The sequence below is a fragment of the Streptomyces sp. NPDC012835 genome (assembly GCF_042900885.1).
In the GTDB taxonomy this organism is placed as follows: domain Bacteria; phylum Actinomycetota; class Actinomycetes; order Streptomycetales; family Streptomycetaceae; genus Streptomyces.
Genome location: NZ_JBIBBW010000007.1, coordinates 140682 through 254117, shown reverse-complemented (window position 1 = coordinate 254117; position 113436 = coordinate 140682). Strand labels below are relative to the sequence as shown.

109 protein-coding genes, 2 tRNA genes and 5 pseudogenes (1 of these 116 cut by a window edge) are annotated in these 113436 nt (G+C 69.6%); 44 read left to right on the top strand and 72 right to left on the bottom strand.

Translation table 11 applies throughout. From position 1 onward, the window contains the following. On the top strand, positions 1–1111 hold the 3' portion of the coding sequence (locus ACFY6S_RS26820) for a PQQ-binding-like beta-propeller repeat protein (RefSeq protein ID WP_388827118.1). The gene continues 548 nt to the left of window position 1, outside the view; the window shows 1111 of its 1659 coding nt (coding positions 549–1659); its start codon lies beyond the left edge, outside the window; its stop codon occupies positions 1109–1111. Between the two features lie 638 nt (positions 1112–1749). On the opposite strand, the gene ACFY6S_RS26815 is transcribed toward ACFY6S_RS26820, so the two are convergent. The 6 genes from ACFY6S_RS26815 to ACFY6S_RS26790 all read right to left on the bottom strand — a co-directional run bounded on the left by ACFY6S_RS26815 (position 1750) and on the right by ACFY6S_RS26790 (position 5887). After that, complete coding sequence (locus ACFY6S_RS26815; protein ID WP_388827121.1) at positions 1750–2610, bottom strand: abortive infection family protein; 861 nt, start codon at positions 2608–2610, stop codon at positions 1750–1752. Between the two features lie 97 nt (positions 2611–2707). Next, positions 2708–3511 carry an aminoglycoside phosphotransferase gene (locus ACFY6S_RS26810; protein WP_388827735.1) on the bottom strand — a complete coding sequence of 268 codons (804 nt, stop codon included), beginning with the start codon at positions 3509–3511 and terminating at the stop codon, positions 2708–2710. A 120-nt stretch (positions 3512–3631) separates the two neighbouring features. Further along, positions 3632–3844: a hypothetical protein gene (locus ACFY6S_RS26805; RefSeq protein WP_356826222.1), complete on the bottom strand. Its 213-nt coding sequence runs from the start codon at positions 3842–3844 to the stop codon at positions 3632–3634. Further along, a complete protein-coding gene (locus ACFY6S_RS26800) occupies positions 3841–4944 on the bottom strand; it encodes a radical SAM protein (protein WP_388827124.1) in 1104 nt (367 codons plus the stop codon). Before ACFY6S_RS26800 ends, ACFY6S_RS26805 begins: the two co-directional genes overlap by 4 nt. Positions 4945–4997: 53 nt before the next feature. Beyond that, on the bottom strand, positions 4998–5450 hold the full coding sequence (locus ACFY6S_RS26795) for an ATP-binding protein (RefSeq protein ID WP_356826218.1): 453 nt from the start codon (positions 5448–5450) through the stop codon (positions 4998–5000). An 8-nt stretch (positions 5451–5458) separates the two neighbouring features. Then, entirely contained in the window at positions 5459–5887 is a 429-nt protein-coding gene (locus ACFY6S_RS26790; protein WP_356826216.1) for a hypothetical protein, read from the bottom strand. Positions 5888–6043: 156 nt separating this feature from the next. Here ACFY6S_RS26790 and ACFY6S_RS26785 point away from each other — a divergent pair. The 3 genes and pseudogenes from ACFY6S_RS26785 to ACFY6S_RS26775 all read left to right on the top strand — a co-directional run bounded on the left by ACFY6S_RS26785 (position 6044) and on the right by ACFY6S_RS26775 (position 8569). Beyond that, positions 6044–7168 (top strand): annotated as a pseudogene (locus tag ACFY6S_RS26785) (hypothetical protein). Continuing rightward, complete coding sequence (locus ACFY6S_RS26780; RefSeq protein ID WP_356826212.1) at positions 7165–7833, top strand: YdcF family protein; 669 nt, start codon at positions 7165–7167, stop codon at positions 7831–7833. Before ACFY6S_RS26785 ends, ACFY6S_RS26780 begins: the two are co-directional and overlap by 4 nt. A 46-nt stretch (positions 7834–7879) precedes the next feature. After that, complete coding sequence (locus tag ACFY6S_RS26775) at positions 7880–8569, top strand: WbqC family protein (RefSeq protein ID WP_356826891.1); 690 nt, start codon at positions 7880–7882, stop codon at positions 8567–8569. 50 nt (positions 8570–8619) lie between these two features. Here the strand turns inward: ACFY6S_RS26775 and ACFY6S_RS26770 are convergent, their stop codons facing one another. Together ACFY6S_RS26770 and mobC are read right to left on the bottom strand one after the other, a co-directional pair. Next, the gene (locus ACFY6S_RS26770) at positions 8620–10296 is read right to left on the bottom strand and encodes a relaxase/mobilization nuclease domain-containing protein (protein ID WP_388827129.1); all 1677 of its coding nucleotides are present in this window, start codon (positions 10294–10296) and stop codon (positions 8620–8622) included. Continuing rightward, a complete protein-coding gene (gene mobC, locus ACFY6S_RS26765) occupies positions 10296–10949 on the bottom strand; it encodes a plasmid mobilization relaxosome protein MobC (RefSeq protein ID WP_388827739.1) in 654 nt (217 codons plus the stop codon). Before mobC ends, ACFY6S_RS26770 begins: the two co-directional genes overlap by 1 nt. 164 nt (positions 10950–11113) lie before the next feature. Between mobC and ACFY6S_RS26760 the strand changes: the two genes are divergently transcribed. Next, positions 11114–11260 carry a hypothetical protein gene (locus tag ACFY6S_RS26760; RefSeq protein ID WP_388827132.1) on the top strand — a complete coding sequence of 49 codons (147 nt, stop codon included), beginning with the start codon at positions 11114–11116 and terminating at the stop codon, positions 11258–11260. Here ACFY6S_RS26760 and ACFY6S_RS26755 read toward each other — a convergent pair. Continuing rightward, positions 11257–12123, bottom strand: coding sequence for a DUF2637 domain-containing protein (locus ACFY6S_RS26755; RefSeq protein WP_388827135.1), 867 nt, complete (start codon positions 12121–12123; stop codon positions 11257–11259). The two genes, ACFY6S_RS26760 and ACFY6S_RS26755, sit on opposite strands and share 4 nt — an antisense overlap. A gap of 212 nt (positions 12124–12335) precedes the next feature. Beyond that, positions 12336–13614, bottom strand: a pseudogene (locus tag ACFY6S_RS26750) (DUF3631 domain-containing protein). A gap of 294 nt (positions 13615–13908) precedes the next feature. On the opposite strand from ACFY6S_RS26750, the gene ACFY6S_RS26745 reads away from it, so the two are divergent. The 4 genes from ACFY6S_RS26745 (at position 13909) to ACFY6S_RS26730 (ending at position 17716) form a co-directional block, all read left to right on the top strand. Then, entirely contained in the window at positions 13909–14421 is a 513-nt protein-coding gene (locus ACFY6S_RS26745; RefSeq protein ID WP_388827742.1) for a helix-turn-helix transcriptional regulator, read from the top strand. 126 nt (positions 14422–14547) lie between these two features. Further along, positions 14548–14925: a DNA-binding protein gene (locus ACFY6S_RS26740; RefSeq protein ID WP_356826202.1), complete on the top strand. Its 378-nt coding sequence runs from the start codon at positions 14548–14550 to the stop codon at positions 14923–14925. 32 nt (positions 14926–14957) lie between these two features. Beyond that, positions 14958–16460, top strand: coding sequence for a LacI family DNA-binding transcriptional regulator (locus tag ACFY6S_RS26735; RefSeq protein ID WP_388827139.1), 1503 nt, complete (start codon positions 14958–14960; stop codon positions 16458–16460). Between the two features lie 98 nt (positions 16461–16558). Continuing rightward, entirely contained in the window at positions 16559–17716 is a 1158-nt protein-coding gene (locus tag ACFY6S_RS26730; protein ID WP_388827142.1) for a hypothetical protein, read from the top strand. A 33-nt stretch (positions 17717–17749) separates the two neighbouring features. Here ACFY6S_RS26730 and ACFY6S_RS26725 read toward each other — a convergent pair whose 3' ends face one another. From ACFY6S_RS26725 to ACFY6S_RS26715, 3 genes are all read right to left on the bottom strand, one after another. Next, positions 17750–18232 (bottom strand): hypothetical protein, encoded by a 483-nt coding sequence (locus tag ACFY6S_RS26725; protein ID WP_356826196.1) that lies wholly within the window; start codon positions 18230–18232, stop codon positions 17750–17752. 254 nt (positions 18233–18486) lie between these two features. Beyond that, positions 18487–18560 (bottom strand) — tRNA-Pro (locus ACFY6S_RS26720). A 108-nt stretch (positions 18561–18668) separates the two neighbouring features. After that, positions 18669–19607, bottom strand: coding sequence for a metallophosphoesterase (locus ACFY6S_RS26715; RefSeq protein ID WP_388827145.1), 939 nt, complete (start codon positions 19605–19607; stop codon positions 18669–18671). A gap of 76 nt (positions 19608–19683) precedes the next feature. Here ACFY6S_RS26715 and ACFY6S_RS26710 point away from each other — a divergent pair, with 76 nt between their 5' ends. Beyond that, a complete protein-coding gene (locus ACFY6S_RS26710) occupies positions 19684–20148 on the top strand; it encodes a GatB/YqeY domain-containing protein (protein ID WP_388827148.1) in 465 nt (154 codons plus the stop codon). Positions 20149–20517: 369 nt separating this feature from the next. Here ACFY6S_RS26710 and ACFY6S_RS26705 read toward each other — a convergent pair whose 3' ends face one another. Next, positions 20518–22779, bottom strand: coding sequence for a transglycosylase domain-containing protein (locus tag ACFY6S_RS26705; protein ID WP_388827151.1), 2262 nt, complete (start codon positions 22777–22779; stop codon positions 20518–20520). A 408-nt stretch (positions 22780–23187) separates the two neighbouring features. Here ACFY6S_RS26705 and ACFY6S_RS26700 point away from each other — a divergent pair, with 408 nt between their 5' ends. Next, on the top strand, positions 23188–23532 hold the full coding sequence (locus tag ACFY6S_RS26700; protein ID WP_388827745.1) for a WhiB family transcriptional regulator: 345 nt from the start codon (positions 23188–23190) through the stop codon (positions 23530–23532). Between the two features lie 475 nt (positions 23533–24007). Here the strand turns inward: ACFY6S_RS26700 and ACFY6S_RS26695 are convergent, their stop codons facing one another. Next, the gene (locus ACFY6S_RS26695) at positions 24008–25519 is read right to left on the bottom strand and encodes an ArsA family ATPase (RefSeq protein WP_388827154.1); all 1512 of its coding nucleotides are present in this window, start codon (positions 25517–25519) and stop codon (positions 24008–24010) included. Between the two features lie 40 nt (positions 25520–25559). After that, positions 25560–26525, bottom strand: a complete 966-nt coding sequence (locus ACFY6S_RS26690) for an ArsA family ATPase (protein WP_388827157.1) — start codon at positions 26523–26525, stop codon at positions 25560–25562. A 72-nt stretch (positions 26526–26597) separates the two neighbouring features. On the opposite strand from ACFY6S_RS26690, the gene ACFY6S_RS26685 reads away from it, so the two are divergent. The 4 genes and pseudogenes from ACFY6S_RS26685 to ACFY6S_RS26670 all read left to right on the top strand — a co-directional run bounded on the left by ACFY6S_RS26685 (position 26598) and on the right by ACFY6S_RS26670 (position 29657). Further along, a complete protein-coding gene (locus ACFY6S_RS26685; RefSeq protein WP_014178397.1) occupies positions 26598–26759 on the top strand; it encodes a DUF4177 domain-containing protein in 162 nt (53 codons plus the stop codon). Then, positions 26756–27226, top strand: a complete 471-nt coding sequence (locus ACFY6S_RS26680; RefSeq protein WP_388827161.1) for a RidA family protein — start codon at positions 26756–26758, stop codon at positions 27224–27226. The genes ACFY6S_RS26685 and ACFY6S_RS26680 overlap by 4 nt, the downstream gene beginning before the upstream one ends. A 485-nt stretch (positions 27227–27711) precedes the next feature. Next, positions 27712–28584 (top strand): annotated as a pseudogene (locus ACFY6S_RS26675) (NUDIX hydrolase); the annotation flags it as partial. A 242-nt stretch (positions 28585–28826) separates the two neighbouring features. Continuing rightward, positions 28827–29657 (top strand): MBL fold metallo-hydrolase, encoded by an 831-nt coding sequence (locus tag ACFY6S_RS26670; protein ID WP_388827165.1) that lies wholly within the window; start codon positions 28827–28829, stop codon positions 29655–29657. A 395-nt stretch (positions 29658–30052) separates the two neighbouring features. On the opposite strand, the gene ACFY6S_RS26665 is transcribed toward ACFY6S_RS26670, so the two are convergent. Then, a complete protein-coding gene (locus ACFY6S_RS26665) occupies positions 30053–30727 on the bottom strand; it encodes a Crp/Fnr family transcriptional regulator (RefSeq protein ID WP_030353254.1) in 675 nt (224 codons plus the stop codon). A 270-nt stretch (positions 30728–30997) separates the two neighbouring features. Here ACFY6S_RS26665 and nth point away from each other — a divergent pair. From nth to ACFY6S_RS26650, 3 genes and pseudogenes are all read left to right on the top strand, one after another. Then, positions 30998–31886, top strand: a pseudogene (gene nth, locus ACFY6S_RS26660) (endonuclease III). Positions 31887–32042: 156 nt separating this feature from the next. Further along, positions 32043–32747, top strand: coding sequence for an NUDIX hydrolase (locus ACFY6S_RS26655; RefSeq protein WP_388827168.1), 705 nt, complete (start codon positions 32043–32045; stop codon positions 32745–32747). 102 nt (positions 32748–32849) lie between these two features. After that, positions 32850–34049, top strand: a complete 1200-nt coding sequence (locus ACFY6S_RS26650) for a MarP family serine protease (protein WP_388827171.1) — start codon at positions 32850–32852, stop codon at positions 34047–34049. A 130-nt stretch (positions 34050–34179) separates the two neighbouring features. On the opposite strand, the gene ACFY6S_RS26645 is transcribed toward ACFY6S_RS26650, so the two are convergent. The 6 genes from ACFY6S_RS26645 to ACFY6S_RS26620 all read right to left on the bottom strand — a co-directional run bounded on the left by ACFY6S_RS26645 (position 34180) and on the right by ACFY6S_RS26620 (position 42594). Beyond that, positions 34180–34359, bottom strand: coding sequence for a hypothetical protein (locus ACFY6S_RS26645; RefSeq protein ID WP_114624971.1), 180 nt, complete (start codon positions 34357–34359; stop codon positions 34180–34182). A gap of 250 nt (positions 34360–34609) precedes the next feature. Next, the gene (locus tag ACFY6S_RS26640; RefSeq protein ID WP_388827174.1) at positions 34610–35608 is read right to left on the bottom strand and encodes an alpha/beta fold hydrolase; all 999 of its coding nucleotides are present in this window, start codon (positions 35606–35608) and stop codon (positions 34610–34612) included. Next, a complete protein-coding gene (locus tag ACFY6S_RS26635) occupies positions 35605–36099 on the bottom strand; it encodes a phage holin family protein (protein WP_388827177.1) in 495 nt (164 codons plus the stop codon). The genes ACFY6S_RS26640 and ACFY6S_RS26635 overlap by 4 nt, the downstream gene beginning before the upstream one ends. A 187-nt stretch (positions 36100–36286) precedes the next feature. Continuing rightward, a complete protein-coding gene (nhaA, locus tag ACFY6S_RS26630; RefSeq protein WP_388827180.1) occupies positions 36287–37684 on the bottom strand; it encodes a Na+/H+ antiporter NhaA in 1398 nt (465 codons plus the stop codon). 206 nt (positions 37685–37890) lie between these two features. Next, entirely contained in the window at positions 37891–39849 is a 1959-nt protein-coding gene (gene acs, locus ACFY6S_RS26625; RefSeq protein ID WP_388827183.1) for an acetate--CoA ligase, read from the bottom strand. A gap of 228 nt (positions 39850–40077) precedes the next feature. Beyond that, on the bottom strand, positions 40078–42594 hold the full coding sequence (locus ACFY6S_RS26620) for a bifunctional SulP family inorganic anion transporter/carbonic anhydrase (protein ID WP_388827187.1): 2517 nt from the start codon (positions 42592–42594) through the stop codon (positions 40078–40080). A 305-nt stretch (positions 42595–42899) separates the two neighbouring features. Between ACFY6S_RS26620 and ACFY6S_RS26615 the strand changes: the two genes are divergently transcribed. Beyond that, positions 42900–44177, top strand: coding sequence for a hypothetical protein (locus tag ACFY6S_RS26615; RefSeq protein WP_388827190.1), 1278 nt, complete (start codon positions 42900–42902; stop codon positions 44175–44177). 27 nt (positions 44178–44204) lie between these two features. Here the strand turns inward: ACFY6S_RS26615 and ACFY6S_RS26610 are convergent, their stop codons facing one another. Next, complete coding sequence (locus ACFY6S_RS26610) at positions 44205–45191, bottom strand: ATP-binding protein (RefSeq protein WP_388827193.1); 987 nt, start codon at positions 45189–45191, stop codon at positions 44205–44207. A gap of 102 nt (positions 45192–45293) precedes the next feature. On the opposite strand from ACFY6S_RS26610, the gene ACFY6S_RS26605 reads away from it, so the two are divergent. Beyond that, positions 45294–46172 (top strand): oxidoreductase, encoded by an 879-nt coding sequence (locus ACFY6S_RS26605; protein ID WP_388827196.1) that lies wholly within the window; start codon positions 45294–45296, stop codon positions 46170–46172. A 402-nt stretch (positions 46173–46574) separates the two neighbouring features. Here ACFY6S_RS26605 and ACFY6S_RS26600 read toward each other — a convergent pair whose 3' ends face one another. Then, positions 46575–47411 (bottom strand): HAD family hydrolase, encoded by an 837-nt coding sequence (locus ACFY6S_RS26600; RefSeq protein WP_388827199.1) that lies wholly within the window; start codon positions 47409–47411, stop codon positions 46575–46577. A gap of 514 nt (positions 47412–47925) precedes the next feature. Between ACFY6S_RS26600 and ssd the strand changes: the two genes are divergently transcribed. The 7 genes and pseudogenes from ssd to ACFY6S_RS26565 form a co-directional block, all read left to right on the top strand. Then, positions 47926–49023 carry a septum site-determining protein Ssd gene (ssd, locus tag ACFY6S_RS26595; protein WP_388827202.1) on the top strand — a complete coding sequence of 366 codons (1098 nt, stop codon included), beginning with the start codon at positions 47926–47928 and terminating at the stop codon, positions 49021–49023. Continuing rightward, positions 49020–50183, top strand: coding sequence for a TadA family conjugal transfer-associated ATPase (locus ACFY6S_RS26590; protein ID WP_388827205.1), 1164 nt, complete (start codon positions 49020–49022; stop codon positions 50181–50183). The genes ssd and ACFY6S_RS26590 overlap by 4 nt, the downstream gene beginning before the upstream one ends. Positions 50184–50191: 8 nt before the next feature. Next, positions 50192–51058 (top strand): type II secretion system F family protein, encoded by an 867-nt coding sequence (locus ACFY6S_RS26585; protein WP_388827750.1) that lies wholly within the window; start codon positions 50192–50194, stop codon positions 51056–51058. After that, a complete protein-coding gene (locus ACFY6S_RS26580) occupies positions 51055–51849 on the top strand; it encodes a type II secretion system F family protein (RefSeq protein ID WP_388827208.1) in 795 nt (264 codons plus the stop codon). The genes ACFY6S_RS26585 and ACFY6S_RS26580 overlap by 4 nt, the downstream gene beginning before the upstream one ends. Positions 51850–51927: 78 nt before the next feature. Further along, complete coding sequence (locus ACFY6S_RS26575; protein ID WP_388827753.1) at positions 51928–52122, top strand: DUF4244 domain-containing protein; 195 nt, start codon at positions 51928–51930, stop codon at positions 52120–52122. Between the two features lie 127 nt (positions 52123–52249). Continuing rightward, a complete protein-coding gene (locus ACFY6S_RS26570) occupies positions 52250–52630 on the top strand; it encodes a TadE family type IV pilus minor pilin (RefSeq protein WP_388827213.1) in 381 nt (126 codons plus the stop codon). Next, positions 52627–52929 (top strand): annotated as a pseudogene (locus tag ACFY6S_RS26565) (Rv3654c family TadE-like protein); the annotation flags it as partial. The gene ACFY6S_RS26570 and the pseudogene ACFY6S_RS26565, both read left to right, overlap by 4 nt. A gap of 40 nt (positions 52930–52969) precedes the next feature. Here the strand turns inward: ACFY6S_RS26565 and ACFY6S_RS26560 are convergent. Then, positions 52970–55537: a DEAD/DEAH box helicase gene (locus tag ACFY6S_RS26560; protein ID WP_388827216.1), complete on the bottom strand. Its 2568-nt coding sequence runs from the start codon at positions 55535–55537 to the stop codon at positions 52970–52972. A 79-nt stretch (positions 55538–55616) separates the two neighbouring features. On the opposite strand from ACFY6S_RS26560, the gene ACFY6S_RS26555 reads away from it, so the two are divergent. From ACFY6S_RS26555 to ACFY6S_RS26505, 11 genes are all read left to right on the top strand, one after another. Beyond that, positions 55617–55970, top strand: a complete 354-nt coding sequence (locus tag ACFY6S_RS26555; protein ID WP_003967428.1) for an STAS domain-containing protein — start codon at positions 55617–55619, stop codon at positions 55968–55970. A gap of 98 nt (positions 55971–56068) precedes the next feature. Next, positions 56069–56512 (top strand): ATP-binding protein, encoded by a 444-nt coding sequence (locus tag ACFY6S_RS26550; protein WP_388827219.1) that lies wholly within the window; start codon positions 56069–56071, stop codon positions 56510–56512. 380 nt (positions 56513–56892) lie between these two features. Then, positions 56893–59250, top strand: coding sequence for a sodium-translocating pyrophosphatase (locus ACFY6S_RS26545; RefSeq protein WP_388827222.1), 2358 nt, complete (start codon positions 56893–56895; stop codon positions 59248–59250). A 296-nt stretch (positions 59251–59546) separates the two neighbouring features. Then, positions 59547–60146: a small secreted protein gene (locus tag ACFY6S_RS26540; RefSeq protein WP_388827225.1), complete on the top strand. Its 600-nt coding sequence runs from the start codon at positions 59547–59549 to the stop codon at positions 60144–60146. Positions 60147–60406: 260 nt separating this feature from the next. Continuing rightward, positions 60407–61918: a methyltransferase gene (locus ACFY6S_RS26535; protein ID WP_388827228.1), complete on the top strand. Its 1512-nt coding sequence runs from the start codon at positions 60407–60409 to the stop codon at positions 61916–61918. Positions 61919–62126: 208 nt separating this feature from the next. Further along, positions 62127–62324, top strand: a complete 198-nt coding sequence (locus ACFY6S_RS26530) for a hypothetical protein (protein ID WP_388827232.1) — start codon at positions 62127–62129, stop codon at positions 62322–62324. A gap of 400 nt (positions 62325–62724) precedes the next feature. Next, entirely contained in the window at positions 62725–65601 is a 2877-nt protein-coding gene (topA, locus tag ACFY6S_RS26525; protein WP_388827235.1) for a type I DNA topoisomerase, read from the top strand. A gap of 278 nt (positions 65602–65879) precedes the next feature. Further along, positions 65880–69398, top strand: a complete 3519-nt coding sequence (tmk, locus tag ACFY6S_RS26520; protein WP_388827238.1) for a dTMP kinase — start codon at positions 65880–65882, stop codon at positions 69396–69398. A gap of 283 nt (positions 69399–69681) precedes the next feature. Next, on the top strand, positions 69682–70887 hold the full coding sequence (locus ACFY6S_RS26515) for a DNA polymerase III subunit delta' (protein WP_388827241.1): 1206 nt from the start codon (positions 69682–69684) through the stop codon (positions 70885–70887). A gap of 241 nt (positions 70888–71128) precedes the next feature. Further along, a complete protein-coding gene (locus tag ACFY6S_RS26510; protein ID WP_388827244.1) occupies positions 71129–72685 on the top strand; it encodes an alpha/beta hydrolase in 1557 nt (518 codons plus the stop codon). Between the two features lie 98 nt (positions 72686–72783). Then, positions 72784–72857, top strand: a tRNA-Thr gene (locus tag ACFY6S_RS26505). 44 nt (positions 72858–72901) lie between these two features. Here the strand turns inward: ACFY6S_RS26505 and ACFY6S_RS26500 are convergent. After that, positions 72902–74551, bottom strand: coding sequence for a tyrosine-type recombinase/integrase (locus ACFY6S_RS26500; protein WP_388827247.1), 1650 nt, complete (start codon positions 74549–74551; stop codon positions 72902–72904). Beyond that, positions 74552–75271, bottom strand: coding sequence for a hypothetical protein (locus ACFY6S_RS26495; RefSeq protein ID WP_388827250.1), 720 nt, complete (start codon positions 75269–75271; stop codon positions 74552–74554). 117 nt (positions 75272–75388) lie between these two features. On the opposite strand from ACFY6S_RS26495, the gene ACFY6S_RS26490 reads away from it, so the two are divergent. Then, positions 75389–75622 carry an integrase gene (locus ACFY6S_RS26490; protein ID WP_388827253.1) on the top strand — a complete coding sequence of 78 codons (234 nt, stop codon included), beginning with the start codon at positions 75389–75391 and terminating at the stop codon, positions 75620–75622. A gap of 68 nt (positions 75623–75690) precedes the next feature. Here ACFY6S_RS26490 and ACFY6S_RS26485 read toward each other — a convergent pair whose 3' ends face one another. From ACFY6S_RS26485 to ACFY6S_RS26380, 22 genes are all read right to left on the bottom strand, one after another. Further along, positions 75691–76131, bottom strand: coding sequence for a hypothetical protein (locus tag ACFY6S_RS26485; RefSeq protein WP_388827256.1), 441 nt, complete (start codon positions 76129–76131; stop codon positions 75691–75693). A 12-nt stretch (positions 76132–76143) separates the two neighbouring features. Then, positions 76144–76944: an aminoglycoside phosphotransferase gene (locus ACFY6S_RS26480; protein WP_388827756.1), complete on the bottom strand. Its 801-nt coding sequence runs from the start codon at positions 76942–76944 to the stop codon at positions 76144–76146. A gap of 89 nt (positions 76945–77033) precedes the next feature. Continuing rightward, on the bottom strand, positions 77034–77201 hold the full coding sequence (locus ACFY6S_RS26475) for a hypothetical protein (protein ID WP_311609783.1): 168 nt from the start codon (positions 77199–77201) through the stop codon (positions 77034–77036). Positions 77202–77214: 13 nt separating this feature from the next. Further along, positions 77215–78318, bottom strand: coding sequence for a radical SAM protein (locus ACFY6S_RS26470; protein ID WP_388827260.1), 1104 nt, complete (start codon positions 78316–78318; stop codon positions 77215–77217). A 29-nt stretch (positions 78319–78347) separates the two neighbouring features. After that, complete coding sequence (locus tag ACFY6S_RS26465; RefSeq protein WP_388827263.1) at positions 78348–78557, bottom strand: hypothetical protein; 210 nt, start codon at positions 78555–78557, stop codon at positions 78348–78350. Positions 78558–78904: 347 nt separating this feature from the next. Then, on the bottom strand, positions 78905–79384 hold the full coding sequence (locus tag ACFY6S_RS26460) for a hypothetical protein (RefSeq protein WP_388827266.1): 480 nt from the start codon (positions 79382–79384) through the stop codon (positions 78905–78907). After that, positions 79378–79776, bottom strand: coding sequence for an ATP-binding protein (locus tag ACFY6S_RS26455; protein WP_385030085.1), 399 nt, complete (start codon positions 79774–79776; stop codon positions 79378–79380). Before ACFY6S_RS26455 ends, ACFY6S_RS26460 begins: the two co-directional genes overlap by 7 nt. An 8-nt stretch (positions 79777–79784) precedes the next feature. Further along, a complete protein-coding gene (locus ACFY6S_RS26450; protein ID WP_385030088.1) occupies positions 79785–80102 on the bottom strand; it encodes a hypothetical protein in 318 nt (105 codons plus the stop codon). Beyond that, the gene (locus tag ACFY6S_RS26445; protein ID WP_385030092.1) at positions 80099–80341 is read right to left on the bottom strand and encodes a hypothetical protein; all 243 of its coding nucleotides are present in this window, start codon (positions 80339–80341) and stop codon (positions 80099–80101) included. Before ACFY6S_RS26445 ends, ACFY6S_RS26450 begins: the two co-directional genes overlap by 4 nt. Positions 80342–80457: 116 nt before the next feature. Further along, the gene (locus ACFY6S_RS26440; RefSeq protein WP_388827271.1) at positions 80458–81690 is read right to left on the bottom strand and encodes a multiprotein-bridging factor 1 family protein; all 1233 of its coding nucleotides are present in this window, start codon (positions 81688–81690) and stop codon (positions 80458–80460) included. 145 nt (positions 81691–81835) lie between these two features. Beyond that, positions 81836–82171: a hypothetical protein gene (locus ACFY6S_RS26435; protein WP_388827274.1), complete on the bottom strand. Its 336-nt coding sequence runs from the start codon at positions 82169–82171 to the stop codon at positions 81836–81838. Continuing rightward, a complete protein-coding gene (locus tag ACFY6S_RS26430) occupies positions 82168–82431 on the bottom strand; it encodes a hypothetical protein (protein ID WP_388827277.1) in 264 nt (87 codons plus the stop codon). The genes ACFY6S_RS26435 and ACFY6S_RS26430 overlap by 4 nt, the downstream gene beginning before the upstream one ends. A 74-nt stretch (positions 82432–82505) precedes the next feature. Next, positions 82506–83372 carry a peptidoglycan-binding protein gene (locus tag ACFY6S_RS26425; RefSeq protein ID WP_388827280.1) on the bottom strand — a complete coding sequence of 289 codons (867 nt, stop codon included), beginning with the start codon at positions 83370–83372 and terminating at the stop codon, positions 82506–82508. Between the two features lie 69 nt (positions 83373–83441). Continuing rightward, on the bottom strand, positions 83442–84917 hold the full coding sequence (locus ACFY6S_RS26420) for a hypothetical protein (RefSeq protein WP_388827283.1): 1476 nt from the start codon (positions 84915–84917) through the stop codon (positions 83442–83444). A 12-nt stretch (positions 84918–84929) separates the two neighbouring features. Next, positions 84930–85658, bottom strand: a complete 729-nt coding sequence (locus ACFY6S_RS26415) for a hypothetical protein (protein ID WP_388827286.1) — start codon at positions 85656–85658, stop codon at positions 84930–84932. Beyond that, entirely contained in the window at positions 85658–86689 is a 1032-nt protein-coding gene (locus ACFY6S_RS26410) for a hypothetical protein (RefSeq protein ID WP_388827289.1), read from the bottom strand. Before ACFY6S_RS26410 ends, ACFY6S_RS26415 begins: the two co-directional genes overlap by 1 nt. A 647-nt stretch (positions 86690–87336) precedes the next feature. Beyond that, positions 87337–88353 carry a hypothetical protein gene (locus ACFY6S_RS26405; RefSeq protein WP_388827292.1) on the bottom strand — a complete coding sequence of 339 codons (1017 nt, stop codon included), beginning with the start codon at positions 88351–88353 and terminating at the stop codon, positions 87337–87339. A 14-nt stretch (positions 88354–88367) separates the two neighbouring features. After that, the gene (locus ACFY6S_RS26400) at positions 88368–89681 is read right to left on the bottom strand and encodes a phage distal tail protein (RefSeq protein ID WP_388827759.1); all 1314 of its coding nucleotides are present in this window, start codon (positions 89679–89681) and stop codon (positions 88368–88370) included. A 10-nt stretch (positions 89682–89691) separates the two neighbouring features. Further along, positions 89692–92112 carry a phage tail tape measure protein gene (locus ACFY6S_RS26395; protein ID WP_388827295.1) on the bottom strand — a complete coding sequence of 807 codons (2421 nt, stop codon included), beginning with the start codon at positions 92110–92112 and terminating at the stop codon, positions 89692–89694. 160 nt (positions 92113–92272) lie between these two features. Then, positions 92273–92734, bottom strand: coding sequence for a hypothetical protein (locus tag ACFY6S_RS26390; RefSeq protein WP_311609814.1), 462 nt, complete (start codon positions 92732–92734; stop codon positions 92273–92275). After that, on the bottom strand, positions 92731–93252 hold the full coding sequence (locus ACFY6S_RS26385; RefSeq protein WP_388827299.1) for a phage tail tube protein: 522 nt from the start codon (positions 93250–93252) through the stop codon (positions 92731–92733). Before ACFY6S_RS26385 ends, ACFY6S_RS26390 begins: the two co-directional genes overlap by 4 nt. An 11-nt stretch (positions 93253–93263) precedes the next feature. Further along, complete coding sequence (locus ACFY6S_RS26380; protein WP_385030118.1) at positions 93264–93689, bottom strand: minor capsid protein; 426 nt, start codon at positions 93687–93689, stop codon at positions 93264–93266. Positions 93690–93724: 35 nt separating this feature from the next. On the opposite strand from ACFY6S_RS26380, the gene ACFY6S_RS26375 reads away from it, so the two are divergent. Next, positions 93725–94288, top strand: coding sequence for an HNH endonuclease (locus ACFY6S_RS26375; RefSeq protein ID WP_388827304.1), 564 nt, complete (start codon positions 93725–93727; stop codon positions 94286–94288). Here ACFY6S_RS26375 and ACFY6S_RS26370 read toward each other — a convergent pair. From ACFY6S_RS26370 to ACFY6S_RS26340, 7 genes are all read right to left on the bottom strand, one after another. Next, entirely contained in the window at positions 94285–94641 is a 357-nt protein-coding gene (locus tag ACFY6S_RS26370; RefSeq protein ID WP_388827307.1) for a hypothetical protein, read from the bottom strand. The two genes, ACFY6S_RS26375 and ACFY6S_RS26370, sit on opposite strands and share 4 nt — an antisense overlap. Next, entirely contained in the window at positions 94638–94961 is a 324-nt protein-coding gene (locus ACFY6S_RS26365; RefSeq protein ID WP_388827310.1) for a hypothetical protein, read from the bottom strand. The genes ACFY6S_RS26370 and ACFY6S_RS26365 overlap by 4 nt, the downstream gene beginning before the upstream one ends. Continuing rightward, a complete protein-coding gene (locus ACFY6S_RS26360; protein WP_388827313.1) occupies positions 94955–95353 on the bottom strand; it encodes a hypothetical protein in 399 nt (132 codons plus the stop codon). Before ACFY6S_RS26360 ends, ACFY6S_RS26365 begins: the two co-directional genes overlap by 7 nt. Positions 95354–95498: 145 nt before the next feature. Beyond that, complete coding sequence (locus ACFY6S_RS26355) at positions 95499–96359, bottom strand: N4-gp56 family major capsid protein (protein WP_388827316.1); 861 nt, start codon at positions 96357–96359, stop codon at positions 95499–95501. A gap of 12 nt (positions 96360–96371) precedes the next feature. Beyond that, positions 96372–97040, bottom strand: a complete 669-nt coding sequence (locus tag ACFY6S_RS26350; RefSeq protein ID WP_388827319.1) for a hypothetical protein — start codon at positions 97038–97040, stop codon at positions 96372–96374. A gap of 44 nt (positions 97041–97084) precedes the next feature. Continuing rightward, positions 97085–97234 carry an Rmf/CrpP fold protein gene (locus ACFY6S_RS26345; protein ID WP_389462599.1) on the bottom strand — a complete coding sequence of 50 codons (150 nt, stop codon included), beginning with the start codon at positions 97232–97234 and terminating at the stop codon, positions 97085–97087. Between the two features lie 30 nt (positions 97235–97264). Continuing rightward, positions 97265–99490, bottom strand: a complete 2226-nt coding sequence (locus tag ACFY6S_RS26340; protein ID WP_388827325.1) for a phage minor capsid protein — start codon at positions 99488–99490, stop codon at positions 97265–97267. Between the two features lie 81 nt (positions 99491–99571). Between ACFY6S_RS26340 and ACFY6S_RS26335 the strand changes: the two genes are divergently transcribed. Then, positions 99572–100585 (top strand): hypothetical protein, encoded by a 1014-nt coding sequence (locus ACFY6S_RS26335; protein WP_388827328.1) that lies wholly within the window; start codon positions 99572–99574, stop codon positions 100583–100585. Between the two features lie 74 nt (positions 100586–100659). Here ACFY6S_RS26335 and ACFY6S_RS26330 read toward each other — a convergent pair whose 3' ends face one another. The 5 genes from ACFY6S_RS26330 to ACFY6S_RS26310 form a co-directional block, all read right to left on the bottom strand. Then, positions 100660–100830: a hypothetical protein gene (locus ACFY6S_RS26330; RefSeq protein WP_388827331.1), complete on the bottom strand. Its 171-nt coding sequence runs from the start codon at positions 100828–100830 to the stop codon at positions 100660–100662. Positions 100831–101120: 290 nt separating this feature from the next. After that, a complete protein-coding gene (locus ACFY6S_RS26325) occupies positions 101121–102533 on the bottom strand; it encodes a phage portal protein (RefSeq protein ID WP_388827334.1) in 1413 nt (470 codons plus the stop codon). A 49-nt stretch (positions 102534–102582) separates the two neighbouring features. Continuing rightward, entirely contained in the window at positions 102583–103023 is a 441-nt protein-coding gene (locus ACFY6S_RS26320; protein WP_388827337.1) for an HNH endonuclease signature motif containing protein, read from the bottom strand. A 67-nt stretch (positions 103024–103090) separates the two neighbouring features. Further along, a complete protein-coding gene (locus tag ACFY6S_RS26315; protein WP_388827340.1) occupies positions 103091–104323 on the bottom strand; it encodes a PBSX family phage terminase large subunit in 1233 nt (410 codons plus the stop codon). Next, entirely contained in the window at positions 104323–104769 is a 447-nt protein-coding gene (locus ACFY6S_RS26310) for a hypothetical protein (RefSeq protein ID WP_388827343.1), read from the bottom strand. Before ACFY6S_RS26310 ends, ACFY6S_RS26315 begins: the two co-directional genes overlap by 1 nt. A 66-nt stretch (positions 104770–104835) precedes the next feature. Here ACFY6S_RS26310 and ACFY6S_RS26305 point away from each other — a divergent pair, with 66 nt between their 5' ends. Continuing rightward, entirely contained in the window at positions 104836–105420 is a 585-nt protein-coding gene (locus ACFY6S_RS26305) for a hypothetical protein (RefSeq protein WP_388827346.1), read from the top strand. Between the two features lie 134 nt (positions 105421–105554). On the opposite strand, the gene ACFY6S_RS26300 is transcribed toward ACFY6S_RS26305, so the two are convergent. From ACFY6S_RS26300 to ACFY6S_RS26255, 10 genes are all read right to left on the bottom strand, one after another. After that, on the bottom strand, positions 105555–106172 hold the full coding sequence (locus ACFY6S_RS26300) for a DUF5710 domain-containing protein (protein WP_388827349.1): 618 nt from the start codon (positions 106170–106172) through the stop codon (positions 105555–105557). Between the two features lie 435 nt (positions 106173–106607). Next, positions 106608–107393 carry a hypothetical protein gene (locus tag ACFY6S_RS26295; protein WP_388827352.1) on the bottom strand — a complete coding sequence of 262 codons (786 nt, stop codon included), beginning with the start codon at positions 107391–107393 and terminating at the stop codon, positions 106608–106610. 130 nt (positions 107394–107523) lie between these two features. Beyond that, a complete protein-coding gene (locus tag ACFY6S_RS26290; RefSeq protein ID WP_388827355.1) occupies positions 107524–107868 on the bottom strand; it encodes a hypothetical protein in 345 nt (114 codons plus the stop codon). Further along, complete coding sequence (locus ACFY6S_RS26285; protein WP_388827358.1) at positions 107865–108035, bottom strand: hypothetical protein; 171 nt, start codon at positions 108033–108035, stop codon at positions 107865–107867. Before ACFY6S_RS26285 ends, ACFY6S_RS26290 begins: the two co-directional genes overlap by 4 nt. After that, the gene (locus tag ACFY6S_RS26280; protein WP_388827361.1) at positions 108032–108301 is read right to left on the bottom strand and encodes a hypothetical protein; all 270 of its coding nucleotides are present in this window, start codon (positions 108299–108301) and stop codon (positions 108032–108034) included. The genes ACFY6S_RS26285 and ACFY6S_RS26280 overlap by 4 nt, the downstream gene beginning before the upstream one ends. Next, the gene (locus ACFY6S_RS26275; protein WP_388827364.1) at positions 108298–109119 is read right to left on the bottom strand and encodes a hypothetical protein; all 822 of its coding nucleotides are present in this window, start codon (positions 109117–109119) and stop codon (positions 108298–108300) included. Before ACFY6S_RS26275 ends, ACFY6S_RS26280 begins: the two co-directional genes overlap by 4 nt. Then, positions 109116–109928: a hypothetical protein gene (locus ACFY6S_RS26270; protein ID WP_388827367.1), complete on the bottom strand. Its 813-nt coding sequence runs from the start codon at positions 109926–109928 to the stop codon at positions 109116–109118. The genes ACFY6S_RS26275 and ACFY6S_RS26270 overlap by 4 nt, the downstream gene beginning before the upstream one ends. Positions 109929–110111: 183 nt before the next feature. Further along, on the bottom strand, positions 110112–111023 hold the full coding sequence (locus ACFY6S_RS26265) for a recombinase RecT (protein WP_388827370.1): 912 nt from the start codon (positions 111021–111023) through the stop codon (positions 110112–110114). Further along, complete coding sequence (locus tag ACFY6S_RS26260; RefSeq protein WP_388827373.1) at positions 111020–112069, bottom strand: YqaJ viral recombinase family protein; 1050 nt, start codon at positions 112067–112069, stop codon at positions 111020–111022. The genes ACFY6S_RS26265 and ACFY6S_RS26260 overlap by 4 nt, the downstream gene beginning before the upstream one ends. Next, positions 112066–112338, bottom strand: a complete 273-nt coding sequence (locus tag ACFY6S_RS26255; protein WP_388827376.1) for a hypothetical protein — start codon at positions 112336–112338, stop codon at positions 112066–112068. Before ACFY6S_RS26255 ends, ACFY6S_RS26260 begins: the two co-directional genes overlap by 4 nt. 166 nt (positions 112339–112504) lie before the next feature. Between ACFY6S_RS26255 and ACFY6S_RS26250 the strand changes: the two genes are divergently transcribed. Both ACFY6S_RS26250 and ACFY6S_RS26245 read left to right on the top strand, forming a co-directional pair. Beyond that, positions 112505–112993 (top strand): hypothetical protein, encoded by a 489-nt coding sequence (locus ACFY6S_RS26250; RefSeq protein ID WP_388827379.1) that lies wholly within the window; start codon positions 112505–112507, stop codon positions 112991–112993. Positions 112994–113091: 98 nt separating this feature from the next. Further along, positions 113092–113313 (top strand): hypothetical protein, encoded by a 222-nt coding sequence (locus tag ACFY6S_RS26245; protein ID WP_388827381.1) that lies wholly within the window; start codon positions 113092–113094, stop codon positions 113311–113313. Positions 113314–113436 lie beyond the last annotated feature (123 nt).

The window sequence follows — 113436 nt, the reverse complement described above, 5'->3', positions numbered from 1 at the left end:
CTGGACTCAGGGGTCATTCATCATTTGGGACCACTACCGGCTGACGCTGATCGACGGTCGGACGGGCAAGAGGCAGATGGGCGGGATCAGGACTCTCTTGCCGCATGTGCCCACAGCTGGAGACCAGGCTCTCTTCCTCCCTGCCGTACCTGATCGCTTGAAGGCGCTGAACCTGCCGACTCTCAGACTTCGCTGGGAAGTCCGGCTGCGTGTCGACCCGGCGACGATGGCCTTCGTTGAGGGTGTGCTGTATGCGCCTGGTCAAGATGGGGGGCTCTTTGCCCTCGACCCCCGGAGCGGGGCCCAGCGCGGGCCGACCCTTCTCCCGGGGCAGCCGATTCTCACCCAAGCACGCATTGCAGCGTGCAGCCTGATCGTCCTTGCAGGGCCTCCCGCTGGTCAAGGCAGCGGTACTCAGCAATCGAAGGGCTGTGCCCTGGCCCTGGACCCGAGCGACGGAGAGCAGCGCTGGGTCTACGAACCGCGGGGCTTGCTTTTGCCGCACTGGGCGGCTTCAGACCAGATGCTCTACCTCTTGGAGGAGGTCGAATCGGTCCAGTACTTGGTGGCCGTCCATCCCACAAGTGGCGAAGAGTCCAGACGATGGAAACTGGCCCACGGCGCAGCCTTTCCGCCTGTCGCATCGAGTTCAGCGGGTCACGTGCTGGATCGTTCTGGCATTCTTCAGACGTACGGTTCCTTACCTCGTCGGCGCCATTGGAGCTATAGAACCAGGCAACGCACGCCCCTCGCTCCGGTTGTCGCAAGGGACCTTGTGCTCGTGGTAAGCGCGCCGCACGTGCTCACGGCCCTTGACGCAGCAACTGGTACCGAACGGTGGTGCTTCGAGGAACGCGGAGATTTCACGACGGCCCCCATCGTGGTTGAGGACATCGTGTACGTGGCCCACCGTGGTGGGCGACTTATTGCGCTCGATTTGGGCACGGGCGTTAGGCTCGGTTCGACCCCATGCCACCTGTGGGAAGAGGGGGAACGGGGACAGCCTACGGTCGTGCAGGGCAAGTTGGTTTTTTCCGGTCGCTACGGCGGAGTGCACTCTGTCGATTTGGGACTGAGTGACGACGGGAAGATTCATAGGGATCATGTGTGACTTGTGCAGAGGCAGCATTGCGAGGGCGTCGCCGTCTACCAGTGGCGGCTTTCGCGCGCTGTCACGCGTGGAGGAATTGTTCGTTCCACCGCAGGCTGATCGGCAGCCGCGTCGACGCATACTAAATGGCCGCCCGGGACCGCTCCGGCCCTATTGGGAGTCGCCCCACTGCGGGGTGAGCCATTGCAAGACCGCCGTGCAACGTGCGCGATTCCTAGTGACTTGCAGGGGGGGTATCCGAGGTCGGACATATTGGCGACTCCGTGATCTCCCTTGGCCTAGCAGTAGCGCCATGCACTGGGAAGATCGGACTTCGAGATAATGACGGCGTAGGTGAGGGAGTCTGCCCAGGTGGCGACTGCGACGGAGTATCCGCGAGGATCAGCGAGAAGTACTCCGAACGCGACGGCCCTTCCCCTAGTCCCAGAGCCGGGACAGATCGTAAAGGTCCGGGGATCCACTTGGGCCGTGTCCGACATCCAGCACCAGGGCCTTCTCCGCAGCCCCGCCGACGAGGGTGTGCCCGGCCTGCAGGCTTCCTGTCCACGGAGGGCATCGGCACCTCGCCTGCAAGTTGCATTGCGGAAGCAAGTTCGCAGGGTCCGGCAAGCGAGGCGGCACCTATAAGGGCGAGGCGGCTAGGCCCTGGCCTTGCGCCACGGCGCGGTGGGGTCCGACAGGGTGTCGAGGATCAGCTCGCACCAGGTGACGGCAGCGTTGACCGTGAGTCGGGCGTGGCGCACTCCAAGCCCGGACGGTGCGCTCGCCTGGCCGTGACCGCTGCCGAAACCCTGGTTGCGTAGTTCGGCGACTCCGACGGCGATGTTCACCGAGCCCGAAAGGATCTTCTTCACGGCCTTGCTGCCGTCTGGTCCGTCAGGCGCCGAGCCGGCATCAAGCCTCAGCGCCTTCTGGACAGTGCTGATCAGAGCGGGAAGTGCGGCGTTCTTGTCGACCTTGACGCCGAGTTCGTTGAGAGCCGTCTTCGCGGTTGCCTCGATGAGCTGCTTGGCTGCGCCAATGGCACCGTGGGGATCTGTGGTTTGGTCTCTGCGGATACGCTCCAGCTCGATCGTGATGCCTGAGGCGTCGCTCAGGCCGCTCAGATCACGGACCAGCACCGGCGGGTTGGACCAAGAGATCCTGCCTTCCTGATCGAGAGCGAAGCCGTCCCGTTCCAGGCGCACCCTGATGTCGTCCAACCACTTTGGTGTGCCCTGATCGCCCGGGTCGCGGTACGCGCGAATGAAGTCCTCGAAGACCAGGAGCGCACGCCGCACCTGGTTCGAGTCTGACCAGTCGACACCTTCCGCGTAGAGCATGAACTCGGTTCGACGCTGGCCCGAGTCCTGATACTTCAGCTCGTCTGGGGGGATGGGAGCGAACCCGTGGTCCTCCCACAGCTCGGCCACGATGCGGATGGTCAGGTCCGTGGCCAGAGAACGAAAGGCGTTGCGGGTCGCGGGGCTCACCAGATCCCGCCGTGCGGTGACGGTCATAGTCTGAAGATAGAAGCAGGCGCCGGCGCCCGTCTCGGTCTTTTCGCAGTGGGACGTCTATCGCTGACGAACGTCGACCCCTCTACTGTTGCTGGGCCTATGCCTCTCTGAGGAGTACGAGCCTGAACGCAGCGGCCCGCTTGGCCATCCCCTGCTTCCAGGGCGTTGGGTCCTCCTCGGCGATCTCCCGCCACAGCGCCGCAGATGCGGAACCGAATGCCGTCAGCACCTCCGGATCGGTGTTCCGCCACGACGGGAAGCGGCCTGCGAACACGATCGCGTCCTCCGCCGGGTGGCCGGCGTCCATCAGCCTCAGCGACAAGGCGCCTGGATCGATCCACGCCGCACCGCGCGTTGGCCACGCCCAGTCGATGAGGCGGGCACGCCCGTCGGCGATCAGGACGTTGTGCGGTGCGAAGTCGGTGTGCAGCAGGGTGTTGCCGCTGAAGTGCTGGAGCGTTCCGGGCGGAGCGTAGTCCGCCCAGCGGTCCACCGCGTCCTTGATCTCGATGTCGGCCGGAGCAGTGAGCCGTTGCAGTTCGGTGAGCGCGGCTTCTACGAGCACCAAGTCAGCTGAGCCGGGCCTGTAGTCGGCGTGGCGACCGCTCAGGACCTCGTATCCGAGAAGGCTCCATCCACCGACTTCCAGGTGCCAGTACAGGCGGGGACAGGACGTGGGCAGATGGGGGGCGATCTCCGCCTCGCGGCGCTGTGCTGCGACCTGCGGATGATCACTCGCGATGCCCTTCACGAAAACGCTGCCGCTCTCAGTCTCCAGGACGGAGGCGACAGCGGAGTTCATGCCGCCGGTCATGGTCACCGCCTGATGCACGGCGCCGGTCTTGTCGGTGACAGCTTGGCGGACGTCGGCAGGAAGCTGATCGAAGGGAATGCGAGACATGGACACGCGCGGTTCCTCATGGGGCTCGGAGACAAGGGAGTGCCGCCCCAGCCAGGGTATGACCGGGGCGGCACTCAGAGGGTGCGTACGCGAGCGGTGCGGCGCCCGCCTGCGGTGTATCTAGTACGGCTGGTCGTCTCCGGCCGAGCAGCTGCACTCGGCGCCTTCGGCGGCCTCGTCCAGGTCGGCGATGATCTGGACCTCGTCGTCGCGGATGGCTGCGGCCGGCAGTGGCACGGGCAGGGCGCCGGTTGCACCATCGGTGGGGCGCCGTCCGATGGTGAGCAGCACCGGTTCGCGCGGCGGGGTGAGGGTTGTGGTGGGTGGAGTCATGATCCGTAGCCTCCGTGTTGGCAGTAGAGCTCTCGTCGGTCCCCCGCCTCCTGGTAGAGCTTGGCCAGCGGCCGGCAGGTACGGCAGGTGCCGACCTTCGTGCAGCCGGAGCATCCACCGATGCGGAGCTGTAGGGATTCGGCGATGGCGCCGAGCCGGGTGAGGGCGGCGACGCCCTCGGTCACGAGGTTCACGCTCGGGTCGCGGCCGACCTTGCAGACGGACGCGATGCCGTGCGGGTTGACGTGGAAGAACGTCCGGCCGGCATTGCAGCCGGTGAAGACGCTCCGGGCCTTGATGTGGCCCTCGGCCTGCGTCGCCAGCGGGTTCGCCTCGCCGTCGATCGTCGGCGACATGTTCGTGAAGACCTGGTGCGGGAAGCCGTAGCGCTCACACAGAGCCACCATCGCGTCGACCTCATGGGCGTTGTCGTCCGACACGATCACGTTCAGCCGGACCGGCAGCCGGTCCTGGTGGGCGGCGTCCAGACCCTGGATGAACCGGCCGAACGCGCCGCGGTTGCGAGTGACCTTGTCGTACGTGTCCGCGGTCGCGCCGTAGACGCTGAGCGTGAGCCGGTAGGGGCGATGGCGTGCGAACAGCCCGCGGATCGGCGGCTTGCGCAGGGACGAGCCGTTCGAGGAGACCTGCACCATCATCCCGAGCTGGTGGGCGTACTCGTATGCCGCGCCGAACTCGCGGTCGATCAGTGCCTCACCGCCCGTGATCTGCAGCCAGAGCACGCCCGCGTCGCGCATCGTCCGCAGGAGCTGCTGCTTGCCCGCCCAGTCCAGGCCCTCGAAACGCTTCTCGCCGAGGTAGCAGAACTCGCAGTCGTAGTCACAGCCGAGGTTGATCTCCCAGGATGCCTTCGCGTACCCGTACGGCGAACGCTCGCGAACAAGGACGAAATCGCCGACCCGCCCGTCAGGCAGCTCGATGCCCCGCGCCTGCCGCGCGGCATCAACAAGCCAGGCCGGCAGAGGGTCTCCGACGTGACTCGCGGCGCGCAGCTCCTCGTAGCGGATCCCAGGAATGTGCACACCGACCGCTCGGCCTGGCTGAAGAAGGAGGTGCTGGGCGAGGAATGGGCTGGCCACGAGACGCGTGCTTGACGCGGCAGACGCCGCCCGATCCGGTGTGCCGGTTATGGTCATCGGACCTCCAGAGGGCGGTCGTCGCGATTTGGGACGGGAGGGCCGATCGACTGTGCGGCGTCGCCTGCGGTCTTGAAGCAGGACCAGATGACCTTCCCGAGCGGCGTACGGTCTCTCACTCCCCACTCGTCCGACAGCGCGGCCACCAACGTCAGGCCCCTCCCGGAGATGTCTGTGGCGGCCGGCTCGCGTACGACGGGCTGCTGGCGACGGCTGTCGTGCACTTCCAGGCGTACGCAGTTGTCGTCGATGTCGAGCCGGACGAGGAAGCCGTGCCCGCGGGCGGTGCCGTGGAGGACGGCGTTCGTGGCGAGTTCGGAGACGCACAGGCGGATGTCCTCGGTGCGGCTCGTCAGGCCCCAGCCGTCCAGCGCTCTGGTGGCGAACTCCCGTGCTTTGCGTACGGACTGGTGTCGGGCCTCGAAGAACTGCTGAAGCGACTCGGGCATGGAGTGCCTCATGACTCCGTGCTCAGGAGGAGAAGTGGTGCGGGGAAGCGGCGGTGGGCGGTCTGGTGACGAGACACGTGGACGTGCCCGATGCGGGGACGGCGGGCCAGCAGCAGGCGGGCGCCGGTGGCCTCGATACGGCGCGTGCGGTCGGCGGCGAGGTGCTTCCGACCCAGGTGGGACAAGGCGGGGGCGATGACGCCGTAGACGTCGGGAAGGGCCAGCGCGTCCAGCAGACCGGTGAAGGCGGTGGAAGTCGGGCCGGTCGTCGCGCACCTGTCCTTGAAAACGCCGGAGAGCTGCAGTTCATGGATCCGGCAGTACTCCGTCAGTGACGCCCGTAATGCCGTTTGACGAGCTACGGAGACCCCGACCAGGCGCAGGAAGCCGTAGACGACGGGCCCGTTGACCGGGCGGTGCTCGGTAAGGAGTTCCATGTTGGTGACCGTCCAAAGGGACTCGACGAAAGAGTGACCTCTTCAGCGTCGTCGTGTCCGAACGTGCAGGGAATCAGCGGCTGTCCTACTTGCGTTCCACTTCCGCCCCACCACCTGGACGCTTCTGCTTCCATGGCTGCTGGAAGGGAGCGACGCGTGGCGACCGTGCACCACTGGACCGGCCTGGAGGCCAGAGCGTTGCGGCTCGCCCTCCGCCTGAGCGTGCGGGCTTTCGCCGAGCGCCTTGGTCTCGCCGTCGCGACCATCTCCAAGTGGGAAGAGCTCCGGTCCGCGACCGAGCCCCGCCCCGACACCCAGGCCATTCTCGACACCGCGCTCGGCCTGGCCGATGCCTCCGTGCACCTGCGCTTCGAAACGCTCCTGTCGGAAATGGCCGGCCCCGGGCAGTTGGCAGCCGGGCGCCGGGTGACGGCTGCCGGGCCCAGAGCCTGGGAGTACGAGTCGTGGACCGACGACCTGGACCGTGCCGTCGTCGCCTTGTCCCGGCAGAACTTCACCTTCGCCGACAGCCTGCTGGGCCGATGGCTCAACCGTTTCACGGCCGCCGAACTCGACGACAAGGGCCTGTACCTCTACGCCCGCTCCACCGCGTTACTCGGAGACCTCAAGCGCGATCAGGGCGCCGTGCTCGGACCACTGTCCGCCCGCCACTCCTACGCGGGCGCGCGCTCGATCTTCACCCAGCTCGACATCCCCCGCCGCGTCGCCCAGCTCGATCTGTCCCTCGCGGTCGTCGCGGAGATGTCCAGTGACCTGGAGGCGTCGGCCCGTACGTACGAGACGCTCGCCGTCGACGACCGGCTCTCTCGCCGTGACCGGGCCAGAGCCCGCCTGTGGGTGGGCACCGCACTCAGCAAGGACGGCAACCACGACTAGGCAACCCGCGTAATGCAGGCCGCGACCCGTGAATTCGAAGACCTCACCGAACCCGACGACTGGTCGGTGGCCCATCAGAAGCTCGCACTGGCCCGCCGGGGCGTCGGCGACCTCACCCAGGCCCTGCACTTCATCGACATCGCCCGAAGCAGCGGGAGCACCGACTCACCGATGCAACGCGTACGACTGGACACCGCTCACGGCCACATCCTGCTCTCCGACGCGGCGACCCGCGATGATGGGCTACGCGTTCTCGGTCAGGCCGCTCGGACGGCCGCGCAGTACGGCCTCGTGCACCAAATGCGCAGTATCGAGAGCGTCAAGGCCAGCAGTGAGGGGCCGCCCGGGGCCTCGCCGACGGTGATCAGGGAGACGAACGCGTGAGTGACAACCAGCAGGCCATCACCGAAGACCAGTGGCACCAGGCCAAGGCGATCTGGGACTACCACCAGATGCACCACCAGGCCCACCCCGTGGACGTGGCGATCGGCCTGGGCAGCCACGACCTGGGAGTGGCCACGCGCGCCGCCGAGCTGTACCACGCGGGTCTCTTCCCCACGCTGGTCTTCACCGGCGGCAACAGCCCGACCACCGCCAAGGTCTTCCCACGCGGCGAAGCGGTCCACTTCCGCGAGCACGCCATCGATCTTGACGTCCCCGCCTCCGCGATTCTGCTGGAGCCCCACGCCGCGAACACCGGGCAGAACATCACCCTCGCCCGCGAGGTCCTGGCCGACGCCGGCATTACCCCGGAGAAGGTGCTGCTGGTCTCCAAGCCCTACATGGAACGGCGGTCGTACGCCACCGCCCGCAAGCTGTGGCCCGAGGCCGAGATGGTGTGCGCCTCGGAAACCCTGGAGTTCGACGACTACCTCAAGTCCATCGGCGACGAGAAGCTCGTGGTGGACATGCTCGTCGGCGATCTCCAGCGGGTGATCGAGTATCCGAAGCTCGGGTTCGCCATCGAGCAGGAGGTCCCGGAGGACGTGCATGCTGCGTACGAATCCCTCATCCACGCTGGCTTCACCAGCCGCCTCATCGCTTCCTGAACTCTCCTCCCCGGGCAGCCTGTGCGCCATCCACCAGCCCAACTTCATGCCCCGGCTGACCACGCTGGCCAAGCTGTTCGCGGCGGACCACTGGATCGTCCTGGACGACGTGCAGTTAGCCCGCCGCGACTACCAGCATCGCGCCCGCATCGCCACACTCGACGGCCTTGGCCCGAACCGGTGGCTGACCATCCCCACTCACCGCCCCTCCGGGCGCGCCACCCTCATCAGAGACACCCTGATCGCCGACCCTGCCGCGGCCCGACGCAGAGCCTCATCGATCCTGCGCCAGCAGTACGGGACCAGTCCTCACTGGCCCGCACTTGACCGTGCCCTTCAGCCGGTCTGGAATGCGTTCGACACAGGAAGGGTCGCGCCGGTCGCCACGGCCTCGACTCGCGTCCTGCTCGAACTGCTCGGCTGGCGGGGACAGATCTTCACCAGCAGCGCCCTGCCCGCACGCACGGGTCGGTCCGAGCGGCTGGCCGACCTGGCCGACGCCACCGGCGCACGCGCGTACCTGTGCGGCACCGGCGGCATGACCTACCTGGACCACGCCCCCTTCACCGAGCTGGGCGTAGCCGTCGTCCCGTTTCTCTCCCCGGCCACTGGCCTGTGGGCCTCGGGGCGACAGGTCAGTGCTCTGCGGGCGCTGGCCTTCCGCGGCCCCGACGCTGTGGGAGCTCGGTTCCGGGCTCTCGCGTTCGCCCACGATGCGCTGGGGTGCGCGGCCTGACACCCGCTTCGGGTACGGAAGCGGGTGTGACCAACACGAAGCGGGTGGGATCAACGTCGACGTGCCTGTGGAGACTGCGGCTGGGAGGCCGGCGCAACCGTTGTCGGTCGGACCGGCGCGACCGGCCACCGTGCCGCACTCCGCATCCGTGCCACATGTGCACGCTCACTCGGAACCGGCCTGGCGCTGAGTCGCTCGACGCGCCAGGTCAGCACCCGTGCGGGGCTTCGGACGTCGTCGAGGGCCTGCTGGAGCAGTTGCTTCGGATCGTGTCCCGCCTTCTCGGCGGTCGCGAGCACGGCTGTGAGTGCGTCGAAGGATGGGTCTTTGACCACCTGCTTGGCACGGTCCGGCATGGTCTGGTGGATGAGGAGGATGTGGCGCTGCACCACTTGCTGGGGTGGCCGGCGCTGGGCGAGTGCGGTCAGCGGTGCTACGGCTGTGTGCTCGTAGGCGGCTTGCAGGTGGATGAGGGTCTGGTGGGCTGCCGCCACCTGCTGGTCGTGGTGGCGGAGCTGGTGCCAGCGGGCGGCAGCGATGACGGCGAGGATCGCGGCGTCGAGGAACATCGCCAACAGGGCGCCGTCCTTGGGGGCGGGTTCGCGGATCATGGCGCGCACGGCGCCGCGTAGGGCGCGGGCGTGCTGGTGCTCGGCTTGGACGTGGGAGCGGGTGGCGCGTTCGAATGCCTCGGCTGCCTGCCTCAGCTGGGGGCGAATGGTCTGGGGTGCGCGGAGGGGCAAGGCGTCGAGGGCTTCGCCGAAGGCGGCCAGGTGGGCCTGGGCTGCTGCGTCCTCAGCGTGTTCGAGGCGGTGGGGGATGCGTTCCGCGGCGGCAGTGGCCTGGTGCCACGGGTTGGTTGTGCGGGTGCTCTTCTGTGGTTCGGTGGCGTCGAGGCGCTTTCGGATCTTGGGGAGGGACAGGTCCGGGGCGAGTTGGGATCCGGAGTACCAGATCGGTTCCTGCCGGGCGTTGGTGTCGCCTTCGAGGGCAACGGTGTAGCCGCGTACGTCGCCGGACGGGAACTGCTTGACGTCGACCAGGATGTGGTCGGTGTGCTGGAGCAGGCTGATGAACTCCTCTGTGCTGGTTGCGGCGGCCATGACGGTGCGGACCGTGGTGCGCAACCGCTCCCGGACGGTGCGGGTCTGGCCGGCGCGCTTGGCCTTCTCCTGCTCGGCGCGGGTGGGCCGTTTGGCTGCGGTGCGGTCGCCGCGCACGACCTGGAAGAGGTCGTATTCCGTCGCGATGGTGGCGAGTTCGCGGTCGGCGGTGAGGTAGTCGTTCCAGTGGCGTGCGGTGCGCAGGTCGGCCCGTACCTTGGTGGCCGCGATGTGGATATGGTCCGGAGCGTGGCGGACGGCGACCCAGCGGCAGCCGTCCGAATCACCGTCGGGGGCGATGCCGGTGGCGGCGACCACACGGCGCGCGATGTCGGCCCACTCCTCGTCGCTGAGGATGCGGTCGGTCTCGGCGGCGCGGACCGAGCAGTGCCACACGTGCCTCTCGGGGGCGCGGCCGAGCCTGTCGGCCTGTTTGACGTGCAGGTCGAGGTCCGCGACCAGGCGCCGCCTCGTGGCGTTCGCGTCGGTGGCGCGGCCGGGGTCGGGGGCGAAGCTCTCCCAGGCGGCGACCAGGCGCGGGTCGGTGTGGCCCTTCTTGCGGGTGTCGAAGAGGTAGTGGAGGAGGCCGGCCGTACTCTGGCCGTTCTTGATCTTCGCGATCATCAGGCTGCCTTGTGGCGGACTGCCTGGTTGGCAGCCTGCGCGATCTGCTCGACGGCAGTGCCGATGGCGGCCCAGGTCTGTGCGGCCTGGGTGAGCAAGGCGGTGTCCACAGGTTGTGGGTGGCCGCCGCCGTTGAGCTTCTTGGCGATCTGATTGATGTTGTTGCCGGCCTGGCCTGCCTCGCGGCGCAGGGCGTTGATCTCGTCTATGTAGTCGTCGAGTTGGGTGCGCTGGCCTGGCACGGTGAGGTCTCCGTGGACGTGGGCGAGGGTGACGACGGCGACGTAGTGGGCGCCGCTGATGTTCAGCGACCTGGCCTTGGCGAGGATGGCGACCTTCTCATCAGCGCTGTAGCGGGCATCGACCCGCTTCTTGCGCTGGCCGTTCGGGTCGGGCTTGCGACGGCGGGCGACGCGCCGCAGGGCGGCTTCTTCGGCTGCACGCGGCAGCGGCACAGCAGCGACGGTCGCGACGTCGGCGGGCTGTTCCTCTTCGGGCACCCCCTGGTGTCCGCCTCCCTCCGCCACCCTCGGGGCGGAGGCTTCCCCGTAGGACCGGCCCTTGGACGGTCCAACGGGATACCTTGCTCCGCTGTTCAGGTGGGTGGTCATCTCCTGCTGGGGGGTGGTGAGTTCGTGTTGCGGGTCGTGCATCGGCTGGTTCTCCGTCGGGTCCTTGGGCGAGTGTTCGCTGTGTGCGGACACGGTGCCCCCTCGTGCTGGTCGGCACGGAGGGGGCGACCGGTGCGAGTGCTGGGTCAGGCGGTGCTGGAGGGGACTGCGGCGGGTTCCCTCTGCTGCTGGATGGTGGCGTCGTCGTGGATGTCGAGAGGCTCGCCCTCGAAGCCGTCGTCCGCGCCGGCTCCGGCCGACTGACGCGCTCGGCCCGCAGTTGGTCGCGCACGGTGCGGGCGCGCGTCTGGGCGATCCGCAGCTCGCTGCGCAGGCGCTTGGCGGTCAACTAGTCGTCGCTCCAGTCGGCGGTCAGGCGGCGGCCTTCAGCGAGCACTTCGGCGTCGGTGCGGTGGCGGTCGGTGGTCGACTCGGTGTTGGTGAGACGCGGACCGGTCGTCTCGTGCGGGGCGGCTTCGGTCGACTTCGCCATGGTGGTCGACCGGGGCGGTCGGGCAGTGAGGGCCGACTCGTCGGCTCCGGTCGATCCCGTCATGTGTGCCTCGTCGACCTTCACGGAGGTCGACTCGGACGGCCCCTCGGGAACCGGTTCGGCTCGGTCGGCCACCGACGGTGTGGCCTGCTCACTTGCGCGCTGGCCAGCGGATTCCTCTCGTTGCCGACTGACCGACTGGGCCGAGTCGGCCGACTCGTGCTTGTGGTGCAGCACCTTTGCCACGAGGTCCGAGCCGAAGTAGATCGACCCGACTGGGAGTGACGTAGCCAGCAGTACGAGGGCCCAGTTCGCAGGCTCCCAGCTGGTGAGTCGACCCAGCCGGGTCGACTCGGTGTGCAGGGTCGGTATGAGCCCGTGGACGTAGTTCAGCAGGAGGCTGGCGATCGTGTAGGTCGCCAGTACCCGTAGCGCGAACTCCCGGTCGGGGCCGGTCAGCACAAGCGTGGCGATGAGCGCGAGGGCCATGAGCCCGTCGACCACGATCGGGTAGAGCAGGGCGGCGGTGGGATCGGCGCCGATGGCGCAAGCCACCTCTGACAGCGCGTTCCACGAGACCCGGAAGGCCATGAGGACGACGGCAATCAGGCCGAGGACGAGGGTGGCGCGTGCGCTCGCCCGGCGGCCATTGCCAGGATCGGCAGCGGGGCGATGCTGATGCGAATCAGTTCGGCTGAGCAGGGCGGTGATGCGTGCAAGCAAGCGGGGGTGCTCCAGGTGGGCTTGGGGTGGCGGTCTCGGCGCAGAGGTGAGGAGGTCGTGGCCGCCGTGAGGTGCGGGGACTCGTACCACTCGTCGCGTGCCTGGTCAGCACAGGTACGAGTGGCGTGGCGATGTCGAGACGACTCGTTGCGGGCACTTCACTCGTCCCCGCGCTGACCTGCGCGGGGACGAGTGATGCGAGTGGAGTCGAGTCAGGCTGCGGTGCCCGGCTGCGGACCGTCGGCTGAAGAGGCGGGCGCGTCTGCAGCCTTCGGCTCAGGGCAGTAGCGCGCCCAGGTGTCGAGGAATTGGTTGCGCGCGAAGCCCTTGGCCTGAGTGCCGTCGGGAAAGCGGCGGTTGGCCGAGCCGATGCCGTACGGCTTGAGCAGCAGTTGCAGGCCGCGCGGGGTCAGGCCGTTTGCACCGTACTCCGCCCACGGTGCTTCCCTGTCTGCGTTCAGGGATTCCAGCAGGTGCTTCGTGCTCAGCACGGCAGGGTCGCCGACGGCGGCGAAGGCGCGGCGGATGCCGGTCAGGAGGCGGGTGCGCAGGCTGCCCTCCTCGTCCTGGCCGGCCTCGTAGTCGGTCATGGTGCGGCAGGCGGTACGAGCGAGCCCGGGCCAGTCGCCACCGGCGAGATCGGCGACGATGATCAGCGGCTCCCAGGTGTCCGCCGCGCGGTCCTCGACCGGCATCGGTGGCTCCATCTCCATGGCCAGTTCATAGAGCGGCTGGAGCCAGGCGCGGAGGCGATCGCGGATCGCGTTCAGGGCGGGAGTGTCCCGGCCAGTGCGGAAGGACGCCACCTTCTCGCCCGCTGCTCGGCGGCGCATTCGGATGACCACCGCACGGTCCATGATCGTGTCCGGCAGGTCGCCGATCCCAGCCAGTGCCGCCATGGCGAAGGTGGGGAACTCCTGCACCTGGTGCTCGGGGCCGGACACTCGCAGTGTCGGCCGGGCCGCGCTGGTGTCCGGCGTTGATGAGACCGCGGACCTCCTCGTTCTTCTCCGCGGCCTTGGTGGTGCTGAACATGGTGTCGGCCTCGTCGACCAGGAGAGTCGGCGGGTCGTCCCCGTCGATCGACCGGAAGATCGCCGCCGCGCTGGCGTTGACCGTGATCAGCCGGTTGTGCACGGTCTCGGTGACCACGTCCAGCAGGCGGGACTTACCGCACCGCTTCTCCGGCGCGACGATCGCCAGGCGCGGCGCGTGTTGCCACGCACGCTGAAGATGCGTCGCCGCGACCCACAAGGCCACCGCCGTGACGGCCTCCTCGCTCGGCATCGCCACGTACCGCTTCAGCTGTGCCCGAAGGTCGTCCAGGATCTGCGCCCCCTGGGACAGCGGCGTAGGCGAGGCCGTGTCGTCGGGGTCCTCTTCTGTTGGAGGCGCAGCAGCGCCGGACGGCTGGCCGGGGACGGCGACTGGGGGCCACGACGTGCCGGAGTCGTCCGGAAGGGATGGCGTATTTGGCTGGGCATCGGTCATACTGGGCATCAGCTCCTCTGCTTGCGAGCCATATGGGACGGCAATCCCGGACTCCGCAGGTTGATCGCTAGGGATGGCGGTTGAGAGGTTTGCGCTTGAGCCCCCGGCATCGCCGGGGGCTTCTTTCATGTGACGTGCGGGCGTACGGACTCCTGAGGTCAGTGGGGTGGGATGCCACCACTATGTCACACGAATTGCAGATCGCAGAAGTGTTTTGCATCTCGCAGTGGCGATGCTACTGTTTAGGCTGTGCTGCAAACCGCAGTGCATCGCTACGAACGGAAGGGGGTGCCGGTGGCGGAGGAAGAACCGCCCGAGGGCGTCCTGCTCAGCGGCGAGGCGAACGTTGCCACTCGCATCAGGGTGGAGCGCGAGGCGCGCGGCTGGAGCACCAACGCCCTGTCGGACCGGCTCAACGAGGCCGGCTTTGAGATGAACCCGTCCGCGGTCTGGCGGATCGAAAACGGCAAGCGCCGCATCAACCTCGACGACGCCATCGGCTTCGCCGAAGTCTTCGGCATCGACCTGCGCAACCTCGTCGGGCCACCGCAGCTGGCCGCCAAGGCCCGCGCCATGGAACTCATCGACGAGGTCGTGGACGCGTTCCGCGCCACCCAGAGAGCCAACATGGCCTTCACCGAGGCGCGCGACGCGCTCGACGCCTACCTGACCGAGCACCCCGATATCCGCGAGGAAGCCGACCTCATGGTCCAGAGCGCCATCGCGGAGGAGGCCAGCAAGACCATGCTGAAGATGCATGGCCCTCCGCCCGGTGGCCGTGACGGTCACTCCACCGGCGAGGCATAGCCTCCGGCACCCCCTCCCGGCCTGGAGCCGCAAACCCCCAGGCCGGGCAGCTCACCCACATCCCTAGCGATCGACCGGCGGGTCGGCGTTGCCGCGCCCCATGCCCGCCAGAAGAGGGCCCACCCCTTGCGCCAACCCGCGATAACCCCTGCCTCCGCGCCGACTTCGCCCGCCGAGGCCGGCCTGCCGCGTCTCTACGTTCCCGAGGAAGTCGCAGCCGTCCTCGGCTGCTCCTCCTGGTGGGTCAAGGACCGTGCCCGCCGCCGGCTCATCCCGTTCACCCGCGTCGGCCGTGCTTACCGCTTCTCGGACGAGCACCTCACGGAGATCATCCGCATGCACGAAGAGCGCCCGGCCGTGAATGCGCAGCGCACCGGCGGCGCTCCTGCGCCGACGCGCAAGCCTCCCGCTCGGCACCGGCCCGATGTGGTTGTACCTACCGTCCGGCTCCAGGCCCGGCCACCGCGCCGGATGACCAAGTCCCAGTACGAAGCAGCTGCTTAACGCACCCCATACGACAGAAGGGAGGGAAATCTGTGGGGTACGCAGAGAAGCGCAGTGGCTACTGGCGTGGCCGTTACAAGATCGAGGATGGCAAGTACGGCACCGTCGCCGATTCCACGGGCGCCGTGGTCAAGTTCGCCACCAAGCGCGAGGCCAAGCAGGCCGCAGACGCCGAAGAGGTGACCGTTCGCCGTGGTCAGTGGCGCGATCCTGGCCTCGGCCAGGAGACCTTCGGCGAGTACGCGAGCCGCTGGTACGCCTCCCAGGACCTGGCCGCCTCGACCATGCAGAACTACAAGCGCCACATCGAGGAGCACCTGCTCCCTGACTTCGAGGACAAGGCGCTCGCCAGCATCCTGCGCACGGACGTCGAGCTGTGGGAGAAGAAGGAGCGCTCGGCCTACGCGGCATCGAGCGTCAAGACCTGGCGCTCCACGCTCCACCTGATCTTCGAGGACGCGATCGACGAGGGCCTGCTCACGTCCAACCCGGCCGCCCGGCGGCGCGGACGAGGCAAGCGCGCCGGCCGCTCTCGCGACCGCGGCCCGGAGAAGGTCGTCACCGACGCGCTCGGCATCCTGCTGACCGCGGAGCGGGCGGCCCTGCTCTCCGGCCGCGACGACGAGTTCGTCGCCACGGTCCTCAAGGGCTACACCGGTAAGCGGTGGGGCGAAATCGTCGGCCTGGAAACGGAGTTCGTCCGAATCGCCGCTTTTCGCGTCGAGTGGCAGCTGTACGAGCTGGACACCGGCGAGCTGGTCCGCTGCCCGCCCAAGGACGACAGTTACCGCGACATCGACTCAACGGACTGGCTGTCGGCCCTGGTCTTCAACCACATCGCCCGTACGAAGCCGACGCCCTGCCCCTGCCACGGCAGGACGTACGTCTTCCGAGGCCAAGGCGCGGCGCGCACAGGAGGCCACCAGGGCGCGAAGCTCGTCGACGTCGCCCGCCGTGCCGAAGTCTCCACGGGCACGGTCTCGAACGTCCTCAACCACCCCGACCGCGTACGCGAAGACACGCGCGTACGCGTCGAACTCGCCATCGCAGAGCTCGGGTTCATACGGGGAGGCGTCACGTCGGAACACGCCGCTCACTGGCGCCGCAATGGTTTCGCGACCTGGCTGTTCACCCCGGCGGCCTCGGGCTGGTACCCGAAGAAGGCTCCGCAGGAGGCCCGCCCAGTGCCGATCCTCGGTGAGCCGTGGCCTGGCGTCCCGGCCAGAGGCCGAGGTGCTGCTGCTCGGGCGGATGCCTGCTGGCTCCCGATCGCCAAGGGCCTCACGCCCCACGGGCTCCGGCATACCCACCGCACGATGATGGAGGACCTCGGCACCGAGAAGGTCCTCATGGACGAACGCATGGGCCACATCGACGGCTCGGTCTCGGCGCGCTACGCCCACGTCACGCCCGGCATGCGCCGGCGCCTCATGGCTGGTCTGACCGAGCGATGGGAGGCGGCGCTCGACGTCCGACGCGCGATGCGTCCCTCGTCCCCCGTGCACGTGCTCAACGACCTCCTGTGCGTACGCTGAGCCACTCAGCAGTGCCCCGCAGCGCTGCTGCGGGGCACTGCTGGCGTTTAAGTGGATTCTTCCTCATCACCCGGCATATTGCTGCCAGGATCAGGGGCGTGACATACGTAGTGACTGTGGACGCCCTCATACCCAAGAACACTCCGGAGATGGACCCACTTCAACGCACTGGCGCGGTGGCCCTCATCGAAGATGGTTTTGCTTCCGTCGAGGCGATTGAGGGGCCCGATGGCATGGAAGTCGATCTTCTCGACACCATTGTGGCCGTCTACCCAGGCGGCGCGCTTCTGAAGGTGTTCGTGGATGCGGCGGCTCTGGAGTTCGCGGAGGAGGCTGTCCGGTCAGTCGTGGGTGAACTGCTGGAAAGATCGGAGCTGTTGGCCGACTGGCAGATCGAGCGATGTGAGGTCGAAGTGCACCCGGAGCTCGCCCAGGAGAGTCTCGCCGCTGCCGAAGGTCCCGATGCCCCGCCCGATGATCTGGCAGACCGTAAGGCGCGGCATACCGAGAGCCCCACGGCCGAGGACGACAGTGAGGGCTACGACGCCGAGGCGAAAGCTGAAGCGGTACGCGGTCAGATGCTGGCGCTGGCAGATGAGCTGCGCTCCTTCCCGCCCGTGATGTTCGGAGTCCTGGACGACGAAGGCGACGAGGAGGAAGAAGACGCTATCGAGTTCGCCGTCTCGCCGGAGGACGCCAAACTTGCTGCTGGTGCCTTGGTGTACGCGACGGACATCTTGGTGGACGAGCTGTTCCAAGACGTGCAGACCCTGACGCATGAGGACACCACCGCTGCTGAATGCGACGGTCCCCTGTGGCACTTCGAGGACCTTCCCGAGCGATACGCCCTCCAGTACGACGCCCGTTTCGCTCGCCGCTTCCTGGTAACGGTCATCGCCATGACCACCCGGTTCACAGACGGCAGCTTCCAGCAGCTCAGCTGTGTTGCTGAGGAACTCGCGCTGAAGCTATTGCTGACTGAGACCAACGTGACACTGGAAACTTTCGGGCTGCTCGACGACGGCGTCTCGGCCGCGCTCGACTCGTTCGCTGACAACGTTTACGAGGACATGGATCACGAGTGGCTCTACGACGACTCCATGGACGGCATCGACGAGAGCGCCGTTGGAGAGGCCCTCGGCGTGGCACCGATGGCGTTCAAGGCGTGGTTCACCCCGTTTAACGAGGGCAGGTACGTCCACCCGTCCGCGGCGGACGAACCCGAGGGGGCAGCGCACACTGGAGACCACGCATAAGTACGCCGCGCCCCCTGCCCTTGCTGCAGGCGCTCAGATGCCGAGACTCTTCCGTCGCACCCGCAGGGAGTAGGACGTACCTTCGGGGCCACTGCTGCTGCCCCACCCAACACTGGTCGCGATGGCCCATCCCCGCTGCTCCTGCATCTGGCTCGCGAAGGTGCCCAAGTCACGGATCTCGCATCCGCATGTCAGCGTGAGCCGGATGCTGATGTACGGACTCCGGGGATTGGGGTTGCGGCCCGTCGCCTCGGTCCACTCCACGTCGTGGACGTGTTCCTCCAGCCCGGTCCGGTTCTGGTCATGCTTGATCCCCTGAGCTTTGGCGTACTCGTCGAGGTCGTCGATCATGAACAGGTGGCTCGACCACTCGCCGGGCCAGACGGCGAACAGCCGCGACTTTCCGGCGACGGCGCGCTCGTAGGCGGCCCGATCGTCGCCATGAGTGACTCTGCCGTCATCATGAACCTCGATGTAGCAGGTGGTACGCGCGGTGTACGGAAAGTCGATTCCCACTGCTGCTGCACTTCTCGGCTCCACTTGCCCCCCTGGTTGGCTCGGTTCCAACCGCGCCGGTCTTGGGGTCGCCGATTCACGAACGCGCATACGGCGACCCCTGCTATGCACCTCACCGTAGGGGAGGAGAGTAGGTGCCCGCTGGGAGACTATGACCAAGATCTTCTCCCAGATTTCTCCCAAACGATCACCAGAGATGCAGGAAGGGCCTGACCCGCTATGCGGATCAGGCCCTTGACCTGGTGTTTCAGCTGTCGGGGTGGCGGGATTTGAACCCACGACCTCTTCGTCCCGAACGAAGCGCGCTGCCAAGCTGCGCTACACCCCGATGCCGCCCGTGTCGCGGCGACATCGATTACTTTAGCCCACCGCTGGCCGGAGACGAAATCCGGTTTCGGGGGCCGTGGCCGGGGCCAGGGGCGGAGCGCGGGCCGGGTCAGTCCCGGGCTGTCAGGGTCAGCAGCGTGACCTCGGGCGGGCAGGCGAAGCGGACCGGGGTGTAGCGGTTGGTGCCGCAGCCCGCCGATACGTGGAGGTAGGAGGTGTGGCCGCCGGAGTGGTGGGTGGACAGGCCCTTCACGCGGTCCGTGTCGAGGTCACAGTTGGTGATCAGCGCTCCGTAGAACGGAATGCACAGCTGGCCGCCATGGGTGTGGCCCGCGAGGATCAGGGGGTAGCCGTCGGCGGTGAAGGCGTCCAGAGAGCGCAGGTAGGGCGCGTGGACCACGCCGATCGAGAGGTCGGCGTCCTGGGCGGGGCCGCCGGCGACGCGTTCGTACCGGTCCCGCTTGATGTGCGGGTCGTCGACGCCGGTGAACGCGATCTCGTGGCCGTCGAGCTTGAGCCGGCCGCGTGCGTTGTTCAGGCTCACCCAGCCCGCCGCGTCGAAGGTGTCCCGCATCGGCTCCCACGGGTTGTGGACGGCGGAGACGGCCGGGGCGTTGCCGTTCAGACCGTGGCGCCCCTGGGTCTTTTCGAGCAGGTAGCGGGCGGGGTTGCGGAGCTTGGGGCCGTAGTAGTCGTTCGAGCCGAAGACATAGACGCCCGGGAACTCCATCAGCGGTCCCAGCGCGTCCAGCACCTCCGGTACGGCGTCCGGGTCCGAGAGGTTGTCGCCCGTGTTCACCACGAAGTCGGGCCGCAGCCCGGCCAGTGACTGGAGCCAGCGCTGTTTCTTGCGCTGACCGCTCACCATATGAATGTCGGAGACCTGGAGAACCCGCAGGTCACGCATACCGCGCGGCAGGACCGGTACGGAGATCCTCCGCACTCTGAACGAGCGGGCTTCGAATCCGGCGGCGTAGGCGAGGCCGGCCGCGCCGACCGCCGCGATGCCTGCGGTGATTTTCAGGGGAACCCCGTAGCGTGCGCGCATCCGCCCATCGTCGCAGACGCCGTACGAGGGTGAAATCCGCGGGCGGGTTCGGTTGTGCACCTGCCACACTTGGCCCATGACCAGCCTCAAGTCCACGTTGAAGGACGACCTCACCGAAGCCATCAGGGCACGCGACGAGCTGCGCTCCGCCACGCTCCGGCTGACCCTCACCGCGATCACCAAGGAGGAGGTCTCGGGCACGTCGGCGCGCGAGCTGTCCGACGACGAGGTGCTGAAGGTGATCGCGAAGGAGGCGAAGAAGCGCCGCGAGGCGGCCGAGGCGTTCGCCGCCGGCGACCGCCCCGAGCAGGCCGAGCGCGAGAAGGCGGAGGGCGTGATCCTCGACGCGTACCTGCCGAAGCAGCTGAGCGACGATGAACTGGGCCAGATCGTGGCCCAGGCCGTGGACGAGGCCAGGGCCGCCGGGGCCGAGGGCCCGCGCGCGATCGGCGCCGTCATGAAGATCGTGAACCCGAAGGTGGCCGGCCGCGCGGACGGCGGCCGGGTCGCCGCGGCCGTGAAGCGGACGCTGGCGGGCTGACCGTTCACGCCCCAGCCGGTGCGCGGGCCGGAGATGAGGGCAAAGACGCGGGCCGAAGACGCGGCCGGACACGCGGGCCGGATGCGCGTCGCCCCAGCCCGCGCCCCCGCCGCCGCCCGTGCCGCAGCACGGTTACCAGCAGTCACCGTGGCCCCGGCAGCAGCCGTAGCCTGGTGACGGCCTCCAGCTGGTACGCGCATATGTACGTGTACACGTACACGCACCCCCAGCGCCGTAGAACGTCGGCGGCGGCCGGTGGGCACTCCCACCGGCCGCCGCCGTTTCCCGCTCCACTTCCCGCTCTACCGGCACCACGCCGCCCGGGGGCCGAGAGCCCCTCTCACCAGCGGCGCCGTCCGGTCCCGGCCGTCAGTGGCCCCTGCCGCCGTCGTTCCCCCGGCTCGTGCCGCCCGTGAAGCCCGGGAAGTCGGGGAACGACGGGCTCCCGTTGCCGCTGTCGCCCGTATTCCCACCGCCCCCGTTGTTCCCGCCCTGCGCGTCGCCCTGGCTGTCTCCCTGACCGCCCTGGTCGCTGTCCTGGCCGTTGCCCGGCTTGTCGCGGTCCTTGTCCTTCTGCGAGTCCGGGATCTTGATGTCGTTGAACGTCTCCACCTGGCGCCCCGACAGCGCTCCGCTCATCGCGTCGCGCCAGATCGGCCCCGGAGTGTCACCGCCGTAGACCTTGTCGTGGTACTGACCGCCGATGCTGATGTCGATCATGCGCTTCTTGTGCGTCGGGTCGCCGACCCACACCGACGTCGCCATGTTCGGCGTGTAGCCGGTGAACCAGGCCGCGTACCGGCCGTCCGTCGTACCGGTCTTGCCCGCGCTCGGCCGGTCGCTGAGACCCGCCTCCGTACCCGTACCGTCCTCGACCACGCCCTTCAGCAGCGCGGTGATCGTGTCGGCCGTCTTCTCCGACATCACGCGCTCGCAGGCCGCCTTCGGCACCGGGATCGACTTCTTGTCCGGGCCGGTGATCGACTCGATGGCGATCGGGGCGCACCGCGTGCCGCGCGAAGCGAAGGTGGCGTACGCCTGCGCCATGGTCAGCGGCGACATCTCCTCCGTACCCAGCGCGATGGCCGGGCCCGTGCTCAGCTTCGCGCCGTCGGCGCGGTTGACACCGAGCTTCCCGGCCAGCTTGGAGACGGGGCAGGTGCCGGTCTGGGCGATCATCTGGACGAAGTAGGTGTTGACCGACTTGGCCATCGCCTCCTTCATCGCGTACGGACCGGCCTCCGACTCGTCCTCGTTCTCCACCTTCTCGCTGCTGGAGTTCACATAGTTCCCGTCGCACGTGGAGATCGGGCTCGGGTAGTCCATCTCGTATGGGGACGGATAGGACTGCGTGACCGGAATGTTCTGTTCCAGAGCCGCGGCCGCGACGATCGGCTTGAAGGTCGACCCCGGCTGGTATCCGGCGCCGCCGCCCATCCGCTGGTCGACGGAGAGGTTGATCTGCGTCTCGTTCTTCTTGAAGCCGTACGGCCGCGACTGCCCCATCGCGAGGATCTTGCCGGTGCCCGGCTCGACGATGGTCAGCGCGGTGGCCACCTCGTCGGTCTTGTAGACGTGGTTCTTGATCGAGTCCTGCGCCGCGTTCTGGGCCTGCGGGTCGAGCGTCGTACGGATCGTCAGACCGCCCTGGTTCCAGATCTTGCCCCGCTCCTCGCGGGTCTCGCCGAAGGCCGGGTCGGTCAGGAACACGTTGCGCACGTAGTCGCAGAAGAAGCCCGCGCCGCTCACCGCCGTGATGCAGCCGTTCTTGGGGCGGCTCACCTTCAGCTCGATCGTGGCGGTCTTGGCCTTGTCCGCCTCCGCCTTCGAGACGACGCCGACGGCGGCCATCCGCTGGAGCACGGTGTTGCGCCGCTTGGTCGCCTCCTCCTCGTCGTTGACAGGGTCGTAGCGGGTCGGTGACTGGACGATGCCCGCCAGCATGGCCGACTCCGGGAGCGTCAGGTCCTTGGCCGGCTTCGAGAAGTAGCGCTGGGCGGCGGCCTCGATGCCGTAGGCCTGCTGCCCGAAGAACGTGATGTTCAGATAGTTCTCGAGGATCTTCTTCTTGCCCAGCTCCTCCTCGACCTGAATCGCGTACTTCAGCTCCTGGATCTTGCGCCCCAAGGTCTGCTGGGTGGCCTGCGCGACCTTGTCCGGGTCGTCCCCGGCCTCCTCCACGAACACGTTCTTCACGTACTGCTGGGTCAGGGTCGACGCCCCCTGGGCGACACCGCCCGACTGCGCGTTGCGGTTGACCGCGCGCAGCACCCCCTTGAGGTCGACCGCCCCGTGCTCGTAGAAGCGCGAGTCCTCGATCGCGACAATCGCCTTCTGCATGTACGGGGAGATGTCCTTGAGGGGCACGACCGTACGGTCACGCGAGTAGACCGTGGCGATCTTGCCGCCGTTGGAGTCCAGGATGGTGGTGCGCTGACTCAGCGGCGGTGTCTTGAGGTTGGCGGGGATCTCGTCGAATCCTTCGACCGTCCCCTTGGCCGCGAGCCCCAGTGCGCCGAAGGCCGGCATGGCGATTCCCGCCATCACCGCTCCCGCGAGCACGCTGACACCGAGGAATTTGGCGGCCTGCTGGGTCCCGGTCAGACCCCCGCCCGAGCGCTTTTTTGGCATGGGGGCAGCCTACGTTCTCAATCGCCGGACACGCGTCAAGGCTCTGGCCTAAGCTGGACTCAACTGTCACAGCAGTGCGGTCGCGCATCAAGACCCGCCGATGAACTTCCCGTGAAACCGAGAGCGCGAGAAGTCGCGTGAAGCGATGTCCGAAACGTTGTATTCCATTGGCGAATGGCCTGTTGTGGCTCGACTGAAATATCCGGATCTGCCGGATTGGTTTGTTATGCCCTTCGGTCACTCCCCTGGGTGATCTGCCGCGTACGCATAGTCCGTTCGGGCCATTCAAGATTGGGCCCGAAGGGGGTGTTGCGCCGTGCCCGCCTTCCGTAACGTCCTCAACTGGCAACGGTGAATATGCCGCTGCCGCCGTGGGGGAGCCTCGATTCGGGAGAGGACGGCGCCAGCATGGGCTGGGTAACCGACTGGAGTGCGCAGGCAGCTTGCCGCACTACCGATCCAGATGAACTGTTCGTACAGGGCGCGGCGCAGAACAGGGCCAAAGCGGTGTGCACCGGATGTCCGGTGCGTACGGAATGCCTGGCCGACGCGTTGGACAATCGCGTCGAATTCGGCGTGTGGGGCGGGATGACGGAGCGGGAGCGCCGCGCGCTGCTGCGCCGGCGTCCGACCGTCACCTCGTGGCGGCGGCTGCTGGAAACGGCGCGCACGGAGTACGAGCGTGGCGCGGGCCTGCTGCCCGTGGGCTTGGAGGATGACGAGACGTACGAGCCGTACGCGGCGGTGGGGTAGGGCGCTGGAGCAGCCGGTGAAGCGGTCACCATCACGGGTCCCCGGTCGACCACCACGTGTCTCCGGTCCGCCCCCGCTCGTGTGCGGCCGGCTCCTGGCCGGGTCCGGCGGGTGAATTCCCCGGACGGCGGTGACCCCGGGCTCGTCCGGTGTGCCTCGGCGGTGGGGCGGAAACGCTTCGGCGCGTGCGCGGTCGTGCGTGTGCGCCAGGTGCGTACGGAGATACGCGCGGGTGCGTGTACGCGTGTACGTACGTATGCGTGCAGGCCGGAGCCGCTGTCCGCCCCAGCCGTGGGGCCTGTCTGCGCCCGCGTCCGGGGCGTCCAGGCGCGGCGTCCGTCCTTGGCGCGGTGTCCGTTCTTGTCCGTCCGCGCGTGGCCCGGTCCCGCTCCCGCGTGTCCGCCGGGTCCTGACGTCCGGGCCTGACGCCCGACTCTGCTTCCCCGACCGGCGGTTGCTGTATGCGGCTATGCGGCTATTCGGCGGTACGGCCGGACGCGAGGCGCTCGCCGATGGCCCTCAGACCGGCCAGGTCGTGTACGTCCCCGGGCAGGGCGGCCACCTCGACCACCGCCACCTCGGGGTGCAGCGCGGTGAAGCGATCACGCGTGCGCCGCTCACGCGCGAGAACCTGCATCCGCTCGGTGTGCAGGCGCAGTAGACCGGCCGTCAGCTGTTTCACACTTGTGACAGAACCCGACCCGGCGGCGGGCTCGGTCGACGGTACGGATGGGGACGGGGCCGGCACTTCGGGTGTGCCGGACCGACCGGACGCACCGGACCGACCGGACGCGCCGGACGGCAGCCCGGGAGGCTCGGGCGGACCGGACGGGGCGGGAGTGGATGAGGGTGATTGCGGGCGAGGGCTCTCCGCGGCACCGGAAGCTCCGGAATCCGCGGCGGATTCCTCGGCATCGGCCGCGGCTTCTGCGGCTACAGCTTCTTCGGGGGCTACGGGCTCTTGCGCCTCGGCGGCTTCGGGAGAGGAGCCGGCCGGTGCTGCAGTGCCACTCCCCGCAGCATTCCCCACCGCTTGATCCACAATGCGGCCCTCTTCAAGATTTTCCGCGGCGGCCCGCGCCCGCTCCGCCGACAGCCGCGCGGCCCCGCTGCCGTGGACCCGGTTGAGGACCAGACCGGCCAGTGGCATCTCCTCGGCCGCCAGCCGCTCCACGAAGTACGCGGCCTCCCGCAACGCGTCCCGCTCCGGCGCCGCGACCACCAGGAAAGCCGTACCCGGAGCCTGGAGCAGCCGGTACGTCGCGTCCGCGCGGGTACGGAAGCCACCGAACATCGTGTCCATCGCCGTCACGAACGTCTGTACGTCGCGCAGGAACTGACCCCCGAGCAGCTTGCCGAGCGTGCCCGTCATCATCGACATGCCGACATTCAGGAACTTCATCCCCGCCCGGCCACCCATCTTCGCCGGGGCCATCAGCAGCCTGATGAACTTCCCGTCGAGGAACGACCCGAGGCGCTTCGGCGCGTCGAGGAAGTCCAGCGCGGAACGTGAGGGCGGAGTGTCGACGATGATCAGGTCCCACTCGTCGCGGGCCCGCAGCTGCCCCAGCTTCTCCATCGCCATGTACTCCTGCGTGCCCGCGAAGCCGGCCGACAGGGACTGGTAGAACGGGTTCTCCAGGATGGAACGCGCCCGCTCCGCGTCCGTGTGCGCCTCGACGACCTCGTCGAAGGTCCGCTTCATGTCGAGCATCATGGCGTGCAACTCGCCGGGGCCCGCGACGCCCTTGACCTGCCGCGGCGTATTGCCCAGTTCGTCGATGCCCATCGACTGGGCGAGCCTGCGGGCCGGGTCGATGGTGAGGACGACGACCTTGCGCCCGCGCTCGGCCGCCCGTACGCCCAGAGCCGCCGCCGTCGTGGTCTTGCCGACCCCGCCGGAGCCGCAGCACACGATGATGCGGGTGTCCGGGGCGTCGAGGAGCGGATCGACGTCGAGCGGAGCGGACGCGGAGTCCAGGGTCATCGGGAGACCTCCGGTCCGGGGGCAGTCGCCGGGCGCGTGGTCATGAGAAGACCTCCCCAAGTTGCCGTAGCTCGCCCGCCAGCCGGTAGAGACCGGCGAGGTCCATCCCCTCCCCGATGAGCGGGAGTTCGTACGTGGGCAGTCCGAGGTTCGCCAGAACGGCCCGCTGCTCACGTTCGAGCTCGACGCGCTGGGCGTGTTCCGCCGCCTGTTCGAGGAGCGGTCCGACCAGCTTCGTGGGCGCGGGCACTCCGGCCGTCGCCAGCGCCTCGGCGACCTCAGCGCGCCGGTCGCCTGCCGCCGCGCTGACGGCCGCCTCGTCCAGCAGATGGGGACGCACCATGTTCACGATGACCTTGCCCACCGGCAGTTCGGCGGCCGTCAGCTCGGCGACGCCGTCCGCTGTCTCCTGGACCGGCATCTCCTCCAGCAGGGTGACCAGATGCACGGCCGTTCCCGGCGACTTCAGGACGCGCATCACCGCCTGCGCCTGATTGTGTATGGGGCCGATCTTCGCTAGCCCCGCCACTTCGTCGTTCACGTTCAGGAATCGGGTGATGCGGCCGGTGGGGGGCGCGTCCATCACCACGTAGTCATAGGCGAAACGTCCCTGCTTATCCCGTCTGCGTACGGCCTCGCACGCTTTGCCGGTCAGCAGGACGTCCCGTACGCCCGGCGCGATGGTCGTCGCGAAGTCGATCGCGCCGATCTTCTTGAGCGCGCGGCCCGCGCTGCCGAGCTTGTAGAACATCTGGAGGTAGTCGAGGAGCGCGCGCTCGGCGTCGATCGCCAGTGCGTAGACCTCGCCGCCCCCCGAGGCGACGGCGATTTTCCGCTCTTCGTACGGAAGTGCTTCCGTTTCGAAGAGTTGTGCGATTCCTTGTCTGCCCTCGACCTCGACGAGGAGAGTGCGCTTGCCCCCGGTCGCGAGGGCGAGCGCGAGTGCGGCGGCGACCGTCGTCTTACCGGTACCGCCCTTGCCGCTGACGACCTGGAGCCTGCTCACGTATTCGAGCCTAACCAGTACGGCCACGGCCTACGCACGAGGCCGCCTCGCGGTACGACTACAGTCGGCCCCATGACCAAGTGGGAATACGCGACTGTGCCCCTTCTCGTGCACGCGACCAAGCAGATTCTGGACACCTGGGGCGAGGACGGCTGGGAGCTGGTCCAGGTTGTCCCCGGGCCGAACAACCCGGAGCAGCTGGTGGCCTACCTGAAGCGGGAGAAAGCGGCGTGAGCGGGGCCGTCGAAGCCACCCTCGCCGAACTGGGGCTCCGGCTGCCCGAGGTCGTGCCGCCGCTGGCCTCCTACCAGCCGGCCGTACGGTCCGGGGCATACGTCTACACCTCGGGCCAGCTGCCGATGGTGGAGGGCAAGCTCCAGGTCACCGGCAAGGTCGGTGCCGAGGTCACCCCCGAGGAGGCCAAGGAGCTGGCGGGCGTCTGCGCGCTGAACGCCCTCGCCGCCGTGAAGTCCGTCGTCGGAGACCTGGACCGGATCGCCCGGGTCGTCAAGGTCACCGGCTTCGTCGCCTCGGCCGTCGACTTCACGGGCCAGCCGACCGTCGTCAACGGCGCGAGCGAGCTGCTCGGCCAGGTCCTGGGCGACAAGGGAGTGCACGCGCGCAGCGCCGTCGGAGTGGCGGTTCTGCCGCTGGACGCTCCGGTCGAGGTCGAGATCCAGGTCGAGCTGACCGAGAGCTGACCGAGCACCGACCGGCGGCCACGACCGGGGCCGTGCCCCCGCCGCGACCGGGCGGCGAATCGGCACGGGCCCTCCCCATGGGGATATGGCCGACCGGTGGCCGGCCGATCGGCAGCTGACCGGCCAGCAGCCGATCGACCGGGATGGCCCGACCTGGCGCCGGCCGTCACATGCCGACCGGGCATGCGCCGACCGACCTGGCACTGACTGACCAGGCGCTGACGGCTCAAGGGCTCGTACGGGTGCCTGATACGGGGCCGGCCGGGCACCGGCCCCGTATCCGCGCCCCGCACGCCGTCCACCTCATTCACGGCGTGGACCTCGCATGCGTCGTCCACTGGCCCACGTCGTCCACCTCGGCTACGCCGTCTGTGCCGTGCACCTGTGCGGCACAGACGCACGTCGCCGGAGTGCGGGCGAGGCTGTGGCCCGTACCTCATCAGGTGCCTCTCGAACATCGCCGCCCCAGCGCATAGCATCCGGCCATGCCCAATGGTCAGTGGTACCCGCCCGAGTGGCCCGAGCGGATCCGCGCCCTCGCCGCCGGTGAGCTGACGGCCGTGGCTCCGAGAAGGGCCGCGACCGTGATGCTCCTGCGGGACGGGTCCGGCGGTCCCGCCGTCCATATGCTGCGGCGCCGGGCCTCCATGGCCTTCGCCGCCGGCGCGTACGCCTACCCCGGCGGCGGGGTCGATCCGCGCGACGACGACCGGCCGGTCGGCTGGGCCGGTCCTGGCCGCGACGTCTGGGCACGGAGACTGGGCGTCGACACCGCGTCCGCGCAGGCCATCGTGTGCGCGGCGGTACGGGAGACCTATGAGGAGGCGGGCGTGCTGCTCGCCGGTGAGACCCCGGACTCCGTCGTGGGCGACACGACCGGTGATGACTGGGAGGCCGACCGTACGGCGCTGGTCGGCCACGAGCTGTCCTTCGCGGACTTCCTGGACCGGCGCGGGCTCGTGCTGCGCAGCGACCTGCTCGGCGCGTGGGCCCGCTGGATCACCCCGGAGTTCGAGCCCCGCCGCTACGACACCTGGTTCTTCGTCGCCGCGCTCCCGGCCGGTCAGCGGACCAGGAACGCCTCCACGGAGGCCGACCGCGCGGTGTGGATCAGCCCGGACGAGGCGACCGAGGGGTACGACAGGGGCGAGCTGCTGATGATGCCGCCGACCATCTCGACGCTGCGTCAGCTCCAGCTGTACGGCACGGCCGCCGAGGCGCTCGCGGGCGCCGAAGGCCGTGATCTGACCCCTGTGCTGGCCAGGGCGCGGCTGGAGGACGGCCGACTGGTCCTGAGCTGGCCGGGACACGACGAGTTCACCAAGAGACTCGACCCCTCTGGCCCCTCCGTGCCATCGCCCGGCCACCAACCCCGGCACACGCGGGATCAGCCCGGCAGTGAACCTCGGCAGCCACAGGGTCAGCCGGACCACGAGCCCCGGCACGCACTGGATCAGCCAGGCCACGAGCCCCAGCAGGGCGGCGCTCACCACGGGAGTGCTCCGAGCGCGAGCGAGCCGCCGACGAACGCCCCGTACGAGAGCGCCGCGCACCGCACCGAGCAGCGTCCGAGCGAGCACCGTCCGACCGGAGGCACCCGATGACCGACGCCGCGGCCCTCCCCGGCCAGCCACGCGGTGGCGTGCTCTCCGGCGCCGCTACCGCGCGCGCCGTCAACGTCCTCGCGCCCAACCCCTCCGCGATGACCCTCGACGGCACCAACACCTGGATCGTCTCGGAGCCGGACTCCGAGCTGGCCGTCGTCATCGATCCGGGTCCGCTGGACGACAGCCACCTCAAGGCGGTCATCAGCACCGCCGAACAGGCCGGGAAGAGGGTGGCCCTGACACTCCTCACCCACGGCCACCTGGACCACGCCGAGGGCGCTGCGCGCTTCGCGGCACTGACGAACACCCATGTGCGCGCCCTGGACCCCGCGCTGCGCCTGGGCGACGAGGGGCTGGCGTCCGGCGACGTCGTCACCACCGGCGGGCTGGAGCTGCGGGTGGTCCCCACGCCGGGCCACACGTCCGATTCGCTCTGCTTCCATCTGCCGGCCGACCGCGCGGTGCTGACCGGCGACACCGTCCTCGGGCGCGGGACGACTCTGGTCGCGCACCCCGACGGAAGGCTGGGCGACTATCTCGACTCGCTCCGCAGACTGCGCTCCCTGACGGTCGACGACGGTGTCCGTACGGTCCTGCCGGGCCACGGCCCGGTCCTGGACGATGCCCAGGGCGCGGTCGAGTTCTACCTCGCCCATCGCGCGAACCGGCTCGCCCAGATCGAGACCGCCGTCGAGAACGGCCACCGCACGGCTCCCGAGGTGGTGGCGCATGTGTACGCGGAAGTGGACCGCTCGCTGTGGCCGGCCGCCGAACTCTCCGTACGCGCCCAGCTGGAGTACCTGCGTGAGCACGGGCTCATCTAGGGACGGACGTCTGGATCTCGCCGGGCGCGCGTGTCCCGGCGCCCCGCCTCGCCGCGCTGCCGTCGGTCCACGACGCTCCGCGTCGCCCCTCTCCGCCGTCTTGCGACCCACGGCACCGGAACCCGCTCGCCATGGCAACAACGTGATCATGTCTCCCCCTCTGCTTATCGCCCGTCACCCTGCGTAATGAAAAGGTAGCGGAGGGGTCTGACAACGAGTCGTCGTCGGTCCTGAGATCCGGCGCCGAACGCCCGGCGATCCCGGCGCGCGCCCGGGAAGCGGGAAAGCCGAAGGGCCCCGCCGACCGGCGGGGCCCTTCGTGGGGATACGAGACGCAGGCGCGCGACAGGCGGCGCGTGCGCCGTGACGCTCAGCTCGACTCGGCTCGGTTCAGCTCAACGCGAGCGCTTCGCGAGGCGCTCCACGTCGAGCAGGATCACCGCGCGTGCCTCCAGGCGCAGCCATCCGCGCTGGGCGAAGTCGGCGAGCGCCTTGTTGACCGTCTCGCGGGACGCGCCGACCAGCTGGGCCAGCTCCTCCTGCGTCAGGTCGTGCACCACGTGGATGCCCTCCTCCGACTGCACGCCGAAGCGGCGCGACAGGTCGAGGAGCGCACGGGCCACACGGCCGGGAACATCGGAGAAGACCAGGTCGGACATCTGGTCGTTCGTCTTGCGCAGCCGCCGGGCGACGGCGCGCAGCAGGGCCGTGGCCACTTCCGGGCGCGCGTTCAGCCAGGGCTGGAGGTCGCCGTGGCCCAGACCGAGGAGCTTGACCTCGGTGAGCGCGGACGCGGTCGCGGTGCGCGGCCCCGGGTCGAAGAGCGACAGCTCGCCGATCAGCTCGCCGGGCCCGAGTACGGCCAGCATGTTCTCGCGGCCGTCCGGGGAGGTGCGGTGCAGCTTGACCTTGCCCTCGGTGACCACGTAGAGGCGGTCACCCGGGTCGCCCTCGTGGAAGAGCGCGTCTCCGCGCGCGAGCGTCGCTTCACTCATCGAGGCGCGCAGCTCCGCCGCCTGCTCGTCATCGAGCGCCGCGAAGAGCGGGGCACGCCGCAGAACGTCGTCCACGTGTTCTCTCCTTGTCGACCTGCTCAGGGGACCGGGGGTCCCCACCTGCTCAGGAACCGTGGTCCCCATGATGCCGTACATGCCGCTTCTTCTCGGGTGGCTTGGCATCGCCGGGCTTCTTCGCCTGCTGCCGGATTCCGTTTGTTCGAAACCGTGCGATCAGTCACAAGTTTGACGCACGGGCGTGCCCATCCGTGCCGCGGGGGCCGATTCGGGTGGCGATCGGCCATGGCCGGGGCGGATGTCAGTGCCGGGCTTTACGCTGGCCGGGTGTTCAACTCGCCGGTGACAGCGCAGGCCAAGGGGGGCTGGGAAAGTGTCCGTGGAGCGTAATTCCGCTGTGGGCGAACAGCCTTCGGTGAAAACGAAAAAAACCGCAAAAGGGGCGAGCGCGAAGCCGGAATCGCGGCTGGCGATGGTCCGTCGGGCCCGCCGGATAAACCGTGAGCTGGCGGAGGTCTACCCGTACGCTCATCCCGAGCTGGATTTCCGGAATCCCTTCGAGCTGCTGGTGGCGACGGTCCTGTCCGCCCAGACCACCGACCTGCGGGTGAACCAGACCACGCCCGCGCTCTTCGCGAAGTACCCGACGCCCGAGGACATGGCGGCGGCTGTTCCGGAGGAGCTGGAGGAGGTCATCCGCCCGACCGGCTTCTTCCGCGCCAAGACCAAATCCCTCATCGGCCTGTCCACCGCCCTGCGTGACCGCTTCGACGGCGAGGTGCCGGGGGAATTGGCCGATCTGGTGACCCTGCCCGGTGTGGGGCGTAAAACGGCGAATGTCGTATTGGGCAATGCTTTCGGCGTCCCCGGACTGACTGTCGACACCCATTTCGGCCGCCTGGTCCGCCGCTGGAAGTGGACCGAGCAGGAGGACCCGGAGAAGGTCGAGGCCGAGATCGCCGACATCTTCCCCAAGAGCGAGTGGACGATGCTCTCGCACCGGGTGATCTTCCACGGCCGCCGGGTCTGTCACTCCCGTAAGCCGGCCTGCGGCGCCTGCCCGATCGCGCATCTGTGCCCCTCGTACGGAGAGGGCGAGACCGACCCGGAGAAGGCGCGCAAGCTCCTGAAGTACGAGATGGGCGGCTACCCGGGCCAGCGGCTGAATCCGCCGGCCGACTATCCGGGCAAGCCCGCCCCGGCCCGTGCCGAGTAGCACCCGCCCCGGCCCGTGGTGAGCAGCCGGGGCGACCGGGCCGTATGAGGACACGGGCGGCGCCCCCGTCCGCACGGCGGTGGCGCACGATCGAGTGGAGCAGGACCCGGGCGGAACGATCCGGCCGACGGAAGGCGTTGTCAGACGGGGGTGCCCATGAAGCACGCGAGAGAGACCTTCGGCGGTCCGACGAACGGGATCGCCGTCACCAGCGACGGGCTGCCCGACTGGCTCGCGCCGGTGGCGCAGGCCGCGCGGACCATAGCGCCCGAGCAGCTCAGCCGTTTCCTGCCGCCCGAGGGCGGCGGCGGGCGGCAGTCCGCCGTGCTCGTCCTCTTCGGCGAGGGCAGCAGGGGCCCCGAGCTGCTGCTCATGGAGCGCGCCAGCAATCTGCGCTCGCATCCGGGGCAACCCGCCTTCCCCGGCGGTTCGCTCGACCCGGAGGACGGCGACCCGGCGACCACGGGGCCGCTGCGTGCGGCGCTCAGGGAGGCCCAGGAGGAGACGGGGCTCGATCCCTCGGGAGTCCAGATCTTCGGCGTGCTGCCCCAGCTCTACATCCCGGTGAGCGGCTTCGTCGTGACGCCCGTCCTCGGCTGGTGGCGCCGGCCCACCCCGGTCGACGTGGTGGATCCCGCCGAGACCGCCCGGGTCTTCACCGTCCCCGTGGCCGATTTCACGGACCCGGCCAATCGTGTGACGGCCGTCCACCCGAGTGGCCATCAAGGCCCAGCCTTCCTGGTCGAGTCCGCGCTCGTCTGGGGCTTCACCGGCGGAGTGATCGACCGGATTCTGCACTTCGCGGGCTGGGAGCGGCGGTGGGACCGTTCCCGCCACGTGCCGCTGGACTGGCGCGCATGACAGGCTGACCCCCGTACGTGCCGTACCCATGGCGGCCCCGGACAGCTGCGGCCCAGCCGACGGGACCGGAGACCCATCTGCGAGCAAGCGAGGCTATCGACGGTGAATGTGCTGGACATCCTGCTGCTGCTCGCCGCCGTCTGGTTCGCCATCGTCGGCTACCGCCAGGGTTTCGTCGTCGGCATCCTCTCGGTGATCGGCTTTCTCGGGGGCGGTCTGGTCGCTGTCTACCTCCTTCCGGTGGTCTGGGCCAAGCTCACCGCGGACTCCGAGGTGTCCACCACAGCGGCGGTCGTCGCGGTCGTCATAGTGATCGTGTGTGCCTCCGTGGGGCAGGCGTTCACCACCCATCTCGGCAACAAACTCCGCCGCCACATCACCTGGCAGCCCGCCCGTGCCCTCGACGCGAGCGGTGGGGCACTGGTCAATGTCGTGGCCATGCTGCTGGTCGCCTGGCTGATCGGCTCCGCTCTCGCCGGTACCTCGCTGCCGACTCTCGGCAAGGAGGTCCGCAGCTCCAAGGTGCTGCTCGGGGTCTCCCAGGTGATGCCGCCCCAGGCGTCCACCTGGTTCACGGACTTCTCCTCCGTCCTCGCCAGGAACGGCTTTCCGCAGGTCTTCAGCCCGTTCGCCAACGAGCCCATCACCGAGGTCAACCCGCCGGACCCGGCGCTCGCCGGCAGCGGCGTCGCGGCCCGCGCCAAGAGCTCCGTCGTCAAGGTCGTCGGTACGGCGCCGAGCTGCGGGAAAGTGCTCGAAGGTTCCGGATTCGTCTTCGCCGACCGCCGGGTGATGACCAACGCGCATGTGGTCGGGGGAGTGGAGGAGCCCACGGTCCAGATAGGCGGTGAGGGCCGGCTGTACGACGCCAAGGTCGTCCTCTACGACTGGCAGCGCGACATCGCCGTGCTGGACGTACCGAATCTTCCGGCGAAGCCGCTCCAGTTCTCCGGCCAGGAGGCGAGCAGCGGGGACGGCGCGATCGTCGCGGGCTTCCCGGAGAACGGCGCGTACGACGTGCGCTCCGCCCGCGTCCGCGGCCGTATCGACGCCAACGGCCCCGACATCTACCGCCGCGGCGAGGTCCGCCGAGGCGTCTACTCGCTCTTCGCGACCGTACGGCAGGGCAATTCGGGCGGTCCGCTCCTCACCCCTGAGGGCAAGGTGTACGGGGTGATCTTCGCCCGGTCGCTCGACGACCAGCAGACCGGCTACGCGCTGACGGTCGACGAGATCCGCGACGACATCACGACAGGGCGCGCCGCGAACCAGCAGGTCGACACGCAGGGGTGTGCGCTGTAACCCACGGGTCCCGACGGACCGAGCGGACCGGCCGTCGAGTCGACCGGCCGATGCGCCCCGACCGGCGGACCGACCGGCCGGGGCCGGGCCCGACCGCGAAAAACCCGACCGCGAAAAGAGAGGGGAGGGCCTAGCCGCGCTGGTGGCGCAGCCGGGCGGAGACCCAGCGGGCCCTGCGGCGCAGGATGCGGGAAATGCCGAGCCGGGGATCATGGCCCTGATCTTCGGGGCCGCCCCTTCTGCGGGTGATCGGCCCAGCGGCCGAGCGGCGGTTGCGTGCGGCGTCACCGTAGTCGTGCGTCCAGCCCATACCCCGACTTTTGCCCGCGCCCCAAGGTCGGTAATCGCGGGGGAGACGGCCAATTGGCCTATGCGCAAGGCAATTGGCTGTTCGTAGGACAAGCGTTCAAAGGGTGATGTTCCTGGCTGTCCGTGTGTCGCTGTCAGCCGTTCGTGTCACCCGTCCACGCCGAGGCATCCGCTCACCGCCCAGGTTCACCCGCTCCCGCCGCACGGGGCGCCTGTGCCGCGATCCGCCCGTATCGGCGGGACGGCTCCGGTCAGCGGTCCGGCTCCGGGTCCTTGAGCCAGTTGATGAGTTCGGCGGAGAACGCCCCGGGGTCCTCCTCGTGCGGGAAGTGCCCGAGCCCGTCGAACAGCCGCCAGCGGTACGGCGCTTCGACGTACTCGGCCGACCCCGCCGTACTGCGGGTCCGCATCGCCGGGTCGAGCGACCCGTGCAGTTGCAGCGTCGGCACCCGCACCGGGCGCTTCATACGCCGGTTGAACTGGATGCCGTCGGGCCGCGCCATCGACCGCACCATCCAGCGGTACGGCTCGATCGAGCAGTGCGCCGTCGAGGGGATGGTCATCGCGCGCCGGTAGACCTCGATCGCCTTGTCGTCGGGCAGCCCCGGCCCCGACCAGTCACGCAGCAGCCGCCCCACCATCGCCGCGTTGTCCGCGACGAGCTGACGCTCCGGCACCCATGGCCGCTGAAAGCCCCAGATGTACGAGCCGGCGCGGCTCTGCGAGAAGTCGGAGAGCATCGCCGAACGCCAGCGGCGCGGGTGCGGCATCGAGGACACCGCGAGCCTGCGCACGAGCTTGGGCCGCATCACCGCCGCCGTCCAGGCGAGGTATCCGCCCAGGTCGTGGCCGACGAGCGCCGCGTCGGGCTCGCCCAGGGAGCGCACCACGCCGGTGATGTCGAGAGCCAGATTGGCCGGGTCGTAGCCGCGCGGCGTACGGTCGCTGCCGCCCACGCCACGCAGGTCCATCGCCACCGCCCGGTAGCCGGCGTCCGCCAGCGCCGTCAGCTGGTGGCGCCACGTCCACCAGAACTGCGGGAAGCCGTGCAGCAACAGCACCAGCGGCCCTTCCCCCATCTCGGCGATGTGGAAGCGCGCACCGTTGGCCGCCACGTCGCGATGCGTCCAAGGGCCGTCGAGACGTACGGCGGAGGACGGCGTCACCCCTGGAGTCGCGCCGGGGGAGGGACTGGAGATGCCGGGGGAGGGGCCGGGGGCGCTGACGGGATCGGAATCAGGGGCGGTCATGCAGTCGAGCGTGCCACAGACTTCGTGCTTCCCCCGGCCTCGCGCGGGTGGGGCTTCGCGTTCTGCAGCACGGCCGCCGACTCCTTCGCCGAGGCGATGGACCTCTCCGGGGGCTTGATCTTCTTGAATTTCGTGACGGCGAGCAGTCCGAGCAGCAGGCCCAGCAACAGGAACGCCCCGCCCACGATCAGGAACGACCACGCGAGCCCCAGGCCCAGATTGTGGATCCCGTACGCGGCGGCGAAGCTGAACACCGGCAGCGAGAACAGGACGAACACTCCCGCGACGGCGCCGGCGGTGCCCCCCGTGACGCCGCGCTTGACGTCCTGCCGCACCTCGGCCTTCATCAGGGCGATCTCGTCGTGCACCAGGGCGGACATCTCGGCGGTCGCCGACGCGACCAACTGACCGATGCTCCGGTCGGCGTTGCCCGCTTCGACAATGGTGCCGGTCCGGACGGCGTCGGCGGTCTGCGTGCCGGTGTCGCTCATCGGTGACTCCCTCTTCCTTCTCGCTCTTCTGGCCAGTGGACTGCGCGCCGAGACTCCGTGACACGCAGGGCGTGCCACGGACGCGTGCGACGAACTCCGCGCCACGCGCTCCGTGTCACGGTCGTTCTGTCCTGCCCGCGCGCTTCGGACCCGCGTCAGGGACCCGCGTTACGGACTCGTTGTCCGATCATGCCGGACCGTCGTCGTCCTCGCGCGTTGCCCCCGCGTGTTCCGCCAGCATCCGGTGTTCCGCAGCCTTCGCCTCGTAGAGCGCCGCCATGCGCAGGTGGTACCCAGGGTCGTCCTGTTCATAGATGTCGGGGATGCCGTCCTGGTCCTCGTCGCGCTCCTCCTCCTCGTACAGCGCGCGGTATCTCCGGACGCGGAGCTTGAGCAGTACGCCGGCGAACACGGCGGCGATCAGCGAGCCCGTCAGCACCGCCGCCTTCACCTCGTTGGTGAGCCCCGGGTCCTCGGAGAAGGCCAGCTCGCCGATGAGGAGCGAGACCGTGAAGCCGATCCCGGCGAGCGCGGCGACGGCGAAGACGTCGGGCCAGGCGAGATCCTCGTTCAGTTCCGCCTTGGTGAAGCGCGCGGCGAGCCAGGTGCCGCCGAAGATGCCGATCGTCTTGCCGACGACCAGCCCCAGGACCACCCCGAGCGTCTCCGGCCGGGTGAAGACCTGGCCGAGTGCGGAGCCGGAGACCGAGACACCCGCCGAGAAGAGGGCGAACAGCGGTACGGCCAGCCCGGCGGACAACGGGCGCACCAGGTGTTCGATGCGCTCGCCGGGGGACTGGGTCTCGCCTTCGTTCCGGGTGCAGCGCAGCATCAGACCCATCGCCACGCCGGCGATGGTGGCGTGGACGCCGCTGTTGTACATCAGCCCCCAGATGACCAGGGCCAGCGGGACATATACGTACCACCCGTGCACGCCCTTGCGGAGCAGCAGCCAGAAGACCACGAGCCCGATCGCGGCGCCGCCCAGCGCCGCGAAGTTCAGCTCGCTGGTGAAGAAGACCGCGATGATCAGAATCGCGAAGAGGTCGTCGACGACGGCGAGGGTGAGCAGGAAGGCCCGCAGCGCGGAGGGGAGCGAGGTCCCGAGCACCGCGAGGACGGCGAGCGCGAAGGCGATATCCGTCGCCACGGGGACGGCCCAGCCCCCCAGCGAACCGCTGCCGACCGTGTTGACCAGCACATACACCAGCGCGGGCAGGGCCATACCGGAGAGCGCCGCGATCACGGGCAGGGCCGCGGCCTTCGGATCCCGCAGCTCGCCGGCCACCAGCTCACGCTTCAGCTCGATACCCGCGACGAAGAAGAAGACCGCGAGCAGCCCGTCCGCGGCCCAGTGCTGTACGGAGAGATCGAGACCGAGCGTGGCCGGGCCGGCGTGGAACTCGCGTACGGATTCGTAGCTGCCGCTCAGCGGAGTGTTCGCCCAGATCAGGGCGGCGATGGCGGCGACGAGGAGCAGGATGCCGCCGACGGTTTCGGTGCGCAGAGCGTCCGAGAGGTAGTTCCGCTCCGGCAGCGGGAGCCGGCCGAGGAACTTGCGAGGGGCGGGGGTGGGCGCGGGCACGAAACGGCCTCCGGTCGATCTGCGGGCAGGGCGAAACACCTGCCGACCAGACTTCCCGGCGCACCTGGAAAAGCTTGTTGTGTTGTTGACGCGTCGGCCACATTACCCGGACGCCGCAGAGCGAGGGGCACCCGGCCCCGCCCCAGGATTGGCCCTGGGGCGGGGCGGCGGAGCGGGGATATGGAGCGAGGCCCTGGGGCCGCTGCTCAGTCCTCGCTGCTCGCGCTGGGCAGCTGCGTCTGGATCAGGTCCATGACGGACGAGTCCGTGAGGGTGGTGACATCGCCCAGCGTCCGGTTCTCCGCCACGTCCCGCAGCAGGCGGCGCATGATCTTGCCCGAGCGGGTCTTGGGCAGCTCCGCGACCGGCAGGATCCGCTTGGGCTTCGCGATCGGGCCGAGTGCGGTGCCCACGTGGTTGCGCAACTCCGCCACCAGGCCGTCGTCGACGGAGGCGGTACCGCGCAGAATGACGAACGCGACGATGGCCTGTCCGGTGGTCGCGTCATTGGCGCCCACGACCGCGGCCTCGGCGACCTTGGGATGCGAGACAAGGGCGGACTCCACCTCGGTGGTGGAGATGTTGTGGCCGGACACCAGCATCACGTCGTCGACCCGGCCCAGCAGCCAGATGTCGCCGTCGTCGTCCTTCTTGGCACCGTCCCCGGCGAAGTACATGCCTTCGAAACGCGACCAGTAGGTGTCGATGAAGCGCTGGTCGTCGCCCCAGATGGTGCGCAGCATCGACGGCCACGGCTCGGTGAGGACGAGATAGCCGCCGCCCCCGTCGGGCACCTCGCGGGCCTCGTCGTCCACGACGGTGGCGGAGATTCCCGGCAGGGCCCGCTGGGCGGAGCCCGGCTTGGTCTCCGTCACTCCGGGGAGCGGGGAGATCATCATGGCGCCGGTCTCGGTCTGCCACCAGGTGTCGACGATGGGCGTCTTGCCGGCGCCGATGTGCTCGCGGTACCAGACCCACGCCTCGGGGTTGATCGGCTCGCCGACCGAGCCCAGCACCCGCAGGGAGGTCAGGTCGAACTTGGCGGGGATGTCGTCGCCCCACTTCATGAACGTACGGATCGCCGTCGGCGCGGTGTAGAGGATCGTCACCCCGTACTTCTGCACGATCTCCCAGAACCGCCCCTGGTGCGGGGTGTCGGGAGTGCCCTCGTACATCACCTGGGTGGCACCGTTGGCCAGGGGGCCGTAGACGATGTACGAGTGGCCGGTCACCCACCCGATGTCGGCCGTGCACCAGTACACGTCCGTCTCGGGCTTGAGGTCGAAGACCGCGTGGTGGGTGTAGGCCGCCTGGGTGAGATAGCCGCCCGAGGTGTGCAGGATGCCCTTCGGCTTTCCCGTCGTTCCCGAGGTGTAGAGGATGAACAGCGGGTGCTCGGCGCCGAACGCCTCGGGGGTGTGCTCCGGGGACTGGCGGCCGACGATGTCGTGCCACCACACGTCCCGGGAATCGTCGAACGCGGTGTCCTCGCCGGTACGCCGCACCACCAGTACGTGCTCGACCTGCGGGCACTTGGCCACCGCGGCGTCGATCGCGGGCTTGAGGGCGGCGGGCTTCCCCCGGCGGTAGCCGCCGTCGGAGGTGATGACCAGCTTGGCGTCGGCGTCCTGGATACGGGAGGCGACGGCGTCGGCCGAGAAACCGCCGAAGACCACGGAGTGCGCGGCCCCGATCCGGGCGCAGGCCAGCATGGCGACCGCCGCCTCAGGGATCATCGGCAGATAGACGGCGACCCGGTCACCCGCCCGGACGCCCAGCTCGGTCAGGGCGTTGGCGGCCCGCGACACCTCGTCCTTCAGCTCCGCGTAGGTGATCGCGCGGCTGTCCCCCGGCTCACCCTCGAAATGGATCGCCACCCGGTCGCCGTTCCCGGCCTCCACATGACGGTCGACGCAGTTGTACGCGACATTCAGCTCGCCGTCCGCGAACCACTTCGCGAAGGGCGGGTTCGACCAGTCCAGCGTCTCGGTCGGCTCGGTGACCCAGCTGAGCCGCCTCGCCTGCTCGGCCCAGAAGCCAAGCCTGTCCGCCGCGGCCTGCTCGTACGCCTCCGCCGTCACGTTGGCGTGCGCGGCCAGCTCGGTCGGCGGTGCGAATCGCCGCTCCTCCTTGAGCAGGTTGGAGAGGGAAGAAGTCTCGCTCATCGTCCCGTCTCCTCCTTGAGCAGGTTGGCCAGGCTTTTGTTGCTCACGACATCTCCCTTTCCCAGGGCGTCCTAGGGGTCCCGGACCTAGCTCATCAGTCGGATGCCCGGGTGACAAGGGCCTTCCAAAAATTGGTTTAGACCTATGGGGTGCTCTTTTCCGGCCGTCCCTCTCCGAGCGGACGGGGAAGGGCGCCACACAGTCTCACGGATACGGGGCGCGGAGGGTTCAGGCACGCGACTCCTCGAACGGGGTCGGGGCCACCCGGTTGAACACCTCTTCGTCGCCGCGCACACCCCAACCGCTCGCACCGGCACCGGCTGTCGCGATCCCGTCCGCCAGCAGATACGCCTGGGCCTCGCCGACATGGAAGTACATCCCGTGCAGCTCCAGGCTGCCGTCCGCGAGCCGCCGTGCCACCGCCTCGTGGGCTCGCAGATGATCCAGCTGCTGGACGACATTGGTCAGACACAGTTGCTCGACGGCGTCCGCGGGCAGCCGTCCGGAAATCCTGGCCCAGGGATGGTGACGGTTCCTCATCCGCTCCAGGCTCGGCTGCCCGTGGCGCAGCCAGCGCCGCAGTGGAGTGGCGGGCTCCCCGGCGTCCTCGGGGGTGTTGAGCAGGGCCTGCATGGCGCCGCACCCCGAATGCCCACAGACGGTGATGGACGCGACCCGCAGCACGTCCACGGCGTATTCGATCGCTGCCGCCACCGAGTCGTCCGCGCCCTCGGCCTCCGGCAGCGGAACCAGGTTGCCCACGTTCCGTACGGTGAAGAGATCGCCCGGACCACTGGACGTGATCATGCTCGTGACCAGCCGGGAGTCGGCGCAGGTGAGGAAGAGTTGAGAGGGCCGCTGACCCTCGCGGGCCAGCCGCGCCAGCTCGTCTCGTACCAGCGGAGCCGTATGGCGCTGGAAGGAGCTGATCCCGCTGGCCAGTTGACGGCCGGCCGGCGAACGGGTCGCGCGTCCGGGCCCGTTGCCTCCCACTGGTGGACCGGCCAGGGTCTCCGAGGGCTCGTTCGACGCCGGCTCCCTCGAACCCTGCCCCGACGCCACGCCACGGTCGAAGTCCGCGACCGGTGCGGTCCGCACGCCCGTGTCCGCGTCCTCGATCACGCCCGACTCGCGGGGGCCGGGGTCCGCGTCGCAGTGATGATTGCGCCAAGGCGTCCAGGGGCGGCAGCAGCTGTGGGACTCCGTGGTGGGTTCGGCGATCCTGCGGCCCGCCCGGCCGGTGAACTCGGCGGTTCCGCCCTGTGCGACATGCGCGGTCTGCCAGTCGTGCAGCGTCTCGTGCGCCGCGTGGTCCATGAAGGATCCGTCCAGCTCCACCACGCTGTCGGCGCCCTGCGGCACCTGGTGCAGCAGCCGGCTGAGGCGCGGTACGGCGAGGAACGTCAACTGCCCCCGGGCGCGCACACGATGCACCCCGTCCTTCTCCTCCATGGTGATCCGCGTACGGGTCAGCCGGTGCAGCGCCACCGCCACGGCCACCGCGATCCCGATCAGGACGCCCTCCAGCACTCCGGTCAGCACGACGGCGGTGAGGGTCACCGCGTACACGAGCAGTTCGCGATTCCGCCGCACGCTGCGCATATGCGTCAGGTTCACCATCTGCACCCCCACCACCATCACCAGCGCGGCGAGCGCGGCCAGCGGGATCAGATCCAGCACGGGGACCAGCAGCAGAGCGGCGATCACGATCCACAGGCCGTGGAGCATGGCCGAGTTCCTGCTGACGGCCCCCGCACGGACGTTGGCGGCGCTGCGCACGGCGACCCCGGTGACGGGCAGTCCGCCGAGGGCGCCGGAGACGACGTTCCCCGCTCCCTGGCCAGCCAGCTCCCGGTCGAGACGTGCGCGAGGGATCCGGACCCGGGGCGCTGCGCGGGCCGCCGTGAGCTTGTCCACGGCGACCGCCGAGAGCAGTGACTCGACGCTGCCGACCAGGGTGACGGTGAGGACGGCGGCGAGCAGTCCGAGCACCGGCCCTTCGGGCAGTTCGGGCAGGGCGTGGCTGCTCCAGGACGGCAGGTCGACGTAGTCCAGACGGATGCCCGCGAGCGCGGCCAGCGCCGTCGCGAGGGCCACGGCCGCGAGCGCCGCCGGGACCTTGCGCACGATCCGGCCCGCACGCCCCGGGATACGGGGCCAGAGCAGCAGAACCGCGATGGTCAGCGCGCTCACCGAGAGCGCTCCCGGGTGCGGGTCGGCCAACTGGGCGGGCAGTCCCCGGACATTGTCGACCGCGGAACTCTGCGGCGTACCGCCGAGAACGATGTGGAGCTGGGCCAGCGCGATCGTGACGCCGATGCCCGCGAGCATCCCGTGCACGATCGCCGGACTGACGGCGAGCGCGGAGCGGGCCACCCGTAGTGCCGAGAGCCCCAGTTGCGCGAGGCCCGCGCAGACGGTGATGGCGCAGGTGGTGCGCCAGCCGAATCGCTGGATCAGATCGGCCGTCACCACGGTGAGTCCGGCGGCGGGACCGCTGACCTGGAGCGGAGCGCCGCCCAGCCGGCCTACGACCAGGCCGCCCGCGGCGGCCGCCACCAGCCCGGCCTGCAGCGGCGCCCCGGTGGCGAGCGCGATGCCCAGCGAGAGCGGCAGCGCGATCAGGAAGACGGAGATGGACGCGGACAGGTCGGCTCCGGCGATCCGGAACCTGCGGCCGCGCGGCGGTGGGCCGTGGGGCCTGGGAGTGGTGCGGGCGGTGTGAGCGGGGACGCCGGCAGACATATTTCCCGTCTCCTCCAGGGCAGCGCGGTCGCGGAACGTGGGTCGCGGCCGTGGGTCACGGCGGGCAGTGGCGGGATGCGTAACTCAACTCTCGGTAAATGGATCGTAATGCAGAGTAAAGAATGAGACATAACTTTCCGGGCAAATGGTGCAAGCATTCACTCGCAACGGTGATTAGTATTTTTGTCCGGCTTGTCGTTTATTCATATCTTCAGTCTCAGTGCGAGGTTGTCGGCGCTCGGCGCCGTGCCGGCAGTCGCCGCTCGGCACTTCGGTACTGAAACCTGAAGGAAGTGGGTGTGCGGATGCTTGCCGCCACAAAGAGAATCGCGTTCGGCGCCGCCGTGACGGCGCTCGCCGTCGGTCTCGCCGGTTGCTCCGGGGCCGGTGGGCAGGAGGCCAAGGGGGAGGGCAAGAAGGGTGCCGCCGGCGCCAAGAAGGCACCCGAGAACGCCGTCCGCCTCATCGGTGACGGCTCGACCGCTTTCACCGGGACCCAGCCGCTGATCACCAAGCCCCAGCGGCTGAAGCCGGGGCAGAAGCCCCCGCAGTTCGTGGTGTTCTCCTGGGACGGCGCCGGTGAGGACAGCCAGAAGCTCTTCTCCCACTTCCGGCAAGTGGCCAAGAAGTACGACGCGAAGATGACGTACTTCCTGAGCGGTGTCTATCTGCTCCCCGAGGAGAAGGCCAAGCTCTACGATCCGCCGAAGCACTCACCCGGCAGCTCCGACATCGGCTTCAACGACACCCAGGGGATCAAGGACACCCTGCGGGAGGTGCGCGCCGCCTGGCACGAGGGCAACGAGATCGGCACGCACTTCAACGGTCACTTCTGCGGGAACGAGGGCGGAGTCGGCACCTGGTCGGTCGAGGAGTGGAAGAGCGAGATCAATCAGGCCAAGTCCTTCGTGAAGAACTGGAAGACCAACGCCGGTCTGCCGGAGGAGGCGCCGCTGCCGTTCGACTACGACAAGGAGATGGTCGGCGGCCGTACCCCCTGTCTGGAAGGGCAGAAGAACATGATGACGGCGGCCCGGACGATGGGCTTCCGTTATGACTCCAGCGGCATCGGCAACCAGGTCTGGCCGAAGCGGACCGGCGGTCTGTGGGACCTGCCGCTCCAGCTGGTCCCGGTGCCCGGGCGCGAGTTCGAGACGCTCTCCATGGACTACAACTTCATGTACAACCAGTCGGGGACGACGACCCAGGGCGATCCCTCGCAGCATGAGTACTGGGGCGACCAGATGCGCGACGGCCTGCTCAAGGCGTTCGACCGCTCCTACGAGGGCAACCGCGCCCCGCTCATCATCGGTAACCACTTCGAGTCCTGGAACGGCGGAACGTACATGCGTGCCGTCGAGGAGACGATCAAGACGGTCTGCGTGCAGAAGGACGTCGAGTGCGTGACGTTCCGCCAGCTCGCGGACTGGCTCGACGCACAGGACCCGGCGACCCTGGAGAAGCTCCGGGAGCTGAAGGTCGGCGAGGCGCCGAAGGGCGGCTGGCCGGCCTTCACCGCCGCCACCGGTGTGGCCTCGGGATCCTCCGCCTCGCCGGCGGCCGGCCGCTCCGAGAAGCACTGACCGCGCGGAAGACGCCGAGGCCCGCGGTCAGGAGGGCTGGGGCACGGCGAGTGCCTCGCTGAGCACGAAGGCGGGATCGACCTGCGCCGCCAGGTCGATGCCCGTCTTCGCGTTGCCCCAGCTCTCGGCGTTCCTGAGATGGAAGTGGACCATCTGACGCGTGTACCGCTCCCAGTCGCGGTGCTCGTACGAGTCCTCCGCCGCGTCCTGGAGCGTCTGGAGCGCGCAGCGGTTGTCCGCCTCCAGCAGCTCGAAGCGGCGGGCGCGGCCCTTCTCCATGGCACGCACCCACTCGGAGTGGCCCACGGTCACCAGCAGGTCGTCGCCCACCTCGTCACGGAGGAAGTCCAGGTCGTCCTGGTTCTGCACCTTGTTGCCGACGACCTTCAACGGGACGTCGTAGTCCCGCGCGTACTCCTTGTACTGGCGGTAGACGGACACGCCCTTGCGGGTCGGCTCGGCGACCAGGAACGTCATGTCGAACCGGGTGAACATTCCCGAGGCGAAGGAGTCGGAGCCCGCCGTCATGTCGACCACCAGATACTCCTCGGGGCCGTCCACCAGATGGTTGAGGCACAGCTCGACCGCGCCGACCTTGGAGTGGTAGCAGGCGACCCCGAGGTCCGACTCGGTGAAGGGCCCCGTGGCCATCAGCCGGATCTCACCGTCGTCCAGCCGCACCGCCCGGGCGCAGGTCTCGTACACGGGATTGTTCTCGCCGATCCGCAGCAGCCGTGATCCCTCGCCCGGCGGCGTGGTCTTGATCATCGCGTCCGCGGAGGCGATCCGGGGGTTGCTGCCCCGCAGGTAATCCTTGATCAGCCCCAGGTGCGCGCCCATCGCGGGCAGCGCGGCGGCCTCCGCCTCGTCGAGGCCGAGCGCGGCCCCCAGATGCTGGTTGATATCGGCGTCCACCGCGACGACGGCGGCCTCGTTGGCGGTCAGATGACGGATGAAGAGCGAGGACAGCGTGGTTTTGCCACTGCCGCCCTTGCCCACGAAAGCGATCTTCATGTTCACGTACCGTAGTGGCAATCTCGCACATGGTGAGACGCTTCGGTGAGGAAGACCACTCCAAGGTGGGGCGCGCGCCCAGGGCGCGTAGCCTCCCTACCTATGAGTACGACAGCCTCTGACGCATCCTCCGCGCCGCGGCCGGGGGACCCCTTGGTCGCGCTGGCCTCCCTCCCGGGCGTTCCGGACGCGGTGGATTCCGTACGCAAGGCCGTCGACCGTGTGTACGGGCACCGTGTGATGCGCCGTCGCAGCGGTGAGGTGACCTCGGAAGCGGCGCTGCGTGCCGCGCGCGGTTCCGCGGCGCTCTCCGGCGCGGACTGGGCGCTCGAAGAGGTGCGCCGACGCAGTGACTTCGGCTCGGAGGCCGAGGCGCGTACGGTCGGTGCCGCCCTCCGGCTCAACGCCGAGGCCGGTCAACTCCTGTCCGTCTGGGCGCAGTCGCCGCTACGGGTGCTGGCCCGGCTCCATCTGGTGGCCGCGGGCGGAGCGGGTATCTCGGACGAGACGGTCGGGCGGCCCCGGCTGGCCGGTGAACCGGTGGTCGAGACGCCGGGGGCCGAGACGGCCGGTTCGCCGGTCGAGCTGCCGTTGCCGGGCGCCGATGAGGTGGCGGGACGGCTGGACGGGCTGTCCCGGCTGGTGCTCGCCACGAGTTCGGCACCGGCGTTGGTGACGGCCGCGGTGGTGCACGGCGAACTGCTGGCGCTGCGGCCGTTCGGCTCGTACAACGGGCTGGTGGCGCGGGCGGCCGAGCGGATCGTGCTGATCGGCAGCGGTCTTGACCCCAAGTCGATCTGTCCGGCCGAGGTGGGCCACGCGGAGTTGGGGCGCGCGGCGTACGCGGCTGCCTTTGACGGTTATCTGTCGGGTACGCCGGACGGTATGACGGCCTGGATCACCCATTGCGGACGCGCGGTTGAGCTGGGGGTTCGGGAGTCGACGGCCGTCTGCGAGGCGCTTCAGCGCGGCGCGGCCTGAGCCCGCCTCCAGGGCCGACGGTCGGCTTTCCGCCGGATGCCGGCCTACAGCCCCCCTCTAGGGGCGGGCCCCGGACGAGAGACGCGGCGGCGCCGTCCCGGCGCCGCCGCTCACATGTCCACCGGGTTACCAAGCGTCCTCGTGATTTTGCCCATCAGGTCGGGAACTCGGCCCGTCACCTGGTGCGGCTGGCCCGTAATCGACGGGTCGACGTCGCGTGGGTGCCCGGATTTCATGTTCGGTCCGTGGGGCCTGGTGCTTAAACAGGTCATCCTCTCGGATGTCCCTGGTCTCGCGGGCCGTTGAATCCTTTCTACTCCTGCCGGCCGGGATGCGGAACCCTTGGCTGCATTTCTTTACTTTTGCCTTCAAATAAGGGCAAAGGGTGCACGTGGTGGTGGTTCAGCCGAGCACGGACTGCCGGCGTCGACTGGCGTACCAGACCAGCCCCGCCGTCGCGGCGGCCGCGCCCACCGCCGCTGCGGCTACCAGCGCGGGGCGGGGCGGCATGGAGAAGGCGGGCAGTCGCTGCTTGAGTCGAACGGGCCGGTTGAAGACGAGAATCGGCCAAGTGCGGGCCGTCGCCTCGCGGCGCAGCGCGCGGTCCGGATTGACCGCGTGGGGGTGTCCTACGGATTCGAGCATCGGGACGTCGGTGATGGAGTCGCTGTACGCGTAGCAGCGCGACAGGTCGTAGCCCTCGGACTCCGCGAGCGCCTTGACCGCATCGGCCTTGGTCGGTCCGTAGGCGTAGTACTCCACCTCGCCGGTGAAGCAGCCGTCGGCGCCGACGACCATCCGGGTGGCGACGACCCTGTCCGCTCCGAGCAGCTCCCCGATCGGTTCCACCACCTCCGCGCCCGAGGTGGAGACGATCACCACATCGCGGCCCGCGGTGTGGTGGCTCTCGATGAGGGACGCTGCCTCGTCGTAGATGATCGGGTCGATCAGGTCGTGCAGTGTCTCGGCGACGATTTCTTTGACCTGCTGGACGTTCCAGCCCTTGCAGAGCGCGGACAGATACTCCCGCATGCGCTCCATCTGGTCGTGATCGGCGCCCCCCGCGAGGAAGACGAACTGCGCGTACGCGGTGCGCAGTACTGCCCGGCGGTTGATCAGGCCGCCTTGGTAGAAGGACTTGCTGAAGGTCAACGTCGATGACTTCGCAATGACCGTCTTGTCCAGGTCGAAGAAGGCTGCTGTACGCGGCAAGGAGTGGTTTTCCACGATGCCGAGCATAGGCGCCCGCCATTCGGCGTAAGCCATGGCGCGTGGGTTTGCCTGAGAAGGCTGTCGGGTACACCATGGAAGTCACGGATCGTTCGCGACCGTGCTCACCCGGTCCGGCTCCTCCCCCCCCGAGTCGGCCGTGGGGACGACCCCCGCTCTCCCCCCCGGCGGGGGTCGTCGCATGTCCGGACCCGTTTTCGGCTCGCGCATCGTGGTCCACTCCTCTGCTCGTCCCGCACATGTGCCGGCTGTCTCGGCCATCATGCCCGTCACTGTGGGTAGTCGACGCGCTGCACTCGGGAAGTCACCGGTATGAGCTACCGGGATATTCACAACTGCCGAGTTGTCCACAGTTTTCCAGCAAGATCCACACGATTTTCCTGTTCCCGTGCACGGTGATTCCGGCCGCGAAGTTCGCGGAAGCCGGAATCACGGATACCGGATCACCGCGAGATCTCCGATAGCGGCTCTCGCGGATACCGGATCGAGGCAGAGATAGGGGGCGGGCATCGTGGCTGGATCCATGACATTCGATCGGGCACCGGCGGTGGAAGAGCGTCGGGCGGGGCCGCTGATCGTCACCGAGGACGTGGAACTGCTCGACGATCTGCTGCGGCTGTGCGCCGCGGCCGGTGCCGAGCCGGAGGTGCACCACTCGGTTCCGGAGCGGAAGGGCTCGTGGGAGGACGCGCCGATGGTCCTCGTCGGGGACGACGCGGCCGCCCGCTGCCGCGGAGCCGCGCGCAGGCGGGGCGTCATGCTCGTCGGCCGGGACCAGGACGACCCCGCCGTATGGCGGCGGGCCGTGGAGGTCGGCGCCGACTGTGTGCTCCGGCTGCCCGACGCGGAGAGCTGGCTGGTCGACCGGATCGCGGACGCCGTGGAGGGAGTCGGACGACAGGCGCTCACCGTCGGCGTGATCGGCGGGCGAGGCGGTGCCGGGGCCTCCACCCTGGCCTGCGCTCTGGCCGTCACAGCGGCGCGCGAGGGCCGGCGCACCATGCTCATCGACGGGGATCCGCTCGGCGGCGGGCTCGACGTACTGCTCGGCGGCGAGCAGACCGAGGGCAGACGCTGGCCCGATTTCGCCGCTTCCAAAGGACGGGTCGCGGGCGGCGCTCTGGAGGAGTCGCTGCCGCGTCTTCATCAACTACGGGTGCTCAGCTGGGATCGCGGGGACTCCGTGATGGTCCGGCCGGAGGCCATGCGGTCGGTGCTCGCCGCCGCGCGCAGGCGTGGCGGCACCGTGGTGGTGGATCTCCCGCGTCGGGTGGACGAGGCCGTGGCGGAGGCCCTCGCCCAACTCGATGTGGGGTTGCTGGTGGTCCCCGCCGAGCTGCGCGCCGTCGCGGCGGCGGGCCGGGTGGCCTCGATGGTGAGCATGGTGCTTCCGGATCTGCGGGCGGTGGTGCGCGGACCGTACGCCGCGGGGCTGGACGAGCAGTGGATCGCCGACGCGCTGCGGCTGCCGCTCGCGGGCGAACTGCCCCTGGAGCCGGGTCTGTCGAGGGCCCAGGACGGCGGGGAGCCACCGGGCTTCCACCGGCGCGGACCGCTGGCCTCCTTCTGTACGGCCTTCTGGGAGCGGGCGTTGGCGGGGCAGGAAAGTGTGCCGTCATGAGCGCCGGTGTGCCTGCGGGCGGGTTGCTGGACGCCGTACGGCAGCGGCTCGCGGAGAGCGGCGCCGATCCCACGCCAGCCAGGGTGGCGGCGGCGCTCCGCGCCCAGGGACGGCTCCTGGGCGATACGGAAGTGCTGGGCGCGGCGGAGGAGCTGAGATGCGAGCTGGTGGGGACCGGGCCGCTGGAACCGCTGCTGGCCGACCCGACGGTGACGGACGTGCTGGTTTCGGCGCCCGACCGGGTCTGGGTGGACCGCGGTGGTGGCCTGCTGCTCACGGAGGTGTCGTTCGCGGACGCGGCCTCCGTACGGAGGCTGGCGCAGCGGCTCGCCGCCGCGGCCGGACGCAGGCTCGACGACGCCAGGCCCTGGGTGGACGCCCGCTTGCCGGACGGGACCCGGATGCACGCGGTGCTGCCACCCGTGGCCGTGGGCTGCGCGTGTCTGTCGCTGCGGGTGGTGCGGCCCAAGGCGTTCTCGCTGGCCGAGCTGACCGTGGCGGGAACCCTGCCACCCGGCGGGGAGCGGGTGCTGCGGGCGCTGATCGAGGCCAGGTTGTCCTTCTTGATCAGTGGTGGCACCGGCACGGGCAAGACCACGCTCCTCTCGACGCTGCTCGGCCTGATCGGCGCGGGTGAACGGATCGTGCTGGCCGAGGACTCGGCCGAGCTGCGGCCCGACCATCCGCATGTGGTGCGGCTGGAGGGCCGGCCGCCCAACCAGGAGGGTGCGGGTCTGGTGACGTTGCGGGACCTGGTCAGACAGGCCCTGCGGATGCGGCCGGACCGGCTGGTCGTCGGCGAGGTCAGAGGCTCCGAGGTCACCGAGTTGCTGGCCGCCCTGAACACCGGCCACGAGGGAGGCTGCGGGACGGTCCATGCCAACACCGCGGCGGATGTGCCCGCGCGGCTGGAGGCCCTCGGCACGGCCGCCGGCCTCGACCGGGCCGCGCTGCACAGCCAGTTGGCCGCCGCTCTGTCCGTCGTCGTCCATCTCGCACGGGACAGGGGCGGACTCCGGCGGGTCGCCGAGGTGCACGTGTTGGAGAGGGACGCCGCCGGGCTGGTGGTGCCGGTGCCCGCGCTGCGCTGGGGCGAAGCGGGATTCGCGCGGGAGCGGGGCTGGCCGAGGCTTCTCGGACTGATCGGAGGCGTGCTGTGACGCCGGCCATGACGGTCCTGATCCTCGCGGCGGCGATGTGCGCGGGGTCGGCTGCCTGTCTGATGGCGGGGCACGAACGAGGGCTGCGCCGAGCGGGGGCGCTGCTCGCCGGAAGGGGGACGGCGGGTGCGCTGCCGTCGGGGGCGCCGCCCTGGGAGCGGTGGCGGTGGCGGGCACGCGTGTGGGTGCTGGGGCTGGGCCGGGAATGGTTCTGTCTGCCGCCCGCGCTGCTGCTCGCCCTGTGGGGTGAGTCGCCGCTGCCACTGGTCGGAGGGGCCCTGGCGGTGCCCTTGGTGGGGCGTCGGCTCAGGGCCCGGGAGCTGAGACGCGCGCGGGAGCGGCGCGCCGACGGGGTTCTCGCACTCTGCGGAGTGGCCGCGGCCGAGCTGAGAGCCGGTTCCCAGCCCGTACAGGCTCTGCTGACCGCCGCCGGGGCCACGGGCGGGCTCGGGCGCTCGGAGGCCGCGGTGCTGGCCGCCGCGCGCTTCGGCGGCGATGTGCCCGGTGCGCTGCGGCGGGCGGCGCGGGAACCGGGAGCGGACGGCCTGGTGGGGCTCGCGGCCTGCTGGCGGGTGGCTGTGGACAGCGGGGCGGGACTCGCCGCCGGACTGGACCGCCTGGAGGCCGCCCTCCGGGCGGAGAAGGACCAGCGGGAAGGGTTGCGGGCCCAGTTGGCGGGCGCCTGGTCGACGGTGGTGGTGCTCGCGCTGCTGCCGGTGGTGGGGCTGCTGATGGGCGCGGCACTGGGCGCCGGCCCCCTGCGGGTGCTGCTGCACACCCCGGCCGGTCTGGGGTGTCTGGCTGTCGGCGGGCTGCTGGAAACTGCCGGGTTGTGGTGGGCGGCCCGGATCGTCAGGACCGGGGAGGCGTCATGAGCGGGGAGTTCGCCCCCAGGCTGTGGACGCTGCTCACCTCGCTCGCAGCGGTCTGCTGTGCCGCCTCCGTGGTGGTGGCCCGGCGGCGCGAACGCCGAGCGCGCGAACGGCTCGCGGCTCTGCTGAACGCAGGTCATGGCCGTGCGGCGCCGGCGCCGGCGTCGGCGCCGTGGACGAGACCGAGGATCTTGGCGCGGCGGTGGGGCCCGCCGCTCGGCGTGGTGATCACCGGCTGGGTGCTGGTCGGCGGGATCGCGGGCTGGGCCGTGGGGCTTGCGGGCGCGTACGCCGTCCGGCGTCGGCTGCGCTCCCGGAAGCGGGACGATCCGGACCCGGCCCGGGCCGCCGCGGCGGCGCGGCAGCTTCCGCTCGCCGCCGATCTGCTGGCCGCCTGTCTCACGGCGGGTGCCGGTCCGCGTGAGGCTGCGGAGGCGGTCGGTGAATCCCTCGGCGGCCCGGTCGGCGACCGGCTGGCCCGTACGGCGGCCGAGCTGCGCCTCGGCGGTGAACCCGCCGAGGTGTGGGGGCGGCTCACCGCCGTTCCGGGCGCGACGGGACTGGCGCGCTGTCTGGAACGGGCCGGCGCCACGGGGGCGCCGGCGGCAGAGCCGGTGTCCCGGCTGGCCGAGGGCTTGAGAGCGGAGCGCTCCCGGGCCGCCGTGGCCAGGGCGCAGCGGGCTCAGGTGCTGATCACCGCGCCGGTGGGGCTGTGCTTCCTTCCCGCCTTTCTGGCGGTGGGCGTGGCACCCGTCGTCATCGGCCTGGCGAGCGCGCTGCTGACCGGCGACTGAACAATTGGGCCGGGCTCTCTGCCCGGCCTCCGATCCGAGAAACGGGAGGCCGTCATGCGGATGTGTGTACGGGTGTGGATGAAGACGCGGCGAACGCGCCGGGCGTTGGCGCGCCGGTTCGGTACCGACGCGGGAATGACGACGTCCGAGTACGCGGTCGGGACGATCGCCGCCTGCGCCTTCGCCGCGGTGCTGTACAAGGTGGTGACGAGCGGCGCTGTGTCCGGGGCGTTGCAGTCGCTCATCGGGAAGGCGCTCAATGCGCAGTTCTGAGCCAGGGAGGACGAGTTCCGAACGGGAAGTCCCTGCCGCGGGACGCGGGGGACGCAGGGGGCGTAAGGGATGCGGGGAACGTCGCGGAGGCCGGGGGCCCCTGCGCCGCAGGGGTGACCGGGGGTCGGTGACGGCGGAAGCGGCCGTGGCCGTGCCGGCGCTGGTGGCGTTCACTCTGGCCCTGGTCTGGGCGCTGACGGCGGCTTCCGCGCAGATCCAGTGCGTGGACGCGGCGCGGGCGGGGGCGCGTGCGGCGGCCAGGTCGGAGCCGGAGGCCGCGGCGATGGCTGTCGCCCGATCGGCCGCCCCGGCGGGCGCCAGGGTCACCCTGCGGCGCACGGACGACGATCTGTGGCGGGTACGCGTGGAGGCGCCGACGCCCGGGCCGGGGGTGTTGGCGTTGACGCTCACGGCGCAGGCCGTCGCCTCCGCGGAGGACGCTCCCCAGGCCCAGGCCCAGGCCCAGGGGTCGGGTCCGGAGGGGCCGGCCGTGGGGGTGGCGCCGTGACCGGTGGACGGGCCGGGAGCCCCGGGCGCCGGGCCCGGAGCGCCGGGGACCGGGGTTCCGCGACAGTGTGGGTGGCCATGGCGGCGACCGTCATGTGCGCGGTGTTCGCGGTGGTGCTCGCCATGGGGCAGGCGGTCGCCGCCCGGCACCGGGCGGGCGCGGTGGCGGATCTGGCCGCGCTGGCGGCGGCGGACCACGCGATGGCCGGCCCGGCGGAGGCGTGCCGCCGGGCGGCCGCGGTGGCGGCGGCCCAGGACGGTGAAGTGGTCCGCTGCGCCCTGAGCGGGGAGGTCTCCGACGTCACGGCGCGCGCCGCCTTCGGGCCGTACGCGCCCACGGTCAGGGCCCGGGCTGGTCCGCCGGACCTTCCGGTTCCGCCGCCGGTGCCTCGTCCACCGGTTCCTCGTCCTTCGGCGTCTCCCCCACCTCTTCCACCGCCCTCTCCGCCGGCTCCGCCTCCTCGGGGGCCGACCTGAGCAGTTCGGTCAGCAGGCGTACGGCACCGCGCTTGTGCAGGGGTTCGTTGCCGTTGCCGCACTTGGGCGACTGGACGCAGGAAGGGCAGCCCGCCTCGCATTCGCAGGAGGCGATGGCCTCCCGCGTGGCGGTGAGCCACTCACGGGCCGTCCGGAAGGCCCGCTCCGCGAAGCCCGCGCCGCCCGGGTGGCCGTCGTACACGAAGACCGTCGGCAGCAGCGTGTCGGGATGCAGGGGCACGGAGACACCGCCGATGTCCCATCGGTCGCAGGTGGCGAAGAGGGGCAGCATCCCGATGGAGGCGTGCTCGGCGGCGTGCAGGGCGCCGCCCAACTGCTCGGGGTTGACCCGGGCGGCGTCGAGCTGGTCCTCCGTGACCGTCCACCACACGGCCCGGGTGCGCAGGGTCCGTGGTGGCAGATCGAGCTTGCTCTCGCCGAGCACTTCGCCGGTGATGAGCCTTCGCCGCAGAAAGGAGACGACCTGGTTGGTGACTTCGACGGAGCCGTAGCAGAGGCGGCCCTCTCCCCAGGGGATCTCCGTGTCGGTTTCGAGGACGGAGATGGCAGTGGTGTCACGGGCGGTGGTGGAGTACGGCGGGGTCGCCTCTTCGACGAGGGCCACCGAGTCGGTGAGATCCAGCTGCCTCACCAGGTAGGTGCGGCCCTGGTGGAGGTGGACGGCGCCTTCGTGGACTGCGGTGTGGGAGGCCGCCTCGTCCACGGTGCCCAGCAGCCGGCCCGTACCCGCCTCGACGATCTGGACGGGACGGCCGCCCTCCCCCCGGATGTCGGCGAGGTCGTGGGCCCGCCGACGACGGGTCCAGTACCAGCCGGTGGTGCGGCGTCGCAGCAGTCCCGCCGTCTCCAGCTGCGGGAGGAGTCCGGGGGCCTCCGGGCCGAAGAGCGCCAGATCGGCCTCGGTGAGCGGAAGTTCGGCGGCGGCGGCGCACAGATGGGGGGCGAGGACATAGGGGTTGTCGGGGTCGAGGACGGTCGACTCGACGGGCTGACGGAACAGCGCCTCGGGGTGGTGGACGAGAAAGGTGTCCAGCGGGTCGTCCCGCGCGACCAGGACGGCCAGCGCGCCCTGACCCGAGCGCCCGGCCCGGCCGGCCTGCTGCCACAACGAGGCGCGCGTGCCCGGGTAGCCGGCGATGACGACGGCGCCCAGGCCCGAGACGTCGATGCCCAGCTCCAGGGCGGTGGTGGCTGCCAGGCCGAGCAGCTCGCCGGAGTGCAGGGCGTTCTCCAGGGCGCGGCGCTCCTCGGGGAGGTAACCGCCGCGATAGGCGGCGACCCGGCGGGCCAGCGAGCGGTCGACCTCGGCCAGGCGCTCCTGGGCGATCACCGAGACGAGTTCGGCGCCGCGCCGGGAGCGTACGAAGGCGACGGTACGGACGCCCTGCACGGTCAGGTCGGTGAGGAGGTCGGCGGTCTCGGCGGTGGCGCTGCGGCGGACGGGGGCGCCTTTCTCCCCGTGCAGGTCGGTGAGGGGCGGCTCCCAGAGCGCGAACACCAGTTCACCCCTGGGCGAGGCGTCGTCGGCGACCGCGTGGACGGGCAGACCGGTCAGCCGGCCCGCGGACCGGGCGGGCTCGGCGGCGGTGGCCGAGGCGAGCAGGAAGACGGGCTGTGCCCCGTACCGCGCGCAGACGCGGCGCAGCCGCCTCAGTACCTGTGCCACGTGCGAGCCGAAGACGCCGCGGTAGGTGTGGCACTCGTCGATGACGACATAGCGCAGGGAGCGCAGGAAGGAGGCCCAGCGGGGGTGGGACGGCAGGATGCCCCGGTGGAGCATGTCCGGGTTGGTCAGTACGTAGTTGGCGTACTGGCGGACCCATTCGCGTTCCTCGACCGGGGTGTCCCCGTCGTAGACGGCGGGGCGCACGCCGTTGCCCAGCGGCGCCGCGAGCGCCTTGACGGCGCGGCGCTGGTCGGCGGCGAGGGCTTTCGTCGGGGCCAGGTAGAGCGCTGTCGTACCCCGGCCGTTGGCGGCCTCCGAGCCGTCGAGGAGGGTGGACAGCACGGGCGCGAGGTAGGCCAGGGACTTGCCGGACGCGGTTCCGGTGGCGATGACGACGGACTCGCCGTCGAGAGCGTGTTCGGCGGCCTGCGCCTGATGGGTCCACGGGTGGTCGATTCCGGCCAGCCGAATGGCGTTGATCACTTCCGGACGGATGCGGTCGGGCCAGACCGCATGACGTCCCTCTCGTGGGGGCAGGTGCTCCGTATGGGTGATGCGCGCAGCACGGCCCGCCCCCGCGGCGAGCCGGTCGAGGATGGTGCTGGGGGAGGGGCTGTTGCCCCCGCTCTCCGGGTGTCCACCGGGGCGCTGATTCATGGCCATCGGCACCGAGTCTGTCACTGGTGTGACGGACAATGGTCCGAAGGCGTCGTGCATGACTGCTGGTAAGTGATTGAATGCCATCGCGGCTGGCGATACGTCCCCTGGCTCCGTCGGGGAGACCCGAGGGGCGACCGCTCGATAGCAAGGTGCTGGAGGATCCGTGGACCTGTCCCTGTCGACTCGCAATGTGTCCGGCCCTGGTGGCGACCGTACGGTCGTCGAGGTCGGTGGCGAGATTGATGTGTATACCGCGCCCAAGCTGCGCGAGCAGTTGGTCGAGTTGGTGAACGACGGCAGCTACCACCTGGTAGTGGACATGGAGGGCGTGGACTTCCTGGACTCGACGGGTCTGGGCGTGCTCGTGGGTGGACTGAAGCGTGTGCGTGCCCACGAGGGCTCGCTGCGTCTGGTCTGCAACCAGGAGCGCATTCTCAAGATCTTCCGGATCACCGGCCTGACCAAGGTGTTCCCGATCCACACCACGGTCGACGAGGCCGTGGCGGCCACCGACTGAGGTCGCGGGCTTCCGGAGGAAGAGGCAGAGGCACCGGGCGTCACGCCCGGATGCCCGCGCCTGTGGGTTTGCACGCTCGTACGTTCGAGGGGGATCGCATGGCCACCGTTGAACTCCGCTTCAGCGCCCAGCCCGAACACGTCAGGACGGCCCGTCTGGTGGCCGCTGCCGTCGCTCGTCGGGCGGGCGTCGACGAGGCTGTGTTGGACGAGGTCAGACTCGCCGTCGGCGAGGCGTGCAGCCGAGCGGTCGGGTTGCACCGGGGGCATGGCATCACCGCCCCGGTGCGGGTCGTGCTGACCGAGGAGGAGAAGGTTTTCTCCATCGAGGTCGGCGACGGGGTGACCGGCGCGGCCGGGGAATCCTCCGGTGATGACGGGGCCTCTTCGGGCGACCTCCATGAGAGTGACACGGAGGGCGAGGACGAGATGGGCCTCGCGGTCATCAGCGGCCTCGTCGACGATGTGCAAGTCACCTCGGACGACGAGGGCGGCGTGATCCGGATGAGCTGGCCCACCACACCGGCCGTCAGGCTGCCCTGATCACACGCGACGATCACACGCGACCGAGCACACCCGACCGGTCACGCGCGACCAGCCATCCTCAAGGCGGTCATGCCCGGCTGAGGCGTGCCCGGCTGAGGCGTTTCGGGCCGAGACTGTCCGGACGGCGCCGGGAAGCGTCGATCCTTTCGCACGTACCCCTCTTCCGATCACTTTCGGGGCCATCCTCCGGAAAGATTCTTCCGATCTTGAGAAAGGCCCTGCCGAACTGCCGAGCAGGGTCTTTCTTCATTTCCCTATGACATTTCTCGGGTTATTGATCAGTCGCCGGTGATTCTGCCCTGTGGCGTGCTCTGTTTTGATCGGGTCCGGCTCCCTACAATCCGTCCATCTTGAACGCTGAGCGTCAAGGAGGACGAATGGCGGGGCACTTCCATCCACACCTGTCCGAGCACCCCCCTTCTCTCGCGACCGCGGTACTCACCGACGGCAACCGGCTGATCGTGATCGTCATCGCCGTCGTCGCGCTGGCGGCCCTGTTCGTCGCACAACTGCTCGTGCGCCAGGTACTGGCCGCCGATGAGGGCACCCGTTCGATGAAAGAGATCGCGGCGGCTGTACAGGAAGGCGCCAATGCCTATCTGGCGCGGCAGTTGCGCACCCTCGGCGTCTTCGCCGTCGTGGTGTTCTTTCTGCTGATGCTGTTACCGGCGGACAACTGGTCACAGCGTGCGGGGCGTTCGCTTTTCTTCCTGGTGGGCGCCTTCTTCTCGGCGGCCACCGGTTACATCGGCATGCGTCTCGCCGTGCGCAGCAATGTGCGGGTGGCCGCCGCCGCGCGGGAAGCGACACCGGCGGCGGGCGAGCCGGAAAAGGATCTGACCACGGTGTCCCACAAGGCGATGAAGATCGCGTTCCGCACGGGCGGCGTGGTCGGCATGATCACGGTGGGACTCGGCCTGCTCGGCGCCTCCTGCGTGGTTCTCGTCTACGCGGCCGACGCCCCCAAGGTCCTGGAGGGGTTCGGGCTCGGAGCCGCCCTCATCGCCATGTTCATGCGCGTCGGCGGCGGCATCTTCACCAAGGCCGCCGATGTCGGAGCGGACCTGGTCGGCAAGGTGGAGCAGGGCATCCCGGAGGACGATCCGCGCAACGCCGCCACCATCGCGGACAACGTGGGCGACAACGTCGGCGACTGCGCCGGCATGGCCGCCGACCTCTTCGAGTCGTACGCCGTGACGCTGGTCGCCGCGCTCATCCTCGGCAAGGCGGCGTTCGGGGACTTCGGGCTCGCCTTCCCGCTGATCGTCCCCGCGATCGGCGTGGTCACCGCGATGATCGGGATCTTCGCGGTCGCCCCGCGCCGCAGCGACCGCAGTGGGATGACGGCCATCAACCGCGGCTTCTTCATCTCCGCCGCGATCTCGCTCGTCCTGGTGGCCGTGGCGTCCTTCGTCTACCTGCCGTCCACCTACGCCGAACTGGACGGGGTGAGCGACCGGGCCGTCCTCGGCCACGGCGGCGACCCGCGGGTGCTGGCGCTCGTCGCGGTCGCCATCGGCATCGTCCTCGCCGCGCTGATCCAGCAGCTGACCGGATATTTCACCGAGACCACCCGGCGCCCGGTCAGGGACATCGGGAAATCGGCCCTGACCGGTCCCGCCACGGTCATTCTCGCGGGTATCGCCATCGGTCTCGAATCGGCCGTCTACACGGCTCTGCTCATCGGGCTGGCGGTGTACGGGGCGTTCCTGCTCGGCGGTACGTCGATCATGCTGGCCCTGTTCGCGGTCGCGCTGGCCGGTACGGGGCTGCTCACCACCGTCGGCGTCATCGTCGCCATGGACACCTTCGGCCCGGTCTCCGACAACGCCCAGGGCATCGCCGAGATGTCCGGCGACGTCGAGGGCGCCGGCGCGCAGGTGCTCACCGACCTCGACGCGGTCGGCAACACCACGAAGGCCATCACCAAGGGCATCGCCATCGCCACGGCCGTCCTCGCGGCGGCGGCGCTGTTCGGCTCGTACCGGGACGCCATCGCGACGGCCGTGGCCGATGTCGGCGCCGGAGCCGGCGGGCTGACGCTCAGTCTGGACATCTCGCAGCCCAACAACCTGGTGGGACTGATCGTCGGCTCCGCCGTGGTCTTCCTCTTCTCCGGGCTGGCGATCAACGCGGTCTCGCGGTCGGCCGGTTCCGTGGTCTACGAGGTACGGCGGCAGTTCCGCGAGCACCCCGGCATCATGGACTACACGGAGAAGCCCGAATACGGCCGTGTCGTCGACATCTGTACCAAGGACGCGCTCCGCGAGCTGGCCACCCCCGGTCTGCTCGCCGTCCTCACCCCCATCGCGGTGGGTTTCACGCTCGGAGTCGGGGCGCTCGGTTCCTTCCTGGCGGGCGCGATCGGCACCGGAACGCTGATGGCCGTCTTCCTCGCCAACTCCGGCGGTGCCTGGGACAACGCCAAGAAACTGGTCGAGGACGGCCACCACGGCGGAAAGGGCAGCGACGCCCACGCCGCCACGGTCATCGGTGACACCGTCGGGGATCCGTTCAAGGACACGGCGGGCCCCGCCATCAACCCGCTGCTGAAGGTGATGAACCTGGTGGCGCTGCTCATCGCCCCCGCGATCGTGCAGTTCAGCTACGGAAGCGACGCGAGCGCGGCAATCCGGGCCGTCGTGGCGGTCCTCGCCCTCCTCGTGATCATCGGGGCGGTGTACGTGTCCAAGCGGCGCTCGGTCACGGTGGACGACGGCGCGCCGGTGTCATGAGGCCGTCGCCCGCGACGTAGCGCCCTCTCTTCGCCGGGGCGGCGCGACAAGTGCGGGGCGGGCGGGGTGGACTGGCACGGAGCCCGCCCCGCCCGCGTACGCCCGCCTGCGTCCGCCGCTCCTTGTCCGTCCCTGTCCGTCCCTGTTCGCGCCCGGCGGAACGGGCGGCGGGCGTGAGGTGTCTCTCCCTTGGTGCAAATGGCTGCAATAGCATATGGATCGGACGTTCGGCATACGGTTGGCGTCCCTTCGGCGTGTATGTTCCGGGGCCGAGAGCCTTGGAAGGGACCCATCCGGTGAACAAGAAGCTTGTAGCCGCGCTGTCCGGCGGTGCGGTACTGCTCATGGCGCTGTCCGGCTGCGGCGGTGGCGACGACACTGACAGCAAGGTGAACGACTGGGCCAAGAAGGTGTGTGATCAGGTTCAGCCGCAGCTGACGAAGATCGCGAGTGCCAACACCTCCATTCAGGAGGCCACCTCGGACCGCAGCAAGCCCGCCGAGGTCCAGCAGACCGATTCCGCCGCCTTCCAGTCGATTTCCCAGGCGTACAAGGCGCTGGGCACCGCCGTGGACAGCGCGGGTGCCCCGCCCGGCGACGAGGGCGAGAAGACCCAGCAGGAGGCCGTCAAGGAGCTGAACACCACCTCGACGGCGTACGCCGGCCTCAAGTCCAAGGTCGACGCGCTCGACACCAAGGACCAGGCGAAGTTCGCCGACGGTCTCAAGGGTGTCGCGGACGAGTTGGAGAAGCTCAGCGAGAGCGGCGACCAGGCCCTCCAGCGACTTCAGTCGGGTGATGTCGGCAAGGCCATGGCCCGGCAGCCCGGCTGCCAGAAGCCGTCGGCCTCCACAGGAGCCTCCAGCGCTCCGACGGCGGCCGGCAGCGAGTCCTGACGGATTCCTCCCGCCTCCGCCGCATCGCATCCCGCTCCCTCGCGTCGCACGGCATCGCGCAGGGCGTCGAACAGCATCGCGCAGGGCGTCGCTCGGCATCGCACGGCGCCGTACCGCCGCGCGCGTGACCGCCGTACCGCGCCGCCGCCGCCCGGACCAGGGCGTCGGCGGACAGCTCCGAAGGTGACATACGCGGCCCGGCCCCCGAATCGGGGGCCGGGCCGCGAGCCGTTGTCAGTGGGAGCGGCCACAATGGACGGGTGAGTACGACCAGCCTTCCCGCGTCCGACCACTCGCCCCGACTCCGTGCGGCCCTGCTCGCCGCCGACTTCACCGCCGACGGTCTGCTGGACCTGCTCGGCGCCTCCGCCTACGCCGCGCTCGCCCGCAGCGAGACCGTGCCCGCGCTGCGCGCCACCCGCGGCGACACCCCGCTCGAAACGCTCGTACGCCTCTTCCTCCTCCAGGGCTCCGTCCCGCACGCGGCGGCGGACGCCGCGCTCCCGCTGGACGAGGCGCTGGCCGACGGCTGGGTCGTACGGGACGGCGAGGAGGTTCGTGCGACGGTCGACGTACGGCCGTACGGCGGACCCGAGGGGCAGGACTGGTTCATCGTCTCCGATCTGGGCTGCTCCGTCGGCGGCGCCTCGGGCGCGAGCGGCCACGGCGAGGGCGTGGTGCTCGGTGTCGGCGGCGCCTCCACGACCCTGGCGGGGCTCACGGTCCGCACACCGGTGAGCAGCGCGCTGGACCTCGGCGCCGGCTCCGGCATCCAGGCGCTGCACGCCGCGCAGCACGCCACCCGGGTCACCGCCACCGACCTCAACCCGCGGGCGCTGGGCTTCACCCGGCTGACCCTCGCCCTCTCCGAGGCGGCGCCCGCCGAGCTGCGGGAGGGCTCGCTGTTCGAGCCGGTGGCGGACGAGTCGTACGACCTGATCGTCTCCAACCCGCCGTTCGTGATCTCTCCGGGCGCCCGGCTCACCTACCGCGACGGCGGGATGGGCGGCGACGATCTGTGCCGCACGCTCGTCCAGCAGGCCGGCGAGCGGCTGAGCAGCGGCGGGTTCGCCCACTTCCTCGCCAACTGGCAGCACGTGGAGGGCGAGGAGTGGCAGGACCGGCTGCGCTCCTGGGTGCCACGCGGCTGCGACGCCTGGATCGTGCAGCGCGAGGTCCAGGACGTCACGCAGTACGCCGAGCTGTGGCTGCGCGACAGCGGCGACCATCGCGACGACCCCCGGTCGTACGCCGCGCGGTACGAAGCCTGGCTGGACGAGTTCGAGGCGCGCGACACCAAGGCGGTGGGCTTCGGCTGGATCACGCTCAGGAAATCGGACAGCGAGCGGCCCTCGGTCGTGGTGGAGGAGTGGCCCCACCCGGTGGAGCAGCCGCTCGGCGCGACCGTTCGGGCGCATTTCGAGCGGCAGGAGTATCTGCGGACGCACGACGACGCCGCACTCCTCGCCGGCCGTTTCACGCTGGCACCCGAGGTGGTCCAGGAGCAGGTCGGGCTCCCGGGCGCCGAGGACCCGGAGCATGTGGTGCTCCGTCAGAACCGTGGCATGCGCCGGGCGACCAAGGTCGACACCGTGGCGGCGGGGTTCGCCGGAGTCTGCGACGGGACCCTGAGCGCCGGACGGATTCTGGACGCGATCGCGCAGCTGACGGGGGAGGACCCGGTGCTGCTCCGCGACCGTACGCCACAGGCGATCCGGCTGCTGGTGGAGGAGGGCTTCCTGGAGCCGGTGCCGGTGTCGGAGCCGCGCTGACGAAGGGGGCCGGCGCGGCTCCGACACCGGCAGCCGCGCCGCGGCCGGAGCGCCCGCCGGGGGCACGTGGCGCGGACGGCCGCGTGGCGGGGCGACCCGCGTACGTCGTTCACCCGGAGTTCGCGCCGGTGCCGCCCCGGCGTGCCAGCCTCGGCCTTCAGGGTCTCGGCGCCCCGGAGCGGGCGTCGCGGAAGGACGGGGCGGGACGATGGAGAACGGGCCGGCGATCTTCGCGGGAACGACCTTCGCGCTGTTCGGCGCGGGGCTACTGCTGTGGACAGGAGCCCGCGTCGTCCGCCGCGAGCCGGTGGCCCTCGGGGTCCGGCTCTCGGTCTCCCTCGTCTGCGCGACACTCTCGGGCGTGGTCTTTCTCGCCCTCGGCGCTTGGTGCTTCGGACGTATGTGATCCACACGTCCCCCGAGCCGTACCGGAACCCTCCCGACCATGATCGAACCGCCCGGCCCGGCGGCGCCGACAGGGTCCCGGACCTGGGCAGGACCTGGGCCGGACCCGCGCGGGACCGGCCGGACGGCCCGTTCCGCCGACCGCCTCGGCGCCCCTGCCCGGAATCGCCCGCCGAACGGTGCGACGCGACGGGCACGGGGGTCCGGGCGGCGGGAACGTCCGGAGTCGGGTTACCGTTCGAGTGGCCGCTGCGGGCTTTTGCCGTTTGACACGGGGGCGGGTTGTACCGTCACACTCCGCAGCGAAGCAGCGTCACCGCCGGGCCGTCCGCGGCCCGCCGTACCGCACTGCCGTACTCCCGTACGGGCCCACCGAGCGTCGACCGGAGAGAAGAGCGAAGTTGTCCCCGACCAGCGAGACCGCACACGGCGGCCGTCGACTCGTCATCGTCGAGTCGCCCGCCAAGGCGAAGACGATCAAGGGCTACCTCGGCCCTGGCTATGTCGTCGAGGCGAGCGTCGGGCACATCCGTGACCTCCCCAACGGGGCCGCCGAGGTGCCCGAGAAGTACACGGGCGAGGTGCGTCGGCTCGGCGTGGATGTCGAGAACGACTTCCAGCCGATCTACGTCGTCAACGCCGACAAGAAGTCCCAGGTCAGAAAGCTCAAGGAGCTGCTGGCCGAGTCCGACGAGCTGTACCTCGCCACCGATGAGGACCGCGAGGGCGAAGCCATCGCGTGGCACCTCCAGGAAGTGCTCAAGCCCAAGGTCCCGGTCCACCGGATGGTCTTCCACGAGATCACCAAGGACGCGATCAGAGCCGCCGTCGCCAATCCGCGTGAGCTGAACACGCGGATGGTCGACGCCCAGGAGACCCGGCGCATCCTCGACCGGCTGTACGGATACGAGGTCTCGCCGGTCCTGTGGAAGAAGGTCATGCGCGGCCTCTCCGCCGGCCGTGTCCAGTCCGTCGCGACCCGTCTCGTCGTCGAGCGTGAGCGCGAGCGCATCGCGTTCCGTTCCGCCGAGTACTGGGACCTGACCGGCACGTTCTCCACCGGCCGCGCGGGCGACGCCTCCGATCCGTCCTCGCTGGTCGCCCGCCTGAACTCGGTCGACGGCCGGCGTGTCGCCCAGGGCCGGGACTTCGGTCCCGACGGCCGGCTCAAGTCCGACCAGGTGCTGCATCTGGACGAGGAGAACGCGCGGGCTCTGGCGACCGCGCTGGCGGACGCCTCGTTCGCCGTCCGCTCGGTCGAGTCCAAGCCGTACCGCCGCTCCCCGTACGCGCCCTTCCGCACGACCACCCTCCAGCAGGAGGCGTCGCGCAAGCTGGGCTTCGGCGCGAAGTCCACGATGCAGGTCGCGCAGAAGCTGTACGAGAACGGCTTCATCACGTACATGCGTACGGACTCCACGACTCTCTCCGACACCGCTGTCTCGGCCGCCCGTGCGCAGGTCACGCAGTTGTACGGCGCGAGCTACCTGCCGGACAAGCCGCGCACCTACGCCGGGAAGGTCAAGAACGCGCAGGAGGCGCACGAGGCGATCCGTCCCTCGGGCGACCGCTTCCGCACGCCCGCCGAGACCGGGCTGAGCGGCGACCAGTTCCGGCTGTACGAACTGATCTGGAAGCGGACCGTCGCCTCCCAGATGAAGGACGCGGTCGGCAACAGCGTCACCGTCAGGATCGGCGGCACGTCGAGCGACGGCCGGGACGCGGAATTCTCCGCCTCCGGCAAGACGATCACCTTCCACGGCTTCATGAAGGCGTATGTCGAGGGCGCCGACGACCCGAACGCCGAGCTGGACGACCGTGAGCGCAGGCTGCCGCAGGTCGCCGAGGGCGACGCGCTCTCGGCCGAGGAGATGTCGGTCGACGGGCACGCCACCAAGCCGCCTGCCCGTTACACCGAAGCCTCGCTGGTCAAGGAGTTGGAAGAGCGCGAGATCGGCCGTCCGTCGACCTACGCCTCGATCATCGGCACCATCCTCGACCGCGGCTACGTCTTCAAGAAGGGCACGGCCCTCGTCCCGTCCTTCCTCTCCTTCGCCGTGGTCAACCTGCTGGAGACCCACTTCGGCCGGCTCGTCGACTACGACTTCACGGCCAAGATGGAGGACGACCTCGACCGGATCGCCCAGGGCGAGGCCCAGGCCGTGCCGTGGCTGAGGCGCTTCTACTTCGGTGAGGGCGACGACCGCGCGGGCGCCGCTTCGAGCGCGGGCAACGGCGACGGCGACCACCTCGGCGGACTCAAGGAACTCGTCACGGACCTCGGCGCGATCGACGCCAAGGAGATCTCCTCGTTCCCCGTCGGGGACGGGATCATGCTCCGCGTCGGGCGCTACGGCCCGTACGTCGAGCGCGGTGAGAAGGACGAGGAGGGCCACCAGCGGGCCGATGTGCCCGAGGAGCTGGCCCCCGACGAGCTGACGGTGGAGTACGCGGAGGAGCTGCTCGCCAAGCCGAGCGGCGACTTCGAGCTGGGCACCGACCCGGAGAGCGGCCACCAGATCGTGGCCAAGGACGGCCGGTACGGCCCGTACGTGACCGAGGTCCTGCCGGACGGCACACCGAAGACCGGCAAGAACGCGGTCAAGCCCCGTACCGCCTCGCTGTTCAAGTCGATGAGCCTGGACACGGTCACGCTCGCCGACGCGCTCAAGCTGATGTCGCTGCCGCGTGTGGTGGGCAAGGACGCGGAAGGCGTCGAGATCACCGCGCAGAACGGCCGGTACGGCCCGTATCTGAAGAAGGGCACCGATTCGCGGTCGCTGACGACCGAGGACCAGCTCTTCGACATCACGCTGGACGAGGCGCTGGCGATCTACGCCCAGCCCAAGCAGCGCGGGCGCGCGGCGGCCAAGCCGCCGCTGAAGGAACTCGGTACGGACCCGGTGAGCGAGCGTCCCGTCGTGGTGAAGGACGGCCGCTTCGGCCCGTACGTCACGGACGGCGAGACGAACGCGACGCTGCGGACCGACGACAGCGTCGAGACGATCACTCCGGAGCGGGGTTACGAGCTGCTCGCGGAGAAGCGGGCGAAGGGCCCGGCCAAGAAGACCGCCAAGAAGGCGGCGAAGAAGGCGCCCGCGAAGAAGGCTCCGGCGAAGAAGACCGCGGCCAAGAAGACGGCGACGGCGAAGACCACGACAACGAAGACCACGACGGCGAAGAAGACCGCCGCGAAGAAGACGACATCCGGGTCGGCCAAGACGGCGACGGCGAAGAAGACCACGGCCAAGTCGTCGGCGGCGAAGGCCGAGGGTTAGGGACTCTTCTGCTGATCCGGCCGGATCCGGGGACAGGGGCCGGTGCCAGTGGATCGGAAGGCTGAGGACGGAGCCCACGCGGAGCGTGGGGATTGACGACAACGGGACGAGGCCCGGCACCGCGCCGGGCCTCGTCCCGTTGTCGTCGGTACGCGTCGACCGGCCCGCCTCCCGCCTCCGTCTCCCGCGTCCGTCTTCTGTGCCCGTCCGCCGCGTCACACGTTCGTATGTTCGGACGGGGGCGTCGGGGAGTCAGTGGGGCCGGATAGGCTGGGCGGATGACGCGAGCCGAGCAGCCAACGGTCGTGAGCCCCACCTCCGACTCCGACGCACTTGCCGCAGACTCACGAGAGCGCGCCGTACGATCTCTGTTGCGCCTTCCCCCGCTGCGGCGGCTGTGGGGCGCCCAGTTCGCCGGCGGAACCGGCGACGTACTCGCCGTACTCGTGCTTCTGCTGTTGTCGTTGCAGGCGGCGATCGCCGAGGGCTCGTTCGGTGCTGGATACCGGGGTGCGGCGTTCGCCGTCGCCGCCGTGTTCGGCGCCCGGATCCTCGCCACGCTGCTGTTCGGGGCGGTGCTCCTGGGTCCGCTGTCGGCGCTGGTCGCGCCCGGCAGCGGTAACCGCCCCGGCCGGCCGGTACGGCTGGTGAAGTCCGCCGCCCCGGCGGAGAAGGCGGCTTCGGGAGCCCACGGCGAACCGGACCTCTCCGGCGCCACGGCCGCTCCTGGCAAGCCCGCGAAGCCGGAGCGGGACGGCGGTCCGCTGGACCGGCGCTGGACGATGATCGTCGCGGACGTACTCCGGCTCGGTCTGCTCATCGTCGCGCCGCTGTGGCTCGACTGGACGCCGGAGCGCGCGCTTCCGATCCTCCTCAGCACCGTCTTCGTCCTCGGCGTCGCCGAACGCTTCTGGACGGTCGCCAAGGAGAGCGCCGCGCCGGCCCTGCTTCCCGCGCCTCCTCTGGAGGGCGCGGCGGTCCGCCCGCTGCCCGACCACCTCGACGCGCTGCGCAAGCTCTCCCTGCGCACGACGTTCCTGGCGGTGCCCGCGGCGGCCACGGTCCTGCTCGTCGCCACCCTGATCGGCAATCTGCTGGGCACGGGCATCGGCTGGTTCTCGCTGCACCAGGCGGCCCTGGGGTCCTACGTCGCGGCAGGGCTGTTCGCCGCCTCCGTCTCCACGCTGTACTTCCTTGAGCTTCCCGACGGGCACACGCCCCGGCCGCGCTCCCCGCTCGAAGGGCTGCGGGGCCCCGGTGGCGCCGCCGCCGACCGCGCCGGGGACAAGGGCCGTACGGGCGCGGTGCCGCTGCTCGTGCTGGCCTGCGCCGCCATCGCGGCGGCCGTCGCTTCGGCCGTGGCCGTATCCGTGCTCCAGGCCAAGGACCTCGGCGGCGGTCCCGTCGCCTTCGCCCTCCTCGTACTCGCGCTGACCGGCGGTACGGGGCTCGGCATCCGCAACGCCGCCAAGGTGCTGCCCGCACTCTCCCGGCGCCGGCTGTTCGCGCTGTCGATCGCCGTCACCGGTGTCGCGCTGCTGGCCATGGGGCTCGTGCCCGACACGGCGACGGTGCTGCTCCTCGCGCTGTTCACCGGTTTCACCGCCGGTGTCGTGGCGAATACCGGTCACTCCCTCATCGATGTGGAGGTCGAGGAGCCCCGCCGTCGGCGGGTCACCGAACACCTGCACGCCGTGGTCAGGGTCTTCATCGGACTCGGCGTGGTCGTCGCCCCGCTCCTCGCCGCGGCCATCGGCCCGCACCGTCTCGCGAGCGGCACCTTCGTCTTCGCCCACGACGGAGCCGCCTTCACACTGATGCTGGTCGGCGCGCTGCTGCTGCCGCTCGCTGCGGTGGTCCTCGCCAAGACGGACGACCGGTCCGGTGTGCCGCTGCGGCGGGACCTGGGCGACGCGCTGCGGGGCGGCGCCGATCCGGTCCAGGTCCCGTCCGGGACGGGCTTCTTCCTCGCGTTGGAGGGCGGGGACGGCGCCGGCAAGACCACCCAGGTCGAGGCGCTGGCGGCGTGGATCCGCGCCAAGGGGCACGAAGTGGTCGTCACGCGCGAGCCGGGCGCCACACCGGTCGGCAAGCGGCTCCGCTCGATCCTGCTGGATGTGTCCAGCGCGGGTCTGTCGAACCGCGCCGAGGCACTGCTGTACGCGGCGGACCGGGCCGAGCACGTCGACTCGGTCGTGCGGCCCGCCCTGGAGCGCGGTGCGATCGTCATCTCGGACCGTTACATCGACTCGTCCGTGGCCTACCAGGGCGCGGGCCGCGATCTCTCGCCGACCGAGATCGCCCGTATCTCGCGCTGGGCGACGGACGGGCTCGTACCGAATCTGACCGTACTGCTGGACGTCTCCCCGGAGGCGGCGCGCGAGCGCTTCACGGAGGCGCCCGACCGGCTGGAGTCCGAGCCCACCGAGTTCCATCAGCGGGTGCGCACCGGCTTCCTCACCCTGGCCGCCGCCGACCCGTCGCGCTATCTCGTCGTGGACGCCGGCCAGCAGCCGGAGGAGATCACCACGGTCGTACGACACCGGCTCGACCAGCTGCTGCCGCTCTCCGAGGCCGAGGTACGGGCCCGGGAGGAGGCGCGCAGGGCCGCCATCGAGGAGGCCCGGCGCAAGGCCGAGGAAGAGGCGGCGCGCAAGGCGGAGGAGGAGCGGCTGGCGCGGGAGCGCGAGGCGCAGCTCGCCAAGCTGCGTGCCGAGGAGGAGGAGCGCAAGCGCCGGGAGCTGGAGGAGGCCAGGCAGCGCGAGGCCGAGCGGCAGGCGGAGGAGGCCAGGCTGCGCGCCGAGGAGGAGCGCAGGAAGGCCGAGGAGGAGCGCAAGCGCCGCGAGGCCGAGGAACGGGCGTACGAGGCGGAGCAGGAACGGCTGCGGAAGCAGGCCCAGGAAGAGGCCAGGCTTCGCGCGGAGGCCGAGGAGCGACGCCGCGAGAAGCAGCGCAAGGCGGAGGAGGCCCTGCTCAGGGCGGAAGAGGCGCGGCGGGTCGCCGAGGAGGCGGCCGCTGCCGCCGCCGCCGCCGCGGAGGCGAGTGCTCAGGAGTCCTCGCGCCACCCGGAGCCGCCGGCCCACTCGCCGAACGAGCTGACCGTGCCCACGCCGGTCGTCCGGAAGCGGACGGTGGCCCCGGACGATGTGACGCAGGAGGTTCCGGCGGTACGTCCGGAGAACCTGCGACCGCAGGGACCGCAGGGACCGCAGGGTGAGCCGCGGTCGGGTGACGGTGCGGGTGCCTCCGACGCCGCCGAGACGACGGTGCTTCCGCCGGTACGGGACGACGGGCCGCGGGACGGCGGCCGGTCGGACGATCGGGGCGGTCGTGACGGTCGGGACGGTCGGGACGATCGGGGCGGTCGTGACGGTCGGGACCGTCGAGGTGGTCAGGACGGCCGGGGCGGTCAGGACGCGCGGGGGCCGAGGGGCGAGCAGGGCCCGCGGGATGCCCGGGACGCTCGGGACGCACGTGGTTCCTGGGACTCTCGCGCTGCGGATGAGACCGCCGTGCTTCCGCCCGTACGGAACTCCGATCCGGCGGACCGGGTGCCGCGTGGCTTCTTCCGCGACGAGGGCCGCCCGGCGCCCGCCGAGAGCGGCAACGAGCGGACGCGGGAACTGCCGCAGTTCGACCCGGAGGCCGGGCCGGGGCGGGAGCCGGAGCGTGAGCGGCCGCGTCGGCGTTCCGACTGGGCGGAGGAGACCCCGCTGGACGACCTCCCGACTCTGGCCGACGAACTGCTCGGCTCGCGCGACGAGGACGAGAACGGCAGGGGCGGTCGCCGCCGCTGAGAACAGGCCGTTCGACCGCACGTCCGCGGTCGAACTGGTGTGGCGTGTTGTTGCCAGTGGGGCCGGGATGTCAGACCCCGGCCCCACAATGGAATCCGGCGGCGGGTCCGGGCGACGGGGCTCGGGACGGTACGCACGGCACCTGCACGACGTACACGGCAAGACGCGTACGACACGCACGGCGCGGCGCCACGCATGGACAAGCTGCACGGCACGACACGACGCACATGACACGACGCAAATGACATGACACGACACGACAGGCACGGGGCGGTGACGGCGCATGACCGTATGGGACGAACTGGTCGGACAGGACCGCGTGCACGTCGCGCTCGCCGCGGCGGCCCGCGACGCCGACGCGCTCGTGACCGCCGACGCCACGGGGACCGCACCGCCCGAGGCGTCCAAGATGACGCACGCCTGGCTGTTCACCGGACCGCCGGGGTCGGGCCGATCCACCGCCGCGCGGGCCTTCGCCGCCGCCCTCCAGTGCACCAGCCCGGACCGGGCGCTGGGCGGCGAGCCGGGATGCGGGTTCTGCGACGGCTGCCACACGAGCCTGATCGGCACGCACGCCGACGTCGAGGTGATCCGTACGGACCTGCTCTCCATCGGCGTCAAGGAGACCCGTGAGCTGGTCCGCCGCGCCCAGCTCTCCCCGGCGGTGGGCCGCTGGCAGGTCATCGTGATGGAGGACGCCGACCGCCTCACCGAGGGCGCGGGCAATGTCCTGCTGAAGGCGGTGGAGGAGCCCGCCCCCCGTACGGTCTGGCTGCTCTGCGCGCCCTCCCTTGAGGACGTCCTGCCCACGATCCGCTCCCGCTGCCGCCATCTCGTCCTGCGCACCCCGCCCGTCGCGGCCGTCGCCGATGTCCTGATCAGACGCGACGGGATCGAGCCCGCCGCCGCGCAGGCCGCCGCCCAGGCCACCCAGGGACACATCGGCAGGGCCCGCCGCCTCGCCACCGACGAACGGGCCAGGGCCCGGCGGGCCACGGTGCTCAAGATGCCGCTGCGCGTGGCCGACATCGGGGGCTGCCTGAAGGCGGCGCAGGAGCTGATCGACGCGGCCACCGAGGACGCCAAGCAGGTCGCGGAGGACGTCGACGCCAAGGAGACGGAGGACATGAGGGCCGCTCTCGGAGCCTCGGCCGGCGGTCGGATGCCCCGGGGCACGGCGGGAGTGATGAAGGAGTTGGCCGACCGGCAGAAGCGCCGCTCCACCCGTACCCAGCGGGACAGCCTCGATCTGGCCCTCACCGACCTGACCGGGTTCTACCGGGACGTGCTCGCCCTCCAGCTCGGCTCGCGGGTGGCGCTCGCCAACGGCGATGTACGGGACGCGCTGGAGCGGATCGCCCGGGATTCCACGCCGGAGCGGACACTGCGCCGGATAGAGGCCATCGGCGCGTGCCGCCAGGCGCTGGACCGCAATGTGGCGCCGCTGCTGGCGGTGGAGGCGATGGCGGTGTCGCTGAGAGCGGGCTGACGGGGGCCGGAGGCTCGAACGACGGGCTGGGGGCGGGGCCGGGGGCTGAAGCTGATCGGGGCCGAGCGTCGCCGCCGCGCCCGACTGCGGGACGGGAACCACCGCACGCAGTGGCCGGATCCACCGCACGGCCGGGCGGGCCGCTCCGGCCAGGACGGGCCGGCTGGGACTCACGTGTACGGGACTCACCCGTACGAGCGCGGACCCACGGTGGACGAGGCGGGGCGGCTAGGCTCCCTGGATGGAATCCAGGCGCCTGTTCCGTCTCTCCGCCGCGTTCATGGCGGCCGGTCTGCTGATCACCGGATGCAGCTCCGGCAGCTCGCCCTCCGGTTCGTCGGACGAGGGCGCCGGCTCCGCGACGGGCTCGGGCTCCGCTTCCGTCGATCCGGCGGCCTTGAAGAAGTTCTACGGCCAGAAGATCAAATGGCGCGCGTGCGGGGTCTCCGGCTTCCAGTGCGCCACGATGAAAGCACCGCTGGACTACACGAAGCCGGACGGCAAACAGATCGACCTGGCGGTGTCCCGCAAGAAGGCCACCGGCCCCGGCAAGCGCCTCGGCTCCCTCCTCGTCAACCCGGGCGGGCCCGGCGGCTCGGCCATCGGCTACCTCCAGAGCTACGCGGCCATCGGCTACCCGGCGCCGGTCCGCGCCCGGTACGACATGGCGGCCATCGACCCGCGCGGGGTCGCCCGCAGTGAGCCCGTCGAGTGCCTCACCGGCCCCGAGATGGACGCGTACACCCAGGTCGACCAGACCCCCGACGACCCGGCCGAGACCGCGCGGCTGACCGGAGCCTTCAAGAAGTTCGCGGACGGCTGCGAGAAGAAGTCCGGCGCGATCCTGCCGCATGTCTCCACGGTCGAGACCGCCCGCGACATGGACATCTTCCGTGCGGTGCTCGGCGACCAGAAACTCTCGTACGTAGGAGCCTCGTACGGCACGTTCCTCGGCGCGACCTACGCCGAGCTGTTCCCCGAGCGCACCGGCCGCCTTGTCCTCGACGGCGCGATGGACCCGTCCCTCCCGTCCCGGGAGGTCAACCGCGACCAGACCGCCGGCTTTGAGACCGCCTTCCAGTCCTTCGCCCGGGACTGCGTCAAGCAGACCGACTGCCCCTTCGGCACGAAGTCGCCGGCCGAGGTCGCGACCCGTACGAAGGCGTTCTTCAAGGACCTGGACGCCAAGCCCGTACCGACCGGCGAGACCCGACAGCTGGGCGAGTCCCTGGCCACGACCGGCGTGATCGCGTCGATGTACGACGAGTCAGGCTGGCCCCAGCTCCGCGAGGCCGTGGCCAACGCCATGGACGGCGACGGCGCGGCCCTGCTCGCTCTCGCCGACTCGTACTACGAGCGCGACAGCGACGGCGCGTACCAGAATCTGATGTTCGCCAACTCCGCGGTGAACTGTCTGGACCTGCCGTCCGCCTTCACCGGTCCGAAGGAAGTCACCCAGGCTCTCCCCTCCTTCGAGAAGGCGTCACCGGTCTTCGGCAGGAACCTCGCCTGGGCCTCCCTGAACTGTGCCTACTGGCCCACCGAGGCCACCGGAGCCCCGCACCGCATCGAGGCCAAGGGCGCGGCCCCGATCCTCGTCGTCGGCACCACCCGCGACCCCGCGACGCCCTACAAATGGGCCCGTTCCCTGGCCGACCAGCTATCCTCCGGCACCCTCCTCACCTACAACGGCGACGGCCACACCGCGTACGGCCGGGGCAGCGACTGCATCGACACCGCGATCAACACCTACCTGGTCGAGGGCACACCCCCCACCGCCGCCAAGAAGTGCTCCTGACCTGCCCAGAGCCCATCCCCGCCGGCGGGTACGAAGCACCCTCCGAAACTGTGTAGACTTGGCCGCGCCGCTGATCGCACCATGGTGCACACAGCAGCGCCGCCTTAGCTCAGTTGGCCAGAGCAACGCACTCGTAATGCGTAGGTCTCGGGTTCGAATCCCGAAGGCGGCTCCGGAAGAACCCTAGGACTCACTCGCCGTGACCTGGGGTTTTTCTTATGCCGGGACCTTGCGAGGCCGGAACGCGATGATCTTCGCGCCCCCGTGCTTGCCCATTGCTTGCCCATCGGTCGGAACAAGTTCCTCAACAACGTTGGGAACGGCGACCTCGGTCGGCTCGGGGTCCGGCTCCGGTGCCGGGCGTCGGGAGGTGCCGCGCGGCACCATGGCGGCGGTTGCCTCGGCGGCCTCGGCGGCGACTTTCGGCATGACCGACTGATAGATGTCTCGCGTGATCCGGCTGTCACTGTGGCCGAGGGTTTCCGAGACGATCTTGACGTCGATGCCGGCGGCGAGCATGAGCGAGGCGGCGACGTGCCGCAGATCGTGCAGCCTGATCGGGGGCAGTCCGGCGGCCTCGACGGTGCGCTCGAAGTAGTCGGAGAGCCAACCGGGGTGAATCCAAGAGCCATCCGGCATGGTGAAGAACCGACCGGTCTCCTGCCATGCCTCGCCCCACTCGGCGCGCTCGGCCTCGCGCTGCGCTCGGGTTGCGAGCAGTACCTCGTCGGTGTACTCGTCGACGGTCACGATGCGCTCGCCGCTGTCTGTCTTCGGCGCGCTCTCGACGACGTCCCAACCGTCCTGCACGAGCTGTACGGCGATCGTCAGGGACTTGGACAGGTGCACGTAATCCTCGTCGCGGACGCCGCACGCCTCGCCGCGGCGCAGCCCTCGGAAGGTGATGACGTGGAACAGTCCGTACAGCCGATCCGAGGCCATGAAGTCGAGGTATGCGCCGGCCTGTTCGGGAGTCCAGACCATGACGGGGGACGGCTTCTCGCCGGTCCGCAGCCATGCCTCGACACGCTCGTCAGTCCATACGAGAGCCTTGGGCCGCTTCGCTGCGACCAACTCGACGTAAGCGGCGGGATTGAACGTGATGATCCCGCGGGCGATGGCGGCGTTCAGTGCGGCGCGTAGCGTCGCCTTGATGTGCTGCTGCGTTGCGGGACCGGTGATGCGCCGGAACGGCGGCATCGCCTCGATGGTCTCTTTCATCGCCTTACGGCGGGCGCGGTTCTCCTGCCCCTTCCAGGCGATGCGCTTCAACTCGTCGAGCGCGGTGCGGCGGAGCAGGTTCGCGTCGATGATCTCGACGTTTGTCTCGGCGATGCCCTCGAACATGGCGTCGAGGTGCGGCACGGTGAGGCGGTCGAGCCGTATGTTCCCGATCCGGGGCAGCAGGTGACACCTGATGTCGACCTCGTACCGGTCTTTGCCGCTCTTGCGAAGTGCCTTCTTTCCGGCGAGCCAGAGTTCGAGCCATTCGCCGACGGTCGTGTGCTGCGTCAGTGACTGGCCGGTCGCAAACTTCCGCTTCGTCTCTTCGTAGTTCGGGATGTCTTCCTTGCTCGCCATGATGGTGACGAGCAGGTCGCCGATGCGGCGGCGTCCCTCGGTGTCGTGCTTGTCGGTGATGTTCAGCAGAGCGCGCACCTTGTCGAGGTCGCCCTGCGCCTTCTCCTTGGTCTCGTAACCGGCCCGGCGGAAGAGGCGGCGGTTACCTTCCTCGTCGGCCGGCAGTTCCTGCCGGATGCTCCATACGCCGTGCGCGCGCTGTGTGAGCTTGGGGCACTTCTTGCCCAAGGGCTTACCGCTGTTGCGGTCGCGGCAGAAGCAGGCTTTCGTCGTCGAGCCGTTCACTCAGTCGTCTTCCTTCGGTGTGAGTTCGTCGGGGTTGTCGAGCATGTCGAGCCCCCGCATGTCCTCGATCCAGCCGGCTTGCAGATCGGGGACGGTCAGACCCGCCCGTGCCATGTCGTTGATGTGCCGGGCGAGTTCGTCGAGTCGTTGGATGTACGCGGTTTGCTCCGCGGCGTTGCGTTCCTTGTCTGTCGACCGGTCGTCGGCGAGCTGCTGGGCTTTCTGGACCTCGCGGCGGCGCCGTTCGAACTCGGGGTACAGCGAGGCCGGGTAGGCCGCTGTTGCCCATGCTGCGGACCACCTCGGGCCGTTCTCGCCGATCGGTTGGACCTCGGGGAAGTAGCGGCCATCGAGCGGCCCGCCGAGCGTGGGTGTCTCCTCGCCTGTCCACCACTTCCACACGGTGTACGGGTCGCGGTGGTCCCGGTTTGGCGCCGTAGGCACGGCCTGCTCGCTTCCGAGCGGGAGCGTCAGCAGGAGAGGAGGAACGGCGAGGGCGATGCCGAGCACGAGCAGCTCGTCGACGGTCACCTCGCGGCGTCGCTTACCGTCCTTGCCTCGTCGGCCGGTTTCGATGTTCGTCAGGGCTGCGTACGTGAGTTCGTCGGCGCCGAGGCGTGCGCACTCTTCGGCGAGCTGTTCGCGGTTTAGTCCGAGGCGGTTTCGGTGGCGGCGTACCTGTGCGGCGATGACGTCGCTTGCCGTTGGATGACTGTGCATATCGACACGCTAGCAGTGCGCATTGCGCAGTGTCATCCTGTCTCGCTAACTTGTTCGTACTGATGGTTCGATCTGCGCCGTTCACAGTGCATATCGACGACGCGAAAAGGATGGGCGATGGCGCACGACATGACGCATGACGAGTTGATGTCCCTCCCTGTGGCCGTGACGCTCGATACGGCGAACCGGGCGCTCGGGATTGGCCGAACCAACGGCTACGCGCTCGCGCGGCGGAACTGCTATCCGGTCCGGGTGCTGCGGCACGGTCGGCAGTACAAGGTCACCCGTTACGACCTTCACCGGCACCTCGGCGTCGGGGCCGTCGACGAGGGCGCGACAGCCGAGGCGTGACCCGGGAAGGACTCCGCCCGCCGGGCCCACGGGGGGAAGGCACCGACGGGCGGAGGTTCAAGAGCGGGTCACTGCTTGCGTAGAACTTCGGCAAGTTCGGCGACCTGCTGTTTCGGGAAGTGCAGCAGAGCAGCGTCGCTGAATCCGTCCGGTTCGAGAGGCACGTTCATGCGCCATGAACCGGGGCGCCACCGGTCGCGGACTCGTTCACCGAACGCCGGTGTCTCGGCGAGCATCGCCACGAAGCGCATGGCGTCCGGGATCGGAAGTTTCAGCAGTGCCCATCCGCGGTGATAGTCGATGAATGGGTCGCCGCCGTAGCCGAGCGGGTCTGTGCGCTTCTCTCGAACGCCGGCGGTCGCCTCGCCGACGTCTTGGCAGCAGGCGCTCGTCGCGTAGCCGAGGCGCCACAGATCACGGACGATTGGCGACATGTCCTCGTCGATCTGTACGCGCTCGCCGGCGGGGGTGGTGAGCGTCTCGTGCGGGTGAATGGTCGGGTCGGTCATCGTGCCCCCTCGTCAGGCTTGCCGGTAGGTGAGCCACTGCTGCGCGGCGTCGGCGAGCGTTTGTTTCCACGCGACCTCGGGGGAGTCCGCGGCGATGCCGGCCCAGAGTCGTTGCTGCGCGGTGGCGAACACATCGAGAGCGCGCGCCGGCGCGGTGGACCATGCCGGAGTCTTAGCGGCCCATAGCTCGGCGTCTTCGGGCGTGTGGCCGGCGGAGACGAGCCAGACCACCCAACAGGCGGCATCGATCCATGCGGCGCCGCGGGTCGGCCATGCCCAATCGACAACGCGGGCGGCGTTGTCCACGATCAAGACGTTGTCCGGTGTCCAGTCGGTATGCAGAACGGTGTCGCCGCGCAGCAGTGCGGCGTCGTCGGGGTGGTCGACGTAGTCGGCGAATCGCTGCTCGATCTGTTTCAGCTCGACGTCGGTGGGGGCACGGACGCCGGCGAGCGTGACGATTGCCTCGGCGACGAGGGGCAGGTCGTCGCTGCCCGGGGCGTATGTGGCAGGGCGGCCGTCGAGGTGCTCGAATCCGAGCAGGTTCCACTCGCCATCGTTGATCGTCCACAGCAAGCGCGGAGCGAGGGGGGCGACGTAAGGGTTAATGGTGGCCTCGCGCTGCTGCGTCCACACGCGCGGGTGGTCGCAGCGCAGTCCCTTGACGAAGATGCGGCCGGCGCGGGTGTCGAGGGTGGCGGCGAGCTCGCTGTTCATCCCCTTGTCGGTGCTGGTGGTCGCGTAGATGGGGCCCGTTCGGGCGGCGACGGCGGCGCGGGTGGCGGGCGGAAGGTCTTCCCAGTGCATTCTCATGGTCACCACGGCGGGAGTGTAGGGCTCGGAGAGGGGCGAGGCCGCCCGCGCGCGGCGGGCGGCCTCGGTGTCACGGAACGCGGTTCGGCTTAGTACGGGTTGTCGTTGCCGCAGCCGCGCATCACCTCGTTGCCGGCGAGGTTGTCGAGGTCGTCGACGAGTTCGATCTCGTCGTCGACCTCGGGCCTGCCGAGGATCTGCACGGGGACGGGCTTGGACGCGACGGCGGGGGGCGCAGTCGCTACGGGCGGTGCCATGGCTGTCTCCTTTTCATGCGTGTTGGCAGTACCGGTCCAGGGACGAGCCGGCCTTGCGGTACAGGTTCACGAGCGGCATACAGGTGGTGCACGTCTTCTGTAGAGCGCAGCCACTGCAACCGCTGTGACGCTGTAGCGCTCGGTCGGAGATACCCCCGAGCCGGGCAAGACCCGCGACCCCCTCTTTCAGGAGTGGAATCGGATGGTCGCGGGAGACTTTGCAGACGGTCGCCAGACCGAAAGGGTTCACGTTCAAGGACGTGTGGCCGGCGTCGCATCCGGTGAAAGGCGTTCGGTTGTGCAGGTACTCGGGGGCCTGCTGCGCGAGCGGTTCCGAGTCACCGGTGAAGGTGGGCGACATGTGTGTGTACTCGCGGACGCGGGAGGCGAACCGTTCGGCGAGTGCTCGCATGGCGGGCGCCTCGTGCGCGTTCTTCTCGGTGATGACCACGCTGAGAGACAGAGGCAGGCCGGCCTCGCGCGCTGCGGCCAACCCACGCATGAACTTCTTGAAGGCGCCGCGCCGGTTGGTGAAGCGATCGAACGTCTCCTCGGTGGCGCCGTAGACGCTGAGCGTCACGCGATAGGGGCGCCGATTGGTGAGCAGGTCGAGCATGTCCGGGCGGTGCAGCGTCGACCCGTTCGTGAGGAACTCCACCATCATGCCGAGGTCGTAGGAGAGCGCGTACGTCTCTGGAAAGTGCTTGTCGATGGTGGCCTCGCCGCCGCCGAGCTCGATCCAGAGCACGCCGGCGTCACGGAGGATGCGCAGCAGTCGCGCGCGAGCGGGCCACGCGAGGCCCTCGTGCCGTTTGGCGCCGTACACGCAGTGATCGCACGCCCAGTTGCACCCGTTGTTCACCTCGTACGAGGCGCGGCCGTGTCCGTACGGCGAGGGGTCGCGAATCAGTAGCGAGTCGCCCGTCGGGCGGTCGCCGAGGTCAAGCCCCCATCGGCGGCGGGCGGCGTTATGCAGCCAGGCGGGCAAGGGGGCGCCCGTTTGCGCGCGTTGCTGCAACTCCAAGTAGTGATGCGCCTTGATCTTCACGCCGCTGGAATCGCCCGGGCGTAAGACGAGGTACTCGTCGAGGAACGGGCTCGCGATGAGCTCAGGCATGGCGCCTCCTGGTTGAAGTGGCGGGCGAACTAAGCCGGTTGAAGGGCTTGAGCCGTGTCGGTGGCGAGCGCGAGGGTTTGGTCGTAGTCGATGCCGAGGCTCGCGAGAGCGGCGGCGGTGCGGCGCTCCCTCTGGACGAGGCGCACCTGCTCGGCGGCGATGCTCTGCTCGTACGCGACTAGATACGGGCGGATAAGAGGAATCGCGTGTCCGTCGAGAGGCTTGCGGCGCTCGATCACATGGGCAGGAAGCGGGCCGCGCGCGTACCTGGGGATGGCAGGGAGTACGGGGAGCGGCGGCGAGACAAGTCGGGCTCGGATGCGTCGATGAGCGGCGAGCAGAGTGCGGCTCAGACCCGGCCGTAACCAGATGATGAGGCAGGCGATAAGGTCGCGCATTGCGTTATCAGTCCCTTGATGTCGGCTGATGGCGTACTGCCCCGGCGGCCGTTGCACCGGCCGTTGGGGCGTTCTTGGTTGGTCTCAGGGCGCACACGGATCGCGGCACGGAGCGCGGTCGAGCTCGGCGCACGGGTCGGTGATGGATGGCGGCGCACTGGTCGGCTGCTCGGGCTCGGGCCTCTCGATCATGCGAGGCATTCCGGAGCGACCGCGGCACTGCCGATCAGGGAACGACCATGGGGGATGACGTCGGCGAGGTACCACTCGATTACCTCGCGGGGAGCGCCGGCCGCTAGCGGGTCGAGACCGACCACGATGCAAACGGGCCCACCCTCGGCGACGAACCGCGACCACTCGGGGCCGACCGGCGGAAGCTGCATGGGCAGGTGCGTACCGTCGAGCTTGAGTGCGGCGCCGGATTGCCCGCGGAGCCATACACGACAACCAGCGTCCCGCATCTTGTCGAGGCCCTCGCCGAGGCCGAGAGCCTCGGCGAGACCGCACATCTCCTGCTCGATCCGTTCCGCGGTCTCGTTTTGCCTGCGGGCCGGCGGGTGTGCGATCAGCAGGAATGCGACAGGGCCGGCCGCGGTCTGCTCAAGCCACGTCGCCATCACTACGGAGGCGAGCAGGCCGCCCGATGGCTGCACTGTGGTGATCAGCATTCGCCGCCCGCCTGTCGGTCGAGGTCCAGCTCGAACCACACGAACTTTCCGAACGGGCGCGTTCCAACTCCCCAGCGAGACGCGAGGGCCTCGACGAGCAGCAGGCCGCGCCCGTGGGTGTCGTTGCCGTCAGGCTTGCGCAAGCGGGGGCGTTGTCTCTTCGCGTCGTGGCACTCGATGCGTACACGGTGAGCGTCGGTATCGACCTTGAGCAGGAAGTTCCCGCCCTGCGGTACGCCGTGCTGCACGGCATTGGTGGCGAGCTCGGAGACACAAACGAGGATGTCGTCGCGCTGCTCGACCGAAACGACTTCCAAGGACTTCTGGGCGAACACGCGGGCCGCGGGTACCGCCTCGGTGGTGCGCTCGAACTTTTGAGATGCGACGTTCACGGTCCCGATCACCTCTCGGCACTCGGGCTGGGGGCGGCCGACGAGGTCGCGCCGTCGAGACCGGCGAGGGGTTGCGGGGTGTGGTGCTTGTTGCAGTCCGCGGGGGTTTCCATGGCGGCGACGAGGACTCGTGCGGCTGGCCGCATGTGCAGGAAGGCGCCGCCCACGTTGAACGTGAGGATCGGAGCCCCTACATGCAGGCGCTCGTCGAGGACCTCGGCGACTTCCTGCCACTTGTTGTCATCGAGGACGACGTTCCCCTCGACAACACGGTGCGCACACGTGAAGCCAAGGAAGGGATACGAGCTGTGAGGTACGGCGCTCATGTCGTCGGCCCCCCTACGGCATCGAGGGCGGGCGGGGGGCACGGCTTGCCGCCCAACATTCGGGAGAGGTCGCCGAGCAACTGCTCGGCCTCGTCGCCGCTGAGTACGAGAGCCGCGAACTCGATGTGCTCGCCGTCTCGAACGAGGCGTAATGGCAGGGCGAAGCGGCCGGCCTTGGTGCGCTCCATGGGCTTGGGTACCCGCTCGATGCGCCATCCGGTCACACGGTTCGCGGTCACTGATCCCCCTCGACTCGTCGTCGTGCGCTGAGAGTTCACCACCCGTCAGACCGTAGAGCGCACGCCAAAAGGCGCCCCGTAACTTTTTACGGGGCGCCTTATTTCCGGGTCAGGAATCAGCTCGCGAGCACTCCCACATGAGAGGCGAGCTCGCGCAACTCAGTGCGGTAGGTGGGGCGTTCACGCTTGAGGAGGTCACGAAGGGCCTCGCGAACCAGCGGGAAGAATCGCACCTCTTCGGGGGACGTCTTCCGGATCTTGCCGATCATGTAGAGCGTCGCATAGTCGTCCTGCTTGAGCCGGTTGGCGTTCATGACCTCGACGAGGTAGCGGGTCCGCCGTTCGAGGGGAAGAACGGGATTGTCGTCCTCGATCGTGTCGGCGAGGCGCAGTGCCTCGGTGGCGTCGCCTTCCTCGCCAGCAAGGTGTACGCCGTGCATGGCGACGTTTGTCGGCCCGAAGGCCGTACGCCAGTCGTTGCGGTCAACGCCCGCGCGGCGGGCGATGGAGTCCGCAGCGTGAAGCAGGTCCCATGCGGCCGGCGCCTTGCCGTCGCGCATGGTGGCAACGGCTGCTGTGAGGTGCAACGAGCCGTGAACGGACAGAAGTTCGGGGCTCGCGTCGTCGTCGGGTGTGGTGGCTTCCATGGCGGACAGAGCGAGTTCGCGCGACTCGGCGACGTCGCCGGTACTGGTCAACACGAGGCACAGATTCCAGGCCGAGGCGCCCATTAGTACCGGGTCGCCCGATTGGTCGGCGAGCGACAGAGCGCGGTCGGCGGCGACGCGCGAGAGCGTCTGTTCGCCAACGCGGCGCAAATACACCTGTAGCAGGTGGTACAGGCTGATGACTGCGCGCGCGACCTTCTGCTCGTCGGGTCCGGCTGCGTTGCGCGAGGCGTAATGGGCTTCGGCGAGCAGGATCGGGAGTTGCGGGCCGACGACTGCGTATCGTTCGACGTCGTGCTCGTAGGACTGCCACGCGTCGTCAACGCGCTGCACGAGCTCGTCGGCCATCAGCGGGTTACCCGGTAGGTCAGAGCCGAGCCGCGAGGGGATCGTGTTCAGCGCGCGACGGATCGCGGGCACCGACGCGTGCTCGGGTGATCCGTCGGGGGTGAGCGCGATACTGCGGCCGGTCAGCTCGGCGAGCTCCCGAATGTCGAGCACGCGCTGAATCTGTAGCAGGACAGAGAGCTTGTCGACCGGAATCACATTCCGCTCGACCTTGCTTACCCAATCTTCCGAACGGCCGATCAGGCCCCCGAGCGCGGCCTGTGAAAGCCCCTTGCGCGTTCGGTACAGCTTGATCCGGTCGCCCGTGGTGATCTCACTCGTGAAGGCGTTCACCGGCACCCCTTGCGTGGGTTGTAGGACGCGGGTCTACAGCCAGAGTACGCGGAAGGCAAGCGCGCAACGCCGACAAGCTGATAGGGCGCAAACGAGAAAGGCGCCCCCGCTACCGGCACGAGGCCGGTAGCGGGGGCGCAGTGAGTCAGGGGGTGTCGTCGGTGAGTTGGCGGGTGCGCTGGTCGACGCGGTCGACGGCGTCTCGCAGGCTACTGCCGCTGTTGGGGTGCAGCTCATGCTCGACGCGAGCGAGACGTTCCTCGATGGCGCCGAGCCGGCTCATGACGCCCAGGCGGCCAGGGACGCCGGGGCGCGGGTCGGTGCCCTGCCAGTCGTCGACGAAGTCCTCGACCTTTCCGCCGATGCGGCGGAACGATCGGGTCGCGCGCCATGCGAGGGCGAGGGCGCCCGAGATTGCGACGACGGCGCCGGACCAGAGCACAAGGGCGTCGATCGGGTCGACGCCGGTCGTCGCGGTCACTCGGTACGGTCATCCTTCCGGTTCAGGGCGAGCAGCCCGTCGTCGGTGTTCGGCTCGGCGCGCAGCCATGCGGGCAGCAGGTTCTCGACGACAGGCAGCGCCATCACGCGAGTGAGTCCGCCGGCGACGGCGAGGGCGACACCTACGCCGGCCGCGGTCTGCGGGATGCCGGCGGCGTCGATGATGAGCGGGAGTCCGGCGGCGAGGCCGAGCACGGTCTGCACAACGGTGCGGATCGTGCGGCGGGCGGCGTCGGTCATGGGGCAGTACCTCTTTCCACAGGGTGGGGACAGGGGCGCCCGCCCGCGGGAGTGCGGGCGGGCGCGGGGTGGGGTCAGACCTTGGGGACCTTGAGCGCGTCCCATTGCTTGCGCCCGGGCCATCCGTCACAGAACTGGGGGGCGTCGCCGAGCTTCTTCTGCCACTTGCGGAAGCTGTCGCGGTCGGCGGTGGTCCACTGCGGGCCCGGGCCTGACGCGTAGGCCGAGCAGCCCTCGGCGACGAGGCGCCGGCCCATGGCGGTCACGATGGGCGAGTGCGGGTAGCTCTTGAAGAAGTCGGCGCCCGGGAACGGCTCGAACTTCGGGGCCGGTACGGGCTTGCCCGGCTTGGTGCCGAGCCGGCGGTCGACGCGCTCGCGCATGGTGGTCATGGAGAAACCGCGCGGGTCGACCTTGGTGTTTGTCCACTCCTTGTGCCCGATGACGCTCGCCGCGCTCCATCCGTATGCGCGGCAGATCGCCGCGGATACGCGCTCGATGGCGTCGAGCTGCTCGGCCGGCCACGGGTCCGCGCCGTTGCCGAGGTTGACACATTCGAACCCGTAGAAGCGGCTGTTGCCGTCGACGTTGTTCTCGTTGGTGGTGGGCAGCTTGCGCTCGGCCACGACCGCGGCGAGCACGTCGTCGTCGCCGAGGCCGGCGTGATTAGCTCGGCCGTTGCCGACGAGGTAGACGTCGCCGTTCTTGGCGATCACGCCGTGACACAGCGGGCCGGGCAGCTCGGCGTATCCGGCGTAGCAGATGCGCACCGACGCGTCGGTACCACTGGTCACGGTGTGGTGGATCATCACGCCGTTGAGCGGGCCCCATGCGCCGTGTCCGGCGCGGTTGTGGGTGCGCCACTTTCCGTACTCGATGACCTTGACCCCCTCGGCGCGCAGTGCGGCGACGAGGCGATCGGCAGTCAGCGGGGTTGCCATGGTGAGTGTCTCCAGACATGAAAAAAGCCCCGGCCGGATGGCTCGGGGCGTGCGAGGAAGGGGCGGCTGTCAGGTGAGGCCGGCCCAGAAGCGGTTAGCGCCGTTGTCGATGTTGGCGAGAGTGATGGAGGCCGGCGGGGTGGTCGGCACGGTGGCGGTGTAGACGCCGAACCGCTTCACGTTCGAGGGGCCGAAGACGTTGGGAGGGGCGCCGGCGCCGTTCTCCAACTGCAACAGCATCGGTCCGTCGCTGGCCGAGTACCGGAAGACGTACGCGATGTAGTAGAGGCCGGCGGGCAGGCTCGCACTCGACGTGAGTGCGGCGGTGACCGCGGCGCCGCCGGCGTTGTGCACTCCGGGTATGACTGCCTCGCCGGCCATGTCCGCCGTGGCACCCTTGCGCGCGCCGGTGCTGTCGTAGATCGCGGCCCACGAGCCGGCGTTCATCGTGCCGGCGTATCCGCCGAGCTGAAACACGATCTTGCTTACGCTCGTGGTCTGGCGCAGCACTACCGCGGTGAAGCGCAAGGAGGCGTTACCGGTAAACGCAGTCGTCGACAGGGCAGTGACGGGGTCGAACGCCCACGCCTTGAGACCGAGGTCGGCCGGCGCGAACGAGGCCGGAATCGCGAGGTCGGGCAGATTGGCGACGGGGACGTCGGACGCCGCATCGAGCGGGGCAACGCCGTTTGCGCCGCCGCGCGCGGAAGTGGCGAGGGCACCGACTTGGGCCGCGGTGTGAGTGTGCGAGGTGGCAGCGGCGCCGACGTCCGTGGCGGCGAGGACTACGACGCCGGTGTAACCGTTGACGGACGTCACGGCATCCCCGCTCGCTGCCGGAAGCTGCGCCGAGGGGACCTTGCCGGACGTGTCGAGGGTGGCCACGCCGTTCGCCGTGCCGGCCGTCGTGGTCGCCAGGGCGCCGACATCGCCGGCGGTGAGCGTGATCGAGGCGGCGCTCTTGCCGTTGACGGACTGGACGAGGCCCGGGGCGCCGGTGGCGCCGTCCTCTCCGTCCTTGCCGGGCACCCCCTGTATGCCCTGCGCGCCGGTCGAGCCGGTTGCGCCGCGGGGTCCGACGAGGCTCGCGAGGCAGACGGCGGGGGTGCCGGTGAAGCCTCCGGCGACCGCGACCTCGTAAGCGCTCGCGCCGGCGGGGCCGCGCGGTCCTTCGGGGCCGACTACCGGTATGTAGTTGGGTTTGCTCGGATCGGTAGGCGCGATGTCGGCGAGGTCGACGAGCGGCTGCTCAGCCGGTAGCAGGATGTTGTACGAGCGGCCTGTCGGGATGCCGACGAGCTGCTCGGCGATGGTGTACGACCATCCCACCGGGTCCATGTCCGGGGCGTCGGTCGCGGGCAGGGTTGCGTTGATCTGTCCCTGCGCGTCGAGCTGCGCAACGACGGGACCGCCGAGGATCACGTCGGCGTCGGGAAAGGTAATCTGCGCCGGCGCGCGAAAGGTCACGCTGCCGGACAGGGGCCGACCGTCGGGCGAGAGAAATCGGCCGCGCACGGTCACGGTGGGGATGGACTCGGGCAGCACGGGGCGGGGCTCCTAGTTGGACTCTGGTTCGGTGATGGTGTTGACGCCCCACAGCCCGCGGACGCGCAGGGTGCATGTGCCGCTGCCGGACGTGCGCCGTGCCCACATGACGACGGATGCCTCGCGGCCATATGGGAAGTCGCCGGCGGGAAGGGGAACGCGCTCGTTGACGTCCCGGACCGTGGCCGAGCTGCTCAGCGTCCACGTGGGCCCGTACTGGGTGTTCCCGATCCGCATGACCACCTGTGCGGCGGTGCCGGACGGGCCCGAGATTTGCATGTTCACGCGCAGTACCTTGTGCTGCGTGAGCATGTTTCCGGAGTACAGGGCGAACTCGTCGTCGTTCGAGAACTGGATTAGCGGGGCGCAGGGGATCGGCACCCATGGCCGGCCGAGGTATCCGTCGGCGTAGGCGTCATCCATGACAATCACCTCGCCGGTGCGGTTGAAAATGCGCACCATCTGACCACCCGTATTTACGTCGTCGCCGACGGTTAGAGCTGCCTGTCCGGTCTCGCGCGCCATGCCGACGGCCCAATCGCCCTCCGGCGTTTGGCCGGTCATGAAGATGCGATTGCCGTTCGGGGCCTGCGCGATGATGCGGCCCCCCTCGCCGATCACGATGTCGCCGTGCAGGATCTTGTCGAGGGCCGGCCGCATCTGTGCGCGTCCGGTGAGCTCGCGCACCTGCCGTTCGAGCGCGCGGACGCGGTCGAGCAGGTCCTGCGGTACAGCAGCCACTAGGCGGCCTCCAAGTACAGGCGGGCCGACTCCGATCGGCCGCGCTCGGGCGGGGAAATGGCCAGACCGACCACGCGATAGCGGGCGCTGAGCGTCTCGGGGTGCCACAGGTCGCGGATGCGCAGACGTACGGTCGCGCCGAGCAGCGCCGGCGAGACGGGGGCGCGGGACATGTCGACGGTCACCTCGGGAATCACCGTTCCGGCGCGGGAGGCTGCGAGATCGGCCGCGGCGTGCGCGTCGAGGGTGGGTTGCTGGTCGACGGTCGAGTAATCGCTGCTGCCGTCGAGGCGCGGCCATCCGTCCTCTATGTCCTGCTCGGCGAGCTGCTGCGCGGACATGAGCGGGACCGAGTCGGCGGCCTGATTGGTGTTGTCGCTCGCTCCGCGGCTCTGCCATGCGTTGGCGCGCACCGTGGCGTCGACGGGCCACGTGTACGAGAGGATCGGCCCGGGGTGGTCGAGGACGATCTCGCTGTGCCCGGTCCGTATCTGCGGGGAACCGAGTTGCAGTCGCTTGACGCGGCGGCCGTCGGCGTCGCGGTACGAGGCGATGCGCCACTCGAAACCGTCCTCGACGGCGCCGAGTTGGTCGAGTAGGTCCCGCGCGGCCGGTAGGTCGTAACGGCTGTAAGTGCGGTCGCGCAGGACTCCCGAAACGTCGGTGTCGTACTCGATGCCGATGTCGCCGCCGCGGGTGTTCTGCACGTAGTCGATCAAGCCTCGGGCGATGTCGAACTGATCGGTTCCCGTGGCGGTAAGCGTGTCGTACAGCAGCCGGTGCGACAGGTAGGTGTCCCAGGTTCCGGCTTGTACCTGTACGCCGAGGAATCCTCGGGAGTCCGAGGCAAGCGAGGCAGTCCAGAGCACGCCGCCCCACCAGATTTCGCGCCCTCGCTCAAGCCATACCGCGGTGCGTCCGGGGACGATCGCAGCGCGGGCGCGAGCGGCTATCGCGGAGTTCGGTACGGGGACCGTGCCGGACATAGCGCCGGCCTTGCCGATGTAGTCATCGAGGCTGACCTGCTGCACGGGTAGAGCGTCGAGAACTTGATCTGATCGGAGGTCACAGAACACGGCGCGATACGCAGGAATGATCAAGGCACCTCCTGTATCCGGCCGTTGTAACGAACGGCATGGTCTGGGACTACTTGTGATCACAGGGGGTGTTCAGTCACACTGAGAGACGAGGAGCCTTACCCGAGGGGGCCACTGCTGCGGCCAGCTCCTCAAACCACGCTGGCAGGTGTAAATCGTTGGACCTTGATTCGGCCTCTTGAAGTGGCAGTTACACGAAGCCACCAAAGTCGAACTCGGAGCCCGAGGTATTGCGAGCCTCCACCGCAGCAAGGATCACGGACACTTCGATGTCCGGGGCCCTTGCATGCGTGCCTTCGGTCCCGGCGAAAGGGACCCCACGTTGCAGCAAACACAGACCTCGCGACGCGTGCTGATCTTTCTGTGCGCGTTCCTCTCAGCCCTGCTTGTAGCCCTGATAGGCGGGATGTTGTCCCATGCATCCGGCTCATCGATGCCCGAGTCAGTCCTCTACGGTGGCGGCGCCTTCGCAGTGTGGATGACCTTGTGCGTATCGGTGCTCTCAGCCTTCCGCCTGCTCGAATGACTCTCGGAAAACAGGAGCAGCAGCCTGGACGGGGGAGGGGTCACGTGCTCCCCCGTCAGCCAAGGATGAACGTCCCTGACGTGCGTATGTTGCGGTCGTTGCGCAGGGCGCCGTTTCCCGACCATGTGCGCAGCGTGATCACGCCGGCGGTGGAGAGTCGGGCGGTGCCCTCGCCGAATCCGTCGGACACGCTGAGCTCGGCGTCGAGGGCGGGGCGCCATCCCGAGGGGAGCGTGCCGAGTACCTCGTCGTTGATGTTGCCGGCGGCGGCGACGTCGAGCTGCGCGCCCTTGCGGGTCACCTCGACGAGGAACGAGAAGAGGCCGGCGGCGAGGTTGCGGCGTGCGCTGTAGGTGTTGAGGGTGTAGCCGCTCGCCACGCTGAAACCGGCCGTCGAGGACTCGACGGCGAGGGGCGGGCGGTAGGTCTCCCATCGTGCGGCGGTGGCGTTCCAGCGTTCGAGGGTGCCGTCGACGTCGCGGTACTGCCCGTCGTAACTGCCGCTGAACGAGGACCCCCAGCCGCGGGGGATGATCCCGCCGTACGCGCTCGTGAAGCGTCGCCGATCGGCGAGGGCACTCGCCCAGTTGAGACCGCCCGTGCCGGCCGAGGCGCCGGCGGGCACGGTGATGGACCACAGACGCAGGGACGCCGGGGGCAGGGTCGGCTCGGTGGGCGAGGGCGCCGGCGTACCGACGAGCAGCTCGGCCGAGACGGTTGTCTGCCCGGGCGCGGTCGGGTCGAACAGGCCATCGCGCACGCGCAGTACGAGGCTGTCGACGCGGGGGTTCTGCGCGTCGCCGTCGGTGACGGTGAGCGTCTCGGGCACGCTCACGGCGACCGGATAGGCGCCCTGCGCGGTGGTTCCCTGCACCAGGGCGCGGCCGATGCCGAGCTGTACTTGCATGGCGCCGGCGCCGCTCGCCATGAGCGGGGCGCCGCCGGCGATCACGCCGTCGCGGGTCGTGAGTTCGCCCTCGGGTGCCATCGTGCCGAGCGGGGCGAGTCGGGTGTCGGTGCGGGTCTGCCCGTTGGGTGGTCCGGTGAGCAGCCACGCGGCGCGCACGGTCAAGTCGGCGCCCCTCCTTACCAGTAGGCCGAGCGCCACCGGACGGTGACGGATGCGGCGGGGTCGGATGATCCGGGCGCGGCCCGGTACGTCATATCCGCGGTTCCTGGCCAGAGCGCGAACGACTGCTCGGGCACGCTGCGGGCGGTGGCGGTGTAGAGGCGGGACGTCGTCGCGTTGAGCGTCACCGTGCCCTCGGCGGTCTCGACGGTGAGCACGTCGCCCTCGGCGAGGTCGAGGTCGTATTCGAGGACATCGCCGCTCGTGATGTTGGTCAGGCTCGGCATAGATACGGGGCCGCGGAACTCGATCACAGGGTGCGCGGGGGCGCCGCCGCTGTTGGTCGCGGTGAGGGCGCCGGTACTGCCGGGCGGGCCGAAGTCGTACGGCTCGGCGAGTCCCTCGGCGCCGAGTCCCGGAATGAGCAGCCGAGAGGGGCCGATCGTGGCGGTTGCTGGCGAGGACACGGTCGCCCACTGCATGACCGGTCGTACCTGCGTGGCGCCGGCCGGCGCCGTGCCGGTGACCTGCCCGCGTGTGCCCGTGGTGCCGGACACGTACGCGCCAGAGTCGTCGAGCCAGTGGAACAGGCAGACGGAGCCGGCCGGCGGGGCGTCGGCGAGGAACGTCGCGCGCTGCCCTGCGTCGATCGGGAACCCGGAGAACAGGCCCGGTCCGCTGGTCCAGGCGAGGCCGGCCTGCGCCGCGGTGATCGTGGCGGTAAGGGCGCCGGCGCTGTTGCCCAACGTCATGCCGGACATGGCCCAGAACGACGAGGCGGCCGAGGCGCGGCCGGCGGCCTGCTCGTCGGGGAAGTGCTGTTGCGAGGGCTCGGCGTGCCAGTCGAGGCCAGGCTCGGCGATGGGAAGGGATGCCCGCGCGGTGCGTTCGAGCAGCTCATACCGGCGCGGGTCGGATGCGGTGAGCTGTAGGGCGGCGCCGGTGATGGTGCCGACCCGGTACCCGAGCTCGACGGGTACGGCGCGGTTGGTCACGCGCACCCATGCGAGCAGCGGTCCGCGCTCGTCGATCTGGACGACGAGGGGCTGCTCGCCGTCCATGACGCCCGTGGCGGTGCCGAGCTGCTGCACGACGCCGCCGATTTCGTCCGGGCGGGCGCGAATCACCATGCCGTCGAGAATGACGACGCGGGGCTGCGCGAGCAGCCGGCCGAGTATCGCGCCGTGCCCGTCCGCCCGGTTGACGCTGCCTGAGTCGAGGGCGGGAAGGTCTTCCCATCCGGACAGGGAGCGCCACCGGTAGGGGGTGCCGCGCCCGAGCAGCAGCTCGCCGAGCTGCACGTGCCCGGGCGCGGTGACGCGGTCGCCCATCGCCACGGCGTCACCCCCTTGCCTTCATGCGCCACTGCAAGGCGGCGGCGTTCTCTTCGGGGGATTGGTCGCCGCCGTGCCAGTGCTCGATATGCACGGACGGGCCGGCGCCCGCGGCCGAGCCGAATGGGCCGGCCGCGCCATATCCGGCGCCCGCGGGCAGCGCGCCGACAGTGGGCAGGCTCGGGGAGGGCACGAGCGTGCGCATGGTGCGCGCGACGGCGCCCTGCCCTGCGCGGATGCCCTTGACGACGCCTGCGGGAATCCAGCGGCCAACGTCCCTTGCCATAACGCGACTTGGGCTGTGAATGCCCAACGCCTTTGCGATCGGCCCCGGAATGAGATTCTTCGCCCACGAGATCAGCGTCGACCGCAGCCAACTGCCCATGGACTTGATGCCGTTCCACAAGCCGCGGACAACGTCGGTTCCCTTGTCGTACAAGAGCCGTCCGAGATTTCCGACCGCGGAACCGATCCGGCCCGGTAGTCCGCGCACCCAACTGACGAGCTCGGTTGCCTTGCGAACCGAGCCGTCCTTGATGGACTGCCAATGCTTGATAATCAGGCCCGGCAAAGTCCAGTTAAGAAAGAAGCTGATCAGCTTCTGTGGGAGCCCCTTGACCCAATCGACAATGGCGTTCCAGACGCGCACCGTTCCGGATCGGATAGAATCCCAGTGCTTGATTATGAGGCCAACCAAGGTGAAGTTGAGAAAAAACTCGACTAGCTTGTTCCCAACCCACTTGATCTTTTCCCAAATCCAGTTCCAGACGGCGAGCGTCGCGCTCTTGATCGTGTCCCAGTTGGCGACGATCAGCGCGACGAGGCCGATTACCGCGGCGACGATCAGCGCCACGGGGCCCATGGCTATCAGCCACGCCGCGGCCATGCGCGCCGCCTGTAGCAACGACTGCGTGCCCATGAGGACCCACGCGCCGACCACGCGCAGCGCGGTTCCGCCCGCGGCGGCGCCCTGCGCGATCCAGCCGGCGACGATCAGAGCGTTCGTGGCGACGAACCTCGCCGCCGCGGTGACGCCGGCCGCTCCTTGGGTGATCCAGCCGGCGACAATCTGCCCCGTGGTGATGGTGGCGCGGGTGCCGAGCTGTATCAGCGCGGGCAGCATGACCAGCGTGATAAGGCCGGCGACCACGCTAAAGGCCGTGCCGTGCTGCTCGACGAAACCGGCGGCCGTCGCAATGCCGGCGCCGAAGCTGACGAGGTACCCGCCCGCTGTGGTGAGGACGGGCAGGACCTGATTCCCGAGGACCTCGACGAACCCCTGTTGCAGGGAACGCGTGAACTGCGTGACCTTGGTCGAGGCGTTGTCGCGCATCGTGTCGCCGGCGCGCCGGGCGGCGCCGTCGACCTTGCCGAGCGAGGCAACAGCCTTGCTCGGGTCAATCGCCATGAGGGCCTTGGACAGGTCCTCGCTCTGCGTCCCGAGCAGTTGCTGCGAGAGGCGGAACCGCTCGGTCGGGTCCTTTACCGCGCGCAGCCGGTCGGTAATGGTGTCGAGCGCGGCCTGCGCTTTCGGTCCGCCCGAGGCGAACGCGCTCGCCATTTGGTCGGCGTTCAGCCCAAGAGCTTTCAATCCGTCGGCGGCCGAGCCGTCCTTAACGCGGATGTTCAGCTCTTTCATTGCGTCCGCGACGATGTCCGCATCGCGGGCGCCGGCCTGCAAGCCCTGGTGCATGATGCCCAAGGCTTCCTTGCCGTTTATGCCGAGGTCTCGGAACTGAGTTCCGTACTCGTTGTAGGTGTCGAGCAGGTCCTCGGCTTTATTGATTCCGAGCTGCGTTCCTCGGGTGAGAATGTCGAATGCCTCGTCGGCATTCTTGGCCATTCCCGTCTTGAGCATCTGGCCGACCGCGACGCTTGTCGGGCCGACTTCCTCGCCCATGATCTGCGCGACCTGCGAGAGGCGCCCGCCGACCTTTTCGAGCTCTTTCTGCGTGGCGTCCGCGGGTACGAGACCCTGCTGCCAAAGGGACTTGAGGGCCTCGTTCGCGTCGGCGACCGAGTCTGTGTACCCCTGGCTGTAGAGGGAGCCGGCGGCCTTGCCGAGGCGCTTTGCCTGCGCGGGGTCGGCGCCGAGCTGCGCAGCAAGCAGCGAGTTGTCTTTCTGCTGCTGCATGGCCTCGCCGACGCCGGCGAGGACCGCGGCGCCGACGCTCGCGCCGACCGCGGCCCAACCGAACGCGCCGAGCTTGTCGCGCAGTCGTCCGCCGGCTTCCTGCGCGCCGTCCTCGGCGCCGTCGGCGACGCCCTCGCCGAGCCGCTGTCCGGCGGCGTCGCCGGCGCGGGCGGCCTCGGCGGTGATGCTCTCGGCTGCGGCGACGACGCGCTGCTCGGCTCGGGCGAGGCCGGAAGCGGCGGGGGCGTCGTCGACGTCGATCGTCGCGAGCAGCTCGGCGACGGTGAGCGCCACCGGATCACCTCCTAACGGGGGTCATCCGGCGCGGTCGCCGGTCGTGCGGTTCAGCCGGCGGGTAGGCCGGTGATTGCTGCGATTTCCGCGGGGTCGTCGACCTGCTCGGCGCCGAGGTGGTACTCGCGGGCGAGGTCAGACTCGACGGCGCCCCAGTGGGTTAGGACCGCGCGCCAGAACGCGCCTTGCCCTTCCCCTTCTTCTTCGTGCCGGCCCGACGCTGCGCCCGATTCGCCGGCGATGCTTTTCCCGCCTTGGTGGCGTCTTGCTCGTCGTGCAGCTCGGCCGCGCGCTGCATGGACAGAGAGCCGGGCGTGCGGATGTTGGCGGCCGAGTAGATAAGAACGATGGCGAGTTGCCGGTCGGTCATGCCGCGCTCGGCCCACGTGTCGAGGGCGCCCTCGCCGAACAGCGTCGCGAGCATCCGGCGCACGTCGTTGGGGTCCGAGCTGTCCTGTACGCGCTCCATCTGGAGCGTGAACAGCAGCGGCAGGGAGTCGGGCAGTACGTACTCGCGCTCGTAGAGGGTGAGCGCGGCCCGGGGCCGGCCGGGGGTCTGCTCGGCGAAGAACGCGTCAAAGTCGGCGGTCTCGACGAGCGGCTGCTCGGGGGCCTCGCTCACGCGTCACCCCCCGACTTGCCCGCGGTCTTGGCGGCGAGCGTCTGTCCGCCGGCAACGGGCTCGGTGGTCGGCTTACCCGAGCGGGTGATCGTGGCGGACCACGACGTTTTGTCGTTGGTCTCGCCGCTCTGCTCGCCGGGGGTCACCGTGGAATCCCAAACGACCCAATCCGTCTGCGACTTGTGGCGCCACCGGACCTTGTTGTTCGAGTCGATGCCGAGCCGGTAGGCCCATACGTTGTCGACGTACGCCTGTCCGGCATCTTGCGCCTTGGTGGTCGGGTCGATGCGGTACAGACCCTCGATTTCGAGGGTGGCGCCGCGCTGCATCACGTCCTGCTCGTAATAGCCCTCGCTGTCGAACGCGGTCGTCTCGGCGGTCTCTTCGTTCTCGCCCGGATTATGGGTGAACGAGGTCAGGCCGGCGATGGGCAGCCATGTCTCGGTGCCGGTCACGGTGGCGTCGAGGACCTCGAACAGCCAACCGCGGGCGTCAATGGGCCGACTGTTCGCGGCCATAGGTGCACCTCCTAGTCGGGGCGGTGTGGGGTGGGGTTGGCCACGTCGAGGCGGACGTTCACCGTGTGCTCGTGCCGGCCCGAGGCGTCAGTGCCGAGCGGGGCGGGGGTCTGCTGCGCGACGGCGAGCACAAGCCATGTGCCGTCGGGCAGTTCGAGGCCGGCGAGCCCGTGCAGGGCGCCGTACAGGGCCTCGGCGCGGCGGCGGGAAACCCGCGGGTCGGCCGTGCCGCGCACGCGCACCTGTAGCGAGCGGACGTCGTAGCCGTTGCGCGAGTCCTGCTCGGCGGCGCCGTACAGCCACAGCCCTACGGCCTCGGCCGGTTCGGGCGGCAGGGTCTCGATGAACGTGTCGCCGGCGGTGCCGGTCGGGTCGTAGACGAGCAGGTGCTGCTCGTCGAGGTAACGGGCGATGCCGTCGAGAAGATCAATGCTCATGAACTTTGTCTCTGCTGTTGCCTATGCTCTGGCGCATGACGCAAGACCGACCCGATATCCCTATGGCACTCAAGCGGGCTGTGCTCGTAGAGGCCGGCCACCGATGCGCGATCCCCACATGCAGGCAGACACCTGTGGAATTGGCTCACATAACTCCGTGGGCCAAGGTGAAAGAGCACACGTTCGACAATCTCATCGCACTCTGCCCAACCTGTCATACGCGTTTTGATCGTGGCGAGATGGATCGAAAGTCGATGCTTCAGTACAAGGCGAATCTTGAGATTTTGAACCATCGTTATACGGACATTGAACGGCAGCTTTTGAAGGCGTTCCTGCGGAAGTTGGAGTGGTTTCAGCGGATTCTCCCGCAAGTCCCGCTGCGTGACTTTGATAATTGGCTGGGCGGCGGACGTATTCGCCTGTATGCTGACATGGAATGGGTCGTCTCAAATCTCCTGGATGACGGGATCATTGAGTTTCGCGTCGAGAATCGCAGAGAGCTGCAACAGCAAGAGCAGATGCGGAATTCGAAGGTCGTCAAACTCACAGACAAGGGGATGGATTTTCTGGTGCATTGGGCGGCAGCGCAGCCTCTCTAACGCAGCGCCCGCCGTACGTGCGCGGCGATCAGTTTGCCGATCGCATCGGCCTCGCGGTTGGCGGGGTCTTCAAGGAACTTGGCCTTACGCCCGGGGCTGTGCCGGGCAGACATGTCCTCGTGCACGCGCGCGGCGTACGGGGTGTCGTAGGTGACGCCGGCGACGAGGTTCGCCTCGTCAACCGAGGTGGCGCCGCTCCGTTCGAGGGTGCCTTCGGCGATCGGCACCTCTTTGCGAGACTCGGCGAGCAGGTGCTCGGCGCCGAGCAACAGCCCACGCAGCGCGCCTTGCCGGGCGCGGCCGAGGACCTGCTCGCCGTTCCAGCGGACGCGGGCCCGGGCGGCGCGGCTCATTCGGTCGTCACCTCCGTACAGGCGGGGACCGGTAGGCCCGGGGCGGTGTGGCGGGCGATTGTGGTCGCGGTCGCTGTGCGTCCGTCGGGCAGGGTGATGCGCGAGCCGAGCGGGCAGTCGAGATCCGGGGCGGCGATGAACGTCGCCGCCGCGGTGAACGCCCGCCCGTCCGGTGCCCGGGCCATGCGCGGCGAGGGGTCGACGAGCGCGGGCACGGCCTCGACGGCGGGCCCGTAGCTCAGCCCGTACGCGGTGTCGGCGAGGTACGGCTCGATACGGATGCGGTGACGCAGTAGGACCTCGGGGACGCGGGTCACCATGCGATCACCCGCCCCGGGGTCAGGCCGGCGCGGCGCAGTGCGCGGTCGGCGCGCGGGGCGAGGCCAACGCCGGCCGTCGCCGCGGACGTCGAGCTGCGCCCGGACAGGGAGACGGGACCGACGCTGACCGAGTCCCACTGTCCGCCGGCCCCCGTTCCGTCGTCGCCGGCGGCGAGTTGGTACTCGACCTGTGCACACGTGGCGTCGCTGAGTGCGGCGCGCACGTCCGGGTCGGTCGGGTCGCCGTCCTCGTCGACGGCGTACACAGCGGTGAGCAGCGCCGAGTCGATGTCCTCGCCGGCCCGGGCGAGCAGCCGCTCGGCGTCCGCGGGGGCCGGCTGGCCAGTCCATGCGGTGAGGGCCTCGGGGGTCGCGTAGGGCAGGCGGGCCACGATCACCCCCTCTTGCTGCGGGCAGCAGAACGGGCCGTCGGCTTCTTCGCCGGCGGCCCGCTGTCCTGCTCGTCTTCCGTTGTCTGCTCGTCGTCCTCGCCCGGAGAATGGTTCCCTCTCCGGTGGTAGTAGCGGCGGAGCATCATCACGCCGCCCCTCGGGTGGTCAGAACGACGATCCCCTCGTCGTCGAGGCGGTGCGTCGCGTAGTGCACGTTCGTGGTGACCACGGTCGTACGGGCGAGGATGTCGCGGTCGGTCTCGACGATCGGCCGGCGCTTGTAGAGCAGCCCCAGGGAGCCGCGCCGCACCATCAGCGCGTTGTACGTCGCCGGCGTGCCCTCGGCGCCCGGGGTGGTGGTGACACGGTCGGAGACGTACACGTTCACGCCGCCGATCTGCCCGATCACGCCGCGCGGGATCACTGCGTTCGCGCCGACCTTGTCCGCGCTGAGGAAGTTCGGGTCCTTATAGATGCTCGCACGCTGGAGCGAGTGAATGACGAGGCCGGCCATGTTGTCCGGCTCCCACTCATCCCCGAATCGTGCGATGCCGTCGACCATCACATCCCACGACAGTGCCTTATCGGCTGCGTTGACGGTGATGGCGCCGGCGGCCTCGGCCGCGGCCGTCAGATCCTTGTCGATCTTCCGGGCGATCAGTACGCCGAGCTGCCGCTGCGTCTCCGCGTACGGGTCGCCGAACGCGACGAGCCTCGCCTTGTCCGTGATCTCAACCGCCTTGCCGGCTTCTTTGATCGTGGCGCTGTTGCCCGGGTCGGTGCCGAGCTGCTCGGGCGTCATCGGCGTGCCCTCGGTCAGGTCCTCGGCTTCCGTGAGGGCCTTCCACTTGGGGAAGTTGACGGAGTCGCCGGGCTTGCCTTCGAGGGTGGTGTCGTTGAGCGCCATCGTGCCGAGCACGAGTGCGCCCTTGAACTTCGCCTGCACCATGTCGGCCCAGACGTCCGGCACGATCATCTGTGCCGCGGTGGTCTTTCCAGTCGCCATGCGGCGGCCTCCTTACTCGGATGCGGCAGAGAGCTGCCGGTACAGATCGGGGTCGGACTGGTGGAGGTCGACGCGCTCGGCATAGGTCAGGCGCGCGAACTGCTCGGGCGTGACGGTGGCCGGGGCGCCGGGGGTGAAGTCGGCACCACCCTTGGGCGGTCCGGTCGGCGTACTGCCTTCAGCACGCAGTAGCGGGTTTGTCTCGACCGCGACGGCGATCATGGAGTCGAGGCGCTCGGCGAACTTCGCGTCGCTCGGGTCGAGGGATTCGAGCTGTGTGGCCACGCTGCGGGAGTCGAGTAGCCGCGCGGGGTCGGCGCCGGCCTTGTGCGCGGCGTGGTGGGCGGCGAGCTCGACGCGCAGCCGACGCGCCTCGGCGAGGGCGGCGTCGCGTTCGGTGGCGGTGTGCTCGGCGAGCTTGGCCGGGTCCTGCTCGCCTGCCGCGCCAGACGGATCGAGCACGCGCCGCAGGCCGGCGAGCAACTCGTCGCGTTCGGTCGTTGCCTGCTCGGCGCGCTTTGTGGCGTCTGCGAGCTGCTGCTCGGCGGCCGGATCGACCGCGGGTGCGACCGGCTGCGCGGGCGGCGCGACGAGGGTCGGCGGTGCCGGTGCGGGCGGGGTGCTCGTTGTCTGGCCGGCCGGGTCGGTGCCGGGGGCCTCGATCGGCGGGGTGTCGGACATGGGCGGGTGCCTCCGATGCTGCGGGAAAAGGGGAAGGGGGCGGCCTAGCCGCTGTCAGTGGCGGCGGGGAGCGCTCGGGCCTTGGCGTAACCGCGCACCCATGCCGAGCGGCGCAGGTCGCCGCGGGGGTAGGGGCACGAGCTCACGGGGGAAGCGGCGCGGCCGGCGTCGATACCGGCGCGCAGTGCGCGCACGAGGTCGCCTCGATGTCCCACAGCCACCCCCTAGAGCCGGTTGTTCTGGGTATTGCGAGAGACGCGGGCGGTCTCGGCGGCGGCGCTGCGCTGCCCGGTGACCATCTCCTCGTACTCCACGAACGTCATGCGCGGGTGGTCCGCCCAATACCGCTTGAGCTCCTCCGAGGCGCGGGCGTAGGCGACGTGCGCCGGCCCCGAGAACAGCGTTCCCGGGTCGACGCCGGCGGCCCGGGCCTCGCGGGACAGGAGATAGCCGTTCGTCGCGTCCTCGGCGTCCATGTACTGCGCCCATGTGTGTTCGCGGTACATGTCGCGGAGCTGCTCGCGCGTGTATGCGGTGCGCTGTTGCATGTCGGCGTACTCGCGCTCGGCGATCCATCGCTCGGTGCTGGACATGCCGGCGTACCAGTCCACGGAAAGGCCGTTCCACGCGTCCGGCTCGGCGGCCGGCGCGAGGGCCTCGTCGACGGCGGCGCGGTCGGCGAGCTGTCCCTCGACGGTGTGCGCGCCGGCCGCTTCCGGCATCGCGGCGGGCGGGTACCGGCCGTCGAGCTCGTCGGCGATGCGCGCCGCATCCTCGGGGGATGCGTAGCGCACGGCCCACCCGAGCACGTCGTCGCCGACGCTGGACAGATCGCGGGCGAGGCAACCGCCGGGGAACACCTCGGCGAGTAGGCGGCGGCGGTGGATCTCGGCGCCGATCGCCGGCCGGTCGTCCTCGACGTGCCGAGCGCGGACGGCGAGGTCCTGCTCGGACATGCCGACGAGGTCGCGTCGTGCCCCGGGCAGGGCGGCGTCGAAGTCGCGCCGGTCGGCCTCGGCCATGACGCGCAGCATGTCGTCGTCGTCGAGGTGGGTAGAGACGCGGGCGAGCTCGTCGTCGCTGAACTCGGCGAGGTTGTCGACGAGCCGGCCGTTCGGCCGGATGCGGTCGAGCAGGGCCTGCTCGTCGCGCCGGTCGCCCTCGCCGCGGATGCGGTCGAGGTCGCGCTCGTCGAGCACCCCGGGCCGGATCGCGGCGCCGAGCTGCTCGTCGGTCATCTCGGGCAGCGTGCGCTCGTCTCCCGAGCGGACGCGCGCGGCCTCGTACGGGTCTGACCCCGGGCCACTCGGCGTACCGGGGCGGCCCGCGGTACCGCTCGTCGGGGGGAGATTGCTTGCGCCGGGCTGCTCGCGCTCGCGCCTGCGGATGAGCTCGGGGTGTTGGCGCAGGTGCTCGCGCTGCTTGGCCTGCCACTGGCGCACCTTGGCCTCGGCGGACCGTTTGGCCTCGGGTGTCACGGCCGAGGCGGCGCGGTTCTTCCACTTACGTATGCCGCGCTCGATGGCGCGCTGCTTCTGTGTGGCCTCGTATCCGTCGGGGTCCTCGGACGCCTCGACCGGTGCGCGGGTCACCCCGGGCAGGTACGCCGACAGGCTGTGCCTGCAATTGGGGTGCTGGAATCCGTGCTGCCGCGCTTCGTCGACGCTGCCGGCGATGTGCACGCGCACGGTGCGGTCGTCCTCGGTGGCGTGCTCGGTCTCGATGGTGTGGGCGCCGCCCGGGCCGTCGAGCGAGAGCACCTTGCCCTCGTAGGGGGCGCAGATGGGGCACTCGTGCGGGGCGTTGCTGACGATGACGAGGTCGAGGCCGGCGGCGCGCAGCTTGTCGCCGTGCGCCTCGACCGCGGCGCGGCCGGTCGCCGTGCGTACAGCCATCTCGGCATAGCTCGTCATCTGCCACGCGCGCCCGCCCCGGTCGACGAATGTGCGCAGTCCGCGGTCGGCGAATCGCTCCATTGCCCGCTGTGTCGCCTGCCGGCGGGTGTCGATGCCGAGCAGCGGCGTTGCCGTTACCTCGGCGATCACCTGCCGGTATCCGTCCTCGACGCCGCGGAGAATGCCGCGGTGCGTGGCGGTGACGAGGTCGACGATTTCCTGCGCGAGACGGTCAACGGTGCGGGTGTTGGGCGTGGTGTCGGCGAGGCGGCGCAGATCGTTGTCGTGCAGTGCGCCGAGCTCGGCCAGTCCGGCGCGGGCCCCGGTGTTGTATGCCTCGGCGATAGCGTCGAACACGTCGAGTTGCATTGCCGAGCCGAGAGCGTCGACGACTCCCTGTGCGCCGCGGCGTAGGGCCTGTATGTCGCGCAGCTTGTTGGTTGCCCACCCCGGGGCCTCGAACCCGTCGGCGAGCTGCCGCGCCACGATGCCGAGCAGCCGCTGCTCGGCATCCGCGTACAGGTCGCGTACGCCGGCCGAGAGGTCCTCGACCATGCCGGGGTGGATGGGCACAGGACGGCACCCCCCACCCTTGACCGGGACGGATTGTCAGTGGTGGTCGGTACGGTCGTGAGCATGACCTCTGTGCAGCTCAAGCTCGGCGATGTTGTTACGCGCGCGGACATGCAGGTGATGTTCGGCGGTGGCCCCCAGGGCGGCATCATCCCGTCCAGCACGACCCCCAACGTCCTGATCTATGCAGATCACGACAGCGGCAAGGACTACGGCTATCAGGATGGGTGGATTGCCGAAGAAGACGAGAAGGGCCCCGTTTTCGAGTACACGGGGCAGGGGGTCGAGGGTGACCAGACCCTGACCGACCGGAACAAGGCCGTCGCGCTGCATGTCGAACAGGGCCGCACGCTGCGAGTGTTCGTCTGCGTTGGGTACGTCAAGGGCAACAGCGGAACCAAGAAGCACCGGTACCTAGGCGAGTTCACGCTCGACGACGACGAGCCGTTCGTACGGCGCCGCGCCCTCGACCAGAACAAGGACCAGCTTCGGTGGGTCTACGTCTTCCGCCTGCGTCCCGTGGCCGAGGTCGAGCAGGTCGCCGAAGACTTCGTGTCCGCGGCACCCGAGGACGACATCGAGACCGTACCGGCGGTGCCGATCAGCGACCCCACGCTGCTCGAACTCAAGCCGGCCGAGGCGACCACGGGGCAGGTCACCAAGCCGGAGAAGAACAGTAAGAAGAAGGTCACCCGAAAGGCGAGCGACGCCGTCGAGATCACGTGGCGCGAGGCGGAGCTGAGCGACCGGTTCCTCGCCTTCCTCCAGAGCCAGGGCCACGAGGTCAAGCGCGTCAAGATCCGGATTAAGGGTCTGACCGCCACGTTCTGGACGGACCTGTACGACGTGACCGACAACGTGCTCTACGAGCTCAAGGGCAGCAGCGGCCGTAACGCGGTGCGGATGGCCATCGGGCAGTTGCACGACTACAGCCGCCACATGCCCAAGAAGGATGCGCGGCTCGTCGTGATGCTCCCTGAGAAGCCGGTCGATGACTTGGCTGAGCTCGTCGTGCACGCCGGTATGGAGCTTGCCTACGAGGACGGCGACAAGTTCGTCGGCTGGACGGCGGGTTAGGCATTCGCAGTGGTTGCCCGGTTAACGGAGGCTGGGCAACCACTGCGCCGTGCTGTTGTAGAGCTGACAGGTGCTCAACTCTCGGTATCGTCCGAGCCCTCGGGTGTCTCGCTCCGGAGGCAGCGCCGTACCTCTCGGAACGCGTGGATGAGGTCCGGGAGTTGGCGCAGTGTCGATGCCGTGAGGGTGATCAAGAGTCCGAGAATCCCGAAGGCAGCGATGATCGCGCCGGTAGTGACGTCCATGGGGCAGAGCATGGATCTGGCCTCTGACCAGCGCAAACGGCCGCCGAGAAGGAATTCGTATCGAATTTTGGCATGGGTGTAGCAGAACAATTCCGGACCATTGTTCGGTCCTATGGAATTGCCGCACGGCCTGACCTGCGCCGTCCCTGTACCTTGATAGCTGCGATCAATTTAATTAAGCAATATGCGACGTGCTTGGAACTCTGACAAACTCGTCGCACTTTTGGCTGGAATCATTCGGTAGCGGCTCAAACCTGTGGGCGTGGGGTGCGTCTGACCGGGCCCACTGATTAGACAAGCGACCCTGACTGCATGGGATCGGGAACAGCCTGCCCGGTCTCGACAAGGATGCGTTCGACCTCGACCTGCACGCGCTCGTCGTCCCAATCGGGGTGCAGGATGCGCACGCGCGTATCGACGCTCGCCGCCTGCGCCTGCGTGAGCAGTGACAGGGTTTGCGCGATGCTCGTCGGATCGTCGCTCACTGCTGCCCCGAAGGTGACACGGGGTCGCTCCGGCACGATGCCGCGGGAGAACAGGACGCGGTCGATCATCAGCTGCGCGTGCAGGATGTCGGCGAGCGCCGGCGCCCAGTAACCGGCCTTCTGCTTCCGGGTGGTCATGCTCTTGCGCTGCCGCGCCTTGACCTCGGTTGCCGTGATTGCGGCGACGTCCTCCATGCCGAACGTGGCGACGGAGTAGCCGGCGGACTGCACGGCCTGCCGCACGATTCGGTCGGCGGTGGCGTCGTGCTCGGCGACCCTGATCGCGAACTGCGACAAGGTGATGCCGGCGCTCTCGGTGGGTGGGATCGCGAGGCCCTGCCAGATTTCCCGGTCGTCGTCGAATGAGGCGCCGCGGCCGGGCCCGTGATCGCGTAGGTAGGAGTCCGGCACGATCAGCCGGGCCCGGGCGAGGCGAATGTCGCGCATCCAGCTCGACCACGTCTCATCGAGCGAGTCCATGAGGTCATGAATCGGGGCGTCGTAGTCGCTGCGCCCGAACATCGAGCCGCGGTACATCCGGCTCGGCAGGTTGGGCACGTAGACCGCGGTCAGGGCGTCGATGCCGGTTGCGATCGCGTCGCCGTCGGCGCCGAGCGAGCCGGCGAGGCCGGCCGTGTCGGGGTGCTCGGTGAGTGGCACACGCCGCCCGAGCGAGTCGGGGGTGCCGGAGTAGAGGGCGTGCAGGATCCGCCCGCGCTCGTGCCGCTCCAAGTGGCGCCATACCGTCGCGGTGTCGCTGCCATGCAGATCGCGCCAGAACGTCACCGCGCGCAGCACCCCGTACGCGAACTCGGGCGCGGCCCGGTCGGGCTGCATGACGGTTAGCAGTGGCCGGTCGACGAGCTCGGTATCCCACGTGCACCGCAGGTACGCCCCGCCCAGAGCCGCGCAGACCTCGGCGGCCTCCAATAGGGTGTTGGTCAGTCCGCCGGATTCGGCGAGCTCGTCGAGGCGGTCCTGCGTGCTCGTGTCGGTCACGGCCAGGGCGAGCGGCTCGGAGAACAGCAGCGCGGCCGAGGCGCTCGCGATATCGCCGGCGAGGGGGATGTGCAGCCGGCGGTCGGGCTTGCCCGGGTGCGGCTGTCGGTGGCGCCCCCATAGGCGGCGGCGGCCGTCCTCGCGGCGCTGCGATCCGTGGCGGTAGACGTTGGTCAGTCGCTTGTGACTCCCGCTGTACCAAGCGTCGTTGGTCTTCATCTCTCGGTACGGCACGGCGAGGTGCGGCGGGGGCCACGGGGCGCCGTTCTCAGGCAGCGGCACAGTGCACCCCCTGTCGCCGAAGTCGTGAACGCTCGCGCGCGGCGGCGCGGCATCGTCGGCACTTGCGGGTGCCGTTGCTTGCTACGTAGGTGTTGGTGGTGTCGAACCGATGACCACGCAGGCACGAGACCTGTCGGGCCCGGGTGGCGGCGTGCGACTCGCCGCGCAACACGTTGACGCGCTGCGTCACGGCGTCGAGGTGAGCAGGGTTCACGCACCCCCGGTTGCGGCACAAGTGGTCGATCACGAGTCCGTCGGGGATGGGGGCGACGAACGCCTCGTACGAGATGCGGTGCGCGTACTGCCGCTCGCCGTCGACGCTGATGCGGGCGTACCCGTTGGGCATGAGGTAGCCGGTCCACTGCCAGCAACCGCCCGGGGCGTCGGTAACGGTGGCGAGGAAACGGTCGGCCCAGTCAGCACGCACGGTGCACCGCCCCCTCATGACGAGGCCCAGGGCGCCAACAGGGGTGGCCGGGGCGGAGCGGGAAGGGTTACCCGGCTTGGGCGAGGAGTCCTCGCCACTCGTGCGCGGTGCTGTGGATGACGTAGCGCAGCGCGTCGACGCTGTGATCGTCTTTCTTGACGGGCTTGTCCTCGCCGAGGGCGGCGGCCTCTTCTGACCACACGTAGTTGGGCAGTTCCGCGAGCAGGCCGGCGCACGAGCGATGGATGCGCAGCAGACCGGAGTCGAGGGCCACCGATACCGAGCGGATGCCGTCGAGAACGTCGTTCACGGCGCGTGTCACGCCCGGGTGTCCGTCGGCCCAAAGCTGTGTGGAGAAGCTCGCCGCGCTCGGGTCGATGAACGTCCACTCGGGCTCGACCTGCTGCTCGGCGAGCCACCTGCGCACGGCGCGGCTGTATGCGGCGTCCGTCATCTGACGGTGCGCGGCCCGGGCGTCGTGGCGCCATTCGCTGATGACATACAGCCGGTCGTCGTCGCCGGCGCCGAGCAGCAGTGCCGAGAACGGATTGCTCGTGCCGTAGTCGATGCCGGCCCAATGCCGGCGCATCGGGGGCAGCTCGTCGACGACGTGCTGCTGCTCGTCGTACGCGTCATAGATCGCGCCCTCAGCGACGACCCACTCGCCCAGGATCATGCGCCGACGCCACAGGCCGGTGAACTCCTTCGCGAGCGAGGCGACGTACGCCTCAGAAAGGCTCGGGTTGTCGGCGAGCCGAAAGTGAAACTCGGCGAGGTCGAGCTCGCCGGCCCGGTCGAGGTAGTCGGTTCGCAGCCAGTGCCGCGGACTGTCCGGGTTGGTCGTCCCGATCAGCTTCGCGCCGGTCACGGACAGGCGGGCGAGCAACTGCCGGAAGAATGCTGCCGGCAGCAGCGTGACCTCGTCGGCGTAGGCGAGGGCGGCGGTCATGCCGCGCAGCCGCCCCTCGGCCCGGGCGTCCGCCGCTCCGACGAGGTGCACAACGCGACCAAGCATCACGGCGGTTGTGGCGCCGCGTGTGTGGCGGACCTCGGCGGCGAGCTCGCCGAACAGCGTCGGGTCTTGCAGTACATCAAGGCAGTTGCGTTCGATCGTCTGCAAGCTGCGCCCAACGATGACGATCAAGCCCGAGGCCGGCGCCCTGCGGACCATGAGCAGGAAGCAGACAAGGCTCGCGATCGTTTTACCCGACCGCACGCTGCCGTGCCAGATGTTGATACGAGCCGTGGCGCCCCGGATCGATGCGAGCTGCTTGTCGGACAGAGGGAGAGGCGCAGCCATCACACCCCCTGTCCGGCACCCCCACTCGGTCCGAGCAGGACGTCGGCGAGGCGGTCGAGCATCGAGCCGCCGCTGCTCCCGGTGCCGGTCTGGCGGGCGAGTTCGGCGACGCGGGCGTGCACCTCGGTCAGTGCGCGGGCAGCGGTGGCGTGGTCGCGGGCATCGCGTGCTGACTCGGCACCGGCGGTCTTGGTGACCTGCCCGAGGGCGCCGTCGAGTGCCTCGTCAGCGAGCAGCTCGCGCCGTGCGACAGCGTCGGCTCGTCGCGCTTCGGTGGCGGCGGCAACGCGGGCGCCGCCGTTGAAGGTGAGTCCAAGTTCGCGTGCGATCTTCGAGACACTCGCTGCGCTTCGCCCGATGCTGTGGGCGATCTGGTTACGGCTCTCGCCCTCAGAGTGCAGTCGGCGGACCCGCTCGCGGTCGCGGTCGTCGATGGGGCGGCCCATGTCTCACCTCGATCACAGATCCGCTCTGAACACCTGGTAGGGCGCGGTGGCCGTCAACATGGCGGGGTGAAAGTTGCAGAGCTGGTCTTGAAGTACATAGAGGCGCTGGCGTGGCCCGCCGTGACGGTTGGCGTCGCTTGGGCTCTCCGCAGCCACATTCAGCAAGCCTTCGCGCGCATGACCCGGCTCGAAACCCCCGCTGGGTCGATCGAGTTTGCGACAGATGCCCGTGAGATGCGGCGAGAGGCAGAGGGGCTAGCGCAGCCACAGGGCGCGCAACAGGAAGACTCTGCTACCGACGGCAATGCACGGCTTGGAGTCTTCCAAGAGGCTTGGGGCGTCGCGGATGCCTCGCCCATCGGGGCGGTCATCTCGGCTTGGCTCGTGCTCGAAGAGATAACCAGGACAACTCTTCAGCTGAAGGACGCCATGCCCCAGAGCAGATACAGGCGCGAGGCTCCTCCCCTCCTGACTGAGCTGATTCCGGCACTGGAGGGGATCGGCCTTTCCTCGCGTGGGGTTTCGATCTTCAACGATCTGCGACGGCTGAGGAATCAGGCGGTGCATGGAGAGGCAGTGACTCCGGCGGCGGCGCGCGACTTTGTCGAGACCTGTAGGTACGTGGCTCGCGAGGTCTATGGACTGCGCTAGGTAGAGCGAACGCCTCGCTGCTATGGGGGAGAGCGGCGGGGCGTTCAGCTGGATCGGCGTTCCGTTTCCGGGCACGCCGGAGGCGCCTCCAACTCTAGGTCACGAACAGGTAACGAGGCAAGAGGGTTCGGGGCTCAGCCTGTGCTGATCTCCCCTAGCTGGATATCGGGCGGGTGAGGGCCGGGCACCTGATATTCCATGAGCTCGGGTACCGGCTCCTCGATGAACCAGAGTTTGTAGTCGGCATCCCAACGTGCTCCGAACTCCTTGGCTCGGTCCTTGAGCTCATACGGCACATGCAGCCATATTCGCCCCTCGTATCGCCGGTTAAAGATCGCGCCGACTTGCTCTCTCATTCGGGACCACGCCTCGGTCCCTATGGACGACACAATTGCGGAGGCACCTGCGCTTGCGAGGGTGTCGATGCCGCTCGGCTTCAGGGTTGTCGACGTACCGTCCGGCAGGCGGACAGTGAGGCGGTCCCCGGTGTCGTCCTGAGGCTCCTCGGGCGCACTGCGGGGGGCGTGGTCTGCGTCGTCGTCTTCCTCGTCAACTGCCAGTAGCCACAGGGCATGGAAGGACTCGGCTTCTTGCTCGGGCGCAGTTCGGGGATGCCGAGCAGCGAGGACTTCCACCAGGGCATCAACGACGTGCCAGTTCGGAAGTCGCGTACTGGAGAAGGCATCGTAGATCGTGCTGCGCGAGATCCCAGCGCCCTTCAGCTCCGTCGCCACCGTCGCCAGCGACGGCAACCCTGCCCCCTTGTGTAGCTCGTGCAAAGCCCTGTTGAGCTCCTTGTGGTTCCCGTGCAACTCCGGCTTGCGAAGACGACCCGCTCGCCCCACCCGTGCCTCCACCGTTTGAAACCGTTCGAAACTGTCCGGGCATCATCGCAACCGTCCGGAGTCGTCGCGAGACGTTTGATGACATTGGCGCCCGTTGCTTGACGTCCGATCCAACGCCTGCGCTGGCCACAGTGGTTGAAGCCGCCCAACAGGGGTGGCCCTGACGACGCAATGGAGGAGACCAATGGGGAACAGCGGACGACGCGGCGCACGCCGGTTCATGCGGGCAGCCGCTTTCGCGGCAGTCAGGGGCGCTGCCGCAGCGGCAGGCAGCGCCCTCGTGACGGCCGTCGTCTACTGGGTGGCGCACTGACCGTTAGGGCTGTGCAGTCTGGGCTATACCTACGAAGTGGGCACGGCATCGGCCTCGGCGAGTGCGACGACGAGGCCGACGAGATCGGCCCACCCCCATACGCGCCACCCGTGCTCGTCGAGGGGTACGGGTGCGGTGCAGTCCTCGCCGGTCGAGCAGGTCACCCTCGGCGCCTCGTCCGGGTCGGTGTGCAGGGTGAGCTCGCCGCCGCACCACGGGCACGGCCGGTCGGGGACGGGCGTGGTGCGCTGGTCGAGCCCGAGGGTCCGCAGCAGTCGGCCCTCGGCGAGGCGCGCGGTACGCCGTGCCTCGTGCAGCAGGTGCGGGGGCAGGGGAGCGAACGGCGGAGCGGCGAGGGCGCCGTCGAGCTGCTGCTCGGGCTCGGTGTCCTCGTTGAGCACGCGCCCCTCGACCCACACGCACGCGAAGTGCAAGCCATGCGCGCGCGAGCCGGCCGCGCCCCGTGCGTCTGCTGCGCCCGGGTGTTGGTATTCCCATCGGCGCGGGTCGCCGTGGCTCGCGTGCTGGACGGCGGCGGCGAGGGTGTCGGCGAGGGCGAACACCTGCCGCTCGATGGCGAGGCCGGCGTCGAGAGCGTCGAGGTTGGCCGGCGCGGGGTGCTCGCGCAGCACGAGCGGCGCCCGGTCCTCGACGACGAGCTGCTCGTCGTCGACGGCGCGCAGGGTGTGCCCGAGCTGCCGCGGTGGCCAGACGTCCGCGGGCGGGGTCTCGATGGCGAGCAGCAGCTCGGCCCACTGCTCACGGATGGAGCGCAGGGCGGCGACGGTCTCGTGTACGGCGGTGGCGTAGGTCATCGGCGCTGCTCCTGTTCGGTGCGTTGGAATGCGGCATGTCCGTGACCACGCGAGCGACGCACACGAATGCCCTTGGTCATCAGCCGGTTGTCGGCGGTCACGGTGACTCGGAAGTGGATCAATGCAGGTTTCATCGTGTTGACGGCGAACCACTGTTCGTGTGGCCGTGGGCGAGCTGCGCCCGAGCCTCGTCGCGCTCGGCCTCGGTCTCGGCAATGCACTGCTCGGCGGCGTCGATCCGGCTGTGCAGGCGCATTGCTGCTGCCTGCTGTCCGCCGGCGCTGCGTCGGTGCGTGTCGCACTCGGTGATCTCGGCCTCGACGTCGCCGCGCAGTAGGGCGGATTCCTCGGGGGTGAGCACGCCCCGGTCGGCACGGGCGAGCAGCGCGCGCAGACGAGAGCGGCGGGCGTCGCGCTCGACCTCGCGGTGCTCGCGGCGGCCTCGGCGGGAATCGGTACGGGTGCGGGTGTTCATCGTGTTTCCCCCTCGTTCAGTGCGGTGCAGGTGGTGAAGCGCGGCGGGCAGGCGCCGCAGGCATCAGCCGGGTGTCGTCGCAGCGGCCCGGGGTCTCGTCGACAGGCGAGCCGGCCGAGCGGTACGCCCGAGGCGACGACGAGCGTGGCGACGAGGTCGACGGTCATCGGGCAGGCGTCCTTTCTTCGTGCGGAAGTCGATGAACGTGGAATACGCGCAGGGCAAACAGGCGAGCGACGAGGCGCCGAGCGCCGCGGGTCTCCCGCGCGCGAGGCGCGACCGGTCGCGCGTGCCGGGTGGTGTTGATCTCCCATCCCTCAATGGCGAGGCGGTCGAGCAGCTCGGCCGCGGTGAGTGTGGCGAGGTGGGGGTGCACGTCGAGGGCGTCGGTCAAGTGGGCGGCGATCACTGCGCGTGCGGCTGCGGGAGTCATCGGCGGTTTCCTCCCGAGGTGTGGCGGGCGCGGGTTTCGCGTGGGGCGGGTGGTTGGCACATGAGGCGGGCGAGGCGGACCTGCTCGGCTTCGGCCTGCTCGTCGTCGGTTGGGTCGAGTTGGGCGATCAGGGCCTCGATGCGCGAGGGGTGAACGCCGGACAGCGCGCGGCGGCCCTTGCCGTTGCGTCGGTATCCGCTCTGGCACGGCTGGTCGGGCTGCGCGTGGCAGTGCGGGCAGCGGACGCCGAGCGGGTCGGGGATGCCCTCGGCGACGATCGCCTCGCGGTGGGCCCGGGCCGGCCGGTAGGGGGCGAGGTCGCGGGCGACGTGCTCGGGCATGTAGCGGCGCGGACCGTTGCCGACTCCCGACATGAGGGCGGTGAGACGTTTCTGCCCTGCTGAGTTGATCTCGGCGCGGTACTGCGCCGGCGGGGTGTGCCCATGGGCGACCGCGGCTCGGGTGCCGAGCAGTTCCTCGCGCCATGCCTGCGGGTCGTCCGGGTCCGCGGCCGGTACGGGGTCGGTGTGGCGGTTCATGAGCTCGCCGCGGTGCGGTGCCCATGCGGCGAGCACGTCGTGCGGCTCGACGGCGCGGAACTGGGCGGACCGGTCGCCGGCGCGCTGTTCGTAGTAGCGGCGCACGGCCTGCGAGGCGTCCCAACCGGTGTCGGACAGGGTGGCGGGTACCTCGGCGAGGGCGGCCGTCCAATCGGCGATGGTGCGGGCGGACTGCTGCGGGTCGGCGAGAGCGCGGCGCACGCGGGAGTCGAGCCGGCCGGCGTAGGCGAGTAGGGCGGCGATGTGTTCGTCGATCACGGGGTGCCCTCCTTTTGGGCTTTCAGCAGGGCGAGGCCGGCGGCGAGGTTGTCTGTGTAGGCGGCGGGCGCCGGCGAGTGCAGCGGCACGACGTTGGGGCTGGGGCGAGCGGACAGCGCGCGGTCGAGGTCGCCCCACACACGCAGCCAGTAGCGGGCCGGTTTCGGGTCGGTGCCCGGTTGGGTGCGGCGGGCGGCGAGCTCGACGAGGGCCTCGACGCCGTGCTGCTGGACGAGGCGCCATACGTCGCGCTGCTCGCCGAGGCCGAGCGTCCAGCGGACGGCGACGCCGGCGGCGGCGAGGGCGTCGCCGAGCGGGTGCAGTTCGGGTATCAGCGGGGACCGAGCGGGGGTGTTCGCGCGCGGCTGCTGCTGTGCTTCCTGTTCTCTCTTGTTCTTCTTGTTCTGGGGACCGGTTTCCGCTCCCCCTCGGGCCGGATTCCGGTCCCCCTCCGTACTGGATTCCGGCCCCCGGGGGGCCGATCCTCGGCCCGGGTCGGAATCCGGCCCGGGCCGATTTCCGGTCCCCTCCGTGCGGACTGTCGCGGTGACGAGTGGCAGGCGGTAAACGGTCTCTCCGCGAGGCCCGGTGGCGTCCTCGATGACGGCGAGCTCGCCCGAGTCGAGCAGCGCGTCGACGGCGTCCCGCACGGTCGAGCGGGCGGCGCGGGTGCGCTGCACGAGCATCGCGGTACCGGCGTAGGCGGTGGCGTCGACGTTTGCCTTGTCAGCGATGGCGAGCAGCACCGTTCGAGCGGTACCTCGGGCGGTGGCGTGGTCCCATACCCAATCCGTCGCGGCGCGGCTCAACTGTCCTTCTCCTTACGGGTGTTGGTGAGCCGGAGGCCTCGGGGCGGCCGGCGAGTGCGGCGGGAGTATGGGCGGGGCAGCGGTGGCCGGTGAGGTAGTGGCGCACGCCGTCGGCGGCGCGGCAGTGGCGGCCGGCGGCGCCGTCCCAATGCCCGCAATGGGTCGGGACGGCGGGCCCGTGGCTCACTGCGCGGCGTCGGCCGCTGCTGGCTCGGCGGCCTCGGGCCATCCGGAGAACTGCGAGGGCACGTCCTCGACCGTGGCCTGCTCGGTGCCCTGCGGGGCCGGCTGCGGCACGGTCTCACCCTCGATGTAGTCCCCGGGCACGTCGAGCCCCTCGGGCGACGCATCACGCCGCACGGTCTCGTCGTGCGCGACCGCCCGAGCGAGCTCGGCACTCTTCGGAATGATCTTGAAGAGTTGGCGAATGGCGGTCTTGCGGGCCATCGCGTCGTAGTCCGTCGACCACGGCCCAAAGTCCTTGGCCTTGCTGCGCTTTCGAATCGTCTCGATGTCGTCGACGTCGAGTACGACGAACGCGCTACCGCCGTTCGACAGGCGCGCAACGGCGTAGTAGTCCGTCGGCCGTCCTTTGGCCGAGCCGCGCGCCGGCCGGTGCGTCAACTTCGGTTCGAGGCCGTACTCGTACTCGAAATCGTCGCCCTCGTACACCGTGTGCGCGTCGAGGCCGGCGGCGAGCGGGTGCTGCCAAAACAGCTTGATCATGCCCTGATAGCCGATGACGAGCTGTACCTCGTACGCCCTAACCTTCTTGTTCCAGAACGGCAGCAGGTACGCCTCGCCGGACACGCCGCCCGGTTCGAGGCCGAGGGCCGAGCAGGTCATCAGCGCGCCGGCGAACGACTCTTGCGTGCACTCGGCGAGGTGCTCGACCCTGCGCAGCTCGGTAAGTGCGATGCGCGCGATCCGGTCGGCGCCGCCGAGGTGCGCGGGCAGGGCGCGCTCGATCTCCGGGCGCATCTGCTGCACGAACTGCACGAGCGTTGCCGGCTGCGCGGGGCGGTTGGGCTGGACGGCCGGGGAGTGCGACCGGGTGCGCTTGCTGGCGACGCGCTCGGCAAGGTTGGTGCTCACGCTGCGGACTCCTTCGGGACGACGAGGCGTCGGGCGCGGTGCGCCCGGAACTCGTCGAGGTGCTCGGCGGCGAGGCGCTTGGTATCGAGCGCGTCGACGCGGTGCGTGTACTGCTGTGCGAGGTCCGGGTGCGCGGCGGTGAACCGTTTCGTCGAGAGCGGGCCGTTCTGCTTCCACGTGAAGGCGACGGCGCCCTGCGTCTTGACGATCTCGGCCTCGCCGGCGACCGCTTTCAAGCGGTTGTCGACCTCGCGCAGCTCGTCGGCGGTTCTCGCCTCGCGGGCCTTGAGCTCGCGCCGGCGTTCCAGCAGCGGCTCGACCTCGGACGGGTCGGCGACGGTCACGGCATCGGCCTTGACCTTGTAGAGGTGGCCGAGCAGTTCCTCGGTCGCCTCGGACCCATCGACCGGCGGCGGGGTGCCGTCGAGTACTCCCTGCCAGAACTCGCCGACGAGGGCGACGAGGTGCTCGACGAGGGCCTCGTCGCGCTCGACGCGGTGAATCAGCAGCCGGTTACCGCCGAGCAGCGCGGCGACGTGCGCGTGCGAGTAGCCGGTGACGGCGAGGTACCAGTGAGTTTGTAGGGCCGGCCCGTCCGGCACGCTGTCGAGCCACTCGTCGAGCTGATAGGCCGAGCGCGTCTTGATCTCCAAGAGGCTGGACGGCCGCGCGCCCTCGTCGAGCACGTACCGGTCGACGTTGGCGAGCATCCAAGGGCGCTCGACGTGCGCGAGCGTCCCCGGGCCCTCGACGACGGCTAGGCCGGAGCGCTCGGAGAACACGCGGGCGATGGTCGGCTCGTGTGCCAGTCCCCAGAACGCAGCCTCGGCGAGGTCCGGGTGCTGGGGACGGTCGAGCGGCAGCTCGCCCCGCTTGTCGAGGTAGACCTCGTGCGCCGAGGTGTACTTGCTCATGCCGAGTACCGCGGCGACTTCCGAGCCGTCAACTCCCGTACGGCGAACGGTGAGCCATTGCTCGCGGTCGAGGTTCGGCAGTGCCACGACGACGCCCGTCGGTGTCACGGTGGCCGGCGGGGCGGTGATCACTCCGCACCCCCGACGTACCGGGCGTACACACGGTGCTCGACGACCCCGTGCTCGACGACAGTGCGGGCGACCGCTTCGAAGGTTCCCGCCGGAAGGTAGGCGGAGAGCCGGCCACGGCGAATCGCCTGTGCTGCCGACGAGGCGCGAGCGATGTTGCCCGACTTCTGTACGACGCCCCACGATCCCGGGTGCGCCTTGAGCTCGCTCGCGATCAGCGAGTGCTTTGTGTTCTTGCTTCGCGGCGGTGGGCCGATGAAGTCGACAGCCACATGATCCCCCTCATGCCTGTTTCAAAAATCGAACAGTGTAGGGCGCACGACTGCCCGACTAGGCGTTATGCCTGTTTCTGTTCTCGAACAAGAACGACAGTAGGGAACCGAGATCACCACGTCAACGGCGTTGTCTCATGTGCATCAAGGGGTGATGGCTGCTTAGATGAGGCTGTTCGCGTTCTGCGACAAGAACGGAGATGAGACCGTGTCGGAGAACGACATCCCCATCGAGGGCGCCGAGTCCGCCCCCTTCGCCGACATCGTCCGTGGGGCGTTGGCGGTCAAGGGCGAGACGCTGCGAAGACTTGCCGAGCGCTCCATCGATCCCGAGACAGGTAAGGCAGTTGGGCACAGCACGCTGTGGAAGATCGCCAACGGCCAGAGCTACAAGCGCGAGCGGTGGCTCGTGCGAGCGGTGGCGGCGGGGGTCGGCCGCGACCTCGCCGCGGTGCAGGCGGCGGCGGCGGAGGAGTGGACGGGTTTGGTTGTCGGCGACCCCCTCAAGGCGAGCACTGCCGGAACGACGGTTGTCGTCGCGTACGCGTCAGGGACCACGCCGGAAGAGTTGCCGATCCTTAAAGAGAAGCTCAAGGAACTTGGCCTCGGGAACGCGCAGGTCGTAAGCGGAACGGACGGTAACGGGCAGTCGTAAGCGCGTGACCTGCGGTGTCCGTGCGAGTACTGTGGATCGGACTTTGCCTCGCACATGTGTTCGAGGCAAAGTCCCGGCCATGCCACAAGGGGGGCATCTTGTACCGCGTCACCCGTACCCGACTCGATGACAAAGCAACAGCGGGCGGCGTCGCCAACGGCGACGACCGGCACGTGATCCTCGATGACCGCTCCATCACGAACACGGGCGCTCTCGCGCTCGAACTCGTCTTGAACGCCCTTGCCCCCCACAGCGGCGATCAAGAGCAGGCGCGGCGCCGAGGAGAGCCCAAGCCCGAGCAGGGTAAGCGGCAAGAGTGAGAACGAGAGAGGGGGGGGGGGGGGGGCGCCCCCGCCCCCCGGGGGGGGCGGCCCCCGGGCCCGGGGGGACGGGGGACAACCCCTCAAAACACAGCCGCCCGCCGGGCCCCGTATGCCCGCCCG

Bases quoted from the DNA above. Each gene is read 5' to 3' on its own strand.
- ACFY6S_RS26815 (WP_388827121.1), bottom strand. From the start codon at position 2,610: ATGACCGTCACCGCACGGCGGGATCTGGTGAGCCCCGCGACCCGCAAC.
- ACFY6S_RS26810 (WP_388827735.1), bottom strand. From the start codon at position 3,511: ATGTCTCGCATTCCCTTCGATCAGCTTCCTGCCGACGTCCGCCAAGCT.
- ACFY6S_RS26805 (WP_356826222.1), bottom strand. From the start codon at position 3,844: ATGACTCCACCCACCACAACCCTCACCCCGCCGCGCGAACCGGTGCTG.
- ACFY6S_RS26795 (WP_356826218.1), bottom strand. From the start codon at position 5,450: ATGCCCGAGTCGCTTCAGCAGTTCTTCGAGGCCCGACACCAGTCCGTA.
- ACFY6S_RS26790 (WP_356826216.1), bottom strand. From the start codon at position 5,887: ATGGAACTCCTTACCGAGCACCGCCCGGTCAACGGGCCCGTCGTCTAC.
- ACFY6S_RS26775 (WP_356826891.1), top strand. From the start codon at position 7,880: ATGCCCCGGCTGACCACGCTGGCCAAGCTGTTCGCGGCGGACCACTGG.
- ACFY6S_RS26770 (WP_388827129.1), bottom strand. From the start codon at position 10,296: ATGATCGCGAAGATCAAGAACGGCCAGAGTACGGCCGGCCTCCTCCAC.
- mobC (WP_388827739.1), bottom strand. From the start codon at position 10,949: ATGCACGACCCGCAACACGAACTCACCACCCCCCAGCAGGAGATGACC.
- ACFY6S_RS26715 (WP_388827145.1), bottom strand. From the start codon at position 19,607: ATGCGCGCACGCTACGGGGTTCCCCTGAAAATCACCGCAGGCATCGCG.
- ACFY6S_RS26710 (WP_388827148.1), top strand. From the start codon at position 19,684: ATGACCAGCCTCAAGTCCACGTTGAAGGACGACCTCACCGAAGCCATC.
- ACFY6S_RS26705 (WP_388827151.1), bottom strand. From the start codon at position 22,779: ATGCCAAAAAAGCGCTCGGGCGGGGGTCTGACCGGGACCCAGCAGGCC.
- ACFY6S_RS26700 (WP_388827745.1), top strand. From the start codon at position 23,188: ATGGGCTGGGTAACCGACTGGAGTGCGCAGGCAGCTTGCCGCACTACC.
- ACFY6S_RS26695 (WP_388827154.1), bottom strand. From the start codon at position 25,519: ATGACCCTGGACTCCGCGTCCGCTCCGCTCGACGTCGATCCGCTCCTC.
- ACFY6S_RS26685 (WP_014178397.1), top strand. From the start codon at position 26,598: ATGACCAAGTGGGAATACGCGACTGTGCCCCTTCTCGTGCACGCGACC.
- ACFY6S_RS26670 (WP_388827165.1), top strand. From the start codon at position 28,827: ATGACCGACGCCGCGGCCCTCCCCGGCCAGCCACGCGGTGGCGTGCTC.
- ACFY6S_RS26655 (WP_388827168.1), top strand. From the start codon at position 32,043: ATGAAGCACGCGAGAGAGACCTTCGGCGGTCCGACGAACGGGATCGCC.
- ACFY6S_RS26645 (WP_114624971.1), bottom strand. From the start codon at position 34,359: ATGGGCTGGACGCACGACTACGGTGACGCCGCACGCAACCGCCGCTCG.
- ACFY6S_RS26640 (WP_388827174.1), bottom strand. From the start codon at position 35,608: ATGACCGCCCCTGATTCCGATCCCGTCAGCGCCCCCGGCCCCTCCCCC.
- ACFY6S_RS26635 (WP_388827177.1), bottom strand. From the start codon at position 36,099: ATGAGCGACACCGGCACGCAGACCGCCGACGCCGTCCGGACCGGCACC.
- acs (WP_388827183.1), bottom strand. From the start codon at position 39,849: ATGAGCGAGACTTCTTCCCTCTCCAACCTGCTCAAGGAGGAGCGGCGA.
- ACFY6S_RS26620 (WP_388827187.1), bottom strand. From the start codon at position 42,594: ATGTCTGCCGGCGTCCCCGCTCACACCGCCCGCACCACTCCCAGGCCC.
- ACFY6S_RS26615 (WP_388827190.1), top strand. From the start codon at position 42,900: ATGCTTGCCGCCACAAAGAGAATCGCGTTCGGCGCCGCCGTGACGGCG.
- ACFY6S_RS26610 (WP_388827193.1), bottom strand. From the start codon at position 45,191: ATGAAGATCGCTTTCGTGGGCAAGGGCGGCAGTGGCAAAACCACGCTG.
- ACFY6S_RS26605 (WP_388827196.1), top strand. From the start codon at position 45,294: ATGAGTACGACAGCCTCTGACGCATCCTCCGCGCCGCGGCCGGGGGAC.
- ACFY6S_RS26600 (WP_388827199.1), bottom strand. From the start codon at position 47,411: ATGCTCGGCATCGTGGAAAACCACTCCTTGCCGCGTACAGCAGCCTTC.
- ssd (WP_388827202.1), top strand. From the start codon at position 47,926: ATGACATTCGATCGGGCACCGGCGGTGGAAGAGCGTCGGGCGGGGCCG.
- ACFY6S_RS26590 (WP_388827205.1), top strand. From the start codon at position 49,020: ATGAGCGCCGGTGTGCCTGCGGGCGGGTTGCTGGACGCCGTACGGCAG.
- ACFY6S_RS26585 (WP_388827750.1), top strand. From the start codon at position 50,192: ATGACGGTCCTGATCCTCGCGGCGGCGATGTGCGCGGGGTCGGCTGCC.
- ACFY6S_RS26580 (WP_388827208.1), top strand. From the start codon at position 51,055: ATGAGCGGGGAGTTCGCCCCCAGGCTGTGGACGCTGCTCACCTCGCTC.
- ACFY6S_RS26575 (WP_388827753.1), top strand. From the start codon at position 51,928: ATGAAGACGCGGCGAACGCGCCGGGCGTTGGCGCGCCGGTTCGGTACC.
- ACFY6S_RS26560 (WP_388827216.1), bottom strand. From the start codon at position 55,537: ATGGCATTCAATCACTTACCAGCAGTCATGCACGACGCCTTCGGACCA.
- ACFY6S_RS26550 (WP_388827219.1), top strand. From the start codon at position 56,069: ATGGCCACCGTTGAACTCCGCTTCAGCGCCCAGCCCGAACACGTCAGG.
- ACFY6S_RS26545 (WP_388827222.1), top strand. From the start codon at position 56,893: ATGGCGGGGCACTTCCATCCACACCTGTCCGAGCACCCCCCTTCTCTC.
- ACFY6S_RS26530 (WP_388827232.1), top strand. From the start codon at position 62,127: ATGGAGAACGGGCCGGCGATCTTCGCGGGAACGACCTTCGCGCTGTTC.
- tmk (WP_388827238.1), top strand. From the start codon at position 65,880: ATGACGCGAGCCGAGCAGCCAACGGTCGTGAGCCCCACCTCCGACTCC.
- ACFY6S_RS26515 (WP_388827241.1), top strand. From the start codon at position 69,682: ATGACCGTATGGGACGAACTGGTCGGACAGGACCGCGTGCACGTCGCG.
- ACFY6S_RS26510 (WP_388827244.1), top strand. From the start codon at position 71,129: ATGGAATCCAGGCGCCTGTTCCGTCTCTCCGCCGCGTTCATGGCGGCC.
- ACFY6S_RS26495 (WP_388827250.1), bottom strand. From the start codon at position 75,271: ATGCACAGTCATCCAACGGCAAGCGACGTCATCGCCGCACAGGTACGC.
- ACFY6S_RS26490 (WP_388827253.1), top strand. From the start codon at position 75,389: ATGGCGCACGACATGACGCATGACGAGTTGATGTCCCTCCCTGTGGCC.
- ACFY6S_RS26485 (WP_388827256.1), bottom strand. From the start codon at position 76,131: ATGACCGACCCGACCATTCACCCGCACGAGACGCTCACCACCCCCGCC.
- ACFY6S_RS26480 (WP_388827756.1), bottom strand. From the start codon at position 76,944: ATGAGAATGCACTGGGAAGACCTTCCGCCCGCCACCCGCGCCGCCGTC.
- ACFY6S_RS26475 (WP_311609783.1), bottom strand. From the start codon at position 77,201: ATGGCACCGCCCGTAGCGACTGCGCCCCCCGCCGTCGCGTCCAAGCCC.
- ACFY6S_RS26470 (WP_388827260.1), bottom strand. From the start codon at position 78,318: ATGCCTGAGCTCATCGCGAGCCCGTTCCTCGACGAGTACCTCGTCTTA.
- ACFY6S_RS26460 (WP_388827266.1), bottom strand. From the start codon at position 79,384: ATGCTGATCACCACAGTGCAGCCATCGGGCGGCCTGCTCGCCTCCGTA.
- ACFY6S_RS26450 (WP_385030088.1), bottom strand. From the start codon at position 80,102: ATGAGCGCCGTACCTCACAGCTCGTATCCCTTCCTTGGCTTCACGTGT.
- ACFY6S_RS26430 (WP_388827277.1), bottom strand. From the start codon at position 82,431: ATGACCGACGCCGCCCGCCGCACGATCCGCACCGTTGTGCAGACCGTG.
- ACFY6S_RS26425 (WP_388827280.1), bottom strand. From the start codon at position 83,372: ATGGCAACCCCGCTGACTGCCGATCGCCTCGTCGCCGCACTGCGCGCC.
- ACFY6S_RS26400 (WP_388827759.1), bottom strand. From the start codon at position 89,681: ATGGGCGACCGCGTCACCGCGCCCGGGCACGTGCAGCTCGGCGAGCTG.
- ACFY6S_RS26385 (WP_388827299.1), bottom strand. From the start codon at position 93,252: ATGGCCGCGAACAGTCGGCCCATTGACGCCCGCGGTTGGCTGTTCGAG.
- ACFY6S_RS26380 (WP_385030118.1), bottom strand. From the start codon at position 93,689: ATGAGCATTGATCTTCTCGACGGCATCGCCCGTTACCTCGACGAGCAG.
- ACFY6S_RS26375 (WP_388827304.1), top strand. From the start codon at position 93,725: ATGACGCAAGACCGACCCGATATCCCTATGGCACTCAAGCGGGCTGTG.
- ACFY6S_RS26370 (WP_388827307.1), bottom strand. From the start codon at position 94,641: ATGAGCCGCGCCGCCCGGGCCCGCGTCCGCTGGAACGGCGAGCAGGTC.
- ACFY6S_RS26365 (WP_388827310.1), bottom strand. From the start codon at position 94,961: ATGGTGACCCGCGTCCCCGAGGTCCTACTGCGTCACCGCATCCGTATC.
- ACFY6S_RS26355 (WP_388827316.1), bottom strand. From the start codon at position 96,359: ATGGCGACTGGAAAGACCACCGCGGCACAGATGATCGTGCCGGACGTC.
- ACFY6S_RS26350 (WP_388827319.1), bottom strand. From the start codon at position 97,040: ATGTCCGACACCCCGCCGATCGAGGCCCCCGGCACCGACCCGGCCGGC.
- ACFY6S_RS26340 (WP_388827325.1), bottom strand. From the start codon at position 99,490: ATGGTCGAGGACCTCTCGGCCGGCGTACGCGACCTGTACGCGGATGCC.
- ACFY6S_RS26335 (WP_388827328.1), top strand. From the start codon at position 99,572: ATGACCTCTGTGCAGCTCAAGCTCGGCGATGTTGTTACGCGCGCGGAC.
- ACFY6S_RS26330 (WP_388827331.1), bottom strand. From the start codon at position 100,830: ATGGACGTCACTACCGGCGCGATCATCGCTGCCTTCGGGATTCTCGGA.
- ACFY6S_RS26325 (WP_388827334.1), bottom strand. From the start codon at position 102,533: ATGAAGACCAACGACGCTTGGTACAGCGGGAGTCACAAGCGACTGACC.
- ACFY6S_RS26315 (WP_388827340.1), bottom strand. From the start codon at position 104,323: ATGGCTGCGCCTCTCCCTCTGTCCGACAAGCAGCTCGCATCGATCCGG.
- ACFY6S_RS26310 (WP_388827343.1), bottom strand. From the start codon at position 104,769: ATGGGCCGCCCCATCGACGACCGCGACCGCGAGCGGGTCCGCCGACTG.
- ACFY6S_RS26295 (WP_388827352.1), bottom strand. From the start codon at position 107,393: ATGACCTACGCCACCGCCGTACACGAGACCGTCGCCGCCCTGCGCTCC.
- ACFY6S_RS26290 (WP_388827355.1), bottom strand. From the start codon at position 107,868: ATGAACACCCGCACCCGTACCGATTCCCGCCGAGGCCGCCGCGAGCAC.
- ACFY6S_RS26285 (WP_388827358.1), bottom strand. From the start codon at position 108,035: ATGACCGTCGACCTCGTCGCCACGCTCGTCGTCGCCTCGGGCGTACCG.
- ACFY6S_RS26280 (WP_388827361.1), bottom strand. From the start codon at position 108,301: ATGACTCCCGCAGCCGCACGCGCAGTGATCGCCGCCCACTTGACCGAC.
- ACFY6S_RS26250 (WP_388827379.1), top strand. From the start codon at position 112,505: ATGAGGCTGTTCGCGTTCTGCGACAAGAACGGAGATGAGACCGTGTCG.